Raw genomic sequence first — 83,826 nt, 5'->3', positions numbered from 1 at the left:
CCTTGTTTTCCCTGAATTCACTTCTTGGCAACCTTGTCAATGCGTAAGTCCTAGGTAGATAAAAGTTGAGTAACAATATAAATCATGAACGCTTATAAAACATATATCACTATTGCAGATCCAAAGGAGTTAGTATTATCTGATTTACCATTTAAAGCAGGGCAGAGAGTTGAGGTGATTATTTTGACAGAGGATAATCAAAAGGTTACTTTAGCAGAAGAATTAAAAAAATTATTCCAAGAAATACAAGCAATACACGCAAATAATTCCTTCACTGATGAAGAAATAGCGGCATAAATTGAAGCTTATAGACGGGGAGAATGAAAGTTATTAAGGTTAGTTTGTGATGTGAGAGAATAACACACCGTACAAAACTTTGTCCAATAGCCTAAGCGATCGCACTTCCTTTTGTCAGTCGGCTGAAGTCGGCAGTTTTATGTGATTCAGTTGGAAAAGTGGGTAAAAAGTCGAATAGCTGCTAATTGATTCTAGAATTCTAGAACTAAAGTACCTTGTGGCAATCTGCTCCCAAAGGTATCTAGAGGCTAATAGCTAAAATTAGCTAAAGATTACTAGGTAAATTTAACCAAGATGTGTCTCCACTACGTCTAATTACATCAACTCTCAAGCCTCTTTCTTGCTGCAACTTTTGCGTTTCTTCTTGATTGAGTAAAAGCATCGGTGTAGGATCGCCAAATTCACCCAAATAAAATTGATAACCTGTGTTGATAATTATTTTATTTATTTGAAATGCTGTTAATGATGGATCGTAACTCCCAACAATCAAATGTCTAAAACCATCTATTTCAAAATCTACTATATTTTTGTAATAGCGATGTATATTTTCATCTGGAGGTAAACTATCAAAATATTTAAATAAATCTTTTTCTGAGTAAATTTTTCCGTGACATTCATTGATATAGTAACTTGTAACTTTATTAGGTGCAAAAAATCCTCTAGATATCTCAGCAACGCTTAGTAGTTGCCTTATACTGTCATTTATGGACTCTATTCCACAGTAATCTCCATAAATTAAACCAAAATCTATTTCCAATACTCTTTGTATATCTAAATTTACGACAAACCAATCGTTTCGTTCATCAAAAAAACGCTCGTAGGTATTTGAATAACGTTTTTTGGCTAATTTTTTAATTTCATCTACTAATTGATAATTTGAAAAATCTTGATACTGAGTAAAAAACTCTATTTTACGATAGTATATTAAAGTATTTAATAACCAATTGCTCGTATCCATTATCGGAAGTTTTTTTGAAGCTATAAAAATCCTTTTGTAATAATTTAATCCTCTGGCAATTCCCCAAATTGCTGACGATAACGCTCAAGTTGTTTTTGTGCTAATTCTAACTGTTCTTCTGGTGTCAGATAGCGATTTCCTTGTTGGTCATACCAATACAAAACCTGACGCTGGATATTGCCAGATACGTATTGCCCTCTACCAATTCCCAAAGCAATTTCTGGCATCCAAAAGGGTTCACCAATTTGCAATTGATAACTACCATCTACTAAACGATAAACTTCAAAAGGTTGATGGCGATCGCGTTGCCAATACTCTGGATTATAAATAATGTAGTACAGTACCCCTAACTTGGCATAAATGTCTAATTTTTTGTCGTATTCTCCACCCGGAGTTAAAGAGACAATTTCTAAAGCCAGGATAGGCACAATGTTGTTTTCTTCCCAGACAACATAGCTTTTACGAGATTTATCTGACTTGCGGCGTTCTACACCTAAGCTCAAAAATCCGTCTGGTACAATCGGCACAAGTGGACTAACCCCTGTGGTATGGTAAACGCCCATATCCACGCTGAAAAACCAGTCATTACGGTTTGCCCAAATATATTGCAGCAAGAAGAGAAGCAAGTTGGGAATAAAGTTCTGATCTTCGTTATCCACAGGGGTATCGTCTGAACAAGGAAGTTCAGCACTGCTAGGCAATTGACGGGGGTCTGATTTCACCATAAGTAATGATGGTGCTGAGATGACCTAATGACCTTTATTTTATTAGATGAGAAAGCTTTATTCTGAAAAGTCGGGAAAAAAGTCGGGTTTACAGAATCTTATCCAAAAACTCCAGCAACATAACTGTAAAGTAATTTATAGTTGTCCTTAAAATCTGAACTATCCTTGTCGTTACCCAATGGACGCTGAAGCAGCATTAGCATGGTTAGACGCCATAATTCCTCCTCAGACTGGGGAACGGTTGAGCGATTTGCAAAAAGTGATTCTTGTGCAAGTTTGGTTGGGTAGAAAATACTTGGATATCGCTCATGCTTACGGTTGTACGGAAGGACACGCTAAGGATGCTGGTTCTCAGTTATGGAAGCTGCTTTCTAAAGTACTGCGAGAAAAGATAACCAAAAGTAATTGTCGCGCTACTTTAGAGCGAGTTCTGAGAAAAACTACTGCTATATCATCAAGTCTGATCGATTACTCGCGATCGCCCCAACCTACCCCAAAATTAGAGGATACCAATTTTATTGGACGAACAGAAGCGATCGCTCACTTAAATACTTTGGTAAATCAAGGCTCGAAAGTGATTGTGATCCAAGGTGAAGGCGGTTTAGGCAAAACTACTCTAGCGCAGCAATATCTCCATCAGGGGTTTGATTTGGTTTTGGAACTACTGATGGCGAAGGAAACGCAAAACATCACCCCCGCCGAACGAGTTGTAGAGGAATGGCTTAAACAAGATTTTGACGAAGAACCTGGGGTAGAATTTGGGGTAACTTTAGCGCGACTCAAGCGCCAACTCCACAATCGGCGCATTGGGGTGTTAATTGATAATCTCGAACCTGCATTAGATCGACAAGGTGGGTTGATTGCTTCTCACCGCAACTATGTAGAACTATTGCGAGTGTTGGCTGATGCCAGGGTGCAATCTGTTACCTTGATTACTAGTCGCGATCGCCTTTGTGAACCTGGGTTAAATGTGAATCACTATCGGCTTCCTGGTTTGGATGAAAGCGCATGGCAACAGTTTTTTAGCAATCGTGGGTTAAATATCAACACACCAACTTTGCAAATCATGCATCGCACTTATGGCGGTAATGCTAAAGCAATGGGAATTCTCTGCGGTTCGATTCAGGAAGATTTTGACGGTGACATGGTTCTTTATTGGCAAGAAAATCATGCCGATCCGTTAGCCGCAACCGACTTAAAAAATTTAGCCGTTAGTCAAATCAATCGTTTGCAAGCTCTCGATCCCCAAGCATATCGCCTCCTTTGCCGTTTAGGATGTTATCGTTACCAAGATATACCCAGCATTTCATCACAAGGATTGTTTTGTTTACTGTGGGATGTTCCAGCCGATCAACATCGCCAAATCATCGCCTCCTTGAGAAATCGATCTTTGGTGGAGTGCGATAAAGGTGAATACTGGCTGCATCCGGTGATTCAAAAAGAAGCGATCGCACGTTTACGCCTCACCGATGAATGGCAAATTGCCAACCACAAAGCCGCAGTATTTTGGACAATTAGTGTTAAACAAATTGAAACCTTTAAAGATGCTTTGCAAGCTCTAGAAGCATATTATCACTATATAGAAATTCATGAATTTGAGTTGGCGGGTAAGGTCATTTTAAAAAGCCGAAATAATCAATGGCAGCAGTTTTTACCTCTTGGTAGCACATTGTATCGGATGGGTTTAATTCAACCAATACTTGCGGCAATTGAGCGAGTTGTTAACAATATAGAAAATGACCAAAATCTCAGCGAACTTTATAATATATTAGGTGATTTATATTGGATAACAGGTAAAATTAGTCAAGCGATCGCTTGTCAAGAAAAGACTATTACACTCGCAACCCAAGCACTCAAATCACTTGTACCTCAGCTAGAGAATAAACATACAGTTTACTATCTGAGAATGCTAGAGGTAGATTCTTTATTAAGTATTGGTCTTTATCAAATAGATTTGTGGGAACTAGAGGCAGCCGCAAAGTTATTTCAAAAAGTAATTTATTTAGCTCAAAATACCGAGCATCATCGCTGGGCAGAGAAAGCTTCAGTTTGTTTAGCTTTGGTGTATTCTTATTTAGGTTTGCGCGATTCTTCATATCAATTAGCAGATGTAGCTTATCAAAATATTACGAAGGAAAAACTGGTAGAACAAACTGGGAGATTTGTCTATTTCATGCAAATTTTGGGTCAAACATACGTCAATTTAGGTGAATTTTCTCAGGCAAATCAGATATTCCAGCAAGCTTTTACTTTTGCTGAAGAAAGTCATTATATGCAGGTAAAAGCAAAAACACTCAATGGTTTAGCAGAAATCCATCGACAAAAAACAGATTTTGCATTAGCTCTTGTTAAGCATACAGAAGCAATCGAACTTTTGGATAAAATAGGCGCTAAATGCGATCTGGCTGAAGCTTATTTTAAATTGGGTTTAACTAATCAAAAGATGTTGAAGCCTGATGAAAGTCAAATAAATTTCGATCGAGCGATTCAGCTATTTACTGAAATCAAAGCACCAAAACAAGTTGAAAAAGTTTCCAACTTGCGGTTTCAAATTTTTGCCACAGTAATTGAGTGACATAGTACAACACCAATTTATTCATGGCGAGTGTAGGAATCCTCAAATTGAGTTTTGAGTCTTTGAGCTATAACTGCCAAAATAATTAATGTTATAGAAGTAGACACTACTGCTATTTTTCTTCCAAAATTTACAGCAGATTGCAAGTTAATAAAGTACAAAAATACCCTCCATTTCTAGTGGTTGGGCTTCGTGCGATCGCAGTCAGCGCATTAGCAGTGCCTCTGCTGCAACCCACACAGCATCATCTTTTGCTTCGTTCCGTGGCGGCAACCGTCGATATGCAGTAAACTTATCAGCATCATAAACTTCTGGATCTGCTCCTGCTTGTAAGAGAAGTTCAATCATTTTTAAATCAAGCCGTTTTGCGGCTTGCCCAAGTGCTGTCATTCCACTGCTACCGCCAGCATCATTGAGCGTTTTGGTTGCTCCACAACGAAGTAACATTGCTGCTGTGTTGTAGTCCCCTTGTTCAACGCACCAGCGTAATGGTGAGTCACCCTCGCTACCAACAACGTTTGGATCTGCACCAGCAGCCAGCAACAAGCGAACAGCTTCTATTTGCCCACGGAAAAGTGCCATCAGCAGTGGTGTAGAATCATGGTCAGCATCCCAAGTATCAACGGATGCATCATGCCGAAGTAACAGAACTAAAGATTCGATCTCACCACCATCTTCAAGTTGCTCAATTGCTTCATGTAGGGGTGTCCATCGTGGAAATTCTGGGCGAAGACTGTTTGGATCGGCTCCGTGTGACAGTAATTCTGCGATGCAGTCTAAATTCTGATTTTCGATCGCTTGAAAGAGATCCATTAACATAATTCAAAGATTTGCCATTGGATGACCTGGTGCACAGTTGACCTTTTCAAGATTCAAGCAATGTTGAAGTCCACTTTTAAGTTGTTCAATAACATCCTTATGCGCTTGATCGGGTTGACCACCAAAACACTTATCTTGGATATTTTCTCTGAGACGCATACATTCCTGCACTGCCTGAATGCGTTGACGAATCTCTGAGCAGGGTCGCCGCGCTAGCTTCTTTGGACTTACTTTGCTGGGGCTACAACTTTCACCCCCAATCTTATCGCAAAAAGCGTGCATCTCTTGTTGCAATGTATCAAGTACCGAATCCTCACACGTCTGGTTTGGATAACGCCGAGGTATAGGCACTGGTACTGGCAAAGGTTGTGGAACTGGTTTAGCTTCCGGTTCTGGAGTTGCTGGGGTATCAGTATCAGAAGAGATAGCAATACCAACGCCAATAATGACTACAGCAGCAACAGCAATACCTAATCCGATCGCCCAACCGGGAGGGCCTGTTGCTACTTCGACGGGTGCAGCTTCGGCATCTGCTACAAGTAACCCAGTTCCCAAAGCAATGAGTTCTTCTCCTCCTGCAAAGCGATTAATTTTCTCCTCTGGAGAACGTTGACTGACTGCAACTGATTTGCCAGAAGTTACTGCTTTTGCAACTTGGTCTGCTTCGATTTCTGTGGCATTCTGCTGTGAACTAATTGTTAGAGATTTGGTGGCAATACCGACTGGCGCACGCTGTATACTGGCAGTCGAACTTGACTCCAAAGACGACCCAGAAGCTGTTTGGACTTGATTTGATGCCTTTGTCTGGGCTGTTTGCATAGCAGATGGGGTAAACGCTGCAAGAACCCGCAGTTTCAAAGTTTCGTCATCACTGGAAGCAGCTGCTCGTAGTTGCTGTAAACCATGAGACAAAATATCCAAATGCTGCTGACCTTCTTTTTGCAAAGGCTGATTGTCGGTAGACTCAGTACTTGCCTGCGACTCTATTTGTTTGTCCGAATGAGTATGCAGTTTTTCTAAACGGGCAATCAAATCTAAAAGTTTTGCGGTGCTGTTGGAGGACTGTGATGTATCACCATTGGAAGAAGTATCAGGTAAGATTTCCTCATCTTCTTTTCTTCTAACTTGCTCATCTTCTTCCTGGCAGGTAGTGCATTTTCTTTCTATAGCTCCTGATTGCTGCACTATATGGGTCAATTCATGGGCAGTCAACTCATTATTACCTGGATACTTCCCGGCTCCAAAGTAAACATCACTACCATGTGTAAACGCCTGTGCGCCCAACTCTTGGTTCATCTGGACTGCTTCATCACCAGTATGCACCCGCACCTGGCTAAAATCATAACCAAAGCGGGGTTCCATAAAGGAGCGCACGTCATCTGGTAAAGTAGTACCGCCTCCTTTACTACTATTCAACCGACTTTCAATATTATCCCCAGCCTGCAAGCTGCCATCGGTATAACGTTGTAGCGATCGCTTGGTTTGCAGTTCTTCTTGTTCCTGCTCACAGACCCCACATTTTCGCTGCAAGGAATCTTGGATAGGCTGTAGGTTAGGAACCATTCGCATCACTTGATTGGCCACCCAATCTGCTTGTTGTTCATACTGATCGTGCGGTTCTCCAACTGTGAGTTTTGCCTGGAGACGATGCAAGGATATGCGACTAATGTCGTGAGTCTGGGGCTTTTCTTTGATGACTTCTGGTTCCAATAATTGCTCTTGGGCAGATTGAACTTCTTGAAAGTCTGGTGCTACCTCAGTTACTGTTTGGGGCGGGAGAGTATTGATTTGTGAGCCAAAGCCGCGTATTGGATTCGCCAGTGTGGGAATACCTGGGGAGGCAAGTGATGGATTTGTAAAAGTTGATGCGGCTGATTTGTTGCGCCCAATTCGCTCGCTCATCTCACATCCTCAAGCATATTTTTGAATCAAATTATACAATTTGCTTCGTGGCGATCGCTATCGACTTAAGTAGAAATTATTTTGTGCCAGCAGGTGTTTTGTGTGAGCGAGATTTATAATTCTAGAAAGCTGGGGCGATCGCTTTTGCAGGTGAATGAATTGGGTTAAGTTAGATTTATCTTGTCAAACGAGAAATTATTATGTCTTCTGCTCAAGATTTAGGAATAATTTTAGAAGACACACCAGAAGATGTTATATTTCCTCCTGGTGATTTATACAGTGATGAACCACCTTTGGAAACAGAACTTCACTTGCGGCAAATACTGCTGTTGATTCAGTGTTTGGAATGGTTGTGGCAGGAGCGTCAAGATTTCTACGCTTGCGGTAACATGACGATTTATTACAGTCCGCGTCAACGCAAGTCTGAGCAATTTAGAGGCCCCGATTTCTTTGTAGTTTTAAATACCCAACGCAAAACACGCAAAAGCTGGGTAGTTTGGGAAGAAGATGGCAAATACCCAAATGTGATTGTAGAGATTCTTTCTGACAAAACAGCTGCTACTGATAGAGGGTTGAAAAAGGAAATCTATCAGGATATTTGGCGGACTCCTGATTATTTTTGGTTTGACCCGGTAAGTTTAGAATTTAAAGGATTTCATTTACTAGATGGTCGTTATCAAGAACTGCAAGCAAATGAAGCTGGTTGGTTATGGAGTCAGCAATTGCAGTTATATTTGGGAGTTTATCAATCGAAGTTGCGCTTTTTCACTCCCGATGGACAACTAACCCCTACGCCAGAAGAAGTAGCACACCAAGAACAGCAACAGCGTCAACAAGCCGAGCAGCAACTTGCTCAAATGGAGTCTATGCTTGCTCGCTATCGGGAAAGATTTGGTGAATTACCAGAGTAATATCATTTTAGATTTTGGATTTTAGATTTTAGATTTGGAATTGCTTTCGTGCGTCTGGCTTGGTGTGAATCCATCTGTCGCAATCATTTTTCAAATTGGTATAAGGTCAAAATTGCAAAATTACATCCAGCCGCCAACTTCCGCATCAGTCAAGGGTTTCTCTAACTTACTATATTCTGTTTGAGCCGCCCGCAATACGTGTTTCATCTGCACTGGTTCCCCAGCATCGGCAGCGAGGAAAGCGGCATTTAAGGCGATGTTACGGATATTACCCCCAGCGACATTGAGTCGTGCTAATTGCAGAGCATCTAAATCTGCGGTTGGGGTTTCGGCTGGAAAGACACGCCGCCAAATTTCGGCTCGTTGTGTTGTATCAGGGAAGGGGAACTGCACCACAAAGCGAATCCGCCGCAGAAAGGCTGTATCAATTGCACTCTTCAAGTTAGTAGTCAATACTGCTAAACCTGGGTAGCTTTCCATCCGTTGCAATAGATAGCTAACTTCAATATTGGCATAGCGATCGCGGGCATCTTTAACTTCACTGCGTTTACCAAATAAAGCATCGGCTTCATCAAATAACAAAATCACTCCACCTTGTTCTGCGGCATCAAATACTCGGCGCAAATTCTTCTCTGTCTCACCAATATATTTGCTGACTACCGATGATAGGTCAATCCGATAGAGATCGAGGCGTAATTTATGGGCCAGCACTTCTGCTCCCAAAGTTTTACCAGTACCGCTACTACCTGCAAATAAAGCGCTGATTCCCAATCCCCGCGCACTCTTGCCCCCAAAACCCCAATTATTATATACAGTACTACGTTGCCGTACATGAGCCGCAATTTCCCGGAGAACTTGTTTCTGTGCCTCTGGCAATACTAAATCATCCCAATCACCTGATGGCTCAATCCGTTGGGCGAGTTCATCTAAGCGCGGACGTGCTTGCACGCGGCAGGCATCCCATAAAATGCTAGTTATATCAGTTTCTGGTGTTTGTGCTAATTGTCCTACGGCTTCTGCACAAGCAGCGCGAATGGTTGCAGCACTGAGATTAAACTGATCCACTAAGGTTTTGACTTGCCCATTCATTTGCGATGCACTCGCCCCTAATGCATCTTGCCAAACTGCACTTTGTTCTTTGCTAGTTGGTTGATGTACGTCAAAATTAACTATTAGGCGTTGTGATAAGCCGATCCGTTCCCGACTCGTGACTATTAAAAAGCCGTTTGTGCGTTCGATGAAACGAGCGATCGCATTCAGCCGCGCTGTATCATTAGTATCCAGTTCGTTGCAGTCTATCAGTAAGGCACTCGTACTTAAAATCGTCTCGCGAGTCCACAGGCGAATGAGATTATCCAACTCCCCAGGTGCTAAAGGAATGACTTGTGCAGGCATTATCCACAAGCTTAAACCCTGAAGCTGACAAACTGTGGCGGCAATGGCACGTTTACTGGCAGTTTCACCACCAGATAACTGGACGATTGGCAAGCTATTAACCTTGTAAGCTTGCGACCAAACTGCTGCGATTCGCTCTGCTAAATCTTGATGCGAAGGTACTAAATCGCTAACCTCTGGTAATGGCTCAATGATACCAGCTAGCCGTTCGTCAAGATATTGAATACCCGTGAGATAATGTAAAATTCGCTCGTCAATTCTCAAGGGACTAAGAGTTAGGGCATGACCATCACCAATTTGAATTAACCGCCAATAACGTAAGGGAGCATTTGGAGCGATCGCATCCCAGTGGACATCGGGTAAAGCTGCCAAAGCTAAACCCAAAGTTGGGTAAGCTCGTTGTGAATCGTCGTGAACGATGGCACACAGTTTGGCAAAATATCCATTTAATTCCATACCTGCACACAACAGCAACAAATCACGTTCAAAGGATGAGAGGCGAAACATTTTGCAGACTCTCTCCAATGCCGATGGTGCAGGCATAGCAGCAGCAGCTTCCTGTAACGCTTGCTGTAAATGCTCTTGGTGGTTCTCTTCAGGTTGGTTTTGCTCTTTTGCCGTGTGATTTTCCAAAATACCACGCACTATAGCTAGAGCTGCTGATAGGTAGCGGTAGTTTGCCTCATCCCAATTGTGATTAATTGTCGTAGCATTCATAAAATTGTCACCTGTGGCGAATCATATTCCCCTAACTGATTTTTGTGAAGTGGACTTTCGGCGCCATCTACTTGCACGCGGACAATATAAGTTCCGGGTTTAACATTTTTGACCGGAATCGCGATCGCATCAGTGTCTTGGGTAGGTGGTGCAGCCAAAAAAGAGTAAGCTACCGGATTCTCACTTGATACCTGATTGAGTAGCAAAACTACTCGCTGTTCTTTACCTACTTTCGGCTGGAATTTAACAGTAATTTCTGCGGCGCGTAAATTCTCACCGCTATTTTCTACTTGAGTAACGAATGCTGTAATTGTTGGATGTAAGACAAAAGCCGCCACGTTTGATTCAACTAGATGATTCGTTTGCTCTGCATTGCCCATTGTTAAATGTACAACTTGGACACCCTGAACGCTGGCGTATAAATCTGGCGGGACTAATAAGCTGATTTGCGTTTCTTTGACTTCTTGGGGTACTAGTAATGTTTCCGTATTACTAAAACGAACTCGTGTGATTTCACCGCGTAACCGTTTACCACGAATTACTATTTTTGTACCTGCAACAATCATTTGTTCGGTTTTTGTTGAAGCTATAACTTGCTCTATATTCGGTTGAGACAAGGGCATCATGTAGAAACCTTCTTCTTTGTCAGATTTACTACTTTCAATCAATACCATTGATGCTAAATAGGTAGCTGAAGGTCGATAGTGTGTTTGTAAAGCAGACCATAACTTAGAAGTTTCTTCCATGTTAAAAAACTCTGGAGTCAGTTTGATCTGCCCAATTTGTTCAGCTAAATCGGATACAGACACACTTGCTACAGCTTGCGAAAAAGCACTTGAGGTATTGGTTGTAGACGCATTTATCAAAGTATTTTCAATAATATCAGATGCGATCGCTGGTGTTTTGTGTAATAAATGCATTGCATAGCCGAGTAAAAGCTCTGCCTGAAAATCTTTAGCTCCGTAGGCTGTGAGTAAGTAGTGGAGATCGAGAGCTAGTGGTGGAATTGGAGAGCGTGGGTTTCCATTAATCCGTGAGTGCCTGCTGCGAAATTCTTGAGATACCCAATCGACATTGCGGTTCTGCGTCACTTGATAGAGAAAAAGGTTGATTTGGGCACGCTCGTCAGCTTCAACTGAAATTCGATCGGGCGGTAGGGCAGTTACAATCACATCACCAACACTAGCAGCGATCGGATCGCTGACTAAACCATTTTCCAGCAATACTTTTAGTACTGCTGTCACTGCGGCTATAGATAGCACATTACTCATCCTGATTCCTCATGGCAATAGCACATATTAATCATGTACGCCAGAGTACATTAATAGAATAATCTATTTTGCAAAACTTTAAGTCCTGTTGTCGCCAAGACTATCAGCACGAACGCTTCAACTTAAACCTTTATGGGACAGTAGTTTTACTTTTTTCACTTCATCGATAATCTGTGATGTGAAAAAAGTATTTGTCAAAAAGCTAGGGTTTTGCCGGATAAAGAAAACCTAATTCTTAATTTGGGAGCGAGTAGAGCTTAATTAAGATTTTAAATGATTAAAACTAAAGTGCCGATGACTACTAACCCAGTTCCTAAAAGGATCTTCCAGCTTAATGTTTCTCCCAAAAAAATGACTGAAAATAATAAAACTAATACCAAGCTTGATTTATCAATTGGTGCAACAAGGGAAGCTTTTCCTGCTTGTAAGGCTTGGAAGTAAAAAATCCATGATAACCCTGTAGATACTCCAGATAATAATAAGAAAATCATGGTTTTTTGGGGTATAGCTAAGATATTAACTACGTTTCCCTGAAAAAATACAATCCCCCAAGCAACTACCAAAATGACCACAGTTCGGATTGCTGTTGCTAAATTAGCATTCACATTTTCTATCCCAATTTTGGCAAAGATAGTTGTCAATGCTGCAAAGCCAGCTGACAATAATGCATATATCCACCATGTTGTGGTGTTGCTTTCCATCTTAGCCTCCTGATTTGCTAGTCAAAATTAGCAGTGTAATTTAATCAGAGTGTTAAATTCAATTACTTGTCTGTAAAGTTTGACTTGCTAAGTTCGTAGTTTGCGCTCTACGGTTTTACTCTTTTAGTCACTCAGTACTACTGAAGCAGACGATTCTCGGCAACTCGCGCTAACTTAATATCAGGAACAAATTTCAACTGCTATTAGGTCTAAAGTTTAAACATTTTATCAAATTTATCATATTACTTTAACTTACTAATATGTTAAGCTGAGTATAATTAGATAACTACTAGTAGTATATATTACTAATATTCATCTAAGTTATGAAGCAATCATATTTGTAATACTAGTATTATCTCTGAATAAAGTTAACACTTAAAGTAACTAGGATGGGTTGCCCCAGATGAAATCCCCACCTTCTTCAAATTCTTGGAATGGTCGCTTCGTCGGTGATAACCAGCGATACCGTTTAGACAGACGGTTGGGCGGGGGTGGCATGGGAGAAGTCTTCCTAGCAACGGATACCCGTGTTGGTCAGCAGGTAGCGTTGAAGTTGCTCAAAGATACGCTAGTGGCATCACTGGAAATGAGAAAGCGTTTTGAGCGGGAGGTGGCAGTTTGTGCTGCTTTGCAAAGCGACCACATTGTGAAGATTAGTGATTGTGGTGTAACCCCAGAAGGTTTTCCATTTTATGTCATGGAATATTTACGGGGACAAACGCTCAGGCAATTACTGCTGCGCGAAAAGCGGCTGTCTGTTGAGCGGACGGTGAAGATTATGGCGCAAGTTTGTAAGGGTTTACAGCTTGCTCATCAAGGAGTGACTCTCCAACGGGATGGCGGCAAAACCACTGAACATATTCAGGTAGTTCATCGCGACCTGAAGCCAGATAATATATTTTTGATGCCCACAGATTTGGGAGAATGGGTAAAGGTTTTGGATTTTGGTGTTGCCAAAATTCGTAGTGAATCTTCAGAAAATTCCAATATTACAAATATAACTAGTACATTTATCGGTACATTTCGTTACGCACCTCCCGAACAAATCCAAAGCGATCGCAACCTGGATGCTAGAGGTGATATTTACAGCTTAGGGATTATCCTTTATGAAATGCTGAGTGCAGCCGACCCCTTTGGAATCAGCATTAAGGGTAGTCATGTGAGTGAGGCTTCTTGGGTATTAGCTCATGCTTATGAGCCAGCAAAACCACTGCGCGAGCAACCAGGGTGTGAGCATTTACCCGAACAATTAGAAGCCGTGGTGATGAAATGTCTCCAAAAAAACCCAGCCAACCGATTTGCAACGGTAGAAGAACTAAATCAAGCTTTGCAAGCTGCTGCCAAATTTGCCACCGAATCTAGCGTACCCGGAGAACTTACTGGGCGATCGCAACCTTCTTCAAATCTTGGCTCAAATCACGAAACGGTTCCCAGACAATCAAACGACGATACTGTTATTCGTCCTCCATCTGGTTTCAATCAAGGTTCAAATCACGAAACGGTTCCCAGACAATCAAACGACGATACTGTTATTCGTCCTCCATCTGGTTTCAATCAAGGTTCAAACCACGAAACAGTTCCCAGACAATCAAACGACGATACTGTTATTCGTCCTCCATCTGCTTACAAGCAAGGCTCAAATCACGAAACCGTTCCCAGACCATTTGACCCGATTAAACAAAACCAATCTGATCCAATCGTTCCTCCCATTCAGGCGGGACACAACCAAGGCTCAAATCACGAAACCGTTCCCAGACCATTTAACCCAGTTGAGCAAAATCAACAGAATCCTGTGAATAATCCGAACACCAGCAAACCTGATGTGACGTTATATCAACCACGACCAGGATCTAATCGAGGTGGTCAACAAGTACCAGCAGATAAGACGTTGTTTCAACCACGACCAGGATCTAATCAAGGTGGTCAACAAGTACCAGCAGACAAAACGTTGTTTCAACCACGACCAGGATCTAATCAAAATAGACCACCAGTTCCACCAGATAAGACGTTGTTTCAGCCGCGACCAGGATCGAATCAAAGTAGACCGCCAGTGCAACCAGATGTGACGTTGTATCAGCCACGACCTGCGTCTAATCAAAGCAGAACACAAACACGAACGGATGATACTATTTACCAACCAAGGCTAAGTGAGCAGCTAACTACGAGAATTACTCCCAATTTCTTGCGAATCGTAGGCGTGGTGTTGGCTATTGGGCTAACTTTAGCCGTAGTAACCTATATATATACCCAATTGCAATCTGGTAAACAGCCAAGCAACCAGCAAAATTTACCTAACAGCGATCGGCCCATTTAGAACTAATCGGCGGGGCGCAACATATGCCCCTACCCGTGTACTTCATTTACCTGAAATACGCTGTATATATAACTGGCAGACATAATATCATTGGGGCACAAGCCTTGCTGTGCCCCGATCGTGGTTACAAACGACATTCCTTAACTAAGCTGTTACGCAAAAAGAAAAGCACATCAACTGGTGTTCGCGCAGCGTCTCCTTCAGGAGAGGTTGTCCTTTGTCCTTAGTAAACACAAATGATATCATGTTCGCCAAATTACCCATAATAAAAGAACCCCACCCCCAACCCCTCCCCGCCTGCGGGGAGGGGAGACAAAGCACAGCTTTGGCGGGGTGGGGTTCTTCGGGTTTAATAAGCAATCAAGCGGACATGATATGACAAATGACTAATGACTAATGACTAATGACGGTCTACACGGAGTTTGTGCAATATGTAGGCGCGTTAGCTTATAATTCATCCCAAACTACAGGAAAGGAATAATCTGAAAATGCCGAGAAATCACGATTGTCGTTGCGGGTTTCTTCATCCAGAACTTTGACAACTTTGTTATAAATATCTCGTGCTTGTTGCGGTGAATCACCGATGCTGGTTAATCCCACCTTGCCAAACTGCGAAAGGCAGCCCATAAGATGAAACACTGTACCCGTCTCTGTACCGCTGTCAAAGTGCAGTCTGTGGTGAGCAATGATATCCATCAAATCATTGGGTAATAATCCCTGATAGCGCTCTTTTTGCAGATTATCAGTGGCAATGTAATATTTTGGACGACCTTGTTGACTATAAAATAAACCCGTGGAAAGGTCATAGCGGCCGTTCGTTAATAATTTCAGGGTCATGAATGGATGCGTTGTACCGCCTTTACGCAGGTTAATTTCGATCGCCTGAATATCCCAGTCTCCGTTACCCTTCTCAACGGCGATAAAATCTACACCAAACCGCTCTAAAGTGCCTTTATCTGCTAGCTTTTTGCCAACTTGAAGTCCCAATTGCTGTAATTGCAATCGATATCTCTCATCAGCAGGAAAGCTGCAACCAAGATAAATCTGACCGTCTGGTCCTCCGAGAATTTGGTCGTGAGTTGACAGGATTTCCACTTCGCCTTGGGGAGTGATCCGTCCTTGAACGCTGGGCGATCGCTTAATTTCCCCTTCCACGAATGCTTCAGCAATTGTCCCTAACTCAGGCATTTTTCCCAAAAAACTATCCCAAGTTTCTTGTTTTGCTTGAAAGCGCATCGTTGATAAGCGATCGCTAATTGCTGCTATCCTTTCGGCATGAGTACCAGTGTTTGGTGCTAAATTCTCAATCGGTCTGAGATCCAACAATGCATTTCCCTCTCCAGAAATGCCCTCGTTAAGTTTTACTACTACCCGTTTTAATGTTGGTTGCCGTTCCCACAAATCAACAGTAGCTTCTGTCAAATCTGTATGGTTCCAAACTTTTTCGCTGCCATCTGGATGCGGTACTCCGCTTTCCTTGAAGATTTCCCGACTGCCACTTTTTGTTCCCCAAATTTGTAAATCTGGTGCAGCCGCATACAGTGGTACACCCAATTTTAAAGACAATTCGCCTTCCCAGTGCGAAGAGTTGTAGCAGATCATAAATGATTTGTCTAGCCTCAAAGATTTCTGAATCCGCTCTAGCAAGCGTGGGCGTTCTAAAATCTTTTGGCTCAAAGGCTTAAAAGAGGAATCGTAAGTAGAAAGTAACAGCAAGCGATTGCGAGCATGAGAAAAGGGAATTCCTGGCAACAATTGCAGATAATAATCAATGATACTCGGATGCAGCGGTACTGATGTTACATAAATCAGTCGAGTTCGGGGATTCCGCAACCGAATTAAGGAAAATAGTAATCTTTCTTCATAATGCTCGCAGCCTTCGATCTTTTGGAGTTCTCCCTGGTCAAGACTCAAGGAGGGAATAATTAAAATATCCGCTTCACTATTGTCAAATATTTCGCTCGTTTTCCAGCGTTCGCGCAGGGTTAATTGTAAGTGGCGAAACTTTTCAACCTGTTCTAACTCGGAAATATTTAATGTTGCCATAACCCATGCCCTCTAATGATCTCAATGTAGCGCACCAAGCACCCTTTTGGACGATGTATAGTTGCCGTGTCAAGATTCAGGTAGTTTTGTAAAAAATTTCCGGAAGTCCGCAAGGATCGATCGAGCTATAGCAACCCACAAATCGCCGACTTCTTTAATTCTTTTCCCTCTTAAGGTTGAGCTAATTGCAGCATACTTTACCTCTAGGGGGCGATAAAGTACAGCAATATAATAGTTAACTTGAAAGCAGGTGAAAAAGAGAAATTCTTCATCACATTAGAGTTGTGTACTTTTTTTCATGGTCAGGCGTGAGGATAAATAATGTAAGTAATGTAAATTGCGTAGAGTTGCTCGAATAAGTAAATTTGGCAAGCATCCAGGATAGAAATGCCTAAAATTGCAAATGGCTAGTGAAAGTCAAAGCAAAAAATAAACCTTGGGTTGAATTTTCGATCCAAGGTTTAGTTATGAAATAGGGGATAGGAGAAAGATGGAGTGTAACTACTGCCCAATTACCCTTTTTCAATACCCATTCAATATTCAATTACCAAGGTAAAACAGATGGCTAAATCAAAAGAACCAAAAGAGAAAAAAGAGCAAAAATTACAACCGCCACAGCAACAAGAAACACCAGGTGTTGAATCAGAAATGACACCAAAACCCAAAGCAGATGATGCTCAGTATCGCGGTAGTGGTAAGTTACAAGATAAGGTAGCATTGATTACAGGTGCAGATAGTGGGATTGGTCGTGCTGTTGCGATCGCATTTGCAAAAGAAGGTGCAGATGTAGCTATTCTTTACCTTAACGAACACGATGATGCCAAAGAAACAAAACATTTGGTAGAAAAACAAGGGCGTCGTGCAGTAACGATTGCAGGTGATATTGGCAATGAAACTTTTTGTCAGCAAGCCATACAACAAACAGTTGGTGAGTTTGGCAAACTCGATATTCTCATCAATAATGCTGCTGAACAACATCCCAAAGAAAGTATTGAAGAAATCACTGAAGAACAACTAGAGCGAACTTTCCGCACTAATATCTTCTCAATGTTTTTCATGACTAAAGCTGCACTCAAGCATTTACAAGCGGGCAGTGCTATCATCAATACCACATCAGTAACAGCTTATAAAGGTAGTCCACAACTACTAGATTATTCTTCCACAAAAGGTGCGATCGTTGCTTTCACTCGTTCCTTATCAAAAAATTTGGTATCCAAAGGAATTCGCGTTAATGCTGTCGCGCCAGGGCCAATCTGGACACCTTTAATTCCCTCAACTTTCCCCGAAGAGAAAGTTGAAACTTTTGGCAAACAAGTACCAATGGAACGAGCCGGACAACCAGAAGAAGTTGCTCCTAGCTACGTATATTTAGCTTCTGATGATGGTTCTTATGTCTCTGGACAAGTGCTACATGTCAATGGTGGAGATGTTGTCAATGGTTAAGTGAAAAATTCAGTCATTAGTCATTAGTCATTGGTCATTGGTTATTCACTTTGAATAAAGGACTAATGACTAATGAGAAAAAAATAATTACTTCTAATTATACCCTGATGGTCTTCCATTGGAGGGATGAGTAAATGTGGGAATATTGATAGTCTATCTAGCAGAAAACATTTAATAAATAATAACTACGTCTATGGCATCTCCTACACCATTGAATGGCAGAGAACTAGTAGATTGTGCTAGAGCAAATGCCCAGCAAGGGATTGAGACTGCTGCTTATCAATGTGGCTATGGTCAAGACCTCAACAAATTTGCCAGAGAACTTAGACAAGCTTGTGAAGACATGAATTTACAAGTGAAGGAACTTAGCGGATTGATTACTGACCAGGACATGATACTGCAATTGGGTACTGGCGAAATTGTTGCTCCAGATACGGAATCAGAATTGTAAAAGTTAAGTTAGTCATTTGTCCTTTGTCTTTTGTCATTTGTCTTTTGTCCGTTACTAATAACTAATGACCAATGACTAATGACTAATGACCAATGACTCTTTTCATAACTTTAAAATTACCCGCGCCAAATTGAAGTAAATCAAAACACCTACAACATCAACTGCTGTGGTGATGAACGGTGCTGACATTAATGCCGGATCTAAACGCAGATAGCGAAATAGAAATGGCAGTGCTGAACCGGAGATCGAAGCCAAAATAGAAATAGCTACCAAACTAGTGCCGACAGCGATCGCTACTTCTAATCGTCCTTGCAGAAAATAAGCCCAGACAGTAGCGATTGTACCTAACATTGCTCCCAATAATGCACCTGCGATCGCTTCCCGGCCGATTACCTGTAATGCACCACGCGATCGGATTTCATCGGTGTTCATCCCGCGAATCACCACTGTGGAAGATTGAGCGCCTACATTACCCCCAGTACCAGTCAACAAGGGAATAAAGGCCGTCAGTGTCACCACTTTTGCTAAAATATCTTCTTGCGACTTAATAATTGTGCCTGTAACGGTATTGGTTACAAGTAAGACCAATAACCAGACAACCCGTTTACGAGCGATTTCCAGCAAATTCATTTGAAAATAATTGTCGCCCCCCGACTGTACACCACCACCTAAAGCATAGATATCCTCGGTGGTTTCTTGTTGCAGAATATCAATTACATCATCCACCGTCACAATACCTACTAGAAGCTGTTCTCGATCTACTACAGGTACAGCCAAAAAATCATATCTTTGGATTAATCTTGCAACTTCTTCTTGATCCGTATCAGTGTAGACAAACACCACATCACGGGTCATAATTTCGCCAATAATTTGCTCCGGCTGAGACGTTACTAATTCCCGCAACGATACAATCCCCGTCAAGCGCCTTGCCGCATCCATGACATAAAGATAATAAATCATCTCACTGGCATTAGCTAAGTTACGAATTCGCTCTAGAGCTTGAGATACTGTGAAATTTTCTTTCAGCGAGATCAACTCTAGCGTCATAATTCGCCCAGCTGTATCAGCTTCATAACCCAATAGTTGGGCTGTAGCTTGACGTTCAGCTGGACTCAGTTGTTCTAGCAAGCGATTGACAACTTTTGCCGGTAATTCATCAAATAACCTAGCTCGGTCATCCGGCGACATTTGATCGACAATATCGCAGACTTCCTGGCTTTTAAGTTCTTCAATTAACCGTTCTTGAACACTGTAGTCGAGATATTCATAAACTTCGATCGCCTCATCCTTAGAAAGCAAGCGAAAAGCCAAAGCGTGCATCGCTTCTGGTAAACCCTCAATCGCCTCGGCGATATCCGCAGGCTGCACGGGTACAAGAATTGATTTTGCTCCTTGCAAGTCTCCTGCTTCCAGGAGCATTTGCAGCTGAGTCCGCACTAAATCTCGCAATTCCCTGCGCGAGAGATTCTGGATGGTAGAGTTTAAATTGTTTGTCTCAGTCAAAGTCCACTTTCCTCAGCCAGTTTGAACAAGGTTGCTGCCCTTAGTCTAGGGGAAAGTGGGAATGTGCAACGTCAAACTTGTAATTTTTCTGACTTAGAGTAAATTGAAAACTTTTGTAAATGAACGAAAGAGTAGGGTTTTGGGGGGAAGAGAAAAGGTTAAAGGGAAAAAAACTTTATATATCGAGCCTTCCAATCCTTTTCTCCTTACCCTTTTGCCTTTAATACCAATTCTGTATGAAGATGCACATAATAAGACCCCCCTCTAGTCCCCCCTTGGCAAGGGGGACTAGAGGGGGGTAAATATATGCAGCTTCACAAAGAAATGGTATAACCGAGCAGTATTGGATTGTGTTCTCTAGCTTAAATGCATGAATGGTGAGGCTTTTGCAAAAGTTTTTGTTCCACTGATTTTAGGTTATTACTAAATTTATGCTGGTTCTGGTAACAAAGAGATAAAGTAATAATCAAAATGAAGTATAAATAAATATTAATTTTTCAAATCTTTAAATATTAAAATTTTTCTTTATACAAATTTTATATATTTAATAAATTTGTCGATAAGCACATTAGATTATCTGGTATTTTGGCATTTTTTATTTAAATATCATCAAAACTTTTATATTCCTTTAAAAAAGGATAGATCAATATGAATATTTAAACAAAGTTCCATACAGAAGATAGACATAACACCGCTATCTATTGTCAAATGTGTAAGCACTAAAAGAATACTTAAGTAATCTATGTAAAGTTATTGCATTTGACTAATTACGCATGTATTTGCTTTCTTAAGCACTGCTTGCCTTGCTGATATGCATTTGCACATCAATAAAATTTAGAAGGTCTCAAGAATTCAGTAATTTTTTGAAAGAAAACAAAAACTAACAAAGACTAATATATTCTTCAATTAATTATTCATGATTAGTAATTACTGAATATATCTTTATAAGTTAATCAATTATTAGCTTATCAGTATATTTATATCAAGCTTCATGAGGCATTTTTTGTTGGAATATTTAATGTTAAATTAATCCTGAAACACTAAATTATGGCATCAAATCAAAACTTATCAACATCTGTAAGTCCAGTAATTACTACTAAATCATCTCTAGAAAGTATTGACCAAGGACAAACCAATATTTCTGCTCGGTCTAGCCTACTCTCTCAGGGAGATGGACTTAAGGCAGAGTATTACGACAACATGGACTTCACCAACCTGAAGGTAACTCGTACAGATCAGACGGTGAACTTTAACTGGCGCGCTGGTTCTCCCGATTCGTCGATTAATGCAGATACTTTCTCAGCACGGTGGACAGGTCAGGTAGAAGCCAAGTACAGCGAAACTTACAAGTTTTACACCACTGCTGATGATGGTGTGCGACTGTGGGTGAATGGTCAACAAATCATCAATCAGTTTATCGATCAACCTGCCACCGAATCCAGTGGCGCGATCGCATTGGTTGCAGGTCAAAAGTACGATATTAAACTTGAGTACTATGAAAATAAATCCAATGCCGTTTCTCAACTGCGTTGGTCAAGCGCCTCTCAGGCGAAGGAAATCATTCCTCAGTCCCAACTGTATAGTAATGTCAGCACACCTAGTAGTGGCAATGGACTCAAAGGAGAGTACTACGACAACATCGACTTCACTAACCTGAAGGTAACTACTACAGATCCGACGGTAAACTTTAACTGGCGCGCTGATTCTCCCGCTCCGTCGATTGATGCAGATACTTTCTCAGCGCGGTGGACAGGTCAGGTAGAAGCCAAGTACAGCGAAACTTACAAGTTCTACACCACTGCTGATGATGGTGTACGACTGTGGGTGAATGGTCAACAAATCATCAGTCAATTTGTCGATCAAGCTGCCACTGAATCTAGTGGCTCGATCGCATTGGTTGCAGGTCAGAAGTACGATATTAAACTTGAGTACTACGAAAATACAGGCAATGCCGTTTCTCAACTGCGTTGGTCAAGCGCCTCTCAGGCGAAGGAAATCATTCCTCAGTCTCAACTTTATTCACCAGTTCTTCCGACCACTATCACCTTAGGCTCGTCTTCGATGACTGTGAACGAAGACAGTGGTAGTGTTACCGTCAAACTAATTAGGACTGGAGATTTAAGTAGTACATCTTCAATTAAATATGCAACTATAGCTAATACTGCTACAAAAGGAGTTGACTATGGCAGTGAAGGCGTTGAAAGTGCTGGAGTACTGACTTTTGCGCCGGGACAAAGTAGCACCCAGGTATCGATTCCGATCAATGATGATTCCTCGATAGAACCAGATGAAAGCTTTAATTTTGTCATCGATCAGGCAGAGGGGGCAACACTAGGAGTCCAAAGAACTCTCTCAATTACAATTCAAGACAATGATCGCTCCGGCCTCGATTTCAGCCAGCCAGTAGTTAATGAGGGTGACGGTACTGCTAAGGTGACAGTTACACGGGGCAATGCTTCGGCGGCTGCTAGCGTCAACTACATAACCCAAGATGGGACTGCTAAAGCTGGATCTGACTACCAGGCTGTATCTGGAAGCTTGAGTTTTGCAGCCGGACAAACCAGCAACACCATTGTTATCCCCATTCTGAATGACAACGTTGGGGAATCAAATGAAACATTTGCTTTGAAGTTCAGTAACCCAGTTGGAGTGCAGTTAACTAATCAACAGACAAGTATCACTATTATTGATAATGACTCTGGTAATTTTGCTTTAGATACAGTAGTTTCTGGTTTGAATCAACCCACAGCTTTTGAATGGGCACCTGATGGTAACAGTATGTTCATTGCCCAGAAAAACGGGGTAGTGCGAGTCATGAAAAACGGTACTTTATTATCAACCCCGTTTACTGATATTCGCGGACAGGTAAATGATACGCGCGATCGCGGTCTGTTAGGCATTGCCGTACATCCAGATTTTGGTAAAAGTCCAAACGGCAACAACTATGTTTACTTGTTGTATACCTACGATCCACCAGAAACTAATACAAGCAATTCTAAGAACAATCCCAATAGCACATTAGACGATCCCGACCAGAATGGGAATCGGACTGCACGGCTAAGTCGCTTTACAGCCGACCCCAACACTAATTACACTACTGCGATCGCTGGCAGCGAAGTTGTGCTACTCGGCACAAATGGGACTTGGGCAAATATCAGCCACCCAGATGGAAATAGCACAAATGTTTCACTTGGCTATGCACCATCAGGAATTCTCAACAAAGATACTGGTAAGCCGTTTACCAGCTTGCAGGATTATCTGAATAACCTCGATAAAGTCCAAAATATCCAGAATTTTATCGCCAATGATAGTGAATCTCACTCAGTTGGTTCTGTGCGTTTTGGTACTGATGGTTCTCTATTTGTAAGCTTAGGAGATGGTACTTCCTACAATGGAGTAGACCCCCGAGCAATTCGCGTCCAAGATAAGAATAATTTATCCGGCAAGATTTTGCGGATTGACCCGATTACTGGTAAAGGCTTATCAAGCAATCCTTTCTACAACGGTGACGCTAATAGCAATATTTCCAAAGTTTATGACTACGGTCTGCGTAACCCCTTCCGTTTCACAATTGATACAAAGACCAATACTCCCGTAATTGGTGATGTTGGTTTCGGTACTTACGAAGAGGTGAATATCGGAAAACCAGGAGCTAACTTTGGCTGGCCATTCTATGAAGGTGGACTTGATGCAAATGGTAATGTCGTCAGTCTGAAACAACCAGTCTACGCTAATTTAGATGCAGCAAAAGCCTTCTATAATAGTGGCTCATCTGTTACAGAACCACTGTACACTTACAAGCATTCTGGTTCTAATTCGATCCTGGTGGGTGACTTTTACACAGGTAATACTTTCCCTGCAATCTATCAAGGTGCCTTATTCATTGGTGATTTCAGTCAAGGAACTATCGATGCTTTGATATTAGATAGTCAAGGTAAAGTTACCTCAGTTAAGCGGTTTGCTTCCCAAACAGACAGGCCTAATCTAGGACTACCTACACAAATCACCACTGGCCCTGATGGTAATCTGTATTATGCAAACTTGACCGGAGGCGAGATCGATCGTTTCCGACCTGTTTAGAGATAAATACAGTTTAATGTGAGTTCGACAAGCCCTTTTTTGACCTCTCCCCCAACCCCTCTCCGACACGGAGAGGGGAGCCAAAACCCTAATTTCTCGTTGCTCCTCCCTTTCCCCGTGGGAGAGGGAGGTTGGGAGGGAGAGGTTCATCGAACTCACGTTGGTTTAGAGATGACATAAAAGTTATCAGTTATCAGCGAACAGTTATCTGACCGTTCGCTGATTTTGCTTAAGATAACTTTGTCAGAAATCCCAACAATTTTTTGGTATTTGATGTGAGGAGTGTTCGACGATAAGCATCAGCTGCTTTTTTAATTGCTTCGGCTTGAGTGGGATAAGGATGAATTACACTGCTTAACTTGCTCAAGCCAATCTTATTCACCATTGCCGTAGTCACTTCTGATATCATCTCACCCGCGTGACTGGCGACAATAGTTGCACCGATAATTTCATCAGACCCCTTTTTATGGTGAATTTTGAGAAATCCTAACTCTTCACCATCTGCGATCGCTCGGTCTACACTATTAAAAGGTATGTTGATGGTTGTCACCTCAATACCCAATTTCTGCGCCTCGTGTTCGTACAACCCCACGTGAGCAATTTCTGGGTCAGTATAAGTTACCCAAGGCATCACCAAACTACTGAATTTCGAGCGTCCTATGCCAAAGGGAGAAAACAGGGTATTTTTAATTACAATTCGCGCCGCAGCATCAGCAGCATGGGTAAACTTCCAGTTCATGCAGATATCGCCAGCTGCATAAATTTTGGGATTGGTCGTTTGCAGGTAATCATTTACCTTCACACCTTTGTGCTTGTCATATTCTACACCCACAGCTTCTAAATTTAGATTTTCGACATTTGGCGATCGCCCCGCACCGACTAAAATTTCATCGACTGTCACCGAATCTCGATGACCGTTAGAGGAAAAGTAAAGGCGTTTCCCTTCGGTGACAGTGACCACTTCTTCCAGCTTGGAATCAAGTACTAGGCGAATTCCTTCATTAATCAAAACCTTTTGGAGAATTTTAGCGGCTTCAGGGTCTTCTTTATTCAGGAGATGAGAACCGCTATGGAAAAGCACCACCTCACAACCCAAACGCCGGAAAGCTTGCGCCAATTCGCAACCAATGGGCCCGCCACCAATTACCGCCAAACGTTCCGGTCGTTGAATTAAGGAAAAAACCGTTTCATTGGTTAGATAACCCGCTTGTTCAATTCCTGGAATCGACAGTTGTGCAGGTCTTGCGCCAGTTGCAATTACAGCTTTTTTAAACTTGAGGGTTTTATCGCCAACTTCCACGGTATTTTTACTTGCAAATCGACCACTACCCAAAAAGACATCAACACCCAACTTTTGAAAACGCTCCGCCGAGTCGTTAGGGCTAATATCAGCCCTGATTCGCCGCATCCTAGCCATAACTTTGGGAAAATCAACATCAATATTATGTTGGGGAATATTAACTCCCAAGTTTTTAGCATCCCAGATTTCGCCAACGACGCGGGCAGAACGAATAATAGTTTTAGATGGTACGCAACCAACATTTAAGCAATCTCCACCCATGAGATGCTTTTCAATCAACGCCACCTTTAAACCCAAATCCAGACCCGCCGCACCCGCCGCCACTACTAATCCCGCCGTACCAGCGCCAATTACTACCAAATCGTAAATATCTGCGGGTTGAGGATTAACCCAATTTGGCGGATGAACGTAAGACACCAACTTTTGGTTATACTCATCCGTTGGGCGAACAGTAACTCTCTCTAAATCTGAATTGGTCATTAGCAAAACCTTTTTTAAGAATTGAAAATAATACTAAATTCAACTGCCTTTTATAGGAATTCAAAATTAAAAATTAAGAATCCTGATAAATTTAGGCGGTTCAGTCTTTTATTTTTTATGCTTGTTTAATAATTGGACTTTGAACAAAATTAATTATTTGTCGGCGCATCCAATTCAGGCAGTAACCGCCGAACGATTGAATTGACGCGGTGCAAAACCACAACCAAGCCCGATAAAAATTAACGGACAATATGATAAAAAAGCTGCTGTTTCGCGCTTGAGTACAACGACTTGTTAGGCGTAGCTTATGATTCACGAAGTCCTACGGCTTGAGATTAAGCGACGCTTTGCCTGTCTCCGGGTCGAAAGGCACTGATTGATGCTCATGCACAATCATCCACTTGCCGTCAATCTCACGCAAGCAAACAGTCGCCCGCACCCACATTTCGACTTTCCCTCCGTCTGTCAGTGTTCCGCTCACACGATAGAGGTAATGGCAGAAAGCCACCGTTTCGCCCGTCGTGATGCTCAGGTCTAGAATCTCATAGCCGATTGAGCCTTGAAATGAAGAAACCCACTTCTGGACGCGTTCTCTAACCGTATCTACTCCGATATATTGCAGTGGATTGATGACATCGAAAGACAGAATATCCGGCGCGTGATTGGACAAAAGCGCGTTGATGTCCTTGTTGGGTAATGCTTTGACACGCTCCTCGATTATCGTGCGAATTTGGACTTCATCATTTGGTTTACTATTTTCAGTTTTCATATCACTTTCCTTTGTTCAGTTGTCATCCCATTTTCCGCAATTTATTTTGTAATATATGAAGATTACCAAAGATAGCGAAAGCATCTGTCCACCCTTAGAATTTTTCTTCTAAAGCTTTCCGCGCAATCCGGGTGACATAAACTGTCACAGCTACTGTAGCAATCAAACCCAAAATCCGAATTGCCCATTGTAAAGTTGGGTTGGTAGGTTGAGCTTCAGTACCAATCATGGCAAGATTACCTGCAAGGGAACCAATATAAACGTACATAATGGTTCCGGGAATCATGCCTACAGAGCCGATAAAGTAATCTTTAATTGAAACTCCTGTGATGCCAAAGGCATAGTTTAATAAATTGAAAGGAAATATTGGGGACAGTCGCGTTAACAGGACAATTTTTAATCCTTCTCTACCTACCGCTTGGTCAATGGCGGCAAATTTTTTGTTATCTGCGATTTTACCAGCAACCCAACTTCTTGCTAAATAACGTCCGACGAGAAAAGCAGCAGTAGCGCCAAGGGTTGCACCGATAAACACGTAAAGAGAACCCCAAACTGCACCAAAAATTACACCAGCTCCCAAGGTGAGAATAGAACCTGGGAAAAAAGCAACGGTAGCAATAATATAAATAGCAATAAAAGCTATGCCTCCTACTGCGCCCAGGCTATCAATCCACAGTAAGGCTTGGCGTAAAATTGCTTGGGGATTGAAAGAATTTAAAGTTACCGATTCTTGTGCCAAAGCTGGGTCTGTGTTTAATGATAAACTACTTGCCAATATTAGTAATATTAATATACTGAGGCGAAAAAACTTCTGGAAGTTTCTGGTATTAATACTTTTAACACTTCGGCTTCGCTCAGTGTTAAAGCCGAGCGGAGTCGTTCGCGTAGCGTCTCGCAGAGAGGCTTTAAATATCTGAATGATTGTTAGTTTTTTCATGGGTTGTGATTTCTTCTTCTGCCACACTTTGAGCTAATGCTTTCTGAGCAACTTTTGTGATATATACAGTTACAGCAACAGTAGCAATCAACCCAACTACTCGCATTATCCATTGCCAGACTTGAGTTTCTGGAGTAATTAGTTGATCAGAGGTGTTGATCGTGGCAAGATTACCAGCTAAAGAACCAATATAAACGTACATCACAGTACCGGGAATAATGCCGAAGGAACCTAATATATAGTCTTTGAGAGAAACCTGTGTTATCCCAAAAGCATAATTTAATAAATTGAAGGGAAATATAGGTGAAAGACGAGTTAGCAAAACAATTTTCCATCCTTCTTTAGCAACTGCTAAATCAATCGCTTTAAATTTAGGATGTTTGTCCATTTGTCGAGAAACCCAATCTCGCGACAGGTAGCGTCCAATGAGAAAAGCTAAGGTTGCTCCAATTGTCGCAGCAATTAGCACATATATCGATCCCCAAAATACACCAAACAGACAACCACCTTTGAGGGTTAAGAGGGAACCCGGTATAAATAGTAATGTTGCTAAGTTGTAAATGAGTATGTAGGCAATAGGCCCAAAAGCACCAAGGCTGTGAACCCAAATGATTAAAGTCTGTAAAAGTCCCTGAAAGTTGAACTGTTTAGCGGCAATTATTAGAGTGACAATGAGGCAACTTAGGAGTAGCAGTTTGAGTTTGGAATTTAATAAACGCTTGTTCATTTTTATAAGTTTCACCCTCTGAGGCTCGATGTTGACCTTTTGAGGCTCAATGTTGACCTTCTGAGGCTCAATGTTGACCTTCTGAGGCTCAATGTTGACCTTCTGAGGCTCGATGTTGACCTTCTGAGGCTCAATGTTGACCTTCTGAGGCTCAACGTTGACCTTTTGAGGCTCAACTTTAAAATTTACACCTCAAATCCAATAGACCTCTTGCAAAAGTCTCTAACACCCCACCCCCAACCCCTCCCCGCAAGCGGGGAGGGGAGACAAAGTGTAGCTTTGGCGGGGTGGGGTTCTTTCTTATTTTTGATTTATGCAAGAGGTCTAATGCCCCTAAGATATAGCACCTACATGAGAAACAGCTTAAAGCCTCTTAAATTTTTCTCGGCGATACCAGCTACAAATTCGCTCAGGTGAAACGCCGAGCAAATAAGCAGTAATTACTATTTGATTAAGTAGCGTAGTTTTTAATACTCCTTTTTGCAACCATCTACGCGCTGAGGTAACAACTGGTGTGGGAATAATTACAATGCGTCCAATACGTTTTAGACGACGCATGAGTTCAAAGTCTTCCATGATAGGCAATTCGGGAAAACTGCCTATTTTTTGAAATACTTCCTTGGTTAAAAAAATTGCTTGGTCGCCATAGGGCATTTGATAAAAATGCGATCGCACATTTACTCCCCACTCTACCCATCGTAAACTTAAAAGTGAGGCATCAATCCGCAATTTAAAAGCACCAGCTACAATCCCAGGTTGTTGTAGCGCTGTGCGAATCATCTCATCAAACCCAGTTGGCAAACGGGTATCTGCATGGAGAAATAACAGAATTTCACCGCTAGCCGCTAAAGCACCCGCGTTCATTTGCACAGCACGACCGGGAGATGATGAGATAACTTTGACATTTAAAGACTGAGCGATCGCTACAGTATCATCACTAGAGCCACCATCGACTACAATGACTTCTATATTTAAATTGGCTTGAGTAGTAGCAATGGCTTTTTTAATATTCCCCGCTTCATTAATAGCCGGAATAATAATCGAAATTTTGGCTGCGTCAATACTCTCACTCATGATTGCTGAGTTTTCTTTTCCGATTGGTCAGGAAATGAACACTCTACCGTTACCTTCAGATTGCTTTCAGCCGTGCCTTTAGTTACGTAAGGTATACCTGCTTCACCGCCAACTTTGATGCCAAATTCAAGAGTAACTTTATCAATATTAGCAACAGGGATTTTCTTAAAAGCATTGAGTGAATAAACAGTGTAAGCCCGAATTGTACCTTCAATTGCTTGGAAATTTTGCACTATCTGTTTTTGTGCAGCATCAGCATCCCATCCCTTATCAATTAGCGCTTCTTCTCCCTCCGGGGATTCGGTAATCACTGGCGGAGCATCTATATTATCTGTAGCCTCAATGTAAATAATCGTGCCATCTTCTAATTGAATAGGTGTGAGTTGAGTCATGGGATAAATCTCGCCTAAAAGAATTGCGTGTAGGGTAGTCCAGCAGTGCTTATCTACAAAATTTTACGGAAAATGCGGTAAATTTCTTGTAAAAGCTGGAAATAATTCGGCACAACTATCATAGGGCTTTGCAGGATGAGTCGAGACGCTTTGGTGGTGGGAATTAATACGTATGACCGCTTAAAATGTCTCAACGCACCAGCTGCCGATGCTGAAGCGATCGCTCAAATCTTACAACAATATGGGGAATTTCGGGTAACGCGGCTCCCAGCAGTCAAAGATAAGGAAAATGAGACGATTCGCATTGGTAAGCAAACTAAAGTTAGTTTAACTCAGTTAGAAAAAGCGATCGTCCAATTGTTTAAGCCAGATGGTAAGCCGCCAGACACAGCGCTGCTGTATTTTTCTGGTCATGGATTGCGGAAAAATCTAGGAATTCAGGAAGGCTTTTTAGCGACAAGTGAAGTCAACCCCGATGCGGGTAATTGGGGATTATCTCTACAATGGCTGCGGCGACTGCTGCAAGAAAGTGAAGTTAGACAACAAATTGTGATTTTGGATTGCTGCTATAGCGGAGAGGTGCTAAATTTTGCAGAGGCAGATCCAGGCGATCGCGGTAAAGGTAGAGACAGGTGTTTTATTGCGGCTTCTCGTGATTTTGAAGTAGCTTTTGAAGAGATTAACAGTCAACACAGCGTTCTCACTGCTGCACTGCTTCAAGGTTTGGAACCAAAACAAGACCGTTGGGTGAGTAACTACACTTTAGTAGACTTGCTCAATCAACAATATCATCCCTTTCCCCAACGTCCCATTTTTGCTAACTCTGGTGAAGCAATTAATCTCACCCGCAAATGGAATTTCTTTGTTGTTAATTTCACGGTACAGATATCAGCTATTTGTCCTTACAAAGGGTTGTCATATTTTGATTGCACAGAAGCAGATGCCAACTTATTTTATGGCAGAACAGCGTTAACAGATGAATTATTAGAAAAAGTGCGATCGGGTAATTTCCTCGCTGTGTTGGGAGCATCAGGAAGTGGTAAATCTAGTGTTGTCAGAGCAGGTTTACTTTATCAATTAAAGTTAGGACGTAGGTTATCAGGTAGTGATACTTGGCAGTTGAAAATATTTCGACCAGGGATTAACCCCTTACAAAATTTAGCATTGGCATTTGTAGAATCAGAATTATCAGATATTGAACGCACCTCACAGTTAGCAAAAGTAGAAGAATTAATTGCTAGAGGTGCAGTTGGTTTAGGACAGTTGATTACTGCTGCACAAACTCAGCGCGTAGTGTTAGTGGTAGACCAGTTTGAGGAAGCTTTTACTCAATGTCAAGACATTACAAAACGACAGCAGTTTTTTGAATGTGTGTTAGGTGCTTTGCAACGAGATGATAATAAACTCTGCCTAATAATTACAATGCGGGCTGATTTCTTGGGCAAATGTCTGGAACAAGAGTATGGCGGACTAGCTAAGAAAATTCAAGAGCATTTAGTAACAGTAACACCGATGAATCGGGAAGAATTAGAAACAGCAATTATCAAACCTGCTCAACAGGTGAACTTAGCAGTAGAACCGGAATTAATTTCTCAAATGATTGCAGATGTAGAAGATTCACCGGGGAGTTTACCATTATTACAGTACACGCTCACAGAACTATGGCAGCAAAGAACTAAAGAACGGTTAACCCTGACTACCTATAGCAAACTAGGTGGAGTCAGAAGAACTCTGCAAACACGCGCTACAGAAGTTTATGAGTCATTATCACTTGAAGAACAGCAAGCAACAAAGCGGGTTTTTTTAGAATTGACGCAGTTAGGAGAAGGAACAGAAGATACGCGTAGACAGGTTTTGCAACACGATTTAGTGACTTTACAGCATCCAGAAGTTTTGATTAATAAGGTAATTCAACGGTTAGCTGATGAGAAGCTAGTTGTCACCAGTACCCTATCTAATCAAATTGCTGTGGTAGATGTGGCACATGAAGCACTGATTCGCCATTGGTTGCTATTACGCAAATGGATTGAGGAAAGTCGAGACATACTGCGACAAAAGCGGAAAATTGAAGCGGCAGCTATTGAATGGCGAGATAGGGGAAAGGTGAAAGATTATCTACTTCAAGGGAAACGTTTGACAGAGGCGAAGGGTTTTCAGAAAGAACAAATTGAGAGCTTGAGATTATCTGAACAGGCTGAAAAGTTTATTCAAGCAAGTGATACAGAAAGACGTAATAATCGCTTTAAGTCTATTGGTTTTTTCTTAATTATTCCCCTGAGTGTGTCAGTAGTTTTAAGCATTGCAGTTGAAAGAAAGATTACGATCAGTGAATCTTGGCAGATAGTTGATGCTGCTAAGGGAAAAAAGTTCAGTGACGCAAGAATTCAAGCACTCGAAAAGCTGGTAAAAGCTGGTGAAAGTCTAGCTAACAAAGATTTCAGTGATACCATTCTTCGCTATGCCAACTTCAACAATGCCAACTTCAACAATGCCAACCTCAACAATGCCAACCTCACCTATGCCAACCTTATCAATGCAAACCTTAGCTATGCCAACCTTATCGATGCCAACCTTAGCAATGCCAACCTTATCAATGCCAACCTCAGTTATACCAACCTTATCAATGCCAACCTCAATAGTGCCAACCTCAGCTATGCCAACCGCAGAGCTTTCTACTTTAATACCAACCTCGAAAGTGCCAAGCTCATCAATGCCAATCTTAGTAATGCCGACTTCACGAATGTCAAGCTCAAAGATGCCAATCTTAGCTTTGCCGATCTTAACCGCACTTACCTTAGTAGTGCCGACCTCACAAATACTAACCTCACAAATACTAACCTCACAAATGCCTACCTCAGATATGCCGACCTCACGAATGCCGACCTCACGAATGCTAACCTCACAAATGCCGACCTCACAAATACCGACCTCTGGGGGGCTAACCTTAACGGTGTCAGAAACCTAACTCCTGAGCAAGTTAAGTCTGCTATACATTGGGAGTATGCAAAATACGATGGCGATTTTCGTGCCAAGCTTGGTTTACCATTAAAACCAGCTAGGGACTTGCCGGAATATAAACTACCAGTCATTCGACGCACCCTGAAGTAACTTCCGTGAACCCTGAAATAACTTCCAAGAATCGTGAAGTTAGTTCTGGGAACTCATACCAATTCTCTATAAACTTGCACTAAATAATTTAATCTCTCTTCTTAGCGTTCTTGGCGGTTCGTTTTAAAAATAAAGTCCATCTTCACAGAGAATTGGTATCAGCATCTAATCTGAAAAAATGGTATCAAAGAGCGATGCCTGCGGTATTTGCTAGCCAACGTAACGCTCAGAGATTGCTTTACTGGCAATGAGTTTTTATAATTAAGCGATCGCACAGCTAATCTGAAAAAATGGCATCAAAGAGCGATCGCTTGACTCAGAGATTGCTTTGCTGGCAATGAGTTTTTATAATTAAGCGATCGCACCAAACAAAGACCAATCCTGCATCTAGTTTGGAAAAATGGTGTTCAAGAGCGATCGCTTGACTCAGAGATTACTTTGCTGACAATGAGTTTTATAATTAGGCGATCGCACCAAACAAAAACCAACCCTGAAGTCACTCCCATCAACCCTGAAGTCACTCCCATCAACCCTGTAGTCACTCCCGTCAACTCTGTAATGACTTTCGTCAACCCTGTAGTCACTCCCGTCAACCCTGTAGTCACTCCCGTCAACTCTGTAGTGACTTTTGTCAACCCTGAAGTCACTCCCGTCAACTCTGTAGTGACTTTCGTCAACCCTGAAGTCACTCCCGTCAACCCTGTAGTCACTTCCGAGAACTCTGCATCTACTCTGAAAAGATGGCATCAAACAGCGATGCCTGCGGCGAGCTACGCCAACGCTTGACTCTGAAATTTGACAGTCGCTACTAGCGCGGCTGAAAGCACCCAAGAATTAGTAATAACTTGCGAAACCAAATTGAAAATAATGATAATTGCTTAAGTATTGCCAGTGTTTGGGAAATGGTAATCAAACACAGTATTGGCATCAGCTTTAATTTAAATTTTTCTGAGTTTGTTGAACAACTTTGTCGAACAAGAAATAATTATGAAATAGCTTATTCTCACTCATGATTCCTAAGTTTTGCGTTGATTAACCCAGCGTGCCGCCTCAATAGCAGATGTGAACCGCATAGACACTCCAAAAACTCGCACTTCTCCCGTACGCGGATTTGTTACTTTAAGGAACTGCTTAGGCCGGACATTAATTCCTTCAACGACACGTAACAACTTGTATTCTTCCCAAGAGTCAATTTCAACTGCGTTCATTTTCTCAAATAACTTTACCCAAGCGATATCATCGAGTTTACGCTTGCGTTGTAGGGTTATTTTACCGTGATGTGCATTCAGGCTATACCCATCTGTAAAGGCTACGGCAGGTGTATTTTCACCGTGGAGATGATTGTTGCTATCAATATTAATTGTGGTGCAATGGTTGGAAATAATCGCGATATTTTGAAAGAAGAAAGTCCAGCCGCAATTTTTAACAAAATCTTCTAAAATGAATAGTTGGTTTTCAAATTGCTGGTAGTTGAAACTCTGAATACAAAAGTCAAAATAACTGCATCCTGCAATTAAAGTTTCCGGTTTGCGACAAGAAGAGAATATATTTTTAATCAACTGGCTATTGCGTTTATCAAAATGTTCCTCCAAAACATCTCCCCATTGTATTTCTAACTGTTCTTGGAGTAATTTGGCATATTCATTTACTGGATGATTGTCAAACAAAGAATGTAAATTTGTTTGTAAATCAACGGGTAATCGCACGAGCAAATATGATTGCAACTTACTGTAGATTTTACTCCAGTGGGAACTATCTATAGCATCACCCAGAATTGTCTGAGAATCAACTTTGAGCAAATTCCAGATGTACTCGAACCCAGCGTTAGGGCTATCAACGATAATTATTTCAGGTTCAGTGAGTTCGAGTGCAGTATATATTGCTCGAACTGCATCCGTAGCCTGTTGTTGGTTGATGGGTTCGGTAGATAGTCCAATGTGTTGCCATTTTTCTCGACATCGGGATATGAATGCACGTTGTTCTGGTGTCAGGTAGTCGGCGGACATAGCAGGTATGCGAAATAGTAGCTATCTTGTATTAAAGCAGATTATTTGATTTGGTTAATGAATCGAAAAGTGCTGTATGTATAATTACAATCCCTTAGACTGCCTACCTTCATCGGCGGAATTACGAGATTCTGATGATACCCCTGTAGATAACGAACTACAAATATTAATTCCTAATTTATTGTTAGCCATCTTAGCCTCGATTTGGCAAACCCGTGATGACTGGTTTTTCGGTATCAACATGGGAATTTACTATACACCATTACAACCTGCTATAGTCCCCGATGGGTTTTTGAGTTTAGGTGTTGAACGTTTTGTTGGAGAAAACTTATTGATCCCCCCTAGCCCCCCTTAAAAAGGGGGGAAAACTTCTTAAAGTCCCCCAATTCATCGGGGGATTTAGGGGGATCTAAAACTTTTTGCTACCAACAACAGGACTTTTCAAACATCCTCTTAGCCCAAGTGTATTTGTAGATAATTAACTGCGATTATCTATTTGAGCGCGTTGCAAACTTCCAGAGAAGTCAACATAAACACTTTTCCATTCTGTGAAAACATCCAATGCAGTAGTTCCCGCTTCGCGGTGTCCGTTACCGGTTTGTTTCACACCACCAAAGGGTAAGTGTACCTCTGCGCCAATAGTCGGGCCGTTAATATAAGTGATACCTGCTTCAATGTCGCGCATGGCAGTAAAAGCCCGATTGATATCGCGGGTGTAAACTGAAGAAGAAAGACCATAATTGCTATCGTTGAGAATTGCGATCGCATCCTCAAAGCAGCTAACCTCAATTAATGCCACCACTGGCCCAAATATCTCTTCACGAGCGACGCGCATATCAGGAGTTACATCATCCAAAATAGTTGGTTGAAAGAAGTAACCGTTTTTCAATGAGCCTTCACGAGCGATTTCCCCACCAATTAAAATCTTTGCTCCTTCCTCACGAGCGATATCCAAATACTTGCTCACCTGTTTGAGTTGCTTTTCATTGATTATCGGCCCAATATCTGTATCAGAGTCATTGCCAGCACCCAAGCGTAACTTACTGGTACGCTCATAGAGCATCGCAGTAAATTTTTCCTTGATATCACGATGCAAAATCAGCCGACTAGTAGCCGTACACCGTTGTCCAGTTGTCCCAAACGCTCCCCACACTGCGCCATCGAGAGCAAGTTCTAAATCGGCATCTTCCATCACTATTTGAGCATTTTTCCCACCCATTTCCAAACAGACACGCTTGTGAGTGCGTCCGCAAGTCGCGCCAACAAAAGCACCCGTTTCTGAAGAACCGGTAAAGGATACCAAATCTACATTGGGATGCTCAACTAAAGCTTTCCCCGCCTCTTCTCCCACACCATGCACCAAGTTAATTACTCCTGGTGGTAAACCTGCTTGTTGAAAAATCTCAATCAATTTAGTTGCACAGGCGGAGGTATCTTCGGCAGGTTTGAGAATGACTGTATTGCCACACACCAAGGCTGGCATCGCTTTCCAGCAAGGAATTGCCACCGGAAAATTCCAGGGAGTAATTAAGGCACAGACTCCGATAGGCATCCGCACTGTCATGGCGAATTTATTGGACATTTCTGAGGGTGTGGTTTGCCCAAATAGTCGCCGTCCTTCGCCAGCACTGTAAAGGGCGCAGTCAATACCTTCTTGGACATCTCCCCTAGCTTCCGTCAAGGGTTTACCCATTTCCCGACTGATTAGCTGGGCAAGTTCTTCTTTATGCTGGAGTAATATTTCCCCAACCCGAAAGATGTATTCTGCCCTCGCTGGGGCCGGGACTTTGCGCCAACTCTGGTAGGCTTGACGGGCGGCGGCTACTGCTGTATCTACATCTTTAACTTGAGAACGGGGAAATGTGGCCACGACTTCGGTTTTGTCGGCAGGGTTGCGACTTTCTAGGGTTGCTTCTCCTACAGCACTCAACCATTGGCCATCTATATAATTACGACAAGATAGCGGAGTTGTCATTTTGAAAATCTCCGATGATCCACTGAAAACTTGTGTATTAAGTTTGCTTGCTTTCTAGGTTATCCTCAAGTTTAGGAAATTGGCGTGATAAGCAAATATCGATATAAAAATTAAGGCACTAACGCCAACACTCCCACAGGCGAACCAGAACCACCACGTAATCTTAGAGGTGCGATCGCTAGAGTAGTACCTTTAGGTGGCAGTTGATCCAAATTTGTGAGATTTTCCAACACAATGCGCGGTTGTTCTAAAACTAGGCGGTTAATCGCAAAACTGTTATCCTGTCCGGGGTCTACACCATGAGTATCAATTCCTACCCCAACTATTTGCCGTTCATCAAGTAAAAATTGAGTTGCATTGCTGCCAAATCCGGGGAAGTGGGGAATCCCTTGAGCATCATGATTGAGGAATGCACTTTTATCCAACCACTTTTTTTGCCAACCAGTATTCAGTATAACTACGCAGCCAGCAGAAATTTCACCATATTCTGCTTCCCAAGCCAAAACATCAGCAACAGTCAGGGCATAATCAGGATTAACTGCTGTAGCTTGGCAAACGTTTATAACTACCGCAGGTACAACCAAAGACTGGGCTGGATATTGGTCAATTCCCACAGCAGAACTATGAAAACTATTAGGGGCGTTGATATGGGTAGCGCTATGTTCCCCCAAGGAGAAACGCCGCAAGTAATAGCCATCATTATTTAGTTCAGCCACAGTTTCAAATTCTACTGTGGGATCTCCAGACCATTGGGGAATATCTATGTCAATTACATGACTTAGGTGGATAATGCGTGTGTAGGTGATACTATTTTGACTTTGGGGTTGTATCATCCCAGCCTTCTATTTTATTTGTACTCAGGGATTTTTTGTTCGGTGCGTAGGTGCAGTTCATTGTGTACATTGTCTGGATTGGCTATGCCTACGCAAAGATAGTACTACCATTACAACGTTTTTCAAACCTAATTCCCTATATTAGAAGAAATAATCCCCTCAATTCCTGTAAATTTTAGGTTATTGAGGGGGTTAAAATGTTGCAGCAAAAAGTGAGTTGATCTTAGTTAACAACTATTAGGTTAAGTTTTGATTAAGTTTAGATTAAGATTACTTCTCCAAAAATTAAATATGCGTTATCTAGAACCGTTCTAGAGACGTAACACTGTTACGTCTCTAGATTTTTTCACTTCTATCTCTATTGCGTGATATCTAGGTTGAGGGTTCTTGTTTTAGTGGAATCATTACAACAAATTCGGCACCTTCTCCTGGTGCTGAAATACAATGGATCTTTCCACCGTGTTTTTGCACTACAATTTGGTAGCTAATTGATAATCCCATACCTGTACCTTTACCCACAGGTTTTGTCGTGAAAAAGGGGTCAAATAGGCGTTTGCGTACTTCTTCACTCATCCCTGGGCCATTGTCAGCAACTCTAATGATTACATAGTCTTCTTGAATGAGGCTGCGAATGTGAATTTGTAAAGAAGTTATTTGTCCTTGGTCATGTGTCCTTTGTTCAGTGTTGTTTACTAATGACATAAGCGCAACTCTTGGAGACGCTACGCGAACGCCTTTTTGCAGGGTATGACTATTGACATAGGCGCTTCGGCTTCCCGCAGAGTATGACTCTTCTAAAGCATCGATCGCATTTGTCAACACATTCATAAACACCTGATTCATCTGTCCGGCGTGACAGACTACTGGTGGTAGATTGCCGTAGTCTCGAATTACTTGGATTTCGGGATGTCCTGGTTTGGCTTTGAGGCGATTTTGCAATAGCAGCAAAGTGCTATCCATCCCTTCATGAATATCCACTGCTTTTGTACCGTCTTCATCAAGGCGAGAAAAATTACGTAAAGATAGGACAATCTGCCGAATGCGTTCAGATCCCATCTTCATCGACTCCAGAATTTTGGGTAAATCTTGCTTGAGAAATTCCAAATCAATGGTATTGATTTGTCGATCGATCTCTGGTGTTGGTGGGTAGTAGCTCTGTTGATAAAGTTCTACTAAGTGCAGCAAATCCTTAGTATATTCACTGGCGTGGCTAATATTGCCGTAGATGAAATTGACGGGATTATTGATTTCGTGGGCAATACCTGCAACCAATTGTCCTAAACTGGACATTTTTTCAGTTTGAATCAGTTGCGTTTGAGTTTGTTGAAGTTCTAGCAGTGCTGCTTCTAGTTGCTGGGCTTTGTCTTGGGCAGTTTGGGCGGTAATGCGACTTTGGGTGTAAAGTTTAGCTTGGTCAATGGCGATCGCTAGTTGAACTGTAACTGCTTGTAGTAATTCTACTTCGTTGTTCTGCCAAGGACGAAAGCCACTACAATAACCACAGCTAAATGCACCAATTTCACCAGATTGAGTGTGTACAGGCAGCGCCATAAAAGCAGTGAAACCAAAATCCTGCAAAAATTGCTGTGCTATGGAATCGCCCACAGTCTCAGTATCATCAATGCGGATGATTTCTCCGTTCAAGGTTTTGGCTGCGATTAGTTTGATTTCGGCATGAGTTGCTTCTTGTTGATTAAGTAAACACGGTAAAAAAGAACTTTTCGCCTCATAGACTCTTTCCCAGTATGGTACATCAGCGTCTTGCCGATACCAAAAGAAGACGCAGCGATCGATCTGGAATAAGTTGCGAATCTCCTGTACTGCGGTTTCCACAATGTAATTGAGATCCAAAGAAGCTCGAATCTGATTAGAAAGACGATTGAGCAATGTTTCTCGCTGGACGCTTTCTCTGAGTGCAATTTCTGTTTGTTTGCGCTTGATGCCAATGGCAATCTCTTGAGCGGCAAATTCCAATGCTTTGAAAGTTGATTCTGTTACTGTATGGCGGGCAAACATGGCTATCACCCCTACAGTTTCATCTTCAACAATCAAGGGATAGCCAGCGAAGGCGACCATACCCTCTCGCTGTGCCCACTCTTTGTTACCAACGTGGGGATCTGTCTGCACAGAATTAGTTAAGTGGGGTTTGCCCTCTTCGGCAATCAAACCAATTTTGAATTGACCGACTGGCACACATTTATGGGGCCCATTAATATGGGTGTACATCCCAGAACTGACTTGCAACTCTAATACATTGTCTTGTTCGTTTAGCGTCCAGATGCGAGCAAAGGCTGCATCAAGATGTTCAACTAAGGCGTCAGTGCAGCGGCGCATCATATTCTGTAAGCTGTCACTCTGGGTCAATGCCGCATCTACATCGGCACGAAAATTTGCTAAAAGCGCTCGTTCTGCTAGAGCTACTTCTGCTTCTTTACGATCAGTGGTGTCATAGCAAATACCAACGAAGTACAAAATATTGCCATTAGCGTCTTTAATCGCAGATGAGTTGCTTGTATGCCATCGCCAACTACCATTTTTGTGTTGGACTCGATATTCAATTGCTTTTTGTTTTTCGCTTGTTGTCAAAATTCTTTGAAAATAATCGACACAAATATGCACATCGTCAGGATGTATAAAGGGAACAAAAGATTTGCCTTCAACCTCTGCAATCTCATGCCCAAAAATCTCAGTCCAGTTAGGAGAAACGTAGGAAAATATCCCTTCAAGTGTCAGCGCAAAAATAACGTTGTTGGCATTTTCTACAATGCTGCGGAACTTGGCATCACTTTCTATTAAAGCTGCTTGGTTGGTGTCGCGGACAAGAACTATAATTTGCTGGTCTGGTAATGGTAATAACCTAGCTGCAAAATTATTGTTTTTTCCTGGTTGCGGTAAGGTATATTCAAAACTGACTTCATATTGAGTTTCAAGTACTTGATTTATTGCTTGATGGAAGCGATCGCCTACAGAAGTCGGTAAGCATTCTCGCAAACTCTTGCCCTGACAATCTTCTGGTAAAATATACAGACTCTCCATCAACCCTTGCTTGTAATCCAGAATACTTCCAGCAGCATCAAGACGGAAGTAGGAATCAGGAAGTACTTGCAAAATCGCGGTAAATTCTGATGTTTTTTGGCGTAACTCTGCTTCAACTGCTTGGCGTTTGCTAATTTCAGCTTGCAGTTGCTCCAATGCTTTTGCTAATTCTGTTGCTCGTTCTCTATCTGTAATTTTACGTAGGCGACGAGATGAATTTGTCGATAGGGAGCTGTTTTCTGTTAGGGAAGATTGACCGATCCCGATCGGCACTTCTGTTAGATCGATACAATAACCGATGTAACCGACAAAGCTACCATCTGCCGCAAATCGTGGCGCGGCTGTATCTAAAATCCAGCGATATTCACCATCAGATCGACGCAGGCGATATTGCCTCTGGAAGGAATCATACGTCGCAAATGCTCTCAGGTATATATCTTCACATCGCTGTCTATCTTCTGGATGGACGCTGCCAGTCAAAATATTGCCTATTTCCTCTTCTCGCGCAGATGCAGCTTTTGTTAGATGTATTCCAGTAAATTTCAGCCAATTAGAATTGAAGTAACAGTAAAGTGCATTACATCTAGACATCCAAATCATCAGAGGAGCAATATCCGCCTGCTGGTAGAATACTTTTTCATCCTCTTCAACTATGATTTGTTTAACGTAGCTCTGCACCTTTTTAGAAAACACTTTTGCCTGCCTGCTCTGCCTAAATTATTAAGGTAATATGCTGAAAATACAATTTCTTAATATATGGATATAATCTTGTTTATGCCAACCTGCTAACGATCTTAATACTTTATTTATTTTTATATATGCAGCAATTCCTCTTTTAGTGTAAATAAATTGAAAAAATGCTGAAGTTATCATTAAGATTAACTTCAGCGTTTTGCGTGAAATTTAAACTATATATATCACAGAGCTTGTTTGACTTTGTTTATTTTTAAAATCACTGAGAAATTCATCTTAGCTATGTAATTGCATTGCTGAAAAACCTGATTTAGCTTCACTAAAAATATATGATTCTCTGTGAGGCGTTTACGCTTCCAAATCGAGTTTGATTTTCGAGATGCCAAGCAGTTCTGGGGATTAGAAAACTTTATGAACCTCAGTCAAACTGCGGTGACTAATGCTGCTAAAACACGCATTTTTTATGGTCAGCTTATCCCATCATTAACTCTTAGATTTTCGTCAACACAATCCCGACTCCGGCATTATCGTAAATTCCAGGGTTTAAGACCCCAACCATTACACATAGTATCAGTTGAGTTGGGGTTTAAATCCCCGACTCCAACTGTCTTGAATTTTGAAGTAATGAGTAATAAGTAATAGGTATTACTCATTACTCATTTAAGGTATTGTATCTAATAACAGCATTTTGGCTGAAAGGATCGCCCACACAAAATTTATAAAAACTTTTTTTACCAATTGACACAAACAAAAAGCTATGGGATAGTTCTACTAAACTACGGTAAATCGACCAAGATTTAGTAGTAAAGAATCATAAATCTGATTAAAGACTTTCAAAAACTGAAGGGTTAATTGTCCGAAGTGTAAAAAAGTCTGATAATTCGCTCTTTGCAGAAGCGGGGGTGAGGTTGCACACATTTGAGACTGTGCGACTAATTTGTTCTGTCTAGTAACCTATCTGATTCACTCAGGTAAGTTTTTTGGTGTCTACCAAGGTGAAAATACAAATGACAAATATCTTTGCAAAGACAATAGCGATCGCAACAAGTGCTGCTTCTATATCAGTGGCTTCCCTAATACTAACAGTACCTGCTCATGCTCAGGCAGCACCATTCACCCAATTTTCGTTTAAAACTAATGTCACAGCTACTCCGACTAACGACCCTACATCTAGTTTACTCAACGATCCCACAAGGGATATCCGGTTGGATTCAGTAGAATTTAGTGGAAGAACGATTAGTAGCTTTGAAGTTGTCACTAAAGCAAAGATTCTCCGAAATGATACATACACTCTCCCAAATGGAAATGTATTCGGTGTACTGAATTCAGGAAGAGGCCCTAATACTCCTGATGACGCCCTGCTTCCAGAAGGCCCCTCAAAACCAAACCCAACTGCTCAAGACATTGTTGACAGTTTGGGAAACTTAAATCTAAATAGCATTCTGGTGACGCGAGAAAATGCAGATACAGACAGCATTGAAGTCTCCTTCGCCAATCCCGTGAATACCTTCCTCTTTTGGGAGCGTGGTGGAACAGCAGGTGGTTCAGTTGCAGGCGATAGCGATTTATTGGTGGAAGCTTTGGGTGAAAATAATGAAGTTATAGCGACTTACAAAATTTTGAGGCAAAACTACACCAAAGCCGACTATAACATCAGTACTCAAGTCTTCCCCATCCTTAACAATGGGCCTTTCAATATTGGCTCCATAGGCATTAGTTTAGATGGAATCACTACTCAAACACTGCGATTAACTAGCTCTAACAATAATGGGCTTATTCCTGGTATTCCTAACGACAATGGCCCAGATTTCAAAGTTATAGCAGCAACGGTTAAAGTTGTTCCCGAATCCTCTACTATTATGGGCGCACTGTTAGTGGGTGGTTTAGGGATCATCTTCAAGCGTAAAAGAACAGTTATGGGCTGATATAACAAGCAGTTTTTAAACTGTTAGCCAAAATAACATAACTCCAAAGACCTCTATCACTTAGTACAACTAAGGAGAGGTCTTCTTATTTGGTAGAAATCTATACCTGTTAGTCTCCCAATGAGTGTCTGCTAAACATTAGTTTTGGATCTGAGCAAGAGTCAGAATAACCACTTGATTGAATCCCCAGATGATTTTATGCCAAATTGGGATGCTTTCAAGTCTTGGCGACTAAAAATCGCGGCTACAGGAAACTTTACCCACCTCCATTGGTTTAAAAATTTTTGCTTAGGCGGATTTGGCTTGTGTAGTAGTGAATTATATTCTAATACCCTTGGGTTAGCACCAAAAACCTTGCATATAAAGGACTTACGTAAAAATTGTCTAAAACTCTTATTCCTTAAATCATGTGTATAAAAGGGTTGAATACCCACATATTTACTAAGCGGTCTTCAATTATTTAGTGGTATAAAAGCTAACTTCTCTCATTCGTAAACCTTGATTTTGAAGAACGTATTCTTTTTTATTTTTCCTAACAAAATCCAATGTTTCAAAATTGTCTTGACTATGCAAAATACTTCATCCCAAAATCACAAATTAAATGAGAGAAATGCTAAATGTGATATCAACTGGTTGTAACAATGCCTGGTAATCGCATTTTATATGTTATAAAGCTCACAGAAATTAATGTTAGGCGGAAACTACTTTATGGAACCAGATAAACTGGGCCGTTTTAAGGAGTACGGCGAATTCATCCTCCGAAAGATAGATTCTGTGCCCCAGTACCCTTCTAAACAAGAAGATTGGGTTCCAGCTAGTCTTGATGACTGTCTTCTGCGTTTGCGATCGGCTGCCCAGAAAACTGTAGACCTGGCAACTTCGCCTGTCAAAATTGGGGTGATGGGAGAATTTAGTAGTGGAAAAACCTTACTTTTAGGCAGTCTAATTGGATATGCAGATGCTTTACCAGTCAGTGAAAACCCTACTACAGGTAATGTTACCGCCATACATATTATTCCGCAAGACGATTTTGCAACGACGCAATTAAGTAACTTTACGGTAGAGTATCTTTCCCATGAGGGAGTACACGAGTGTCTCCGCTTCATGCTAGGGGAAGCCAATAAACGAACCACAGCAGCAGGGCTTCCTCCGATACCAGTATCGAAACTCAACTCTGGCACAGATATTATTAGCTGGTGTGAAGAAGCGTGGAATAGTAGTAACAATTTGGAGCTACGTTATTTACTCCGGGAGTTGGTATTATTCCTGCGGGCTTATCAAGCCTATGGGGAAGTTATGTGTGGTGGGCACTACCAAATTGATGCTATCACCGCCCGCGAGGGGCTACAGCTAGTTGAGCAGCCAATGGCAATCCAAACTCTGAAATTTGAGGATCTACCCCCAGCGCACATCAGATTACCGAGTCCACCCCAGAGGCTACCAACAAAGTTATTGCAAAACAGTTTCCCACTGATCCGCCGCGTCGATATCGATGTGAAAATCTCACGGGAAATTTGGGATTTTACAGATGCAGGTAAATTTATTCTCATCGACTTTCCGGGATTGGGGGCTGCTAATTCTGGGGCTAGAGATACCTTTTTGTCATTGCGGGAATTGGCAGAAGTACAGACAATTTTGGTATTGCTAAATGGTAAATCTCCTGGGAGCGATCGCGCCAATAAAATCTTCACGATGATGCAGCAGCAGCGACCGGGACAAGACCTGAAAGATTTAATTCTTGTCGGTGTGGGTCGCTTCGATCAACTCCCTCTAGACAGCGAGGGTGGTGAAAGAGAACTCGATCATCTGATTGAAGATAGTCATTTAGAAGAGGAAACGGTTCTCCAAAAACTCAAAGTTCTGCAAACTACCATTGACGGTGCAGCAGCATTTACAACCCAAAAAGACCGCATCGTTTTACTGTCGCCACTGTTGGGACTGGCTGAATTAGCAAAACGTTCTAGTAAAGTCAAAGCTGGTTCACCAGAATTTTTAGCTAACCTAGACTATCCTGATTACCTAGACAGGTCTAAACGGCTACAAGAGAAGTGGGAGCTATTAAGTAAAAATCTGATAGAATCTAACACCCGTAGCTATTTGGGCAGACAGTTGGGTTACTTTAGTCAAGATGGCGGACTTAGTAAGCTGCGGGAATTGATTCAAACTCACGTAGCTACTCATGGTTTGAAGCAACTGTATGAAGATACCAAAAGAGCTGCTGATGTGGTGAGTCAGCAACAAGATCACTTAAAAGACATCATAGATGAAATTCACGAGCAAGGTATCCCCACAGGCGATAGTCCGGCTTTTATCGAATTGCGCTTTGTGGTCGAAAGCTTAGATAAAATCTACAGAAATTTCCAAAAAGATATCGGCAAAGAACCACTTAAAGACCGACGCGGTGTTGTTGTCAGCGATGTAGTAAAAGACGAACTCACCTTTAGAATCCTCAATTGGAACCAGTGGACTTTACTCTTCAACAAAGCCAATAATGGAGCGATCGCTCTGGCAGAATCTAAAGGTGCAGCTGGGAAATTATTCGATCGGGGAAACCGCGTAAATACTTCTCTTCCAACTAAAAGCGATGATTTTTATCCAGTATTTGAGAAAACCGTTAAAGAAGTAGAAGATTTTGCCCGCGATCGCATCCAGCAAGCAGTGGTAGATTTGTTAAATCAATTATCAAATTCTATCGCCCCAGAACGCGAACAATTGCAGGCATTTTTCCATCCAGAAATGGAACAAGAAATCGAAGAAAAATTTGGTTTTGAAGATGCCGATCTCTTTTACAAATTATTACTAGGATGCGACCCTAACGAATGGAAAGAAGCAATTATCTCGGAAATTACTAGTAAAGATAAAACTGTTGCACCTGAAATTATTTTTCCTTTAGCACGTCAAGACGATAAACACAACGTTGGTCAAATCTTTGATTGGGCACCAGAGAAAAGCCAAGGCTTACCCAGATCGAGCAATCACCAACTTTTAGTACTGCGACTGCGAGATGAAATTACAGCTAGCGCCAGCCTCCATCTTGTGCAGTATGTTAGCGAAGTTAATCAGCAAATTAATTCCGAACTAGAAGGTATTTTGGATCAGATTATTCCGAGTCTGCAAAACCTTTCCAAAAAAGAAAGTTTGCTAAGATATTTGGCGGCTGGGGAATTGCCATCTGAGATCCAAATTCCTACTTGGTTGCAGATTATTTCCGAAATTGCGGCTGTTTCTCACTCAGATGATTTAGATTTGAGATGACGCGATCGCGTCGAGATATGAGGATGTATTTATGAGACGTGATGCGATTTTTTATAAAATTTTCAAGCGTGTCCCAGAATTGTTTTTCGAGTTAGTAGAACAGCCACCGCCTGAAGCTGCTAGCTATCGCTTTGAATCAGTAGAAGTTAAAGAACCAACATTTCGGATTGATGGGGTATTTTTACCTCCACCAGATGCAGCATCTCAGACGATCTTTTTTGCTGAAGTACAATTCCAAAAGGATGAGTTACTGTACCATCGCTTTTTCTCAGAATCCATGCTGTATATGTATCGCAACCCGTCGCTTTACGATGACTGGTACGGGGTAATTATTTTACAGTCTCGCAGCTTGGAACCGGAAAACACCACTATTCACAGATCGTTACTGAACAGTTCTCAAGTACAACGAATTTATTTAGATGAGTTAGGTAGTCCTGATGAGTACAAAGTAGGTATCAGTTTGATGCAGTTGACTATTGCCTCAGAGACTCAAATGGTTCGGGAAGCGAAACGTTTAATTGAGCGGGTGCAACAAGAGCAGATAACTGTTTTGGCTAAGAAGGAGATAATAGATGTAATCACAACAATTGCAGTTTATAAATTCGCAAACTTAAGTCGTGAAGAGGTAGAGGCTATGTTAGGAGTTAAGTTACAAGAAACTAGGGTTTATCAAGAAGCTAAACAAGAGGGACGAGAAGAACTAAAACTTGAACTTGTACCTCGGTTCTTAGCTCGTGGTATGTCGATGGAAGAGGTTGCCCAGTTACTTGATTTAACTATCGAACAAGTAAGACTTGCAACTGAGCAAGAGTCTTCAACATCAACTTAGTAACTACCGTAATTTTCATAGCAATGCCTAGTTTAAGCTACGCCTACATCCTTTCATATAAAAGCGTAGGCGTAGATATCGTGCCAAATAAAAAAGCCAGTGCTAAAGACCAAAATTAAAAGTTTTTACCATAAAAATTCTCTAAGGTGATTTACAAGAATAAATATACCGATGCCGTTGGTTTCGACTTCGCTCAACCAACTGATAGATCGAGAGTTGAGCGTTCGCGTAGCGTCTCGCAGAGAAGTCGAAACTCGCCAACACAGGTATTTTCTTCGTCGGAAATCACCTAAATTTGTAATTTTATGATAGAACATTACAGTTTTTAGCCAGCTATAAAATAAACAACAGAAAGTGAATATTATAATGAACCCTTTCCAATTGAATAACTATAGCGATCGCGAACCAAGCGAGAAACAACAAAAAAGATTTCCGGGATGGTTTGCTTTAGATTTTGGTACGTCGAATTCGACAGTCACACTCTTCGATCCAATTGAAGTACCGATCGCAGAAATTTTACCCAAAGAGCAAGAAATGCGGTTGCGCGATCGCTTATCGCAATGGCTTAGTTCTCCGGCCTCAGTGGCTTTACCGGATGTCAGCACTGATGATTGGGCAAAGTTTATCATAGAAATTAGCAAAAATTTGGAGATAGAACCCAGCCGATTGAGTGAAGTATTTGAAAGTGATAATAAAGAGCGATTTTTGGAAGCAATTCGCCAAATTGAGCTTTCTTTAGGAAACAGCGAGAGATTCCGTCGTGCTGTCAGCAAAAAACTTTACCAAATCTATCATGAGGTGTTCCGCGTCCCTACCCTAGAGTCGCAAAATCTGATCCCAGTTGTGCTGGATATCGATCGCCGCGATACGGAAATTCCCAGCGAGTCGGAAATTTCGCACTTAGAAGACTTAAAACTACGGATGGGAAGGGAAGCTAGAGATAACCGAAAAAAAGCGATCGCTCAAGGTACAAGCGGTTCTTTAAAGGAAATTATCAGCAGGTTTCACCATTCACCCAAACGCTATTTTGGCCAGGAGCGATCGTTTTCAGTTATTTTGGATGGCGAAGAAGAAACAATTACCGCTAACCAGTTAATCCAATCTGCTTGGGCACATTTAATCGAGTTAACTGAAGACTACCGCCAACACGCACGACGCAGATTTTCGGAAGGAGATTTTTTAACAGCAGTTGTCACTTACCCAACAGTCGCCCCACCAGTTGTTCGTAAGGAAGTTAGAGAATTAGTTGAGCAGTTAGGGATCGACGATGTGCAAACTGCTTATGATGAAGCCGTTTCTGTGGCGATATTCTTTTTATGGCGAGAATTTGGTGGTAATCTCAACATTGGCATCGAGTCATTCAAAACCCGTTGTCGCCAAGCAGGAAACAAATGGTCACAAAATGTTCTCGTCTTGGATATTGGCGGCGGAACTACAGATTTAGCTTTAATTGAACTGACTCTAGAAGATAAAACCCCAGCTTTTGCTGATTATGAAGACCGGGGTTTAGGAGGACGTTACTATAAACTTACCCCCAAATTATTAGGTTCATCTGGTCATTTACAGCTAGGTGGTGAGTTAATTACATTGCGAATTTTTAGATTATTAAAAGTTGCGATCGCCGATTATTTATTGACAGCAGTCACAATAGGCGATATTGAAAACGAAAAGCTAGAAGATTTAATTAACTCGGAGTTAAACGAGCGCTTTTTAGAACAAGGCAAATTCAAAACTGGCAGTCTTTTAAAATGTCTAGATAAAGAGAATCCAGAAGGCGATATTGCTTACAAAGATGCTCTAGATACAGCCGAGAAAGTATTACCGACTCGTTGGCAACAAGCACCTCAACGTCTGCAATCCTTTTATATTCTCTGGGATTATGCAGAAGCAGCCAAACTTAAACTTGGGCAAAAGCCACCAATAGAGAATTCTCTATTAACCTTTACACTTTCTGAGCAGCAAATTTCCGAATTGCTTAACCAAAGCGCCATTAAATTGCAAGTAAAAGATCCAAATAACATCTGCGTCACCTTAGATAATCAACAATTTGAACGAGCCGCCGCTTCGGGAATTAAAGAAGCGATCGGAATTGCCAAAGGATTAATGGAAAGTCGTTTGCGTCCCGACGATCTCACCAAAGATTCTTGGAATTCCCAAAAAGTTGATTGGTTAATTTTGTCTGGTAAAACTTGTAATTTAGACATAGTGCAGCGCCAAATCTACCAAGAATTTAGTAAATCTCCATATTTTGTCTGGAATCCAGAACGGATTACTTTTGTGTTGGAATTTACTAAGCTAGCCACCTCCGCCGGTGCTTGCTATGCCGAAAAGCTACGAAGATTGAGATTCGATCCAGAAGAGTCTAAAAGCTTGCTGCGTAAGGGGGCCAACCAGCTAGAAATTGATGTCAAAAATCTATTTTATTATTTGCCTTGCAATTTCAAACGCAAAACCCAAAGCAACGATTTACTAACTATATTCAAAGCCGGACAAGAACTCTATCAACTCGCACCTTGGGAAACTGTTGCTAAAGTTCGTACTCATTGGCAAGGCATACAATTAACTAACATTATCTACCGTCAAGATTACGAAGAGGGAGATTTACGACTATGGGGAAGCTTTGACGGCAAAAACCTCATGAATCAACTGGAAATGCCAGAAGTAGAATTTCTGAAAAAAATCAAAGTCCAGTTTGAGATTGACCAAACCCTCGAATTTAACGTATTGCTTTGTCAAGGAAATCCCCATTATTTGATTGATATTTCTGGTATTGATTTAGAATCGGTAGTTTCAGAAACTTCAGCGCTATTTGCTGATGGTAAATTGAACTGGAATATCGCTGTGGAAGGCTTCAATAAAAATTTAAATGATGGTGATATTGCCGTTAACGTGATTGAGTCAGCAACTGTCGATCAACCAGATGCCTATCATCTTGTATTTGAAGTCGGAAATGATGGTAGTAAAACGTTTCACAAATTTCATTATTTGCGCGATGGGGTGACGCAACCAGGAATTGGGTTAATTAGTAATCCCTTACCTCCATTCCCACAAACTGGCCAGCACACCTTCTATGTTTATCAAACAGATGCCGAAACCAACAGCAAAAAATGGATAAGAATTGGCGCACTCAGCAAACCAGATGTAACCACAGATTATCCTTGCCAATATCGTGTAACTCTCGACGATCGAGGTATTCTAAGAATGCACGCCGGTGAAGTCCCTTACTGGACATCACAAAATCAAGAATGCCTCAAAGAAGAAGGATGTGTTTACCGTGCTGAATTAGAATTGCAACCTAATGAAGTTGATAAAGAACGCGATCCCTTTTGCGGCATACATTAAACCTCTGCGTTCCTCTGCGTTAACCTTTGGGTTCCTCTGCGTTAAAAAAAATTAAGATTTTTAAACGCAAAGGGGCGCGGAGTAAACGCAAAGGGGCGCAGAGGTTTGCCAAGTTTTATTCGCTTTGGAGGTGAGATTCATGCAGCACTTGCGTCAATTATTAGAGATAGAAAACTCGGAGTTAGCCCAATTACTGCGGTTTAGTTTGTATGGACTAGAGGCTAGTTTAAATCAGGCTCGCGCCGAATTTCCACTAGATCCAGGATCTAAAATATGTGATGAGGTGCTGCAAGAACTTCATAGTCTGTTACAACCTGCACCGCCACAGCAAAATACTGGTTGGGAAGATGCGCCAGATGAGTTAAAACTAAGTCATCTCCGAGAAGCTTTCGATTCTGACTCAGAACTTAGTTATTATTTGGGTAATTCCCAACTGCAAAGCCAAACAGACTCTGATTTGTGGAATGAGATTCAACGCAAACTGCTGCGAGTCCCAGAGGATTTAGCTGCAACTTGGCGACAGCGCACCTTGGATTTAGCTCAAGAAGTTGGTGCGATCGCAGATAATTCTAATCTTTTTCAACTTCCCTTTATCCGCGACGAAATTATCTACCCCGGACTTACTGGTACTGTTCAAGCTCAGGGATTGAGCTTGTATCAACAAGCACTTTCAAATTCTAAAATTCCCCAAGGTAATGCATCCGATTTACCAGCAGCATTTCTATTTTTATATATGAATTTTATCGAAATAGACCCAGATTTACATCATGCTTTAAAGAGCGTTTTTAGCTTCGATGTCATTTCCTTACACTCCAAACCAGAACAGCGCGATCAATATATTGATGCTTTAAGCGATCGCTTCCAACGCACTCAAAAAGCAGAGAAAAATACCGATCCCCTATCAATTCTTCGTGCTTGGATTGATATGGACGAAGCGATACATTCCCTAGTATTTGTACCACCGGCTGAACGCTATTCTTGGTGGGGAAAGCTACAACATGAATCACGGCGCATTTTGAAGAAAGTCGCTGATGAAGCTATTAATGCAGGTAATGAAGTGCGAATTCGCCAATTATCGGGACTTTATGCAGATATCTGTGCTTCATCCAAGGATGACTTACAACTAGACTGTGGCGGTATTCCTGGCGAAGTCTTAACTTGTCTTCGAGTTTATGCGCGAATCAATCAAGAAGAATCCCCCGGTCGTGTAATATTTCGCTCATCACGGTAGTTGCTGGCGAGTTTTCTAATTCTTGAGATTACGAGGCAAGGTAGACAATTTTACTAATCCCCGCCTTGCCTCATAATCTAATGAAGCTAAAAACCTTTAAATCTAAAGGATACCCCAGAAGTGTAAAATCCCTTGACCAGAAAACACTTCAAGCGCAACAGCAGATATAAAACCGATCATTGCAAAACGACCGTTCCAGTTTTCGCTCTGAGGAGTGAAGCCCCAGCGCAAAGCATTAGGATCTTCTGAAACCGAAGGCGTAGTCTTCTTAACGTCTGCCATAAAAAATACTCCGAGCTTTTATGTTGTAACAGTTATCACTGTCTGTAAAGTAATGTAACAGACTTTTACGAAAATGCAACATTTAATTAGCTCAAAAATTAAATTTATTTAGCTAGCTTATATTAAGCATACGTAATTTTTTGTCAATATCCCGACGCTCGTTAGAATTAAAAGGTTATGCGTTGTCAATAAACTAAGCTAGTATCACATCCATAATTACATATACTAGCTGAGGTGTAGTGCGGTGAGTCAGGTTTTAAGCTTGGAATTAAGTGATGAAGTCTACGCAGCATTGCAACAGCAAGCCGAGATTGCAGGCGTATCTCTTGCAGAATTGGTAGCTACTTCCATAGAACAGCAGTATGGTTCTCCAAGACGTGAAAAGTCGCAAACTGAAACAGAAAAAGAAGCCGCTCGTCAACGTTTCCGAAGTCATGCTGGAAGCATTAAACTTGGTTACGCTACAGGAGCAGACAGTGAAAGTATTGATGCGTCAGCGTGGTGTCACCAAGGCGTTAACCACTAATCGTCATTTTGAGCAAGAGGGCTTTCGACGTTTGTTATTACCCCAAGTGTGACGATTTCTAATTATGCTCAAAAGCTCTCTCCGATATCCTGGTGGTAAATCAAAAGCAATAAATCAAATAGTTGAATATTTGCCAGAAAGCTTTTCGGAATTTCGAGAACCTTTTGTGGGTGGTGGTTCTGTATTCATTTATTTAAGACAAAAGTTTCCCGATCTCAAAATTTGGATTAACGATTTAAACCGTGAACTCTTCTTATTCTGGAAATTAGCCCAATCTGATATCGCTCAGTTAGTTAAAGAAATTCGCCATATTAAAGTAAAGTCTACAGATGGCAAATTATTGTTTTCAGAATTGACTAGTGTAGATGTCAATAAATTATCTGATTTAGAAAGAGCCGTTCGTTTTTTCGTCCTCAATAGAATTACTTTTTCTGGAACCGTAGAATCAGGTGGTTTTTCTGAACAAGCTTTCTATAAAAGATTTACTGATTCTTCAATAGAACGGCTAGAAAAGTTAGAAAATATTCTCTCAGAAAATGTCCAAATTACTAATTTGGATTACAGCCATCTATTAAAATCAGGAGGAGAAGATGTATTTTTATTTTTAGATCCACCATATTTTAGCGCTACAAAATCAAAGCTATACGGTAAAGATGGTGACTTACACACCTCTTTTGAACATCAGAGGTTTGCTGAACTTTTGCAACAATGTCATCATCGCTGGCTAATTACCTACGACAACTCAACGCAAATTTTAGAAAATTTTCAATGGGCTAATATTTCAGAGTGGGAATTACAGTACGGCATGAATAACTATAAACAAAGTGGTGCAGCTAAAGGAAAAGAGCTATTTATTACTAACTATGAAGTTCAAGGGAATTTAGACAAAATCACATCTTCTATTGCATAGTCCAGCAACCACGGGACTGCAAACTTCTGCGGTTCTTGAGGTGAATGAGTTCGTTCCCAATCAATGGTTTGCCGCAATGCTTCATCTAACGGCACAATTTCCTTATATCCCAACTCTTGACGGATACGAGTTGAGTCTACAAACCAATCTTGCTGTGTATTGACAGGCAATTTCCACTCTGATGCTAACTGGCTTTTGGGTACGATAACAACTTTACCCTGCCATCCTGCTATTTTCCCGATTTTGGTGATGCGTTGAGCTTCGGTAAGTGCTTCTACATCAGCGATATGATAAATGCGACCTGTTGCGCGTTCGTTTGTTGCTGTTAGTGCGATCGCATACGCTACATTCTCTACATAGCCGTAAGAGCCACGCCATCGAGCGATACTGTCTTCCAAAACAATCGCAGGACGGTTATCATCCATTCGCCGAAGATAGGAATACAGGCGATGTCGAAAATCTCTGGAACCATATACCATTGGCAAGCGTATAATCGTTCCGGGTAAGTTGGATGACATCACCACCCGCTCCACCAAAATCTTTTCATAATCAATTGGCACAGCGATCGGTCTAGAGGGCATTTCCCGGTATGGATAAAGTTGTTGGCGCAGGGGCGAACCTTCGGTAAGTGGTACAGGCACAACATCAGATTCCTTACCCCAAAGCACATCGTATGCACGATACACATCTATACTGCTAATCGCAACAACACGCTGGGCAATACCTTCAAATGTGTTCATCAGAGTTAGTGCATCTTGTTCGTTATAGGCAATCATATCTACCACAACTTCAGGCGAAAGTTGCCTAAACTTGCTTTTCATCTCCAAAAGATGGGAGCGATCGCCCAAAATTTCATGCACATCAGGTGGTAAGTTAGTTGTAGTTTTTCCCCGATGAAATACGCTCACTTCATGACCCATTGTAATCAGTTGACGGACTAGAGGAGGGCCAATAAAATTTGTGCCACCAATGATAAGTATTTTCATTTTGGTTTCCATCCATTACTGTTTGTCGAGATTAGAATTGTTTGCAGATTAAATAGATGCAGATGTTTTCAAGATGATACTGTCAATTAAACCGTAAGTTTTTGCTTCTTCAGGACTCATGAAAAAGTCTCGTTCAGAGTCCAGTTGAATCTGCTCTGGCGATTTACCTGTATTAGCAGCGAGTATTTTGTTCATCAATTGACGGAAATACAAAATTTCTTTGGCTGCAATTTCAATATCAGATGCTTTTCCCTGAACACCTCCTAATGGTTGATGAATCATAATTCGAGCATTTGGTAGAGCATATCTTTTACCCTTACTTCCAGCAGCAAGCAAGAACGATCCCATTGAAGCAGCAATGCCAATGCATACAGTACATACTTCTGAACGAATTTGATTCATGGCATCGTAAATAGCCATTCCTGCTGTCACCGAACCTCCAGGACTATTAATATACAATGTGATATCTTGCTCTGGATTTTCAGCATCAAGAAATAGAATTTGTGCAACGATAAGGTTAGCTGTCTCGTCTGTAACTTCATTTCGCAAAAATATAATTCGTTCTGCAAGTAAGCGTGAATAAATATCTAATGCTTGCTCTCCTCTTTCTGATTGTTGAATAATCATTGGAATGCTGATTTGAGTCTGATAACTCATATTTGATATCTCCAAAAAAGATAAAATATTAATTTAGGACTTCTGCACAAGAGATTCCCCAACCCCCTTAAAAAAGGGGCTTTTAGGATTTCCCCCTTTTTAAGGGGGTTAGAGGGGATTTAGGTTTGGTGATTTTCAGTGCGCTTTTGATACTGTTTCAGCTAATGGCAATAATTTCGTACCTAGAACAGGCTGAAACTCAAACCATGTTTCAGCTTCTGTGTCAACAAAAGTCTGTTTATTCATATTTGATTTTCCAAAATATCAATTTAATGTGGCTTGGCTAATACTCGTCTAACCACAAATGATAATGTTGCCAAGCTTTAAATTTAAATGTAATTCTTGGCGTGCAATATGTGAATTTACGCTTTAACTACTGCAATCTTTGACCAAGATTTGCGGTAGCTTTTCATGCAAACTATAGTTCCATCCACCATTGAGAAAATAACTAAGAACGATACTATCTAATGCCTCATATCTACCAACGGGTATTGATGAGAATACAGAGCTGCGATTATTTGGTATTACTGTCTGCATCCCTGCCTTGGACTCATGCATAAATTTGCCTTGCCACGGTTGGGAAAGTTCCATTGGTTCATTGAGCTTGATGGCTTTTTGAATCAAACCTTTATGTTCGAGTAAAAGTTTTGTACCCCCAACTACAGGCTGGATTGTCCAGGTAACAACTGAAGGCTGGCACATCATACTGTCTTGCCAAGTGAACGCTAGCCGTCTTGGCTCATCAAGTTCAATTACCTGACAGTCTATGTCTCCCTCCAACCCCGGCAGTGTCGAATGCACAAATCGGAATTTGTGTCCCAAACGCGGCTCAAAGTCGTTTTCCATTAACCATACTGCCAATGCCTGACGGTTAGTGAGTACCTGCCAAACCCGTTGGGGAGGATAGGGATAAAACACTTCCATATTTAATCGGAGCATCAATTTTCCTCCAAATAATTGCCAAGGGCATCGAGTTTTTCTTGCCAAAACTGCTCGTAATGAGCAATCCATTCTGATATCTGTTTCAATGGCTCCGGGTTTAGCCGATAGAAACGCTGTCGCCCTGCTTTTCGCATTTGTACTAAGCCTGCTTCGCAAAGAATCTGTAAGTGCTGAGAAATCGCTGGCAAGCTCATGGCAAATGGCTGGGCTAGTTCTTTGACTGGTTGCTCACCATTACGTAACAGATCCAGTAGCGCCCTGCGTGTGGGATCTGCGATCGCCACAAAAACATCGGCACTGGCAGCAGGTCTACTCATTCCTATTAACCATGTATTTAAGCAAACGCTTAACTATTTATAGAATACATAAGTAATTGCTTAAATGTCAACTCCTAACAACAGCAAAAGGTTGGGATTTTAGTTTCCCAACCTTGGCTGCTAATTTCTCATTTTTCGGTAGGATGGCTCCCATACCTACAAAAACCTTAGCTATGACAACTTCCCCAATCCCTGCTCAAGAATCCTCTGTTAGCTGGTATATTCTGTTGCAACAACTAATAGATGGACAATCATTGTCTCGTACTCAATCTGCTGAATTGATGAAGGGTTGGCTCAGTGAAGCAGTTCCCCCAGAGTTATCGGGAGCAATTTTAACAGCACTGAACTTTAGAGGCATTTCTGCCGACGAGTTGACCGGCATGGCTGAAGTATTACAATCTCAATGTTCCCCACTCAGCACTCAGCACGGGCTAAACGCCCCGCTACCGCTAACACCACTCAGCACTGTAATAGATACCTGTGGCACTGGTGGAGATGGTTCATCAACCTTTAATATTTCTACAGCAGTTGCTTTTGTTGCTGCTGCATCTGGCGTACCTGTCGCCAAACATGGCAATCGTTCAGCCTCAAGTCTTACGGGAAGTGCAGATGTATTGGAAGCCTTGGGTGTAAACTTAAGTGCCTCTAGTGAAAAAGTACAAGCAGCACTACAAGAAGTTGGGATCACTTTCTTGTTTGCCGCTGGTTGGCATCCAGCACTCAAGGCGGTTGCCTCATTACGGCGGACTTTGAAGGTGCGAACAATTTTTAATTTGCTCGGGCCGTTAGTAAATCCCTTGCGTCCAACTGGGCAAGTGGTGGGCTTATTTACTCCCAAACTTTTGGCAACTGTTGCCGAAGCTTTACAGAATTTGGGTAAGGAAAAGGCGATTGTGCTGCACGGGCGAGAAAAACTTGATGAGGCTGGGTTAGGAGATGAAACTGACTTGGCAGTGTTATCAGACGGAGAAGTGCAGTTAACTACTATTAATCCCCTAGATTTAGATTTAACCCCTGCTTCCATAGGTATGCTTCGGGGTGGAGATGTCCAAGAGAATGCGGAGATTCTCAAGGCTGTACTCCAAGGTAAGGGAACTCAGGCGCAACAGGACGCAGTAGCGTTGAATGCGTCGTTGGCGCTGCAAGTCGCGGGTAAAATCGCATTCCTCGATCACGCCGAGGGTATTAAAATCGCTAAGGATATCCTACAAAGTGGGGCTGCTTGGACGAAGTTGGAGCAGTTAGTTGAGTTTCTGGGGAATTGATTTGCGATCGCAATTGCGGACGAAACTCTACCACATTACGCTTAATGGTGACATCGTAGTTACCAAAAAAGTCATGTCCTAAAAGTCCAGTTTCTAGTTCCGCACCTGCGATCGCTACTGCTACTCTATTCACTACTACCCCGCCAACGGCCATCGAATTAACATACCCCACAGGAAATTCTACAGCTCTGGAACTGGCGGTATTTGCCTTGGCTTTTCCCACTGTGACGATTCCCAAAGCATTAGCCATCTCTTGGGTAATGACAGTGCCACTTGCTCCCGTATCCACAATCATCTCAAATTGTTGCTGGCCATTGAAAGTAACTTCCACAATTGGCGTACCACCAATTCGTCTTTTTATCGGCGCTGTAAATACTGCTTCATCGGGAATCACCACTGCTGATGAAGGCAAAGCTGGCGCTGGTGATAACGGTTTTGTTTCTCGTGGAGGTAAAGTGAACTTTGGTGTGGTTTCTCTTTGAGGAACAACAACGACTATTTTCTGAGGTTCTCTAACTGCAACAGGGCGAGGATTAGCTTGCTGTTGGGCATATTTAACTTGGCGGCGATATTCCGTAATTTTGGTTTGAGCGATCGCAAATTCTGGGCTTTGTCGCCGTATTTTTTGCATCAGCGCGATCGCATCCTGGTACTGACTCGCCACCAATTTCCAATCATCTGGAGATTGAGCCGATTGGCTGATACTCCAAGCGCCAACAGCTTTGTCTCGTCCCATCTCAAAAAGACTTGGTTCACTTTCAAACGGATCTAGCGGCTGCGCTTCTGGGCTAGCTGCTGGTCTTACTGGTTTAACGCTAGGCTGGACTGGTGCTAGATCCCCAATTGGCATAGGTTGCTCATCGCCACCAGTAGCGGTGTTCAGTTTGTCTTCACTACAGGCAACGCACAAAACCGCTAGAGTGCTTGATACAAAAATTAGGGTTGCACGGGATAAAAAAGACTGAAGCATAATTAATTTTAACTGCCCAAGCTTTGCCAAATCCACTCCCGCTACTTTAATTCCCTTTTAATTTTAATTAACTATCTTAAAAACTCCCAATTGCTCAACTCATGGGATAATTAACAATCGCAGTATTAAGGAATAGGGAGCAGGGAACAGGGATAAGAGTTTTCCCCTCTGCCGCCCGCACCCCGCCCCTCTGCCTCTTTTCAATGCCCCATGCCCAATCCCCAATCCTATCACCTATGCCCCTGACTGACTCAATACCAGCTTTACTTGTCCTTGCAGATGGAACCACTTATCGCGGTTGGTCTTTCGGTGCGACGGGAACCGCGATCGGAGAAGTGGTGTTCAACACTGGCATGACAGGCTATCAAGAAGTTCTGACTGACCCTAGTTACCGGGGTCAAATTGTGATTTTTACCTATCCTGAATTGGGGAATACTGGCGTCAATCTCGAAGATGAAGAATCAGATGGCCCCCAAGTGCGGGGTGCGATCGCCCGGAATATTTGTCACCGTCCGAGTAACTGGCGATCGACACAATCTTTACCTGACTACCTCAAACAAAACCAAATACCAGGGATTTACGGCATCGATACCCGCGCCCTCACCCGCAAAATTCGGATGTTCGGAGCGATGAACGGTGGCATTTCTACAACCATTCTCGATGAAGCGGAATTGCTAGAGCAGGTACTAGCAGCCCCCAACATGGCAGGATTGAATCTGGTTAGTGAAGTCACCACCTCAACGGCTTATGAATGGTCCGATCCCACAATTCCAGCTTGGGAATTTAACTCGGAGGCTGGGGAAAATCTTGGGGAAGCCTTTACCGTTGTTGCTCTTGACTTTGGCGTTAAACGCAATATTTTACGTCGCTTAGTCAGTTATGGTTGCCGGGTAATTGTTGTACCTGCTGATACACCACCAGAAGAAATTCTCAAATACAATCCAGATGGTGTGTTTCTTTCTAATGGGCCTGGCGACCCTGCTGCCGTCACTGAAGGGATTGCAACTGCCAAAGCACTCCTGTTAAGTGAAAAACCCATCTTTGGTATTTGTATGGGACACCAAATTTTAGGTCATGCACTAGGAGCAGAAACCTATAAACTCAAATTTGGTCATCGTGGTTTGAATCAGCCTGCCGGTTTACAACAACGAGTAGAAATTACCAGCCAAAACCATAGTTTTGCAATTGACCCAGATTCTTTACCTACGACAGTTGTAGAAATTAGCCACCTAAACTTAAACGATCGCACCATTGCCGGAGTACGGCACAAATCTCTACCTGTATTCTCCGTACAGTATCACCCAGAAGCTAGTCCTGGCCCACACGATGCTGATTACTTGTTTGAGCAATTTGTTCAAGCCATGCGAACAGCACGTCAAGCCGTGGCAGAGGTGAGGTAAAAATAGGGAATGGGGACTGGGTACTGGGTACTGGGTACTGGGTTATAGAGGAAAGAAATTTCCTAATCCCTAATCCCTAATCCCCAATCCCCTATTTCAACAGATTGTAGACAACTTGCTCAAAAACCATTTATACTTGAGCGTTCACTTTAACTCATGAGGAGGGAATTATTGCTGAGCCACTGAATCTAACCGTTAGCCTGAGGGGCACTCGTGAAGTCCGGGATAACTGTCAGCTATTCCGCCTCACAGGTTTGTTAGATGCTTTTTCTGAGCCGACATTTCGCAAGACACTTGGCAGCAAGATAGACGAGGGCCCTAAGCACATTATTTTGGATCTCTCACAAATTGACTTTGTTGATAGCTCTGGCTTGGGCGCTCTGGTGCAGCTAGCCAAGCAGGCTCAAACTGCCGATGGCACTTTGCAAATTGTCACGAATGCCCGCGTAACTCAAACGGTCAAGCTTGTTCGCCTAGAGAAGTTTCTCTCCCTGCAAAAATCAGTTGAAGACGCTCTAGAAAACGTCAAGTAGTCTTGATTGCTCGATCTGAGAGGTAAATTTAGCTATCCAAATTCAAAATCGGATAGCTTAATTTTTAAAACTTCTGGCAGAAAACCTCTCTCCTTGTGGGAGAGGCATAAAGCCAGTTGAGCTATTATGTTTAAAGTTGAGTAATAATTAAAGATATAGAGACCCAATTTATTGGGTCTCTATTGGGTATGTAATCGTTGGGTAGAATATTGAATAAATAATCAAGTCTGAGATATTTGTTGTAAGAAATACAAAGCCAGCAGATTTGTTTATAGATAGACTTGACTTGATGCTGTATAGTTAAAAGTTGTCGTTTACTCAGTAAGTATGGCAATGCTACCAAGTAGAAGGGTGAAGTTGATGTTAAAATTTTACCCTATCTTAGGCGCAGACCACAACAAGTAGGCGAAATTTGGTTTATAGATGTTGACATCAGGGTGATTTTAAATGCCAACTCTCAATCAAAAAGATGAAATTAGGAAGTAATTTTGATAGTATTGATTATGCTAAGTATACTATCACGGCATACTTCAGAAAAATCAGTCTTTGCCAAGAATGCCTGCCAAATGTAGCCCGTCAAGGAATGATTTATTTGTGAAGTCACAGGAGGAAGAGCTATTAGATGGACAAGATGAAACTCCCAAACAGAGCTTGTCTTGGACTGAAGCACTCTTGGCAACCACAGGGCCATTCCAACAGATTTCCCTCTCGCAAGTGCAACAAATTTCTCCTAGTGCTTTAGCATATTTAGGGGATGCAATTTATGAGTTGTATGTTAGAATGTTCTATCTGCTGCCATTGCAGCGGTCAGGAATTTACCATCGTCTGGTAGTGGAGCAGGTAAGAGCAGAAACACAAGCGCTACATTTGCGATCGCTGATTCCTCATCTCAGGGATACCGAATTAGAAATTGTCCGACGGGGTAGAAACGCCGCAACAGGACGCCCTAAGCGACTTAATCCCGAAATTTATCAACAGGCAACTAGTCTAGAAACTTTAATAGGCTACTTATATATCACCGATTACCAACGTCTAACCGAACTGTTGCAAATACTTCATCTAGAAAAAGAGTGAAAACTCAATTTCGCAGTAGCCACAACACTAGATTAGGTTCAAAAAATTGAGGTAATCGGAACGATCGACCATACGCTATATTCAGAACTCAAATGCAGGATAAACCCAGAAAAGTCAAGACTTCTAGCGAACCAAATCGTGGACAACCCGTAAAAATTAAAGGTAAACGTGTTGTTACTAATCCGGCTCGCAATCCCAGGAAAATAGATAGCAACCCCATCTCTGGTGCGAATCCGACTCGCAAGCCCAGAAAAGTAGATAGTAACCCTATCTCTGGTGCGAATCCAACTCACAACCCCAGAAAAGTAGATAGCAAACCCACATCTGGTGCGAATCCAACTCACAACCCCAGAAAAGTAGATGGCAACACCATCTCTGTTGTTAATCCGAATCGCAATCCCAAGAAAATAGATAGCAACCCCAGTTATAGCAATTCCCGACAACGAAATAGCAACTTTTCTCAGCCATCTGTATCTACACAATCTACAGAAGAAGATAACGATCTCATCTACGGTCGTCATCCAGTATTGAGTGCATTGCAAAATCAGCGCAATCTCAATCGTCTGTGGATTACTACCCGTCTGCGGTACGATCCCAGCTTTCACCATTTCCTTTTGCAAGCAAAGGAAAATGGCACAGTTATCGATGAGGTTGAACCCAAACGTTTAGACTATCTCACCAACGGCGCTAATCACCAAGGTGTGGCAGCACAAATTGCTCCCTACGCTTACATGGAATTGGCCGATCTAATTGAGCAGTGCAAATCTGTAACTGATGCTGTAATTGTCGTGGCTGACGGAATTACCGATCCCCACAACTTAGGAGCAATTATTCGCACAGCTGAAGCAATAGGCGCTCAAGGATTGGTAATTCCCCAAAGAAGGGCATCTGGGATCACTTCCACGGTCATGAAAGTGGCAGCAGGCGCTTTAGAAAATTTTGCTGTAGCTAGAGTTGTCAACCTCAGCCGCTCCTTAGAAGAATTAAAAGAAGCTGGCTTTTGGATTTACGGCACAGCTGCAAGTGGCAGCGAACCTTTGCATACAGTCAATTTCACTGGCCCCATCGTTTTGGTAATCGGCTCAGAAGGTGAAGGTCTGGGTATGTTGACTCAACGATCGTGTGATTTTTTAGTATCGATTCCTCTACAGGGTAAGACTCCCAGCCTGAATGCTTCTGTAGCAGCAGGTATGGCGCTTTATGAGATTTATCGTCAGCGATCGCTAAATACGCTGCACTTAGATAAATTGCAAAAAATCTCTTTGAAAAAATAACAGTAACAGAGTATAAAGAAATGTAAAAGATAATAAAGTACCCTATCGTTTAACACCCTGTAGACGTTTATAAATCAGCGAAAACCATGAAAACCATTTGGCATAACCTCAAGGAAGTGTTAATTAACACATTCGACTACCTCGGCTTGGCTTGGTGGGTAGAGATTGTGACGCAGAATCCCCGTTGCACGTATTACTTCGGGCCATTTCTAAATTCTTCTGATGCAACATTAGCAAGTAAAGGATACATAGAAGATTTAGAGCTTGAAGGAGCGCAGGGAATTATTGTGAATGTCAAGCGTTGCAAACCTAGTAACTTAACAATTGCTGACGACTTGGGGGAAAGATTTGACCGCAAAGTACAGCCTGCCTTTGGCGGTCAAATTTAAGTTAGGCCAGAGAATGAAAAGGAGGCTCTGATGCAAAGACGTAAAGATATAAAGACACAGAAAATTCTTTTACGGGGGTTATTACGTCTTTTTCACTCATTGCGTCACCACATCTTCCTTCTCCATTTCTTCGTCAATAGTCAAAATTTTTTCACTATTTTTGACTATTAATAACTCGTAATTCGTAATTACATTACGGGTGAAGATTTAGACCCCACCTGTAACGGCTAAACCTTTTATAGTCAATTCCTGTGACTCTCAGTTTAATTACGAATTACGAATTACGAATTACCTGCGGATGTTCTTCGAGCCAATGGTCAATATCATTCAGCACCAACTGGGGAACTTCCCACGGAAAAAGATGGGCGGTGTTGGGATAGCAGTGCCACTGAGAATTGTTGAGGTGTTGAGCAGTTTGTAAGCTGGAATCAGATGTGATGTGACGGTCTTGTTCGCCAGCAAGTACTAGACTAGGACATTGTATTTGTTCTAAATCTAGAAGCCGATTGTATCCTGATTGAATTGCACTATAGAGGGCGCGAGTAGCAGCTGGAGAGGTTTGCAAATAAGCTGGTACTGCTTCCTTGGCGATGTAATTGTAACTAGTAGATGTATGTTGTTGAATTAGATAACGGAAAAGCGATCGCTTACCAAAAGTTTCAATATTCCATTGCCAACTCGGTTTTATATAGTTTAATAGCGCAGCAATGCCAGTATATAAATTATCTTGCCAAGTAATCGGAGGATGACTGCCACGGGGTTTTGCAGCTGTCGCCACTAAAATCAGCCCAGTAACGCGCTCTGGCAAACGTAATGCCATCTCCATTGCCAAAATGCCACCAAGTGACCATCCCAATACTAGGCACTTTTCAATCTGCAAACGGTCTAGCAGTGCTTCTAAATCAGTCAAATGGTCATTCATGTCAAAATTGCCGTTGTAGCGACTTTTGCCGTATCCCCGTAAATCAGGGGCAAAAGTTTTGTAGCGTTTTGATAAATGATTGGTAAAGACAGAAAGACTACGACCAGTACCAGGATGACCATGTAAGCCCAAAATTGGGAATCCTTGACCTTGGGTGTAAACATTGAGACGTGCAGCAATTGTGGTGTGGCGATCGCTCATTATTTGCCGTTCTCCTGTCTATCGATACTGCCAACTGCATCGATCGCAGCTTCTAGGGCGATCGCTACATGAGTCCAATGAGTCCCACCCTGGCAATAAACTACATAAGGTTCACGCAAAGGCCCATCTGCTGATAATTCCAAAGTACTCCCTTCAATAAATGTCCCCCCAGCCATGACCACCTGGCTCTCATAACCTGGCATATCATCTGGAATAGGATCTAAGTAGGAACCGATAGGAGAATGCTGTTGTATGGCTTTACAGAAAGCAATTAGCTTTTCGGCTGAACCGAGTTTAATTGCCTGAATTACATCTCCACGGGGAGCTAGGGGAGGGGGATTGACTGGATAACCGAGTTGATCAAACACATAACCAGTAAGATAAGTCCCTTTCATTGCCTCTCCTACCATCTGCGGCGCTAGAAATAAACCTTGGAACAGCAGGCGATTTTGGTCAAAAGTAGCACCGCCATAACTACCGATACCGGGAGCCGTGAGGCGACAGGCAGCTGCTTCTACCAAGTCGGCGCGACCGGCGACATAACCGCCAGCGCTGACAATGGTGCCACCAGGATTTTTAATCAGCGATCCCGCCATTAAATCAGCACCTACAGTTGTGGGTTCTCTGGTTTCAATGAATTCGCCGTAGCAGTTATCTACAAAGCAAACGGTATTCGGGTTTTGCTGTTTGACTAAGTGGACGATTTTTTCAATATCAGCAATTGATAAACTAGGACGCCAAGAATAGCCACAAGAGCGCTGAATTAAGACTAAACGAGTGTTTTCAGCCACACTAGTAGTTAAAGCTTGCCAATCTATGGTTCCTTCTGGGGTTAGCTCCAATTGGCGGTAATTTATGCCAAACTCAATAAGAGAGCCTTGACCTTGACCTCGTAAACCAATGACTTCTTCAAGCGTATCGTAGGGAGAACCGACCACTGCTAACATTTCATCTCCCGGACGGAGAACACCAAACAAAGCACAGGCGATCGCATGAGTTCCAGAAACGAACTGCACTCGCACGGCCGCAGCTTCAGCGCCCATAACTTCAGCAAAAACTTTATCTAAAGTTTCTCGGCCTAAATCATCGTGACCATAACCACTTACACCAGCAAAGTGGTGTGCGCCTACACGGTGATTACGAAAAGCATCCAGCACTCGTTTTAGATTATGCTTGACCTGAGTGTCAATTCCAGAAAAAATTTCTAATAGTGCATGTTCTGCTTGCCGCAGCTGTTCTAGGCTGTTCATCAGTTCCTCGTTCAAAAAAAATTATAGATATGCGGATTTTAAGATCGCGCAGACTAGGCTGGAAAATTCAAATTCAGGTTACTGCATGACAATTGCTACTTCAACCAAACCTCAAGTTAACTGGGTCAATACCCTGTTTTTCATTGGACTGCACATCGGCGCTTTATTTGCCTTTGTTCCTGGTAACTTTAACTGGACGGCAGTTGGTGTGGGTTTCTTGCTGTACTGGGTAACAGGTGGTTTAGGAGTTACTCTCGGATTTCACCGTCTTGTTACTCACCGCAGTTTTCAAACTCCCAAGTGGCTGGAGTATCTCCTGGTTTTCTTTGGGACACTCTCGTGTCAAGGAGGCCCAATTGAGTGGGTCGGGACACATCGCATTCATCATTTAAACTCTGATACTGATGCCGATCCCCATGATTCTAATAAAGGCTTCTGGTGGAGCCACATGGATTGGCTGATTCACTACTGTCCCGCTCACGCTGATGTTCCTCGTTTCACCAAAGACATTGCCGAAGACCCAGTCTATCAGTTTTTAGAAAAATATTTCATTTTAATCCAGGTTGCTCTAGGTGTATTGCTTTTGCTTCTAGGTGGCTGGTCATTCGTCGTCTGGGGAATTTTTGTTCGCATTGTCTGGGTTTACCACTGCACTTGGTTGGTGAACAGCGCGACTCATAAATTTGGCTATCGGAGCTATGATTCTGGCGATAAATCGACTAATTGCTGGTGGGTAGCCGTACTAGTTTTCGGTGAAGGCTGGCATAATAACCATCATGCTTTTCAATATTCAGCTCGTCATGGGCTGGAATGGTGGGAAATCGATTTAACCTGGATGACAGTTCAATTGCTGCAAGCAGTTGGTCTGGCAACTAATGTGAAGTTGGCCCCAACAAAAGTTAGTTAGGAGTAGAGACGCAATTAATCGCGTCTGTACAGGAGTTAGGATGTGTAACGTTTTTAACTCATAATTCATCACTTCTAACTCCTAACTTTTCAAAAAGCTATTTACTGGTGCGCTTGTGTCGGTTAGGTTGCTATAATCCAAAGCGCTAATGTGAAGAAATTTTACTGCAAGTTACTTTTTGGTGACTTGGTGGAGGAGTTTGTTGTTTTTTAGGTGTCCATGACTACATCAATAATTAATAGCCAGAAACTAAGTGACGAGCCTAGTAATTCCGACTTTCGGCTCAAAGATATTGTCAAAACCTTGCCACGGGAATGTTTTCAGCAGAACCGTCGCAAAGCTTGGACACAAGTAATACTCAGTGTCTTGGCAGTTGCGTTGGGTTATTACAGCCTGATTATCGCTCCTTGGTTTCTCTTGCCCCTAGCTTGGATTTTTACGGGTACTGCTTTAACAGGTTTTTTTGTAATTGGCCATGATTGCGGTCACAGGTCTTTTGCCAAACGTCGTTGGGTAAATGATTTGGTAGGGCATTTCTTCATGATGCCGTTAATTTACCCTTTTCACAGTTGGCGCATTAAGCATAATTATCACCATACTCATACCAACAAGCTGGATGAGGACAACGCTTGGCATCCAATCAGACCAGAAGTGTTTGAAGATTGGGATAAAACCCGACAGTCTGCTTTTGAACTGTTCATGCGTAAACGCTTCTGGTGGGTAGGTTCCATTGGACATTGGGCTGTAGTGCATTTTGATTGGCGGAACTTCAAAACGAAAGACCAATCGAGTATCAAGCTGTCTGTGGCTGTAGTAGTTGTGTTTGCAGCGATCGCTTTCCCGCTTCTCATTGCCACAACTGGTATCTGGGGCTTTGTCAAATTTTGGCTAGTGCCCTGGATGATTTACCATTTTTGGATGAGTACTTTTACTATTGTTCACCATACTGCCGCAGATGTTCCTTTTACGACAGCGAACAAGTGGAACGAAGCTCTAGCACAGCTATTTGGTACTATTCATTGCGATTATCCGCGTTGGGTAGAGGTTTTGTGCCACGATATCAATGTTCATGTCCCTCATCATATTTCCACTGCGATTCCTTCTTATAATTTGCGGCTAGCTTACAGCAGCATCAAAGAAAATTGGCAGCCTTATCTACATGATGAGTGTCAGTTTTCTTGGTCTTTAATGAAGCAGATTACAGACCAGTGTCAACTATACACAACTGATGTTGGCTATAAAACTTTCAACGAATATTATACAGAGCAATAAATAGCGCTGTGATTAGACTTACGCTCTTGAACTCAACGAGAGCGTTTATCATGCTGTGTTTAAATAGAATTTGGCGACTTTTTACTAACTAAAATTTGTTAGCTAAATTGCCAAAATTTATCTTCTTTGATGTTAGCGATCGCTAGTTTCGTGGGCATCCTATAGGTGAGATAATTTTGTCTCAATTAAAGTTCCGATTTATATCCAATCAAAAGAATCCAGTGCCATCAAACATCATCACGTTCAATAATCCTCCTTCTGAAACGTCTGAGGATACGACTAAATTGCCTTTCACACTTGGGGATTTAAAAGCTGCAATTCCTGCGGAATGCTTTCAGCCCAATGTGACAAAATCACTTTTTTACTTTTTTCGTGACATCTTGATTATCGGTCTGCTTTATGCAGTTGCTTCTTACCTGGATTCTTGGCTTTTCTTTCCGATTTTCTGGCTAATGCAAGGAACGATGTTTTGGGCTTTGTTTGTAGTCGGGCATGACTGCGGACACCAATCTTTTTCTAAGCATAAATGGCTCAATGATTTGATTGGACATCTTTCTCACACACCAATACTTGTTCCTTATCATGGTTGGCGGATTAGTCACAGAACTCACCACAAAAATACTGGCAATATCGATAACGATGAAAGCTGGTATCCTGTGACGGAATCAGAATACAAAGAGATGCCTTTAGCACAAAAGATAGTCCGATATTATATTTTTCTATTGGCTTATCCTCTGTATTTATTTAAGCGTTCTCCTAATAAAGAAGGCTCTCACTTTTTGCCCAGCAGTCCGCTTTTCAAATCATCGGAAAAATGGGATGTTATCACTAGCACTGTCCTTTTGATTGGGACGGTAGGTTTGCTGGGTTTCCTCACCTACCAATGGGGTTGGATGTGGTTGCTGAAATATTACGCTGTGCCCTACCTTGTATTTATAGTTTGGCTAGATTTGGTGACATTCTTGCACCATACTGAGCCAGAGCTTCCCTGGTATCGTGGAGAAGATTGGACTTTCCTCAAAGGCGCAATTTCTAGTATTGACCGTGATTATGGTTTAGTTAATCATATCCATCACGATATTGGTACTCATGTTGCTCACCATATATTCCTTAACATCCCTCACTACAATTTGCTGAAGGCAACTGAGGCAATCAAACCAGTGATGGGTGAGTATTTCCACAAGGCGGAAGAACCAATTTGGAAGTCATTGTGGAATTCATGTATCAGCTGCCATTTTGTACCTGATACTGGTAGTAAAGTTTACTACACATCCAACAAGAAGTTAGCTAAAGGCTAAGACTAGTACCACTTTGCGTAATTCGTAATTACCATTGTGTGAGAGTTTTAGACAATTTACGCCATACTGTACTAGCCCTGTCAAGGTTACTTTTTTACCTTGACAGGGCTAGAGTGTTATTTATAGACTTTTGCAAGAAATCTAATGACTACAAGCTGCCTTGCTTTTGATGTTGTTCGCCATGATGGTTACAGCCAGCCTAGTGATTATGGTGTTGATGGCTATGATCTTTACCGTGGGAACAGTTTTGCAAATCTTGCTTCAGAAGCTTGTCGCTGATTTCTTGCAAGGATTCATCTACAGCTTGTAAGCCAATCCAAGCATCAATCTTTTGTACATCAAATCCTACCTCGCGCTGTTCGCCTACTTCTAGCAAAGGGCGGCGAATTAACAGTGGTTCTTTCAGCATCAGCGCCAAAGCGGTTTGTTCATCCACTTTTTCAGGAACTACCTCACCAGATTTTACCTTGGGGGCGGAAAGATTGAACCATTCGGCTACGGGGCGATCGCCAAAAAAGGAACGCAACCGTTCAACTGTCCAAGGTTCTTTTAGCAGATTCTGTGGTATCACCTCATGACCGGCAGCTGTTAGCAAAACTTTTTGCTTAACTCCACCTTTACAGCCTGGTTTGCTATAGAAAATTACCTTTGCCATTCAACTATCTCCTAATTACTCTTTTGCGCTAAAGCGCCAACTACGAACCGATGAAATCAAAAATTCCTCGCTTTATGGCTAACTAAGTCAAACTCAAACCTCTCATTTGGATCGGTTTCGCCATAAATATTGAAAGTCACAGTTGGTTCATCACCCACTGCTTCTACACTGTGAATTGCATCGGGAGTAAAGCTAATAATGTCTCCTGGGAAGAGAGTTATCTCTCCCGTTGCTTCGATTTTGTCCTGAAATTCTGGGCTATTGGTGCGTTGCCAAAAAGTATTTTTTTCCTGGCCTTTTAACACCGCCACTATTCCCCATGTCCCATGATTATGAATGTTTGAACGGGTTCCCGGTGCAAATGTTACTGTTTGCACAGTTAAGGGAAAACCCAATTCATCATATAGGAGTAAAACAGAGCTTCCCGTTTTGGGTGAAGGTTCTAACTTTTGACTTTGCACCCAGTAGGAATTTACCATTAAGCGCCTTACAAGCATCCGAATTTCTGGCAGACAATTGGTTTCATTGTCGCTGCTATTGAGAACATCTTCCACCTCAGTTAAAAACCGATAAAGGCGGTAATTTTCTCTCAATAAATCCCAGGCTCTTACAGATTTACAAGCTTGATGCTGACCGTCCCCTGTTAGCAGCCAATCCCTACCTTTCATAATTTTTAAATTGATAGTGGCGAAGATTGGATCACAATGATCGGTGAGACATTAGGAATGTTACCTACAGGCAGTTTAGTAGGTATGTTAATAGGAGGAATGATAGAGTTACTATCAGTACTTGCTCCTAATAAGGAATAGGATTTGGTAGATAACCAATTGTTCATGATTTTTCACAAAAAGGGCATTGGGCATTGGGCATCGGGCATTGGGCATTGGGCATTGGGTATTGGGCATTGCTATGGTTTTTCCCCTTGTCCCCTTGTCCCCTTGTCCCCCCACTCTTTTACAGAGAAGTGCATTGACTAATTAATCGTCTTCTTCTGCTGGACGTGTCAGAATATCCAGCAGAATACCAGAACCAAAATCATTCTTTTCGTCTATCTGTTTGACTCTGGTGCTGATTTCTTTGGCTTGCTCAATTTCTCCTAACTTTGCTAGCACTAATCCAGAAGCAGCATAAGCATTTAAGTACAATCGAATTTGTGGGTCTTCTTTGCGATTGACTAATATCGGCTGAAGTTGCTCCCAGTCATCAGGAAGTTTTTGTAGTTCTTTAATTTTATCTAATAATTTGACTGTTGTTTGTAATGCAAGAGAATAATTATTTTTATAATAGAAAAATCTATATGCTGCTACCAAGACATCTGTGTTTTCACCAGTCTGGTCTAAAGCTTGTTGAATATATTTTTCTGATTCTGATGTATTTTCCCAGCTTTTTGCAGCTAAAATTAATAGGTTTTTGATATCATCTGGAACCTGAAACCATGAGAATTTATTTGTATTAGCTTGCATAATGAACTCTTGGATAGTTAGGAGTTAGGAGTTAGGAGTTAGAAGTTAGAAGTTGTGAATTCTGAGTTAGAAGTTATAACTTATTAACTCCTCACTTCTCACTCCTCACTCCTAACTTTTGTTAAAACAAAGTCAGAACGTACACCAAAGTGAATAGAACAATCCAAATAATGTCTACGAAGTGCCAGTAAATTTCTGTCATTTCGATGAAAGTATGATTGGTTGCAGAATATTCACCAGGAAGACGCGATCGCCACAATGCACGTAATATCAATAACAGTCCCACAAAAACGTGCAAACCGTGGAACCCAGTCATGATATAAAAGCAGTTGGCGAAGACGTTGGTGGTCAAACCATACCCTAATGTTGAGTACTCATAAACCTGACCAGCCAAGAAAATTGCCCCCATGATTGCAGTAATGGCGTACCACAGTTGCATTCTCTTGACGTTATTCTTTTTAATCGCCGTATCACCAAAGTGAATCACGAAACTACTAGACACCAGAATAATGGTGTTAATCGTCGGTACAAGTAGTTCTACTTCGCTTCCTTCTGGAGGCCAAACGGCTGTACTGCTTCGGAAAAACAAATAGGTGGCAAAAAATCCCCCAAACATTAGGGATTCAGAAGCGAGGAACGTCAACAATCCCCAGACTCTTAAATCTGGATGTTCTTCGTGTCCTGCACTGTGTTCTTCGCTTGTGGTTGTAGCTATAGTCATAGATTTTTTGACAATACGATCTACTCTGTCTTGTTGTGGAAGTTTGAATAAAGAATGAAGTCTGAAGTGGCAAAATTTCCATTCTTTATCCAAAATTCTTGTTTAGCCAAACTCTTGACTTGTTCAGGAATTTTGAAAATTCCGAGTTTCGTGTTCTGAATTCGGGCGTCCGTTTATTGAATTCGGGCGTCCGTTTATTGAATTCGGGCGTTCGTTTATTGAATTCGGGCGTTCGTTTATTGAATTCGGGCGTTCGTTTAGGGACTTCCAGAAAATAAATTATCCAATTTACTCAGATCGTATTTTTCTTTCTCCCCTTGCCCCCTGCCCCCCTGCCTACACCAAGATAGGATATTTATTTTAGTTGGAAGTCCCTTATTGATTCGGGCGTTCGTGTTCCAAGCTTGAAGTTTTGGGTTCCAAGCTTGGAGTTTTGAGTTTTTAAATCTAATGACTAGAGGTTTCAGTGACTTTGAGTGCGATCGCATTACTCACTCTACTACCTAAGCACTAGCTTCTGGCGTCGCTGATGACTGTAATTCAGTTCTATGCTCCTGACCGTAGTCATAAGGGCCATGAGTTACAATCGGCAACACTTCCCAGTTTTCAATTGCAGGTGGTGAGCTAGTTGTCCATTCTAAAGTCAAAGCTTGCCAAGGATTATCACTAGCCAAAGGCCCTTTCAACCAACTGTAAATCATGTTGATGGCGAAAGGAATTACCGATATCGCCAAAACAAATGAACCAAAGGTACAAATTTGGTTGAGGTCGATAAATTGGGGGTCATACATTGCCACTCTTCGCGGCATTCCTTTTAAACCCAACTCGTGCATGGGTAAAAAGGTGAGATTCGTGCCGATGAAGGTAAGGGCAAAGTGAATGCGTGCCAAGTTTTCATTCAACATTCGTCCGGTCATTTTGGGGAACCAGTGATAAATACCGGCGTAAATGCCAAACACGGAACCGCCAAACAGAACGTAATGGAAATGTCCAACAACATAATATGTGTCGTGGACGTGAACATCAAAGGGGGCTGTTCCCATCGTCACACCGCTTAAGCCGCCCATGACAAACATGGACAACAAACCAATGGCGAAAAGCATCGCACCTGTGAAGCGGATTTTACCACCCCAAAGGGTAGCAACCCAGGCAAAAATCTTCACGCCAGTGGGAACTGCAACTATAAGAGTAGAGATGGTAAAAAACATCCGCATCCAACCGGGTGTGCCACTGGTAAACATATGGTGTACCCAGACGAACAAACCGACAACGCAGATGGCTACACTAGAATAAGCGATCGCTTTATAACCAAAGATTGGCTTGCGGGCGTGAACTGGAATTACCTCCGACATGATGCCGAAGATGGGCAGAATCATTAGATATACTGCCGGGTGAGAATAAAACCAGAATAAGTGTTGATAAATTACAACGTTACCGCCTGCATCTGGTTTAAAGAAAGAGGTGCCAAAGTTGAGGTCAAACAACAGCAGAACTAAACCGGCTGCTAATACAGGTGTGGAGAGAAGCGCCAGCAGAGAGGTTGCTAAGATTGCCCAGCAAAATAGGGGTACTTGATCCCATTTCATGCTAGGAACCTTCATCATCAAAATGGTGATTACAAAGTTCAGCGAACCCAAAATTGAAGAAGTTCCCACTAAGACGATCGCTAATATCCACATAGTTTGAGCGATTGGTGCTGTTACCAAGCTCAAAGGTGGGTAAGCTGTCCAACCAGATTGGGAACCACCGAAAATGAAACTACCTAAAATGAGCGCACCTGCTGGTGGATTTAACCAAAAAGCGATCGCGTTCAGTTTCGGAAACGCCATATCCCTAGCACCAACCATCAACGGCACTAAATAGTTACCAAATCCCCCAATGGCGCTAGGAACAATCCACAGGAAGATCATGATCGTCCCGTGATTGGTCATGAAAGCGTTATACAAATTGGGGTCGAGTACGTCTGCATCTGGTGTTGCTAATTCGACACGGAGAGCAACAGCCATCAGTCCGCCGATGAGATAGAAGACAAACGCTGTCACCAGGTATTGAATACCAATAACCTTGTGGTCAACATTAAATGTAAAATAGTCTTGCCATTTCCACGCCTTCGGATGGGAAGCGTGGCCAGCCACCATTTCCGGTTTCTTTCCTTCTGGTGGAGTATTTCGTGGAAATTCTACCTGTGTCATATATTTTTGTCCTTTGTCCTTTGTCATTTGTCATTTGTCTTTTGTCTTTTTGTCCTTTGTCATTTGTCTGTTGTCATTTGTCAGTTACCAATAACTAATGACTAATGACCAATGACCAATGACTAATGACTAATGACTCATGACTACTGACTCTAGAGTTGCTGCACTGATTCCCATATCATGGGTGTGGGGCGCGAGAAACTCTGATGTTGATAAGTTGGCTGGATTAACAGCAACAACTTGATTTAAGTTTTGTTGTTGAGCAATCTGGTTTTCTGTCCGCCAGTTATTATATTCTTCCGGTGTGTGGACAATTACCTGTGTCCGCATTGAACCGTGATAACCACCGCACAATTCAGCACAAACTACGGGATATGTACCTGGTTTGGTGGCGACAAATCGCAGTTCGGTAGGGATACCGGGAAGTGCATCTTGCTTCAGGCGGAAGTTTGGCACCCAAAATGAATGAATTACATCTTGTGCTGAAAGGTTGAGTTGGACATCAGCACCGACGGGTATGTGCAATTCCCCAGAGGTAATGCCACTATCAGGGTAATTAAATAACCAAGCGTATTGTATGCCTTTGACATCAACAACTAAATCGGCTGGTTTGTTTAGAGTTTGAGGAGACGCGCCAATACCGATTGTTGGGGCAATTGCTGGGGCAGTTGTTGCTTCAGTATCGCTTAATGTAGCTGCCAAAGCACTCCCCGGTATATGAGCAACATGAGCTGCTGAATGAGGATGACCAGCAGGCTCAAAGCCGCCCATTCGGTTAAAAACATCTACACTGTAAATGCCCAAACCGAGGACAATCACTGTGGGAATTGCTGTCCAAAAGATTTCTAAGGGAACGTTGCCTTCTATTGGCAAACCATCGGTATCATCACCGCGACGGTGACGAAACTTAACCAAAAAAACTACAATTGTTCCTTCTACCACCAAGAAGAGTGCGATCGCAATGGTAAGCATGACGTTGAAAAAACCGTCTACCAAAGGCGCTTGTAGCGATGCCTGCACCGGCATGAGAGTGTGGTTGTGACCGATCAAAATGCTGATTGCTGTAACTACTATCCCAGCAACCAGAGTCCATAATGAAACAGGAACTTGTTGCATACATGCTACCTGTGTAAACAGTCTTTTATTGGTACTGGGTATTGGGTACTGGGGATTGGGGATTAGGTATTAGATATTAGAAAAACTATTCTTTGTCTTCCTAGTCCCTATTCCCCAGTCCCAATTCCCTTTTCCCTTTTCACTTATTAACTTTCTAACGTGCAGCCATTAAAAATGGGGGAAACTTCCAGATTTTTTCCATATCTTTCCCCCAAAAAAATACAAACTATATTTCAACTCCTATGAAAAAGTTAGCCCCCTGCTTTCAAAAAAGCTCGTTGTTCCAAGAGGGCACTGTTGGCCTAATATTGATTAGGCTATATTAGCAGCAAGTTTAAATTTGTTAATAACTGACATTTTGCAATTTACGGATTTGTTTACTGGGAACTATTTATTAGTTGCAGTAAATACTTAGTATTCCCCTCAAGTTACCTTGCCTAGCGCATTTACGCTTTTTACAAACAGTGCCTCCTTGAATTAACAACAATTTGGACTAACTCTAAAAATTCTAATTATTTACTGCAACATGGGTGTAGCAATTTTTCGGGCAAATCCGCGAACACGCTTCACAACCAATACAGTTTTCTGGAGAAGTAACTGCCATTACTTTCCGTTCAATTTCGTCATCGTCTTCGTCGTCTACAAATTCACCTTCTTCATTGAGTGCCTTCAAACCTAGCACATTGTACCCGCAGACTTTAACACATCTGCCACAGCCGATACATTTATCTTTGTCAATTTCTTGAGCGAATTTTGGTGTCCAAGCTTTACCGCCAAACGTCAAACCTGTTAGTTGTGCCATTAATAATCCCTTGGCAATTTTGCCTATCAATCTGTTTGTGCATTAATCATCATCTTATCCTAATATTTTTATTTTTTATATTCAAAACTCACTTTTACTTGATAATAAACCGATAACTTTGAACACAATTAAAAATCATTTTTTAAATCAAAAATAAATGCAAATTATTGCCAATAATCATTATGAATGCTTAAGTTTACCTCGTTCCTATGCTCCGCATGGGAACGCATTCATTAAGTCTCTGACTCAATATCTGACTGGAGGCAGCAGCCGCTAATCAGCTATTCCCATGCAAAGTATAGAAAAAAGAGACGCATAAATTACAGGTTTAAAACCTACCCTCTTCGCTAAAGCCCGATCTAAACGCAAGGATATCGATAAAAGTGATGATATTATTTTTCAACTACTTTTAGCTTTAGACAAAGAAATGTAGATAAACAGTATGCATATATACAAAAATAAATGTTCATCAATTACATTTTGATATATGCAATATGTATTTTGCAAAGCAACAATTTGCAAGTCGATCTGATTCAACTATTTATATAAATGATGACAAAATAAATATTGGTTTTACATTTAAATCAATATAATGAATTTATGAAGGAAACATAATCAATTTATAAAGTAACTGTGATTTTTATGGCAGAAACCGAGCGTGTCTTAAATATTAAAATTATTAATAAATCAGATGAAGTCCAATCGCATCAAGCTTAAATATGTTCTCAAAACAATTTATGGTTAAAGCTAAAATGTTCATTCAATACCTAATTAAATGAATATTAAGATATCTTTCTAAGCTCTGTACGAACAAATTAATCATTTTTTTCATGAAATGTATAGTTAATAAATAAGTTTTGTCCGGCTCGGTTTAAAAGCCTTAAATAGCTTCCGATTGGATGCAAAGTCAAAATATGGATGTGGGGAGTGAATGGGCGAGAAAAATTATTCTCGCTAGAAAGATTATGTGCTAGCGAGTCATGAATAGACAGGACTCATCCAGGGGAGACCTGAGACAGACATCTCAACGATTAGAGTGGGAAAAGAGCCAAATGCCTTATACAATTCCTAACAACAGTTGCGTTGGATGTGACAACTGCCGCCCCCAATGTCCTACGGGTGCAATCAGAATAGAGGACAATGAATATTGGGTCGATCCTGGTCTTTGTAATAATTGTGAGGGCTTTTATTCAGAACCACAATGTGTAATAGCTTGTCCAACTAAGTCTCCCATTCCTTGGCAGGCGAAAAAGGGGAGATGCAAAGTTGAACCGAGAGATTCTACCAGTTTAGATTTGTTTTCTAACGGCAAGAATAATCCATTTGCTTCAGCGATCGCAATTTGGGAAGCTTGTAATGTATTAGCGCAGCGCACATCCCTACATTGGGAAACCGATGAAGAAGGGTACATCAGTTATAGCCGACAAGTCAATCAAGGCCGAGGTGCGATCGCTTTTCACATCCAAGATCCATTAAAAGTTAACGACAAGGCTACAGATATAGCAGCAATTGAAGGGCTTGATATCAGAGCCGCTTGCATACATCTAATTTTTGCAGCTTACGCTACAGCCTTAGATCAACCTTGGGAGCAAGAATTTGCGATCGATGAGCGACAAATCGAGAAATATTTGGGGATGGAGAAGCGCAAAGACTTAAGTAAAGCAGCCAAGCTAGCTTTAATGAAAAATCTTGTCCAGCAAGCTTGCTCCCTGACGATCTCCATTGACTGGCCGCAACAAGGCCGAATTAACGGATTTTCTCTTGTCGGTAGCCGCCTATGGCACTTAGTAGATATTCAGCACCACTTCCAGGAAGACAATCTCGGATGCAAATATCTGATTGGCCTAACTTTTAAAGTCAAAGCAGGTTTATGGGCGCAATATTTCTTAAACAAACAAGCGTGTAAAGAGCGAACTGCATTCTATCAATACGGCAGTCTCCCTAAAACGCTGCTAACCACAGTCATGAGTATTTGGCAGCAACATGAAGGCGCAGTCCGACTAATGTTGTGGTTGCTGTTTAAAACCAAAATGGGCAAGGAACAACGCATCACCATTCCTACCTTGCTGCGTATTGCTTACGGTGAGGAAAAAGTCGCCCTTGCATCCAGACAACGAGAAGAACGCAAACGTCTGCTGCGAACCTTTGAAAGCGATTTGGAAATTCTCAATCACTATGGAATGAAACCACTTTTCGATCCAGTTACTTACCCACCAGAAATTCAACCTTTGTGGGCGAAATTAATCGATCTTCCCGAAGATCCAGATGAAGCATTAGAATTTTGGACTAATGACGGTGGTGCTGAAACTCGCCTCACAGACACAGGTCCCCGTGGTAAATGGAATCTGCTAATGAATGCGCGGATTTTGGCTTTTGAACTGCCGCCAGAATGGGAACAGCAAATCTCAGAATCGGAAAAAAAGAAAACAAGAACTGCTAAAGCCAAAAAGAAGCCCAAAGCTACAAACGATTTGCTAGGCGAACAGATTTTGCAGGCGCGAAAAAATTTAAATCTTTCCCAAAGAGAATTGGCAAAACTTACAGGTAAAAGCCAAAGCTGGATTCGAGATATCGAAAATGGTCGTTTAAAAGCCAAATTAGAAGACCAAATACTGTTACGAAAAGTCTTAAATATGGCTTCATCTTGATTTGAAATTTAAACGCAGAAAGACGCAAAGATTTTATTACGAATTTGTATAGCGAATTAATTTGTAGCAAACTAAATTTAGTAATACTCTGCGTTCCTCTGCGCTTCTCTTGGCGTTCCTCTGCGTTTAAAAACTCTCTCTTTACTTCTGCGTACTATAACTCATTACCTTACTAGAGGTAATCCAAAAACTACCAACAGCATATTTAGTAACTACTAACTCTCGTGTCGCATTGCATGAACTTTTCAGTTGTTGAGTCTTCGTTTCATCTTTTACAAGTTTAGCCTGATAAGTATAGAGAGAACCACAAGGTTGTTCAAAACTAATTTCAGCTAAGATAGTATTATTGTCTAAACTTTGCTCTAAAATTTTGCCTGCAACTTTGTAATTAAACCAATCCCATCCTTTATAGAGAATTAACTCTCTTTCCAAAACCTGAAGTGCAGCAGGCAAAATTCCCCAGCCTCGATAGACTTGATGTAAGCATTGAATATCACCAGTACGAGTCAAAATCGATCTAAATGAATCTCGATCGAGACGACCGTAGTATCTTCCTTCTGGCAAGTCTATAACTGTTGGTGCAAACCGATGTCCACCAAAGTGCGATGATTTCCAAATTCGCACATTATCTAAGCACAAATCAGCTTTACTCGCTGTTATTTGGAAGTAAAAAGGAGCGCCATATCTCGCACAACACTTATCATGGCTGCCGTGGGTACAAACTAAAATATCTCTAGTTGTACTAGTTTCTACTTCCAAATTAGAATCGATACCCCATATCCATTTTTGGACAACTCCTGCTACTTGCTCAATATTTGCTAGCTGAAACTCCTGTTTATGGTATCCATTACTTAGCCCCTCTTCTTTTTGATAAATCAAAAGCGTAGTGTGATTTACCTTGTGTGATAAATCATTAGCAATTAGAAGAAATCTAATTGGCAGTTTTGCACGCTTCACTTCTTCTACCAAAATCCTCAAATTCTGAGGCACCCACTTGGAGTTAAAGGCTTCTGATGTCCAAGGTAAAGGACACTCAACTAAAATATAAGTTTGATAATTGGTGGCACTACCAATAACATCTTCTCCTACTTGCCGCGAATCATCAGAACAAAAAAAAGTGTTCATCTCGTTGTACTCATTAGCATATTTTTTGGACAAAAGGTATTACAAAATACAATTGTGTTCTTAGATACAATATCCTTAATTCAAGGAGATAAAAAAGAACAATATTCATTTCCGAGTTAAAACTAGGTAGCCACTTTATAACATCATTATCAATTGAGGTCTTCCCAGTTAATAAATTCTCCACAATAAAGATAAACAGTGTCAAGAGATATTTTTCCGTATGACTGGCGTTAATTTTGTATCTAGTTTTATTGTTATTTGGTATTTTATAATTTTTCACTTGCTGAAACTCGGCTTTTCTGAACTTACTTTCTTTGGTAAAATCAAATATATTAAACCTTGTACATAGGCAAAAAGCTACTTGGAGAATTACCAAGGATTAACTTGCTGATAATATCAATGTAGCTAATACTACAATCAAAAATATTGCTAGTAGTAAGATATTTTTCTAAAGTTTTGGTGAAATTATTTTCATAGCTAGTTACAAATCCTGTTTTTACATATAAAAATATAATTCTTTGTGTTTTCTGAAAAATGTATTTCTAAAGATAGATGTGGAATAGCTAGATATAGATTAGTAAAGTTATTCCTACTATCTACTTTTAATATATCTATCCATTCCAGAATATTGCAAATAATTCTCAATTAGATTAGAAAAATAAAAACACTGAAACTAGGGGTAAATGCTTTAGTGCCCTATACTTCATGCGTTACAAGTTAATGTTAAAACTTAATGACTAATCACTAGCCGCGTTACTGACATCAACATTAACAAACCTGTTATTTACCCTTTTATCTAATCTAACTTCCTGAAGCGTATGTCAGGGTTTGATTATATGCATCTGCTTTGACTGTAACTGAACTCAATAATAAATGCAAGTATTTGAGAATCTTTATAATTCCACGAGCCTTTGCTGCCTCTAGAAGGTTGACTAAATCAAGGGAAATGGGCATTTTATAGTGGAGATAGCTCACTTGAGGAAGTATTGATTCTTTCAATACAATAGATAAAGTTTTGCAATTGTGACAAATTGTTGCCAGTAGGGTAATCCGAATATCTGTGGCTATGGCGATCGCATATTTCTACTTTCATGCAGAATTGAATCATTTTTTACCACGGCATCACAAACAGGTGAGAATCTCTCATGTGTTTGAGGAAAAAGCCTCTATTAAAGACATGATTGAGTCGTTGGGTGTCCCTCATCCAGAGGTGGATTCTATAAATGTTAATGGTGAATATGTAAATTTTTCTTACATAGTTTCTGATGGAGACATTATCAATGTTTATCCAATTTCAGCTAGGAATGTTATTATACCAAGTATTTCTGTTTTGCCAGAACCGCTCAGTACTATTTGTTTTGTTGTAGATATTCATTTAGGCAAGCTTGCTACATCTCTACGACTTTTAGGCTTTGATACTTTGTACCGCAATGACTACGAGGATGAGAAATTAGCCGAAATATCCTCCAGTCAAGGGCGCATTCTCTTGACTCGTGATAAAGGACTATTAATGCGTAGTCTGGTAACGCATGGGTATTATGTTAGAAATACTAACCCTCAACAACAAATCATAGAAGTACTGCAACGCTTCGACTTATTTAAATTAATTGCACCATTTAAACGGTGTTTGCGTTGCAATGGATTATTAGAGTCTGTAGATAAGCAATCCATTATTGAACAAGTGCCAGAAAAGGTGCGATCGCAGATCGATCGATTCCAGCGTTGCCAAGACTGCGATCGCATTTATTGGAAAGGTTCACATTATGAACGATTACAACAGTTTATTGATGGAGTACTCAACTCACAAATAAATAAGTAACGATTTACCCAGCTGAAATATTCCCACTGATTATTTGACTACCCCCGATTCTGGGATCTTCATCTTCACGATTCAAATCATCAGGAGTGGGATTTTGCTTACTCTCTCCAGTAACTTCTTCTGGTTCAATGGGATCTGCCTCTTGAGCTTTATCAATATCAAGAGAGCGAGGAGGTTCTTTGGCGTGAGAGAAATCAATAAGTGGATCGGTTTGATCGGGAGTCATGAGTTGCTAAATAATAATGTAGTTTTTCTAGTGTTAAATGTATCTTGAGTGCAAACATCTTTCTTCAGAAAGAAACTACGTTGTGTGATGGTGTAATAAAAGGTGAGTGAATGACATTAATTTTAGCTCTCGATTTTGGCGGAACTAAGCTGGCAGCAGCAACAGTCAATATCGGTTCGAGAAAGTGGTTGCGTTATGAACGTTGTCTCTCGCCAGTAGGTGCAGATGCTAGCACTGACTTGGAAATTATGCGATCGCTCATTTACTCTCTGCTGCAAGACACAAAACCTGTTGCGATCGGTATTAGCTTTGGCGGCCCGGTTGATGCTTCCATAGGGATGGTGCGACTATCTCATCATGTGGCTGGATGGGAAAATATTCCTCTCAAAGCCTTGTTGGAAGAAGAGTTTGGCGTTCCTGTTGGTGTAGATAATGATGCCAATATTGCTGCTTTGGGCGAACACCGTTTTGGTGCGGGACAGGGATACGACAGCCTATTTTACATTACTGTCAGCACTGGCGTGGGTGGCGGTTGGATACTTAACGGCCAGCCTTGGCGGGGTGCTGGTGGGATGGCTGGCGAAATTGGACATATCGTTGTCGATCCGGCTGGGCCAGTTTGTTTGTGTGGGAAGCGGGGATGTGTCGAACGTTTGGCTTCGGGGCCTTATATGGCGCAAAATGCTAAGGAAATTTTGGAAAAAGAACCGCAGAGGCGCAAAGGACTTAGAGATGGAGAGATTTTGAGGGGTTTGGTGGGGGATAATTTAACGTTGTTGACGGGACAGTTGGTAAGTGAGGCGGCGGCGGCTGGTGATGATTTGGCGAAGGAAGTTTTACACAAGGCTGCTTGGGCGTTGGGTGTGGGTATTGGCAATGTGGCGAATCTGATGAATCCCCAGCGCTTTGTGTTGGGAGGCGGTGTGACGAAAGCGGGGGAGGATTTTTGGCGGATGGTGCGTCAGGTGGCGCGGGAGACGGCTTTGCCAGAAGTTGATTTTGAAATTGTGCCGGCGGTGCTGGGGGATGATGCGCCTTTATGGGGGGCGGTGGCGATCGCTTCTATGACAATCCCGAATTTGTAAATGGGCGAGGCGTGGAGCGAAATGCAAACAGAATTAGTTATTTTTGATTGTGATGGAGTGTTGGTAGACAGCGAAGGATTAGGTAATCGTGTTCTTGTGAAATTTGTCGCTGAATTTGGACTTGCAATGAAACTTGAAGAAGCTATTTTGTTATTTAAGGGTTGCAAAATGGCTGATTGTGTTGCTGTAATTGAGCATAGACTTGGAAAAAAGCTGCCACAAGATTTTGTAACTCAGCTTCGTACCCGTACTGCTGAGACATTCGAGCGTGAACTACGTCCTGTAGAAGGAATAGAAGCAGCTTTAGACAAGATTAATCTACCTATTTGCGTTGCTTCCAGTGGCCCACCGGAAAAAATTAAGTTAGCTTTGCGTGTAACTAACCTACTGCCTCGATTTGAAGGACTTATCTTTAGCTCATATCAAATTGAAAGCTGGAAACCAGCACCTGACTTGTTCTTATATGCGGCTAAAAAGATGGGAATTCAAGCTGCATCTTGCACTGTTGTAGAAGATAGCGTTTTGGGTGGACATCTTGTCATTGGTGTCAAGTTAAGGCAGATGCCCAAATGTCAAGTG

65 protein-coding genes and 2 pseudogenes are annotated in these 83,826 nt (G+C 41.7%); 31 read left to right on the top strand and 36 right to left on the bottom strand.

The features are described from left to right. Positions 1-84 precede the first annotated feature (84 nt). On the top strand, positions 85-297 hold the full coding sequence (locus tag RMZ42_RS25765; RefSeq protein ID WP_322674084.1) for a hypothetical protein: 213 nt from the start codon (positions 85-87) through the stop codon (positions 295-297). 265 nt (positions 298-562) lie between these two features. Here RMZ42_RS25765 and RMZ42_RS25760 read toward each other — a convergent pair whose 3' ends face one another. Together RMZ42_RS25760 and RMZ42_RS25755 are read right to left on the bottom strand one after the other, a co-directional pair. Continuing rightward, entirely contained in the window at positions 563-1,255 is a 693-nt protein-coding gene (locus RMZ42_RS25760; protein WP_322674083.1) for a hypothetical protein, read from the bottom strand. Between the two features lie 44 nt (positions 1,256-1,299). After that, on the bottom strand, positions 1,300-1,980 hold the full coding sequence (locus tag RMZ42_RS25755; protein ID WP_322674082.1) for a Uma2 family endonuclease: 681 nt from the start codon (positions 1,978-1,980) through the stop codon (positions 1,300-1,302). 178 nt (positions 1,981-2,158) lie between these two features. Between RMZ42_RS25755 and RMZ42_RS25750 the strand changes: the two genes are divergently transcribed. Continuing rightward, positions 2,159-4,555 carry an NB-ARC domain-containing protein gene (locus RMZ42_RS25750; protein ID WP_322674081.1) on the top strand — a complete coding sequence of 799 codons (2,397 nt, stop codon included), beginning with the start codon at positions 2,159-2,161 and terminating at the stop codon, positions 4,553-4,555. A 204-nt stretch (positions 4,556-4,759) separates the two neighbouring features. Here the strand turns inward: RMZ42_RS25750 and RMZ42_RS25745 are convergent, their stop codons facing one another. Next, positions 4,760-5,368, bottom strand: coding sequence for an ankyrin repeat domain-containing protein (locus RMZ42_RS25745; RefSeq protein ID WP_322674080.1), 609 nt, complete (start codon positions 5,366-5,368; stop codon positions 4,760-4,762). Between the two features lie 9 nt (positions 5,369-5,377). Then, positions 5,378-7,276 (bottom strand): eCIS core domain-containing protein, encoded by a 1,899-nt coding sequence (locus RMZ42_RS25740; protein WP_322674079.1) that lies wholly within the window; start codon positions 7,274-7,276, stop codon positions 5,378-5,380. 200 nt (positions 7,277-7,476) lie between these two features. On the opposite strand from RMZ42_RS25740, the gene RMZ42_RS25735 reads away from it, so the two are divergent. Then, entirely contained in the window at positions 7,477-8,187 is a 711-nt protein-coding gene (locus RMZ42_RS25735) for a Uma2 family endonuclease (protein ID WP_322674078.1), read from the top strand. A gap of 120 nt (positions 8,188-8,307) precedes the next feature. Here the strand turns inward: RMZ42_RS25735 and RMZ42_RS25730 are convergent, their stop codons facing one another. From RMZ42_RS25730 to RMZ42_RS25720, 3 genes are all read right to left on the bottom strand, one after another. Further along, the gene (locus RMZ42_RS25730; protein WP_322674077.1) at positions 8,308-10,299 is read right to left on the bottom strand and encodes an ATP-binding protein; all 1,992 of its coding nucleotides are present in this window, start codon (positions 10,297-10,299) and stop codon (positions 8,308-8,310) included. Beyond that, positions 10,296-11,570, bottom strand: coding sequence for a DUF4255 domain-containing protein (locus RMZ42_RS25725; RefSeq protein WP_322674076.1), 1,275 nt, complete (start codon positions 11,568-11,570; stop codon positions 10,296-10,298). The genes RMZ42_RS25730 and RMZ42_RS25725 overlap by 4 nt, the downstream gene beginning before the upstream one ends. A gap of 269 nt (positions 11,571-11,839) precedes the next feature. Continuing rightward, positions 11,840-12,271, bottom strand: coding sequence for an EamA family transporter (locus tag RMZ42_RS25720; protein WP_322674075.1), 432 nt, complete (start codon positions 12,269-12,271; stop codon positions 11,840-11,842). A gap of 403 nt (positions 12,272-12,674) precedes the next feature. Here RMZ42_RS25720 and RMZ42_RS25715 point away from each other — a divergent pair, with 403 nt between their 5' ends. Beyond that, positions 12,675-14,585 carry a serine/threonine protein kinase gene (locus RMZ42_RS25715; protein ID WP_322674074.1) on the top strand — a complete coding sequence of 637 codons (1,911 nt, stop codon included), beginning with the start codon at positions 12,675-12,677 and terminating at the stop codon, positions 14,583-14,585. A gap of 447 nt (positions 14,586-15,032) precedes the next feature. On the opposite strand, the gene RMZ42_RS25710 is transcribed toward RMZ42_RS25715, so the two are convergent. Then, positions 15,033-16,631: a peptide ligase PGM1-related protein gene (locus RMZ42_RS25710; protein WP_322674073.1), complete on the bottom strand. Its 1,599-nt coding sequence runs from the start codon at positions 16,629-16,631 to the stop codon at positions 15,033-15,035. 561 nt (positions 16,632-17,192) lie between these two features. Here RMZ42_RS25710 and RMZ42_RS25705 point away from each other — a divergent pair. Next, on the top strand, positions 17,193-18,074 hold the full coding sequence (locus RMZ42_RS25705) for an SDR family oxidoreductase (RefSeq protein WP_322674072.1): 882 nt from the start codon (positions 17,193-17,195) through the stop codon (positions 18,072-18,074). Between the two features lie 193 nt (positions 18,075-18,267). After that, positions 18,268-18,525, top strand: a complete 258-nt coding sequence (locus RMZ42_RS25700; RefSeq protein ID WP_094352695.1) for a hypothetical protein — start codon at positions 18,268-18,270, stop codon at positions 18,523-18,525. Positions 18,526-18,627: 102 nt separating this feature from the next. On the opposite strand, the gene mgtE is transcribed toward RMZ42_RS25700, so the two are convergent. Beyond that, entirely contained in the window at positions 18,628-20,028 is a 1,401-nt protein-coding gene (gene mgtE / locus RMZ42_RS25695; protein ID WP_322674071.1) for a magnesium transporter, read from the bottom strand. A gap of 1,047 nt (positions 20,029-21,075) precedes the next feature. Between mgtE and RMZ42_RS25690 the strand changes: the two genes are divergently transcribed. Further along, positions 21,076-24,108 (top strand): PA14 domain-containing protein, encoded by a 3,033-nt coding sequence (locus RMZ42_RS25690; protein WP_322674070.1) that lies wholly within the window; start codon positions 21,076-21,078, stop codon positions 24,106-24,108. 229 nt (positions 24,109-24,337) lie between these two features. Here the strand turns inward: RMZ42_RS25690 and RMZ42_RS25685 are convergent, their stop codons facing one another. The 6 genes from RMZ42_RS25685 to RMZ42_RS25660 form a co-directional block, all read right to left on the bottom strand. Further along, the gene (locus RMZ42_RS25685) at positions 24,338-25,888 is read right to left on the bottom strand and encodes a mercuric reductase (protein ID WP_322674069.1); all 1,551 of its coding nucleotides are present in this window, start codon (positions 25,886-25,888) and stop codon (positions 24,338-24,340) included. Positions 25,889-26,210: 322 nt separating this feature from the next. Further along, entirely contained in the window at positions 26,211-26,657 is a 447-nt protein-coding gene (locus RMZ42_RS25680; protein WP_322674068.1) for a YybH family protein, read from the bottom strand. Between the two features lie 94 nt (positions 26,658-26,751). Continuing rightward, positions 26,752-27,594: a TVP38/TMEM64 family protein gene (locus RMZ42_RS25675; protein ID WP_322674067.1), complete on the bottom strand. Its 843-nt coding sequence runs from the start codon at positions 27,592-27,594 to the stop codon at positions 26,752-26,754. After that, positions 27,563-28,321: a TVP38/TMEM64 family protein gene (locus tag RMZ42_RS25670; protein ID WP_322674066.1), complete on the bottom strand. Its 759-nt coding sequence runs from the start codon at positions 28,319-28,321 to the stop codon at positions 27,563-27,565. Before RMZ42_RS25670 ends, RMZ42_RS25675 begins: the two co-directional genes overlap by 32 nt. A gap of 363 nt (positions 28,322-28,684) precedes the next feature. Further along, a complete protein-coding gene (locus RMZ42_RS25665) occupies positions 28,685-29,395 on the bottom strand; it encodes a TIGR04283 family arsenosugar biosynthesis glycosyltransferase (RefSeq protein WP_322674065.1) in 711 nt (236 codons plus the stop codon). Further along, the gene (locus RMZ42_RS25660) at positions 29,392-29,787 is read right to left on the bottom strand and encodes a CU044_2847 family protein (RefSeq protein ID WP_322674064.1); all 396 of its coding nucleotides are present in this window, start codon (positions 29,785-29,787) and stop codon (positions 29,392-29,394) included. The genes RMZ42_RS25665 and RMZ42_RS25660 overlap by 4 nt, the downstream gene beginning before the upstream one ends. 135 nt (positions 29,788-29,922) lie before the next feature. Here RMZ42_RS25660 and RMZ42_RS25655 point away from each other — a divergent pair, with 135 nt between their 5' ends. Continuing rightward, positions 29,923-32,895, top strand: coding sequence for a pentapeptide repeat-containing protein (locus tag RMZ42_RS25655; RefSeq protein ID WP_322674063.1), 2,973 nt, complete (start codon positions 29,923-29,925; stop codon positions 32,893-32,895). A gap of 447 nt (positions 32,896-33,342) precedes the next feature. After that, positions 33,343-33,681: a hypothetical protein gene (locus tag RMZ42_RS25650; protein WP_322674062.1), complete on the top strand. Its 339-nt coding sequence runs from the start codon at positions 33,343-33,345 to the stop codon at positions 33,679-33,681. A 230-nt stretch (positions 33,682-33,911) separates the two neighbouring features. Here the strand turns inward: RMZ42_RS25650 and RMZ42_RS25645 are convergent, their stop codons facing one another. Continuing rightward, positions 33,912-34,901, bottom strand: coding sequence for a DUF6745 domain-containing protein (locus RMZ42_RS25645; RefSeq protein WP_322674061.1), 990 nt, complete (start codon positions 34,899-34,901; stop codon positions 33,912-33,914). A gap of 76 nt (positions 34,902-34,977) precedes the next feature. Between RMZ42_RS25645 and RMZ42_RS25640 the strand changes: the two are divergent. Beyond that, a pseudogene (locus RMZ42_RS25640) lies at positions 34,978-35,229 on the top strand (Uma2 family endonuclease); the annotation flags it as partial. A gap of 150 nt (positions 35,230-35,379) precedes the next feature. On the opposite strand, the gene RMZ42_RS25635 reads toward RMZ42_RS25640, so the two are convergent. The 3 genes from RMZ42_RS25635 to RMZ42_RS25625 form a co-directional block, all read right to left on the bottom strand. Then, complete coding sequence (locus RMZ42_RS25635; RefSeq protein ID WP_322674060.1) at positions 35,380-36,876, bottom strand: aldehyde dehydrogenase family protein; 1,497 nt, start codon at positions 36,874-36,876, stop codon at positions 35,380-35,382. A 110-nt stretch (positions 36,877-36,986) separates the two neighbouring features. Further along, entirely contained in the window at positions 36,987-37,709 is a 723-nt protein-coding gene (locus RMZ42_RS25630) for a cyclase family protein (protein WP_322674059.1), read from the bottom strand. A gap of 372 nt (positions 37,710-38,081) precedes the next feature. Then, the gene (locus RMZ42_RS25625; protein WP_322674058.1) at positions 38,082-41,438 is read right to left on the bottom strand and encodes a PAS domain S-box protein; all 3,357 of its coding nucleotides are present in this window, start codon (positions 41,436-41,438) and stop codon (positions 38,082-38,084) included. A gap of 345 nt (positions 41,439-41,783) precedes the next feature. On the opposite strand from RMZ42_RS25625, the pseudogene RMZ42_RS25620 reads away from it, so the two are divergent. The 6 genes and pseudogenes from RMZ42_RS25620 to RMZ42_RS25595 form a co-directional block, all read left to right on the top strand. Then, positions 41,784-41,922: pseudogene (locus tag RMZ42_RS25620) on the top strand (IS4 family transposase); the annotation flags it as partial. Between the two features lie 523 nt (positions 41,923-42,445). Next, entirely contained in the window at positions 42,446-43,363 is a 918-nt protein-coding gene (locus tag RMZ42_RS25615) for an exosortase-dependent surface protein XDP2 (protein ID WP_322674057.1), read from the top strand. 708 nt (positions 43,364-44,071) lie between these two features. Continuing rightward, complete coding sequence (locus RMZ42_RS25610) at positions 44,072-46,618, top strand: proteasome protein (protein ID WP_322674056.1); 2,547 nt, start codon at positions 44,072-44,074, stop codon at positions 46,616-46,618. Positions 46,619-46,649: 31 nt separating this feature from the next. Further along, positions 46,650-47,447 carry an Rpn family recombination-promoting nuclease/putative transposase gene (locus RMZ42_RS25605; RefSeq protein ID WP_322674055.1) on the top strand — a complete coding sequence of 266 codons (798 nt, stop codon included), beginning with the start codon at positions 46,650-46,652 and terminating at the stop codon, positions 47,445-47,447. A 366-nt stretch (positions 47,448-47,813) separates the two neighbouring features. Further along, entirely contained in the window at positions 47,814-50,789 is a 2,976-nt protein-coding gene (locus RMZ42_RS25600) for a molecular chaperone (RefSeq protein WP_322674054.1), read from the top strand. A gap of 139 nt (positions 50,790-50,928) precedes the next feature. Next, complete coding sequence (locus RMZ42_RS25595; RefSeq protein ID WP_322674053.1) at positions 50,929-52,020, top strand: hypothetical protein; 1,092 nt, start codon at positions 50,929-50,931, stop codon at positions 52,018-52,020. A gap of 102 nt (positions 52,021-52,122) precedes the next feature. Here RMZ42_RS25595 and RMZ42_RS25590 read toward each other — a convergent pair whose 3' ends face one another. Continuing rightward, positions 52,123-52,302 (bottom strand): high light inducible protein, encoded by a 180-nt coding sequence (locus RMZ42_RS25590; RefSeq protein ID WP_190893926.1) that lies wholly within the window; start codon positions 52,300-52,302, stop codon positions 52,123-52,125. Between the two features lie 244 nt (positions 52,303-52,546). Here RMZ42_RS25590 and RMZ42_RS25585 point away from each other — a divergent pair, with 244 nt between their 5' ends. Further along, positions 52,547-52,828 carry a hypothetical protein gene (locus tag RMZ42_RS25585; RefSeq protein ID WP_322674052.1) on the top strand — a complete coding sequence of 94 codons (282 nt, stop codon included), beginning with the start codon at positions 52,547-52,549 and terminating at the stop codon, positions 52,826-52,828. A gap of 64 nt (positions 52,829-52,892) precedes the next feature. Continuing rightward, positions 52,893-53,738, top strand: a complete 846-nt coding sequence (locus RMZ42_RS25580; RefSeq protein WP_322674051.1) for a DNA adenine methylase — start codon at positions 52,893-52,895, stop codon at positions 53,736-53,738. On the opposite strand, the gene RMZ42_RS25575 is transcribed toward RMZ42_RS25580, so the two are convergent. From RMZ42_RS25575 to RMZ42_RS25560, 4 genes are all read right to left on the bottom strand, one after another. Beyond that, positions 53,699-54,724, bottom strand: a complete 1,026-nt coding sequence (locus RMZ42_RS25575) for an NAD-dependent epimerase/dehydratase family protein (protein ID WP_322674050.1) — start codon at positions 54,722-54,724, stop codon at positions 53,699-53,701. The genes RMZ42_RS25580 and RMZ42_RS25575 overlap by 40 nt on opposite strands. Positions 54,725-54,772: 48 nt before the next feature. Then, on the bottom strand, positions 54,773-55,381 hold the full coding sequence (clpP, locus tag RMZ42_RS25570) for an ATP-dependent Clp endopeptidase proteolytic subunit ClpP (protein ID WP_322674049.1): 609 nt from the start codon (positions 55,379-55,381) through the stop codon (positions 54,773-54,775). 369 nt (positions 55,382-55,750) lie between these two features. Next, entirely contained in the window at positions 55,751-56,320 is a 570-nt protein-coding gene (locus RMZ42_RS25565) for an SRPBCC domain-containing protein (RefSeq protein WP_322674048.1), read from the bottom strand. After that, the gene (locus tag RMZ42_RS25560; protein WP_292725800.1) at positions 56,320-56,640 is read right to left on the bottom strand and encodes an ArsR/SmtB family transcription factor; all 321 of its coding nucleotides are present in this window, start codon (positions 56,638-56,640) and stop codon (positions 56,320-56,322) included. Before RMZ42_RS25560 ends, RMZ42_RS25565 begins: the two co-directional genes overlap by 1 nt. A gap of 173 nt (positions 56,641-56,813) precedes the next feature. Between RMZ42_RS25560 and trpD the strand changes: the two genes are divergently transcribed. Next, on the top strand, positions 56,814-57,905 hold the full coding sequence (trpD, locus tag RMZ42_RS25555) for an anthranilate phosphoribosyltransferase (RefSeq protein WP_322674047.1): 1,092 nt from the start codon (positions 56,814-56,816) through the stop codon (positions 57,903-57,905). On the opposite strand, the gene RMZ42_RS25550 is transcribed toward trpD, so the two are convergent. After that, a complete protein-coding gene (locus tag RMZ42_RS25550) occupies positions 57,835-58,875 on the bottom strand; it encodes a retropepsin-like aspartic protease (protein WP_322674046.1) in 1,041 nt (346 codons plus the stop codon). The two genes, trpD and RMZ42_RS25550, sit on opposite strands and share 71 nt — an antisense overlap. 236 nt (positions 58,876-59,111) lie before the next feature. Between RMZ42_RS25550 and carA the strand changes: the two genes are divergently transcribed. The 5 genes from carA to RMZ42_RS25525 all read left to right on the top strand — a co-directional run bounded on the left by carA (position 59,112) and on the right by RMZ42_RS25525 (position 63,545). Continuing rightward, on the top strand, positions 59,112-60,275 hold the full coding sequence (gene carA / locus RMZ42_RS25545; RefSeq protein ID WP_322674045.1) for a glutamine-hydrolyzing carbamoyl-phosphate synthase small subunit: 1,164 nt from the start codon (positions 59,112-59,114) through the stop codon (positions 60,273-60,275). A gap of 167 nt (positions 60,276-60,442) precedes the next feature. Beyond that, positions 60,443-60,808, top strand: coding sequence for an STAS domain-containing protein (locus RMZ42_RS25540; RefSeq protein WP_084227153.1), 366 nt, complete (start codon positions 60,443-60,445; stop codon positions 60,806-60,808). Positions 60,809-61,402: 594 nt separating this feature from the next. Beyond that, positions 61,403-61,882, top strand: a complete 480-nt coding sequence (locus RMZ42_RS25535) for a Mini-ribonuclease 3 (protein WP_194044898.1) — start codon at positions 61,403-61,405, stop codon at positions 61,880-61,882. Positions 61,883-61,974: 92 nt separating this feature from the next. After that, on the top strand, positions 61,975-63,156 hold the full coding sequence (gene rlmB, locus RMZ42_RS25530) for a 23S rRNA (guanosine(2251)-2'-O)-methyltransferase RlmB (protein ID WP_322674044.1): 1,182 nt from the start codon (positions 61,975-61,977) through the stop codon (positions 63,154-63,156). 86 nt (positions 63,157-63,242) lie between these two features. Further along, the gene (locus RMZ42_RS25525; protein ID WP_322674043.1) at positions 63,243-63,545 is read left to right on the top strand and encodes a DUF1816 domain-containing protein; all 303 of its coding nucleotides are present in this window, start codon (positions 63,243-63,245) and stop codon (positions 63,543-63,545) included. A 274-nt stretch (positions 63,546-63,819) separates the two neighbouring features. On the opposite strand, the gene RMZ42_RS25520 is transcribed toward RMZ42_RS25525, so the two are convergent. Together RMZ42_RS25520 and RMZ42_RS25515 are read right to left on the bottom strand one after the other, a co-directional pair. After that, entirely contained in the window at positions 63,820-64,668 is an 849-nt protein-coding gene (locus tag RMZ42_RS25520; RefSeq protein WP_322674042.1) for an alpha/beta hydrolase, read from the bottom strand. Next, on the bottom strand, positions 64,668-65,918 hold the full coding sequence (locus RMZ42_RS25515; protein ID WP_322674041.1) for a methionine gamma-lyase family protein: 1,251 nt from the start codon (positions 65,916-65,918) through the stop codon (positions 64,668-64,670). The genes RMZ42_RS25520 and RMZ42_RS25515 overlap by 1 nt, the downstream gene beginning before the upstream one ends. A gap of 85 nt (positions 65,919-66,003) precedes the next feature. On the opposite strand from RMZ42_RS25515, the gene RMZ42_RS25510 reads away from it, so the two are divergent. The 3 genes from RMZ42_RS25510 to RMZ42_RS25500 all read left to right on the top strand — a co-directional run bounded on the left by RMZ42_RS25510 (position 66,004) and on the right by RMZ42_RS25500 (position 69,395). Next, entirely contained in the window at positions 66,004-66,825 is an 822-nt protein-coding gene (locus tag RMZ42_RS25510; protein WP_322674040.1) for an acyl-CoA desaturase, read from the top strand. Between the two features lie 219 nt (positions 66,826-67,044). After that, the gene (locus RMZ42_RS25505; protein ID WP_322674039.1) at positions 67,045-68,097 is read left to right on the top strand and encodes a fatty acid desaturase; all 1,053 of its coding nucleotides are present in this window, start codon (positions 67,045-67,047) and stop codon (positions 68,095-68,097) included. Positions 68,098-68,318: 221 nt separating this feature from the next. Beyond that, on the top strand, positions 68,319-69,395 hold the full coding sequence (locus RMZ42_RS25500) for a fatty acid desaturase (RefSeq protein WP_322674038.1): 1,077 nt from the start codon (positions 68,319-68,321) through the stop codon (positions 69,393-69,395). Between the two features lie 199 nt (positions 69,396-69,594). Here RMZ42_RS25500 and RMZ42_RS25495 read toward each other — a convergent pair whose 3' ends face one another. From RMZ42_RS25495 to fdxB, 7 genes are all read right to left on the bottom strand, one after another. After that, positions 69,595-70,050, bottom strand: coding sequence for an ArsC/Spx/MgsR family protein (locus RMZ42_RS25495; RefSeq protein ID WP_322674037.1), 456 nt, complete (start codon positions 70,048-70,050; stop codon positions 69,595-69,597). Positions 70,051-70,106: 56 nt separating this feature from the next. Then, the gene (locus RMZ42_RS25490; RefSeq protein WP_322674036.1) at positions 70,107-70,718 is read right to left on the bottom strand and encodes a cupin; all 612 of its coding nucleotides are present in this window, start codon (positions 70,716-70,718) and stop codon (positions 70,107-70,109) included. 309 nt (positions 70,719-71,027) lie between these two features. Beyond that, complete coding sequence (locus tag RMZ42_RS25485) at positions 71,028-71,513, bottom strand: hypothetical protein (protein ID WP_322674035.1); 486 nt, start codon at positions 71,511-71,513, stop codon at positions 71,028-71,030. A gap of 121 nt (positions 71,514-71,634) precedes the next feature. Continuing rightward, positions 71,635-72,234, bottom strand: coding sequence for a heme-copper oxidase subunit III (locus RMZ42_RS25480; protein ID WP_322674034.1), 600 nt, complete (start codon positions 72,232-72,234; stop codon positions 71,635-71,637). A gap of 503 nt (positions 72,235-72,737) precedes the next feature. Further along, complete coding sequence (ctaD, locus tag RMZ42_RS25475; protein ID WP_322674085.1) at positions 72,738-74,426, bottom strand: cytochrome c oxidase subunit I; 1,689 nt, start codon at positions 74,424-74,426, stop codon at positions 72,738-72,740. Positions 74,427-74,555: 129 nt separating this feature from the next. Further along, the gene (locus tag RMZ42_RS25470; protein WP_322674033.1) at positions 74,556-75,542 is read right to left on the bottom strand and encodes a cytochrome c oxidase subunit II; all 987 of its coding nucleotides are present in this window, start codon (positions 75,540-75,542) and stop codon (positions 74,556-74,558) included. 508 nt (positions 75,543-76,050) lie between these two features. Further along, positions 76,051-76,344: a ferredoxin III, nif-specific gene (gene fdxB / locus RMZ42_RS25465; protein ID WP_174710795.1), complete on the bottom strand. Its 294-nt coding sequence runs from the start codon at positions 76,342-76,344 to the stop codon at positions 76,051-76,053. A gap of 1,052 nt (positions 76,345-77,396) precedes the next feature. Between fdxB and RMZ42_RS25460 the strand changes: the two genes are divergently transcribed. Next, positions 77,397-78,992: a helix-turn-helix domain-containing protein gene (locus tag RMZ42_RS25460; protein WP_322674032.1), complete on the top strand. Its 1,596-nt coding sequence runs from the start codon at positions 77,397-77,399 to the stop codon at positions 78,990-78,992. 141 nt (positions 78,993-79,133) lie between these two features. Here RMZ42_RS25460 and RMZ42_RS25455 read toward each other — a convergent pair whose 3' ends face one another. Further along, entirely contained in the window at positions 79,134-80,117 is a 984-nt protein-coding gene (locus RMZ42_RS25455) for a sucrase ferredoxin (RefSeq protein ID WP_322674031.1), read from the bottom strand. A gap of 1,066 nt (positions 80,118-81,183) precedes the next feature. Between RMZ42_RS25455 and RMZ42_RS25450 the strand changes: the two genes are divergently transcribed. Continuing rightward, positions 81,184-81,936 (top strand): Mut7-C RNAse domain-containing protein, encoded by a 753-nt coding sequence (locus RMZ42_RS25450; RefSeq protein ID WP_322674030.1) that lies wholly within the window; start codon positions 81,184-81,186, stop codon positions 81,934-81,936. Between the two features lie 4 nt (positions 81,937-81,940). Here the strand turns inward: RMZ42_RS25450 and RMZ42_RS25445 are convergent, their stop codons facing one another. Further along, complete coding sequence (locus tag RMZ42_RS25445; protein ID WP_322674029.1) at positions 81,941-82,162, bottom strand: hypothetical protein; 222 nt, start codon at positions 82,160-82,162, stop codon at positions 81,941-81,943. 110 nt (positions 82,163-82,272) lie between these two features. On the opposite strand from RMZ42_RS25445, the gene RMZ42_RS25440 reads away from it, so the two are divergent. Continuing rightward, entirely contained in the window at positions 82,273-83,247 is a 975-nt protein-coding gene (locus RMZ42_RS25440; RefSeq protein ID WP_322674028.1) for an ROK family protein, read from the top strand. Positions 83,248-83,268: 21 nt separating this feature from the next. Continuing rightward, a partial coding sequence (locus RMZ42_RS25435) for an HAD family hydrolase (protein WP_322674027.1) occupies positions 83,269-83,826 on the top strand: 558 nt, incomplete at its 3' end.

The sequence above is a fragment of the Nostoc sp. DedQUE05 genome (genome assembly GCF_034530955.1).
In the GTDB taxonomy this organism is placed as follows: domain Bacteria; phylum Cyanobacteriota; class Cyanobacteriia; order Cyanobacteriales; family Nostocaceae; genus Nostoc.
The sequence above is the reverse complement of the archived record's forward strand: the minus strand, read 5'-3'. Positions and strand labels throughout refer to the sequence as shown.

What these genes read in the sequence shown, in the direction of transcription:
- RMZ42_RS25765 (WP_322674084.1), top strand. Translation starts at nt 85, where the DNA reads ATGAACGCTTATAAAACATATATCACTATTGCAGATCCAAAGGAGTTA.
- RMZ42_RS25760 (WP_322674083.1), bottom strand. Translation starts at nt 1,255, where the DNA reads ATGGATACGAGCAATTGGTTATTAAATACTTTAATATACTATCGTAAA.
- RMZ42_RS25755 (WP_322674082.1), bottom strand. Translation starts at nt 1,980, where the DNA reads ATGGTGAAATCAGACCCCCGTCAATTGCCTAGCAGTGCTGAACTTCCT.
- RMZ42_RS25750 (WP_322674081.1), top strand. Translation starts at nt 2,159, where the DNA reads ATGGACGCTGAAGCAGCATTAGCATGGTTAGACGCCATAATTCCTCCT.
- RMZ42_RS25745 (WP_322674080.1), bottom strand. Translation starts at nt 5,368, where the DNA reads ATGGATCTCTTTCAAGCGATCGAAAATCAGAATTTAGACTGCATCGCA.
- RMZ42_RS25740 (WP_322674079.1), bottom strand. Translation starts at nt 7,276, where the DNA reads ATGAGCGAGCGAATTGGGCGCAACAAATCAGCCGCATCAACTTTTACA.
- RMZ42_RS25735 (WP_322674078.1), top strand. Translation starts at nt 7,477, where the DNA reads ATGTCTTCTGCTCAAGATTTAGGAATAATTTTAGAAGACACACCAGAA.
- RMZ42_RS25730 (WP_322674077.1), bottom strand. Translation starts at nt 10,299, where the DNA reads ATGAATGCTACGACAATTAATCACAATTGGGATGAGGCAAACTACCGC.
- RMZ42_RS25725 (WP_322674076.1), bottom strand. Translation starts at nt 11,570, where the DNA reads ATGAGTAATGTGCTATCTATAGCCGCAGTGACAGCAGTACTAAAAGTA.
- RMZ42_RS25720 (WP_322674075.1), bottom strand. Translation starts at nt 12,271, where the DNA reads ATGGAAAGCAACACCACAACATGGTGGATATATGCATTATTGTCAGCT.
- RMZ42_RS25715 (WP_322674074.1), top strand. Translation starts at nt 12,675, where the DNA reads ATGAAATCCCCACCTTCTTCAAATTCTTGGAATGGTCGCTTCGTCGGT.
- RMZ42_RS25710 (WP_322674073.1), bottom strand. Translation starts at nt 16,631, where the DNA reads ATGGCAACATTAAATATTTCCGAGTTAGAACAGGTTGAAAAGTTTCGC.
- RMZ42_RS25705 (WP_322674072.1), top strand. Translation starts at nt 17,193, where the DNA reads ATGGCTAAATCAAAAGAACCAAAAGAGAAAAAAGAGCAAAAATTACAA.
- RMZ42_RS25700 (WP_094352695.1), top strand. Translation starts at nt 18,268, where the DNA reads ATGGCATCTCCTACACCATTGAATGGCAGAGAACTAGTAGATTGTGCT.
- RMZ42_RS25690 (WP_322674070.1), top strand. Translation starts at nt 21,076, where the DNA reads ATGGCATCAAATCAAAACTTATCAACATCTGTAAGTCCAGTAATTACT.
- RMZ42_RS25685 (WP_322674069.1), bottom strand. Translation starts at nt 25,888, where the DNA reads ATGACCAATTCAGATTTAGAGAGAGTTACTGTTCGCCCAACGGATGAG.
- RMZ42_RS25680 (WP_322674068.1), bottom strand. Translation starts at nt 26,657, where the DNA reads ATGAAAACTGAAAATAGTAAACCAAATGATGAAGTCCAAATTCGCACG.
- RMZ42_RS25675 (WP_322674067.1), bottom strand. Translation starts at nt 27,594, where the DNA reads ATGAAAAAACTAACAATCATTCAGATATTTAAAGCCTCTCTGCGAGAC.
- RMZ42_RS25670 (WP_322674066.1), bottom strand. Translation starts at nt 28,321, where the DNA reads ATGAACAAGCGTTTATTAAATTCCAAACTCAAACTGCTACTCCTAAGT.
- RMZ42_RS25665 (WP_322674065.1), bottom strand. Translation starts at nt 29,395, where the DNA reads ATGAGTGAGAGTATTGACGCAGCCAAAATTTCGATTATTATTCCGGCT.
- RMZ42_RS25660 (WP_322674064.1), bottom strand. Translation starts at nt 29,787, where the DNA reads ATGACTCAACTCACACCTATTCAATTAGAAGATGGCACGATTATTTAC.
- RMZ42_RS25655 (WP_322674063.1), top strand. Translation starts at nt 29,923, where the DNA reads ATGAGTCGAGACGCTTTGGTGGTGGGAATTAATACGTATGACCGCTTA.
- RMZ42_RS25650 (WP_322674062.1), top strand. Translation starts at nt 33,343, where the DNA reads ATGAGTTTTATAATTAGGCGATCGCACCAAACAAAAACCAACCCTGAA.
- RMZ42_RS25645 (WP_322674061.1), bottom strand. Translation starts at nt 34,901, where the DNA reads ATGTCCGCCGACTACCTGACACCAGAACAACGTGCATTCATATCCCGA.
- RMZ42_RS25635 (WP_322674060.1), bottom strand. Translation starts at nt 36,876, where the DNA reads ATGACAACTCCGCTATCTTGTCGTAATTATATAGATGGCCAATGGTTG.
- RMZ42_RS25630 (WP_322674059.1), bottom strand. Translation starts at nt 37,709, where the DNA reads ATGATACAACCCCAAAGTCAAAATAGTATCACCTACACACGCATTATC.
- RMZ42_RS25615 (WP_322674057.1), top strand. Translation starts at nt 42,446, where the DNA reads ATGACAAATATCTTTGCAAAGACAATAGCGATCGCAACAAGTGCTGCT.
- RMZ42_RS25610 (WP_322674056.1), top strand. Translation starts at nt 44,072, where the DNA reads ATGGAACCAGATAAACTGGGCCGTTTTAAGGAGTACGGCGAATTCATC.
- RMZ42_RS25605 (WP_322674055.1), top strand. Translation starts at nt 46,650, where the DNA reads ATGAGACGTGATGCGATTTTTTATAAAATTTTCAAGCGTGTCCCAGAA.
- RMZ42_RS25600 (WP_322674054.1), top strand. Translation starts at nt 47,814, where the DNA reads ATGAACCCTTTCCAATTGAATAACTATAGCGATCGCGAACCAAGCGAG.
- RMZ42_RS25595 (WP_322674053.1), top strand. Translation starts at nt 50,929, where the DNA reads ATGCAGCACTTGCGTCAATTATTAGAGATAGAAAACTCGGAGTTAGCC.
- RMZ42_RS25590 (WP_190893926.1), bottom strand. Translation starts at nt 52,302, where the DNA reads ATGGCAGACGTTAAGAAGACTACGCCTTCGGTTTCAGAAGATCCTAAT.
- RMZ42_RS25580 (WP_322674051.1), top strand. Translation starts at nt 52,893, where the DNA reads ATGCTCAAAAGCTCTCTCCGATATCCTGGTGGTAAATCAAAAGCAATA.
- RMZ42_RS25575 (WP_322674050.1), bottom strand. Translation starts at nt 54,724, where the DNA reads ATGAAAATACTTATCATTGGTGGCACAAATTTTATTGGCCCTCCTCTA.
- clpP (WP_322674049.1), bottom strand. Translation starts at nt 55,381, where the DNA reads ATGAGTTATCAGACTCAAATCAGCATTCCAATGATTATTCAACAATCA.
- RMZ42_RS25565 (WP_322674048.1), bottom strand. Translation starts at nt 56,320, where the DNA reads ATGCTCCGATTAAATATGGAAGTGTTTTATCCCTATCCTCCCCAACGG.
- RMZ42_RS25560 (WP_292725800.1), bottom strand. Translation starts at nt 56,640, where the DNA reads ATGAGTAGACCTGCTGCCAGTGCCGATGTTTTTGTGGCGATCGCAGAT.
- trpD (WP_322674047.1), top strand. Translation starts at nt 56,814, where the DNA reads ATGACAACTTCCCCAATCCCTGCTCAAGAATCCTCTGTTAGCTGGTAT.
- RMZ42_RS25550 (WP_322674046.1), bottom strand. Translation starts at nt 58,875, where the DNA reads ATGCTTCAGTCTTTTTTATCCCGTGCAACCCTAATTTTTGTATCAAGC.
- carA (WP_322674045.1), top strand. Translation starts at nt 59,112, where the DNA reads ATGCCCCTGACTGACTCAATACCAGCTTTACTTGTCCTTGCAGATGGA.
- rlmB (WP_322674044.1), top strand. Translation starts at nt 61,975, where the DNA reads ATGCAGGATAAACCCAGAAAAGTCAAGACTTCTAGCGAACCAAATCGT.
- RMZ42_RS25525 (WP_322674043.1), top strand. Translation starts at nt 63,243, where the DNA reads ATGAAAACCATTTGGCATAACCTCAAGGAAGTGTTAATTAACACATTC.
- RMZ42_RS25520 (WP_322674042.1), bottom strand. Translation starts at nt 64,668, where the DNA reads ATGAGCGATCGCCACACCACAATTGCTGCACGTCTCAATGTTTACACC.
- RMZ42_RS25515 (WP_322674041.1), bottom strand. Translation starts at nt 65,918, where the DNA reads ATGAACAGCCTAGAACAGCTGCGGCAAGCAGAACATGCACTATTAGAA.
- RMZ42_RS25510 (WP_322674040.1), top strand. Translation starts at nt 66,004, where the DNA reads ATGACAATTGCTACTTCAACCAAACCTCAAGTTAACTGGGTCAATACC.
- RMZ42_RS25505 (WP_322674039.1), top strand. Translation starts at nt 67,045, where the DNA reads ATGACTACATCAATAATTAATAGCCAGAAACTAAGTGACGAGCCTAGT.
- RMZ42_RS25495 (WP_322674037.1), bottom strand. Translation starts at nt 70,050, where the DNA reads ATGGCAAAGGTAATTTTCTATAGCAAACCAGGCTGTAAAGGTGGAGTT.
- RMZ42_RS25490 (WP_322674036.1), bottom strand. Translation starts at nt 70,718, where the DNA reads ATGAAAGGTAGGGATTGGCTGCTAACAGGGGACGGTCAGCATCAAGCT.
- RMZ42_RS25485 (WP_322674035.1), bottom strand. Translation starts at nt 71,513, where the DNA reads ATGCAAGCTAATACAAATAAATTCTCATGGTTTCAGGTTCCAGATGAT.
- RMZ42_RS25480 (WP_322674034.1), bottom strand. Translation starts at nt 72,234, where the DNA reads ATGACTATAGCTACAACCACAAGCGAAGAACACAGTGCAGGACACGAA.
- ctaD (WP_322674085.1), bottom strand. Translation starts at nt 74,426, where the DNA reads ATGACACAGGTAGAATTTCCACGAAATACTCCACCAGAAGGAAAGAAA.
- RMZ42_RS25470 (WP_322674033.1), bottom strand. Translation starts at nt 75,542, where the DNA reads ATGCAACAAGTTCCTGTTTCATTATGGACTCTGGTTGCTGGGATAGTA.
- fdxB (WP_174710795.1), bottom strand. Translation starts at nt 76,344, where the DNA reads ATGGCACAACTAACAGGTTTGACGTTTGGCGGTAAAGCTTGGACACCA.
- RMZ42_RS25460 (WP_322674032.1), top strand. Translation starts at nt 77,397, where the DNA reads ATGCCTTATACAATTCCTAACAACAGTTGCGTTGGATGTGACAACTGC.
- RMZ42_RS25455 (WP_322674031.1), bottom strand. Translation starts at nt 80,117, where the DNA reads ATGAACACTTTTTTTTGTTCTGATGATTCGCGGCAAGTAGGAGAAGAT.
- RMZ42_RS25450 (WP_322674030.1), top strand. Translation starts at nt 81,184, where the DNA reads ATGGCGATCGCATATTTCTACTTTCATGCAGAATTGAATCATTTTTTA.
- RMZ42_RS25445 (WP_322674029.1), bottom strand. Translation starts at nt 82,162, where the DNA reads ATGACTCCCGATCAAACCGATCCACTTATTGATTTCTCTCACGCCAAA.
- RMZ42_RS25440 (WP_322674028.1), top strand. Translation starts at nt 82,273, where the DNA reads ATGACATTAATTTTAGCTCTCGATTTTGGCGGAACTAAGCTGGCAGCA.